116 protein-coding genes and 2 other RNA genes (2 of these 118 only partly in view) are annotated in these 115,343 nt (G+C 44.5%); 63 read left to right on the top strand and 55 right to left on the bottom strand.

Annotated features, from left to right (window positions below; all coding sequences use genetic code 11):
- The 4 genes from MRK00_12140 to MRK00_12125 form a co-directional block, all read right to left on the bottom strand.
- Positions 1 to 1,215: the 5' portion of a hypothetical protein gene (locus MRK00_12140; protein MDR4518119.1), read on the bottom strand. The gene continues 441 nt to the left of window position 1, outside the view; the window shows 1,215 of its 1,656 coding nt (coding positions 1-1,215); the start codon lies at positions 1,213 to 1,215; the stop codon falls past the left edge of the window.
- 411 nt (positions 1,216 to 1,626) lie between these two features.
- On the bottom strand, positions 1,627 to 3,957 hold the full coding sequence (locus MRK00_12135; GenBank protein MDR4518118.1) for a hypothetical protein: 2,331 nt from the start codon (positions 3,955 to 3,957) through the stop codon (positions 1,627 to 1,629).
- Positions 3,958 to 4,148: 191 nt separating this feature from the next.
- Positions 4,149 to 4,886 carry a formylglycine-generating enzyme family protein gene (locus MRK00_12130; GenBank protein MDR4518117.1) on the bottom strand — a complete coding sequence of 246 codons (738 nt, stop codon included), beginning with the start codon at positions 4,884 to 4,886 and terminating at the stop codon, positions 4,149 to 4,151.
- A gap of 219 nt (positions 4,887 to 5,105) precedes the next feature.
- Positions 5,106 to 5,834, bottom strand: coding sequence for a formylglycine-generating enzyme family protein (locus MRK00_12125; GenBank protein MDR4518116.1), 729 nt, complete (start codon positions 5,832 to 5,834; stop codon positions 5,106 to 5,108).
- A gap of 195 nt (positions 5,835 to 6,029) precedes the next feature.
- Here MRK00_12125 and MRK00_12120 point away from each other — a divergent pair, with 195 nt between their 5' ends.
- The 9 genes from MRK00_12120 to MRK00_12080 all read left to right on the top strand — a co-directional run bounded on the left by MRK00_12120 (position 6,030) and on the right by MRK00_12080 (position 12,310).
- A complete protein-coding gene (locus MRK00_12120; GenBank protein MDR4518115.1) occupies positions 6,030 to 6,332 on the top strand; it encodes a DUF1840 domain-containing protein in 303 nt (100 codons plus the stop codon).
- 349 nt (positions 6,333 to 6,681) lie between these two features.
- The gene (locus tag MRK00_12115) at positions 6,682 to 7,017 is read left to right on the top strand and encodes an HU family DNA-binding protein (protein ID MDR4518114.1); all 336 of its coding nucleotides are present in this window, start codon (positions 6,682 to 6,684) and stop codon (positions 7,015 to 7,017) included.
- Positions 7,018 to 7,398: 381 nt separating this feature from the next.
- On the top strand, positions 7,399 to 8,052 hold the full coding sequence (locus MRK00_12110) for a class I SAM-dependent methyltransferase (protein ID MDR4518113.1): 654 nt from the start codon (positions 7,399 to 7,401) through the stop codon (positions 8,050 to 8,052).
- A 3-nt stretch (positions 8,053 to 8,055) separates the two neighbouring features.
- Complete coding sequence (locus tag MRK00_12105) at positions 8,056 to 8,790, top strand: SDR family NAD(P)-dependent oxidoreductase (protein MDR4518112.1); 735 nt, start codon at positions 8,056 to 8,058, stop codon at positions 8,788 to 8,790.
- Between the two features lie 66 nt (positions 8,791 to 8,856).
- Positions 8,857 to 9,465 (top strand): DUF1326 domain-containing protein, encoded by a 609-nt coding sequence (locus MRK00_12100; GenBank protein ID MDR4518111.1) that lies wholly within the window; start codon positions 8,857 to 8,859, stop codon positions 9,463 to 9,465.
- Positions 9,466 to 9,520: 55 nt separating this feature from the next.
- Positions 9,521 to 10,276 carry a DUF2182 domain-containing protein gene (locus MRK00_12095; GenBank protein ID MDR4518110.1) on the top strand — a complete coding sequence of 252 codons (756 nt, stop codon included), beginning with the start codon at positions 9,521 to 9,523 and terminating at the stop codon, positions 10,274 to 10,276.
- A gap of 6 nt (positions 10,277 to 10,282) precedes the next feature.
- Positions 10,283 to 11,641: a DUF3422 domain-containing protein gene (locus tag MRK00_12090; protein ID MDR4518109.1), complete on the top strand. Its 1,359-nt coding sequence runs from the start codon at positions 10,283 to 10,285 to the stop codon at positions 11,639 to 11,641.
- Positions 11,642 to 11,856: 215 nt separating this feature from the next.
- Positions 11,857 to 12,072 carry a ribbon-helix-helix domain-containing protein gene (locus tag MRK00_12085; GenBank protein ID MDR4518108.1) on the top strand — a complete coding sequence of 72 codons (216 nt, stop codon included), beginning with the start codon at positions 11,857 to 11,859 and terminating at the stop codon, positions 12,070 to 12,072.
- Positions 12,056 to 12,310, top strand: coding sequence for a type II toxin-antitoxin system RelE/ParE family toxin (locus MRK00_12080; GenBank protein MDR4518107.1), 255 nt, complete (start codon positions 12,056 to 12,058; stop codon positions 12,308 to 12,310). The genes MRK00_12085 and MRK00_12080 overlap by 17 nt, the downstream gene beginning before the upstream one ends.
- Before the next feature lie 24 nt (positions 12,311 to 12,334).
- On the opposite strand, the gene MRK00_12075 is transcribed toward MRK00_12080, so the two are convergent.
- Positions 12,335 to 13,714: an L-serine ammonia-lyase gene (locus tag MRK00_12075; GenBank protein ID MDR4518106.1), complete on the bottom strand. Its 1,380-nt coding sequence runs from the start codon at positions 13,712 to 13,714 to the stop codon at positions 12,335 to 12,337.
- Positions 13,715 to 13,971: 257 nt separating this feature from the next.
- Here MRK00_12075 and MRK00_12070 point away from each other — a divergent pair, with 257 nt between their 5' ends.
- A complete protein-coding gene (locus tag MRK00_12070) occupies positions 13,972 to 14,451 on the top strand; it encodes an ATPase (GenBank protein ID MDR4518105.1) in 480 nt (159 codons plus the stop codon).
- Positions 14,452 to 14,673: 222 nt separating this feature from the next.
- On the opposite strand, the gene MRK00_12065 is transcribed toward MRK00_12070, so the two are convergent.
- The gene (locus MRK00_12065; protein MDR4518104.1) at positions 14,674 to 16,134 is read right to left on the bottom strand and encodes a TM0106 family RecB-like putative nuclease; all 1,461 of its coding nucleotides are present in this window, start codon (positions 16,132 to 16,134) and stop codon (positions 14,674 to 14,676) included.
- Positions 16,135 to 16,257: 123 nt separating this feature from the next.
- Between MRK00_12065 and MRK00_12060 the strand changes: the two genes are divergently transcribed.
- The 6 genes from MRK00_12060 (at position 16,258) to MRK00_12035 (ending at position 20,181) form a co-directional block, all read left to right on the top strand.
- Positions 16,258 to 16,572 (top strand): hypothetical protein, encoded by a 315-nt coding sequence (locus tag MRK00_12060; protein MDR4518103.1) that lies wholly within the window; start codon positions 16,258 to 16,260, stop codon positions 16,570 to 16,572.
- Between the two features lie 6 nt (positions 16,573 to 16,578).
- The gene (locus MRK00_12055) at positions 16,579 to 17,085 is read left to right on the top strand and encodes a hypothetical protein (protein MDR4518102.1); all 507 of its coding nucleotides are present in this window, start codon (positions 16,579 to 16,581) and stop codon (positions 17,083 to 17,085) included.
- Positions 17,086 to 17,197: 112 nt separating this feature from the next.
- An RNA gene (gene ffs, locus MRK00_12050) (signal recognition particle sRNA small type) lies at positions 17,198 to 17,296 on the top strand.
- Positions 17,297 to 17,399: 103 nt separating this feature from the next.
- Positions 17,400 to 18,998: a DNA polymerase III subunit gamma/tau gene (gene dnaX / locus MRK00_12045; GenBank protein MDR4518101.1), complete on the top strand. Its 1,599-nt coding sequence runs from the start codon at positions 17,400 to 17,402 to the stop codon at positions 18,996 to 18,998.
- 12 nt (positions 18,999 to 19,010) lie between these two features.
- Positions 19,011 to 19,340 carry a YbaB/EbfC family nucleoid-associated protein gene (locus MRK00_12040; protein MDR4518100.1) on the top strand — a complete coding sequence of 110 codons (330 nt, stop codon included), beginning with the start codon at positions 19,011 to 19,013 and terminating at the stop codon, positions 19,338 to 19,340.
- A 34-nt stretch (positions 19,341 to 19,374) separates the two neighbouring features.
- Positions 19,375 to 20,181 carry a pseudouridine synthase gene (locus tag MRK00_12035; protein MDR4518099.1) on the top strand — a complete coding sequence of 269 codons (807 nt, stop codon included), beginning with the start codon at positions 19,375 to 19,377 and terminating at the stop codon, positions 20,179 to 20,181.
- 8 nt (positions 20,182 to 20,189) lie between these two features.
- Here the strand turns inward: MRK00_12035 and prmB are convergent, their stop codons facing one another.
- The gene (gene prmB / locus MRK00_12030) at positions 20,190 to 21,086 is read right to left on the bottom strand and encodes a 50S ribosomal protein L3 N(5)-glutamine methyltransferase (protein ID MDR4518098.1); all 897 of its coding nucleotides are present in this window, start codon (positions 21,084 to 21,086) and stop codon (positions 20,190 to 20,192) included.
- Between the two features lie 148 nt (positions 21,087 to 21,234).
- Here prmB and tadA point away from each other — a divergent pair, with 148 nt between their 5' ends.
- The 4 genes from tadA to MRK00_12010 all read left to right on the top strand — a co-directional run bounded on the left by tadA (position 21,235) and on the right by MRK00_12010 (position 26,873).
- Positions 21,235 to 21,690 carry a tRNA adenosine(34) deaminase TadA gene (gene tadA, locus MRK00_12025; GenBank protein ID MDR4518097.1) on the top strand — a complete coding sequence of 152 codons (456 nt, stop codon included), beginning with the start codon at positions 21,235 to 21,237 and terminating at the stop codon, positions 21,688 to 21,690.
- A 16-nt stretch (positions 21,691 to 21,706) separates the two neighbouring features.
- Positions 21,707 to 22,186: a L,D-transpeptidase gene (locus tag MRK00_12020; GenBank protein MDR4518096.1), complete on the top strand. Its 480-nt coding sequence runs from the start codon at positions 21,707 to 21,709 to the stop codon at positions 22,184 to 22,186.
- 134 nt (positions 22,187 to 22,320) lie between these two features.
- Positions 22,321 to 23,973, top strand: coding sequence for a FecR domain-containing protein (locus MRK00_12015; GenBank protein MDR4518095.1), 1,653 nt, complete (start codon positions 22,321 to 22,323; stop codon positions 23,971 to 23,973).
- On the top strand, positions 23,970 to 26,873 hold the full coding sequence (locus MRK00_12010) for an EAL domain-containing protein (GenBank protein MDR4518094.1): 2,904 nt from the start codon (positions 23,970 to 23,972) through the stop codon (positions 26,871 to 26,873). The genes MRK00_12015 and MRK00_12010 overlap by 4 nt, the downstream gene beginning before the upstream one ends.
- On the opposite strand, the gene nagZ is transcribed toward MRK00_12010, so the two are convergent.
- From nagZ to queF, 14 genes are all read right to left on the bottom strand, one after another.
- Positions 26,862 to 27,908 (bottom strand): beta-N-acetylhexosaminidase, encoded by a 1,047-nt coding sequence (gene nagZ / locus MRK00_12005; protein ID MDR4518093.1) that lies wholly within the window; start codon positions 27,906 to 27,908, stop codon positions 26,862 to 26,864. The two genes, MRK00_12010 and nagZ, sit on opposite strands and share 12 nt — an antisense overlap.
- 2 nt (positions 27,909 to 27,910) lie before the next feature.
- Positions 27,911 to 28,288, bottom strand: a complete 378-nt coding sequence (gene acpS / locus MRK00_12000; GenBank protein MDR4518092.1) for a holo-ACP synthase — start codon at positions 28,286 to 28,288, stop codon at positions 27,911 to 27,913.
- On the bottom strand, positions 28,285 to 29,010 hold the full coding sequence (pdxJ, locus tag MRK00_11995) for a pyridoxine 5'-phosphate synthase (GenBank protein ID MDR4518091.1): 726 nt from the start codon (positions 29,008 to 29,010) through the stop codon (positions 28,285 to 28,287). The genes acpS and pdxJ overlap by 4 nt, the downstream gene beginning before the upstream one ends.
- Before the next feature lie 102 nt (positions 29,011 to 29,112).
- Positions 29,113 to 30,006 carry a GTPase Era gene (gene era, locus MRK00_11990; protein ID MDR4518090.1) on the bottom strand — a complete coding sequence of 298 codons (894 nt, stop codon included), beginning with the start codon at positions 30,004 to 30,006 and terminating at the stop codon, positions 29,113 to 29,115.
- A 57-nt stretch (positions 30,007 to 30,063) separates the two neighbouring features.
- The gene (gene rnc, locus MRK00_11985) at positions 30,064 to 30,756 is read right to left on the bottom strand and encodes a ribonuclease III (GenBank protein ID MDR4518089.1); all 693 of its coding nucleotides are present in this window, start codon (positions 30,754 to 30,756) and stop codon (positions 30,064 to 30,066) included.
- 30 nt (positions 30,757 to 30,786) lie between these two features.
- Positions 30,787 to 31,158 (bottom strand): DUF4845 domain-containing protein, encoded by a 372-nt coding sequence (locus MRK00_11980; protein MDR4518088.1) that lies wholly within the window; start codon positions 31,156 to 31,158, stop codon positions 30,787 to 30,789.
- Positions 31,159 to 31,186: 28 nt separating this feature from the next.
- A complete protein-coding gene (gene lepB / locus MRK00_11975; protein ID MDR4518087.1) occupies positions 31,187 to 31,990 on the bottom strand; it encodes a signal peptidase I in 804 nt (267 codons plus the stop codon).
- 92 nt (positions 31,991 to 32,082) lie between these two features.
- Positions 32,083 to 33,876, bottom strand: coding sequence for a translation elongation factor 4 (lepA, locus tag MRK00_11970; protein ID MDR4518086.1), 1,794 nt, complete (start codon positions 33,874 to 33,876; stop codon positions 32,083 to 32,085).
- 97 nt (positions 33,877 to 33,973) lie between these two features.
- Positions 33,974 to 34,240 (bottom strand): glutaredoxin family protein, encoded by a 267-nt coding sequence (locus MRK00_11965; protein MDR4518085.1) that lies wholly within the window; start codon positions 34,238 to 34,240, stop codon positions 33,974 to 33,976.
- Positions 34,241 to 34,252: 12 nt separating this feature from the next.
- The gene (locus MRK00_11960) at positions 34,253 to 35,659 is read right to left on the bottom strand and encodes a DegQ family serine endoprotease (GenBank protein ID MDR4518084.1); all 1,407 of its coding nucleotides are present in this window, start codon (positions 35,657 to 35,659) and stop codon (positions 34,253 to 34,255) included.
- 162 nt (positions 35,660 to 35,821) lie between these two features.
- Positions 35,822 to 36,805 carry a MucB/RseB C-terminal domain-containing protein gene (locus tag MRK00_11955; GenBank protein MDR4518083.1) on the bottom strand — a complete coding sequence of 328 codons (984 nt, stop codon included), beginning with the start codon at positions 36,803 to 36,805 and terminating at the stop codon, positions 35,822 to 35,824.
- Entirely contained in the window at positions 36,802 to 37,380 is a 579-nt protein-coding gene (locus tag MRK00_11950; GenBank protein ID MDR4518082.1) for a sigma-E factor negative regulatory protein, read from the bottom strand. The genes MRK00_11955 and MRK00_11950 overlap by 4 nt, the downstream gene beginning before the upstream one ends.
- 1 nt (position 37,381) lies before the next feature.
- On the bottom strand, positions 37,382 to 37,981 hold the full coding sequence (rpoE, locus tag MRK00_11945) for an RNA polymerase sigma factor RpoE (GenBank protein MDR4518081.1): 600 nt from the start codon (positions 37,979 to 37,981) through the stop codon (positions 37,382 to 37,384).
- A 220-nt stretch (positions 37,982 to 38,201) separates the two neighbouring features.
- Positions 38,202 to 38,621, bottom strand: a complete 420-nt coding sequence (gene queF, locus MRK00_11940; GenBank protein ID MDR4518080.1) for a preQ(1) synthase — start codon at positions 38,619 to 38,621, stop codon at positions 38,202 to 38,204.
- Positions 38,622 to 38,725: 104 nt separating this feature from the next.
- Here queF and smc point away from each other — a divergent pair, with 104 nt between their 5' ends.
- From smc to ssrS, 6 genes are all read left to right on the top strand, one after another.
- On the top strand, positions 38,726 to 42,280 hold the full coding sequence (smc, locus tag MRK00_11935; GenBank protein MDR4518079.1) for a chromosome segregation protein SMC: 3,555 nt from the start codon (positions 38,726 to 38,728) through the stop codon (positions 42,278 to 42,280).
- 97 nt (positions 42,281 to 42,377) lie between these two features.
- Positions 42,378 to 43,544: a cell division protein ZipA C-terminal FtsZ-binding domain-containing protein gene (locus MRK00_11930; protein ID MDR4518078.1), complete on the top strand. Its 1,167-nt coding sequence runs from the start codon at positions 42,378 to 42,380 to the stop codon at positions 43,542 to 43,544.
- 85 nt (positions 43,545 to 43,629) lie between these two features.
- The gene (locus tag MRK00_11925) at positions 43,630 to 43,869 is read left to right on the top strand and encodes a CDGSH iron-sulfur domain-containing protein (protein MDR4518077.1); all 240 of its coding nucleotides are present in this window, start codon (positions 43,630 to 43,632) and stop codon (positions 43,867 to 43,869) included.
- 76 nt (positions 43,870 to 43,945) lie between these two features.
- The gene (locus tag MRK00_11920) at positions 43,946 to 44,143 is read left to right on the top strand and encodes a hypothetical protein (protein ID MDR4518076.1); all 198 of its coding nucleotides are present in this window, start codon (positions 43,946 to 43,948) and stop codon (positions 44,141 to 44,143) included.
- On the top strand, positions 44,136 to 44,432 hold the full coding sequence (locus MRK00_11915) for a cell division protein ZapA (protein MDR4518075.1): 297 nt from the start codon (positions 44,136 to 44,138) through the stop codon (positions 44,430 to 44,432). Before MRK00_11920 ends, MRK00_11915 begins: the two co-directional genes overlap by 8 nt.
- A 65-nt stretch (positions 44,433 to 44,497) precedes the next feature.
- A non-coding RNA gene (gene ssrS / locus MRK00_11910) (6S RNA) lies at positions 44,498 to 44,676 on the top strand.
- Positions 44,677 to 44,927: 251 nt separating this feature from the next.
- Here ssrS and MRK00_11905 read toward each other — a convergent pair.
- Positions 44,928 to 45,530: a class I SAM-dependent methyltransferase gene (locus MRK00_11905; protein ID MDR4518074.1), complete on the bottom strand. Its 603-nt coding sequence runs from the start codon at positions 45,528 to 45,530 to the stop codon at positions 44,928 to 44,930.
- A 5-nt stretch (positions 45,531 to 45,535) separates the two neighbouring features.
- Positions 45,536 to 46,192 (bottom strand): TlpA family protein disulfide reductase, encoded by a 657-nt coding sequence (locus tag MRK00_11900; protein ID MDR4518073.1) that lies wholly within the window; start codon positions 46,190 to 46,192, stop codon positions 45,536 to 45,538.
- A gap of 235 nt (positions 46,193 to 46,427) precedes the next feature.
- Here MRK00_11900 and MRK00_11895 point away from each other — a divergent pair, with 235 nt between their 5' ends.
- Positions 46,428 to 46,691 carry a hypothetical protein gene (locus MRK00_11895; protein MDR4518072.1) on the top strand — a complete coding sequence of 88 codons (264 nt, stop codon included), beginning with the start codon at positions 46,428 to 46,430 and terminating at the stop codon, positions 46,689 to 46,691.
- A gap of 101 nt (positions 46,692 to 46,792) precedes the next feature.
- Here the strand turns inward: MRK00_11895 and MRK00_11890 are convergent, their stop codons facing one another.
- From MRK00_11890 to MRK00_11850, 9 genes are all read right to left on the bottom strand, one after another.
- On the bottom strand, positions 46,793 to 48,088 hold the full coding sequence (locus tag MRK00_11890; GenBank protein MDR4518071.1) for an adenylosuccinate synthase: 1,296 nt from the start codon (positions 48,086 to 48,088) through the stop codon (positions 46,793 to 46,795).
- Positions 48,089 to 48,127: 39 nt separating this feature from the next.
- Positions 48,128 to 49,279 carry an ATP phosphoribosyltransferase regulatory subunit gene (locus tag MRK00_11885; GenBank protein MDR4518070.1) on the bottom strand — a complete coding sequence of 384 codons (1,152 nt, stop codon included), beginning with the start codon at positions 49,277 to 49,279 and terminating at the stop codon, positions 48,128 to 48,130.
- Between the two features lie 34 nt (positions 49,280 to 49,313).
- Positions 49,314 to 49,499 (bottom strand): DUF2065 domain-containing protein, encoded by a 186-nt coding sequence (locus tag MRK00_11880; protein MDR4518069.1) that lies wholly within the window; start codon positions 49,497 to 49,499, stop codon positions 49,314 to 49,316.
- 287 nt (positions 49,500 to 49,786) lie between these two features.
- Positions 49,787 to 50,659: a protease modulator HflC gene (gene hflC, locus MRK00_11875; protein MDR4518068.1), complete on the bottom strand. Its 873-nt coding sequence runs from the start codon at positions 50,657 to 50,659 to the stop codon at positions 49,787 to 49,789.
- On the bottom strand, positions 50,660 to 51,841 hold the full coding sequence (hflK, locus tag MRK00_11870) for an FtsH protease activity modulator HflK (protein ID MDR4518067.1): 1,182 nt from the start codon (positions 51,839 to 51,841) through the stop codon (positions 50,660 to 50,662).
- Positions 51,842 to 51,862: 21 nt separating this feature from the next.
- Entirely contained in the window at positions 51,863 to 53,050 is a 1,188-nt protein-coding gene (hflX, locus tag MRK00_11865) for a GTPase HflX (GenBank protein ID MDR4518066.1), read from the bottom strand.
- The gene (gene hfq / locus MRK00_11860) at positions 53,050 to 53,295 is read right to left on the bottom strand and encodes an RNA chaperone Hfq (protein MDR4518065.1); all 246 of its coding nucleotides are present in this window, start codon (positions 53,293 to 53,295) and stop codon (positions 53,050 to 53,052) included. The genes hflX and hfq overlap by 1 nt, the downstream gene beginning before the upstream one ends.
- 287 nt (positions 53,296 to 53,582) lie before the next feature.
- Positions 53,583 to 54,578, bottom strand: a complete 996-nt coding sequence (locus tag MRK00_11855; protein MDR4518064.1) for a cytochrome-c peroxidase — start codon at positions 54,576 to 54,578, stop codon at positions 53,583 to 53,585.
- A gap of 191 nt (positions 54,579 to 54,769) precedes the next feature.
- Positions 54,770 to 55,267 carry an RNA pyrophosphohydrolase gene (locus MRK00_11850; protein MDR4518063.1) on the bottom strand — a complete coding sequence of 166 codons (498 nt, stop codon included), beginning with the start codon at positions 55,265 to 55,267 and terminating at the stop codon, positions 54,770 to 54,772.
- 209 nt (positions 55,268 to 55,476) lie between these two features.
- Here MRK00_11850 and MRK00_11845 point away from each other — a divergent pair, with 209 nt between their 5' ends.
- Positions 55,477 to 57,186, top strand: coding sequence for a proline--tRNA ligase (locus MRK00_11845; GenBank protein MDR4518062.1), 1,710 nt, complete (start codon positions 55,477 to 55,479; stop codon positions 57,184 to 57,186).
- On the top strand, positions 57,174 to 57,770 hold the full coding sequence (locus MRK00_11840) for a lytic transglycosylase domain-containing protein (GenBank protein MDR4518061.1): 597 nt from the start codon (positions 57,174 to 57,176) through the stop codon (positions 57,768 to 57,770). The genes MRK00_11845 and MRK00_11840 overlap by 13 nt, the downstream gene beginning before the upstream one ends.
- Before the next feature lie 24 nt (positions 57,771 to 57,794).
- Here the strand turns inward: MRK00_11840 and MRK00_11835 are convergent, their stop codons facing one another.
- The 9 genes from MRK00_11835 to MRK00_11795 form a co-directional block, all read right to left on the bottom strand.
- Positions 57,795 to 58,208 (bottom strand): TlpA family protein disulfide reductase, encoded by a 414-nt coding sequence (locus MRK00_11835; GenBank protein ID MDR4518060.1) that lies wholly within the window; start codon positions 58,206 to 58,208, stop codon positions 57,795 to 57,797.
- A gap of 151 nt (positions 58,209 to 58,359) precedes the next feature.
- The gene (locus MRK00_11830) at positions 58,360 to 59,892 is read right to left on the bottom strand and encodes a 2-isopropylmalate synthase (GenBank protein ID MDR4518059.1); all 1,533 of its coding nucleotides are present in this window, start codon (positions 59,890 to 59,892) and stop codon (positions 58,360 to 58,362) included.
- A 232-nt stretch (positions 59,893 to 60,124) separates the two neighbouring features.
- The gene (pssA, locus tag MRK00_11825) at positions 60,125 to 60,889 is read right to left on the bottom strand and encodes a CDP-diacylglycerol--serine O-phosphatidyltransferase (protein ID MDR4518058.1); all 765 of its coding nucleotides are present in this window, start codon (positions 60,887 to 60,889) and stop codon (positions 60,125 to 60,127) included.
- Positions 60,890 to 61,106: 217 nt separating this feature from the next.
- Positions 61,107 to 61,754 carry a phosphatidylserine decarboxylase gene (locus MRK00_11820; GenBank protein MDR4518057.1) on the bottom strand — a complete coding sequence of 216 codons (648 nt, stop codon included), beginning with the start codon at positions 61,752 to 61,754 and terminating at the stop codon, positions 61,107 to 61,109.
- A gap of 65 nt (positions 61,755 to 61,819) precedes the next feature.
- Entirely contained in the window at positions 61,820 to 62,836 is a 1,017-nt protein-coding gene (gene ilvC, locus MRK00_11815) for a ketol-acid reductoisomerase (protein MDR4518056.1), read from the bottom strand.
- Positions 62,837 to 62,928: 92 nt separating this feature from the next.
- On the bottom strand, positions 62,929 to 63,420 hold the full coding sequence (ilvN, locus tag MRK00_11810; GenBank protein ID MDR4518055.1) for an acetolactate synthase small subunit: 492 nt from the start codon (positions 63,418 to 63,420) through the stop codon (positions 62,929 to 62,931).
- 5 nt (positions 63,421 to 63,425) lie between these two features.
- Entirely contained in the window at positions 63,426 to 65,129 is a 1,704-nt protein-coding gene (locus MRK00_11805) for an acetolactate synthase 3 catalytic subunit (protein ID MDR4518054.1), read from the bottom strand.
- Between the two features lie 67 nt (positions 65,130 to 65,196).
- Positions 65,197 to 66,669 carry a metalloprotease TldD gene (tldD, locus tag MRK00_11800; GenBank protein MDR4518053.1) on the bottom strand — a complete coding sequence of 491 codons (1,473 nt, stop codon included), beginning with the start codon at positions 66,667 to 66,669 and terminating at the stop codon, positions 65,197 to 65,199.
- A 73-nt stretch (positions 66,670 to 66,742) separates the two neighbouring features.
- The gene (locus MRK00_11795) at positions 66,743 to 67,597 is read right to left on the bottom strand and encodes a carbon-nitrogen hydrolase family protein (protein ID MDR4518052.1); all 855 of its coding nucleotides are present in this window, start codon (positions 67,595 to 67,597) and stop codon (positions 66,743 to 66,745) included.
- A gap of 258 nt (positions 67,598 to 67,855) precedes the next feature.
- Between MRK00_11795 and glnE the strand changes: the two genes are divergently transcribed.
- The 17 genes from glnE (at position 67,856) to mpl (ending at position 83,519) form a co-directional block, all read left to right on the top strand.
- Complete coding sequence (glnE, locus tag MRK00_11790) at positions 67,856 to 70,657, top strand: bifunctional [glutamate--ammonia ligase]-adenylyl-L-tyrosine phosphorylase/[glutamate--ammonia-ligase] adenylyltransferase (GenBank protein ID MDR4518051.1); 2,802 nt, start codon at positions 67,856 to 67,858, stop codon at positions 70,655 to 70,657.
- A 121-nt stretch (positions 70,658 to 70,778) separates the two neighbouring features.
- Entirely contained in the window at positions 70,779 to 71,222 is a 444-nt protein-coding gene (locus MRK00_11785; protein MDR4518050.1) for a prepilin-type N-terminal cleavage/methylation domain-containing protein, read from the top strand.
- A 214-nt stretch (positions 71,223 to 71,436) separates the two neighbouring features.
- Positions 71,437 to 72,522 carry a histidinol-phosphate transaminase gene (gene hisC, locus MRK00_11780; protein ID MDR4518049.1) on the top strand — a complete coding sequence of 362 codons (1,086 nt, stop codon included), beginning with the start codon at positions 71,437 to 71,439 and terminating at the stop codon, positions 72,520 to 72,522.
- A 78-nt stretch (positions 72,523 to 72,600) separates the two neighbouring features.
- Positions 72,601 to 73,188 carry an imidazoleglycerol-phosphate dehydratase HisB gene (hisB, locus tag MRK00_11775; GenBank protein MDR4518048.1) on the top strand — a complete coding sequence of 196 codons (588 nt, stop codon included), beginning with the start codon at positions 72,601 to 72,603 and terminating at the stop codon, positions 73,186 to 73,188.
- Between the two features lie 29 nt (positions 73,189 to 73,217).
- Positions 73,218 to 73,862, top strand: coding sequence for an imidazole glycerol phosphate synthase subunit HisH (gene hisH, locus MRK00_11770; GenBank protein MDR4518047.1), 645 nt, complete (start codon positions 73,218 to 73,220; stop codon positions 73,860 to 73,862).
- Positions 73,863 to 73,925: 63 nt separating this feature from the next.
- Entirely contained in the window at positions 73,926 to 74,678 is a 753-nt protein-coding gene (gene hisA, locus MRK00_11765) for a 1-(5-phosphoribosyl)-5-[(5-phosphoribosylamino)methylideneamino]imidazole-4-carboxamide isomerase (GenBank protein MDR4518046.1), read from the top strand.
- 73 nt (positions 74,679 to 74,751) lie between these two features.
- Complete coding sequence (gene hisF / locus MRK00_11760) at positions 74,752 to 75,525, top strand: imidazole glycerol phosphate synthase subunit HisF (GenBank protein MDR4518045.1); 774 nt, start codon at positions 74,752 to 74,754, stop codon at positions 75,523 to 75,525.
- A gap of 51 nt (positions 75,526 to 75,576) precedes the next feature.
- A complete protein-coding gene (gene hisI / locus MRK00_11755) occupies positions 75,577 to 75,966 on the top strand; it encodes a phosphoribosyl-AMP cyclohydrolase (protein ID MDR4518044.1) in 390 nt (129 codons plus the stop codon).
- Positions 75,963 to 76,289, top strand: coding sequence for a phosphoribosyl-ATP diphosphatase (locus tag MRK00_11750; GenBank protein ID MDR4518043.1), 327 nt, complete (start codon positions 75,963 to 75,965; stop codon positions 76,287 to 76,289). Before hisI ends, MRK00_11750 begins: the two co-directional genes overlap by 4 nt.
- Before the next feature lie 7 nt (positions 76,290 to 76,296).
- A complete protein-coding gene (locus MRK00_11745) occupies positions 76,297 to 76,647 on the top strand; it encodes a histidine triad nucleotide-binding protein (GenBank protein ID MDR4518042.1) in 351 nt (116 codons plus the stop codon).
- Positions 76,648 to 76,675: 28 nt separating this feature from the next.
- Complete coding sequence (gene tatA / locus MRK00_11740; GenBank protein MDR4518041.1) at positions 76,676 to 77,056, top strand: Sec-independent protein translocase subunit TatA; 381 nt, start codon at positions 76,676 to 76,678, stop codon at positions 77,054 to 77,056.
- A 98-nt stretch (positions 77,057 to 77,154) separates the two neighbouring features.
- On the top strand, positions 77,155 to 77,556 hold the full coding sequence (gene tatB / locus MRK00_11735; protein MDR4518040.1) for a Sec-independent protein translocase protein TatB: 402 nt from the start codon (positions 77,155 to 77,157) through the stop codon (positions 77,554 to 77,556).
- 69 nt (positions 77,557 to 77,625) lie between these two features.
- Entirely contained in the window at positions 77,626 to 78,399 is a 774-nt protein-coding gene (tatC, locus tag MRK00_11730) for a twin-arginine translocase subunit TatC (protein ID MDR4518039.1), read from the top strand.
- 162 nt (positions 78,400 to 78,561) lie between these two features.
- Complete coding sequence (locus MRK00_11725) at positions 78,562 to 79,218, top strand: hypothetical protein (protein MDR4518038.1); 657 nt, start codon at positions 78,562 to 78,564, stop codon at positions 79,216 to 79,218.
- A gap of 119 nt (positions 79,219 to 79,337) precedes the next feature.
- Entirely contained in the window at positions 79,338 to 81,746 is a 2,409-nt protein-coding gene (locus tag MRK00_11720; protein MDR4518037.1) for a heavy metal translocating P-type ATPase, read from the top strand.
- A gap of 3 nt (positions 81,747 to 81,749) precedes the next feature.
- Positions 81,750 to 81,959 carry a heavy-metal-associated domain-containing protein gene (locus MRK00_11715; GenBank protein MDR4518036.1) on the top strand — a complete coding sequence of 70 codons (210 nt, stop codon included), beginning with the start codon at positions 81,750 to 81,752 and terminating at the stop codon, positions 81,957 to 81,959.
- A 189-nt stretch (positions 81,960 to 82,148) separates the two neighbouring features.
- On the top strand, positions 82,149 to 83,519 hold the full coding sequence (mpl, locus tag MRK00_11710) for a UDP-N-acetylmuramate:L-alanyl-gamma-D-glutamyl-meso-diaminopimelate ligase (protein ID MDR4518035.1): 1,371 nt from the start codon (positions 82,149 to 82,151) through the stop codon (positions 83,517 to 83,519).
- Positions 83,520 to 83,535: 16 nt separating this feature from the next.
- Here the strand turns inward: mpl and MRK00_11705 are convergent, their stop codons facing one another.
- The 3 genes from MRK00_11705 to MRK00_11695 all read right to left on the bottom strand — a co-directional run bounded on the left by MRK00_11705 (position 83,536) and on the right by MRK00_11695 (position 87,585).
- On the bottom strand, positions 83,536 to 84,063 hold the full coding sequence (locus MRK00_11705; protein ID MDR4518034.1) for an adenine phosphoribosyltransferase: 528 nt from the start codon (positions 84,061 to 84,063) through the stop codon (positions 83,536 to 83,538).
- Between the two features lie 121 nt (positions 84,064 to 84,184).
- Positions 84,185 to 85,288: a copper-containing nitrite reductase gene (nirK, locus tag MRK00_11700; protein MDR4518033.1), complete on the bottom strand. Its 1,104-nt coding sequence runs from the start codon at positions 85,286 to 85,288 to the stop codon at positions 84,185 to 84,187.
- A 311-nt stretch (positions 85,289 to 85,599) separates the two neighbouring features.
- Positions 85,600 to 87,585, bottom strand: a complete 1,986-nt coding sequence (locus MRK00_11695) for a monovalent cation:proton antiporter-2 (CPA2) family protein (protein MDR4518032.1) — start codon at positions 87,583 to 87,585, stop codon at positions 85,600 to 85,602.
- Positions 87,586 to 87,879: 294 nt separating this feature from the next.
- On the opposite strand from MRK00_11695, the gene MRK00_11690 reads away from it, so the two are divergent.
- The gene (locus MRK00_11690) at positions 87,880 to 88,695 is read left to right on the top strand and encodes a glutamate--cysteine ligase (protein ID MDR4518031.1); all 816 of its coding nucleotides are present in this window, start codon (positions 87,880 to 87,882) and stop codon (positions 88,693 to 88,695) included.
- Between the two features lie 23 nt (positions 88,696 to 88,718).
- Positions 88,719 to 89,675: a glutathione synthase gene (gshB, locus tag MRK00_11685; protein ID MDR4518030.1), complete on the top strand. Its 957-nt coding sequence runs from the start codon at positions 88,719 to 88,721 to the stop codon at positions 89,673 to 89,675.
- A gap of 2 nt (positions 89,676 to 89,677) precedes the next feature.
- Here gshB and hemH read toward each other — a convergent pair whose 3' ends face one another.
- The gene (hemH, locus tag MRK00_11680) at positions 89,678 to 90,763 is read right to left on the bottom strand and encodes a ferrochelatase (GenBank protein ID MDR4518029.1); all 1,086 of its coding nucleotides are present in this window, start codon (positions 90,761 to 90,763) and stop codon (positions 89,678 to 89,680) included.
- A 219-nt stretch (positions 90,764 to 90,982) separates the two neighbouring features.
- Positions 90,983 to 92,002 (bottom strand): heat-inducible transcriptional repressor HrcA, encoded by a 1,020-nt coding sequence (gene hrcA, locus MRK00_11675; GenBank protein ID MDR4518028.1) that lies wholly within the window; start codon positions 92,000 to 92,002, stop codon positions 90,983 to 90,985.
- 337 nt (positions 92,003 to 92,339) lie between these two features.
- Between hrcA and MRK00_11670 the strand changes: the two genes are divergently transcribed.
- The 4 genes from MRK00_11670 (at position 92,340) to MRK00_11655 (ending at position 96,606) form a co-directional block, all read left to right on the top strand.
- Entirely contained in the window at positions 92,340 to 93,212 is an 873-nt protein-coding gene (locus MRK00_11670; protein MDR4518027.1) for an NAD kinase, read from the top strand.
- Between the two features lie 15 nt (positions 93,213 to 93,227).
- A complete protein-coding gene (gene recN, locus MRK00_11665) occupies positions 93,228 to 94,901 on the top strand; it encodes a DNA repair protein RecN (protein ID MDR4518026.1) in 1,674 nt (557 codons plus the stop codon).
- Between the two features lie 21 nt (positions 94,902 to 94,922).
- Positions 94,923 to 95,627 (top strand): SAM-dependent methyltransferase, encoded by a 705-nt coding sequence (locus MRK00_11660; protein ID MDR4518025.1) that lies wholly within the window; start codon positions 94,923 to 94,925, stop codon positions 95,625 to 95,627.
- A 280-nt stretch (positions 95,628 to 95,907) separates the two neighbouring features.
- Positions 95,908 to 96,606 (top strand): HNH endonuclease, encoded by a 699-nt coding sequence (locus MRK00_11655; protein MDR4518024.1) that lies wholly within the window; start codon positions 95,908 to 95,910, stop codon positions 96,604 to 96,606.
- Positions 96,607 to 96,957: 351 nt separating this feature from the next.
- Here the strand turns inward: MRK00_11655 and gloA are convergent, their stop codons facing one another.
- Both gloA and MRK00_11645 read right to left on the bottom strand, forming a co-directional pair.
- Positions 96,958 to 97,347 carry a lactoylglutathione lyase gene (gloA, locus tag MRK00_11650; protein ID MDR4518023.1) on the bottom strand — a complete coding sequence of 130 codons (390 nt, stop codon included), beginning with the start codon at positions 97,345 to 97,347 and terminating at the stop codon, positions 96,958 to 96,960.
- Positions 97,347 to 97,535, bottom strand: a complete 189-nt coding sequence (locus MRK00_11645) for a rubredoxin (protein MDR4518022.1) — start codon at positions 97,533 to 97,535, stop codon at positions 97,347 to 97,349. The genes gloA and MRK00_11645 overlap by 1 nt, the downstream gene beginning before the upstream one ends.
- A gap of 52 nt (positions 97,536 to 97,587) precedes the next feature.
- Here MRK00_11645 and MRK00_11640 point away from each other — a divergent pair, with 52 nt between their 5' ends.
- The 3 genes from MRK00_11640 to hemL are packed head-to-tail and all read left to right on the top strand — an operon-like array spanning position 97,588 to position 100,395.
- Positions 97,588 to 98,424: a hydroxymethylpyrimidine/phosphomethylpyrimidine kinase gene (locus MRK00_11640; protein MDR4518021.1), complete on the top strand. Its 837-nt coding sequence runs from the start codon at positions 97,588 to 97,590 to the stop codon at positions 98,422 to 98,424.
- Positions 98,425 to 98,447: 23 nt separating this feature from the next.
- Positions 98,448 to 99,059: a thiamine phosphate synthase gene (gene thiE, locus MRK00_11635; GenBank protein ID MDR4518020.1), complete on the top strand. Its 612-nt coding sequence runs from the start codon at positions 98,448 to 98,450 to the stop codon at positions 99,057 to 99,059.
- 55 nt (positions 99,060 to 99,114) lie between these two features.
- The gene (gene hemL, locus MRK00_11630) at positions 99,115 to 100,395 is read left to right on the top strand and encodes a glutamate-1-semialdehyde 2,1-aminomutase (protein MDR4518019.1); all 1,281 of its coding nucleotides are present in this window, start codon (positions 99,115 to 99,117) and stop codon (positions 100,393 to 100,395) included.
- Between the two features lie 127 nt (positions 100,396 to 100,522).
- Here hemL and MRK00_11625 read toward each other — a convergent pair whose 3' ends face one another.
- Positions 100,523 to 101,293 (bottom strand): cytochrome c4, encoded by a 771-nt coding sequence (locus MRK00_11625; protein MDR4518018.1) that lies wholly within the window; start codon positions 101,291 to 101,293, stop codon positions 100,523 to 100,525.
- A 138-nt stretch (positions 101,294 to 101,431) separates the two neighbouring features.
- Between MRK00_11625 and MRK00_11620 the strand changes: the two genes are divergently transcribed.
- From MRK00_11620 to rdgB, 4 genes are read left to right on the top strand one after another with little or no spacing between them, the layout of a single operon-like run.
- Positions 101,432 to 102,028 (top strand): SPOR domain-containing protein, encoded by a 597-nt coding sequence (locus tag MRK00_11620; GenBank protein MDR4518017.1) that lies wholly within the window; start codon positions 101,432 to 101,434, stop codon positions 102,026 to 102,028.
- Positions 102,029 to 102,076: 48 nt separating this feature from the next.
- The gene (gene map, locus MRK00_11615; GenBank protein MDR4518016.1) at positions 102,077 to 102,877 is read left to right on the top strand and encodes a type I methionyl aminopeptidase; all 801 of its coding nucleotides are present in this window, start codon (positions 102,077 to 102,079) and stop codon (positions 102,875 to 102,877) included.
- Positions 102,878 to 102,894: 17 nt separating this feature from the next.
- Complete coding sequence (rph, locus tag MRK00_11610; GenBank protein MDR4518015.1) at positions 102,895 to 103,617, top strand: ribonuclease PH; 723 nt, start codon at positions 102,895 to 102,897, stop codon at positions 103,615 to 103,617.
- Between the two features lie 5 nt (positions 103,618 to 103,622).
- Positions 103,623 to 104,216 carry an RdgB/HAM1 family non-canonical purine NTP pyrophosphatase gene (gene rdgB, locus MRK00_11605; protein ID MDR4518014.1) on the top strand — a complete coding sequence of 198 codons (594 nt, stop codon included), beginning with the start codon at positions 103,623 to 103,625 and terminating at the stop codon, positions 104,214 to 104,216.
- A 21-nt stretch (positions 104,217 to 104,237) separates the two neighbouring features.
- On the opposite strand, the gene MRK00_11600 is transcribed toward rdgB, so the two are convergent.
- Positions 104,238 to 104,729, bottom strand: coding sequence for a hypothetical protein (locus tag MRK00_11600; GenBank protein MDR4518013.1), 492 nt, complete (start codon positions 104,727 to 104,729; stop codon positions 104,238 to 104,240).
- A gap of 142 nt (positions 104,730 to 104,871) precedes the next feature.
- Here MRK00_11600 and MRK00_11595 point away from each other — a divergent pair, with 142 nt between their 5' ends.
- Positions 104,872 to 105,498, top strand: a complete 627-nt coding sequence (locus MRK00_11595; protein MDR4518012.1) for a histidine phosphatase family protein — start codon at positions 104,872 to 104,874, stop codon at positions 105,496 to 105,498.
- A 6-nt stretch (positions 105,499 to 105,504) separates the two neighbouring features.
- On the opposite strand, the gene MRK00_11590 is transcribed toward MRK00_11595, so the two are convergent.
- Positions 105,505 to 108,018: an EAL domain-containing protein gene (locus tag MRK00_11590; protein MDR4518011.1), complete on the bottom strand. Its 2,514-nt coding sequence runs from the start codon at positions 108,016 to 108,018 to the stop codon at positions 105,505 to 105,507.
- A 311-nt stretch (positions 108,019 to 108,329) separates the two neighbouring features.
- Here MRK00_11590 and MRK00_11585 point away from each other — a divergent pair, with 311 nt between their 5' ends.
- Entirely contained in the window at positions 108,330 to 109,586 is a 1,257-nt protein-coding gene (locus MRK00_11585) for an outer membrane protein transport protein (GenBank protein ID MDR4518010.1), read from the top strand.
- Between the two features lie 39 nt (positions 109,587 to 109,625).
- Here MRK00_11585 and MRK00_11580 read toward each other — a convergent pair whose 3' ends face one another.
- Positions 109,626 to 111,149: a BCCT family transporter gene (locus tag MRK00_11580; protein ID MDR4518009.1), complete on the bottom strand. Its 1,524-nt coding sequence runs from the start codon at positions 111,147 to 111,149 to the stop codon at positions 109,626 to 109,628.
- A gap of 416 nt (positions 111,150 to 111,565) precedes the next feature.
- Here MRK00_11580 and MRK00_11575 point away from each other — a divergent pair, with 416 nt between their 5' ends.
- Both MRK00_11575 and MRK00_11570 read left to right on the top strand, forming a co-directional pair.
- On the top strand, positions 111,566 to 112,381 hold the full coding sequence (locus MRK00_11575) for an SDR family NAD(P)-dependent oxidoreductase (GenBank protein MDR4518008.1): 816 nt from the start codon (positions 111,566 to 111,568) through the stop codon (positions 112,379 to 112,381).
- A 118-nt stretch (positions 112,382 to 112,499) separates the two neighbouring features.
- On the top strand, positions 112,500 to 112,721 hold the full coding sequence (locus MRK00_11570) for a hypothetical protein (protein ID MDR4518007.1): 222 nt from the start codon (positions 112,500 to 112,502) through the stop codon (positions 112,719 to 112,721).
- A 136-nt stretch (positions 112,722 to 112,857) separates the two neighbouring features.
- On the opposite strand, the gene MRK00_11565 is transcribed toward MRK00_11570, so the two are convergent.
- From MRK00_11565 to MRK00_11555, 3 genes are all read right to left on the bottom strand, one after another.
- Positions 112,858 to 113,190: a hypothetical protein gene (locus MRK00_11565; protein MDR4518006.1), complete on the bottom strand. Its 333-nt coding sequence runs from the start codon at positions 113,188 to 113,190 to the stop codon at positions 112,858 to 112,860.
- 170 nt (positions 113,191 to 113,360) lie between these two features.
- Positions 113,361 to 114,830: a DEAD/DEAH box helicase gene (locus tag MRK00_11560; GenBank protein MDR4518005.1), complete on the bottom strand. Its 1,470-nt coding sequence runs from the start codon at positions 114,828 to 114,830 to the stop codon at positions 113,361 to 113,363.
- A 503-nt stretch (positions 114,831 to 115,333) separates the two neighbouring features.
- A protein-coding gene (locus MRK00_11555) for a NapC/NirT family cytochrome c (GenBank protein ID MDR4518004.1) crosses the window boundary here: on the bottom strand, positions 115,334 to 115,343 show its end. It continues 620 nt past the right edge of the window; only the last 10 of its 630 coding nucleotides appear in the window; the start codon falls outside the window, past its right edge — the gene reads right to left on this strand; its stop codon occupies positions 115,334 to 115,336.

Here is a 115,343-nt window from a genome sequence, read left to right as displayed (position 1 = left end):
AAACCCGGCAGGCAGCGTCAAATTACCAAACCCGAAAAACCGCCATACGACATAATGTTTTTCTGCATCCGGACGAATCGTATCGAATGCTCTGTCACTACTCCCACCGACATTTCCGGAAAAATTGGTATTAATTCCCATTGAGAATTTAGGCCCTGCTTTTTGACCGGCATAACCGATACTGAGTGGTGTAATCGTAACATCCGCAGTAGCCCTGCCACAGGCATCGGAGCCTGAAGTACCAAAAGCACAGTTATTGTTGAACGAGCGCCAGTCCCAGCCAAAGGTCATACGGTGATCGTATTCGCCCAACCGCCGCAAAAATCGATGTGCGCGAAAGCCGGCGATATCGCCTTTACCCGTAAAGCCGAGCACATTGACCGGTGTTGCTTGAGTGACACTTTCAACATTGGAATGTGCATAAAACGCATCAATGGCCGAAAAATAGTTATACAGTGGAATACGATAGCCAACGCTATAGATCTGCGCACGAGATGGATCTGTAGGTGAGACCTGAAACTGGAAAGTTCCGATATGATCCCGATTCCATAAATTGGCATGTTGAACGCCAACATTTGTCCGAAAATTTCCCGTACCAGGCGTACCCGCACTATCCACACCAAATAAAAGCCGCCACGCTCTTTCATCAGTCACTTTAATATCTGCATCGATTTCACCGGGTTTTGCACCCGCCACTAGCGCAACTCTTAGCTCCTTCACAGGATTCTCATTGGCCATCTGTACATTTCGATCAATATTTCTGACTGATGGTGTTTCACCCTTTCGCACATGCGGTAGACTGCCAAGAATATTTTCTTCATTGGCGCGCTTATTGCCTGATATTTGAATATTTGCAATCTTGCCTTCAACGACCTGGATGGTTATATTACCGTCAACCATAGTCTGTTCCGGCACAAACGCGACCACCCCTCCGTATCCTGCCGCCCGATAAGCCTGTTGAATGGCATCTGCAGCTTTTTCCAAATCAGCAAGTGTCTGTTCGTTGCCAGCAAGATGTGCAAAATATGGATCAAGCTCTTGATCAGATAGCAAGAAATTACCTTGCACTTCAATTGCCTTGACAAAAAAAGACGACTGATGCTGGTCTAAAGATGTGACAGGTGTTGTCTGCGCATGGTTATTCAAGCTGATGCTACTTAACAAACCAATTGCTGTTAATAAAAATACCTTGAAGTATCTTGCTACTCCGTTCATCGGATTTCGCCTTATGTAAAGAGGATTACCTAACTGGTTTTAATTTACATAATACCTTAAATTAAATCTGCCTCACAATCACAATCAATCAAGTGTTTTGATAAACCCATAACACGTTGCAAAACAACCAATTCGATGGTGCAACGTAAAATGTTAAATTTTTTGCAATTAATGCTATGGGATAAACATCCGGAATAGTTTAAATCAGGGCTTCTGGTTCAAGACGTGATAAATATCACACCCTCCGGGCAAAACATGAAAAAAACCTGATTTTGCCTTTGGGTAATACGATTATGATCCCGTTATCGCCGATAATGATTCAAACATCATACATTCAGCTTTCGCCAACGTAGAGCAATTCAGGCAGACCGAATCAATTGAATACCCAGGCGGGTGGTATTCCTAAACTGATCAGGATGGATTACGGTCAGGATCATTATTTTTCTTCCCCTGGAACCAACTCAGTGGCGGAATCTTTTTTAATGTCATGCCCAATAATTCCAGGAAGGACTTTTCAGAAAGTCGGTCATCGTTGCGCAACTGGAAAGCTCCGAGAGTTACAAATAAAACCACCATGCCAACAACTGCAAACAAGGCTTCCCAGAAATCAACCAATTTCAGTAACACCAGCATTATTCCAGCCAGAATTACCAATACAGCGGCATAGGAATAAATATTGGCGGCATGAATAGAACTCGTAACCGGAGGTTGATTTATGATGTTGACCGTAGGAGAAAATGACGGTTGTTGTTTTTGCGAAGATTCCGTTTTCAAAGCAATATCATCCTCGTTAAAAACGCCATCAAGCAACTTCTGAACAGGAACGTTTTCAAAACTTTTCCCGCATTGAGTTTTGGCATTTACGTTATTCTTCTCTTTGTTTTCGATTAGTTTCTTAAAATCATGTTCGAAAGGATCGACTGATTTTTCGCATTCACAGCAGTTGCACGGCACTTTCTGGAAAACTTTCAAAGAAGGGAACGAACGGCGGTGAATGATTTCGAGTTGTTGCCGGATGTCCCGCAGTACATTTTTCCGGTCTTCCGCTGATTTGCCTTGCACTTCCATTTTAATGATCTGCCGGCCCTGGGCTTTATCTTCGACAAACTGCACTTGCGCACGACAATGATCTTTCTGGATGACCATGCCATTTTCCCAGACGACTTTCATTGTTCCACGGGTTTCGATATCCTCATTCAACCTGACAATCAGCAGCCCGATAATGCCCTTGGGCATAAACGGATAATGATAGATATAGCGCAGCGTTTCCGGTGTTTCCGTCCATTCAAGGCCGGCGGGCTTTAACTCCGGCAAGAGTTGTGGCGCGATAAATATTTTTTTTCGGTTCTCGGTTGCTTCAAAACAGACTTCAAGGTTATTTTTCAGCATGAGATTGAGCAAATTTGCCTGCTCTCCCGCTGTAAATCCCTTTTCAGTCCAGACCTGCCGTAACAGCGCTTCGTCAAAACGCCCCTGATTGGCATTTTTAACCGCCTCATGTTTCATGATTTCATACACAGCCTGGACCGCCCATTGCGGGTTTAATATGATGAAGTCCGAAAGCTGGATGTCTTCCCGAAAGTGCAATATGATCCCCAAATCATGGAGCAACTGGCTCAGATCGTCTTGCTGCTGCTTCTCGGCGATGCCCTCCTCCTCACATATTTGAGCAAATCTTTCGGCATTGATATGATTGACTTGGATGGACGATGCGCGCAAATCAATGAGACGCCGGCGTACATTGTCCCAGAATGCAGGAATAATCAGCGGCAAATGGTCAATCTGACGGCAGAGGATCTCCTGAATGGTCTTCGTCAGCGCTTCAATTCGGCCATCGCCTTTTTTACCAAAATCAACTTCCCGCTTAACGATTTCAAGTTTCCGGCAATCCTGTTTCACGGTTGCCGGATCGTAAGGCATTCTGGCAATCGGGTTGCCCTTTTCATTCAAAATGACCAGCACCGGTAAGGGTTTCTCGGCTTCGGCTTCACAGCCCAATAATTCAATAATTTCCAGCCAATAGGGAAAATTGGCGACTTCACGCCGTCCATCGGCCAGTAAAACATAGAAGGAGCGGCGGGTGAGGAAAAACTGGTGCGTCATGTACTGGATATCCTGCCCGCCAAAATCCCAAAGGTTGACCAGAAACTCAGCATCGGACCGGTCTAGGTGCCTGAATGTCCAGCCTTCCCGGATTTGAATGCCGACTGTAGATTTTTGTTCGGGATCGGGAACCGGATGGTCCGGGTTCTGGAGCAGGTTCCAAAGCGTAGTCTTGCCGGTTTCCCCTTCTCCGACGATTAACATTTTCACTTCGAACAATTCCCGGGTACCCTGTGCCAGCAAATCTTTTAAAAAGCGCAGCACTGCGCCCTTGCCCTCTTTCATGATTTCCTCCGGAGGCGATTCCAGCGGGTTGTCGTCGATATCCAGGTGAGACAAATGGGCCAGACTGGGCGAAAGTGAAAACGCGGTCAATTGATTTTCATTCAGATCGAGCGCCTGCAGGCAAACCCCATACTTTTCCAGCAAACCTACAATTTCCAGCCATTTTGCGTTATCGAGGTTGACTCCTGCAAGATTGAGCCCGATCAGCCGGCCTTCCTCATCAAGGGCATACTTGGGATAATCCTTTTGAGTCCCCATGACGCCTCTTAATGGATCGATTTGATTTTTTGGAAGATTTAGTTCGAATCCTTGATCAAATAAATTTTCTATTTGTTTAACGACTTCAGGTTTCATGATGTATGTTTGTTTTTTGAAAAATGAGCGGCGGAATCTTCGCCAAAAGCCAACAACACCGGCTAGCAATACCGTCTAGTAATACCGGCTGCCAACACCCGTTACCAATACCGCCACCCAGAGAAACCAGAAACCAGTACTGGCTGCCTTTTTGTCCCGATGCAACTGCCGGAAACAGGGCCACCGCCTATTCAGTCGAAGCCATCCGGCTTTCCCGTGAGCTGGAGGGGAAGGACCAACCGGAAACCGATGTCGTTGTCACGATAGTCCGGATGGAACCTGTATCGGTTCGCGGAGCGACAGTCCAACGCCAGGCTGAAGGCGCCACCGCCACGAAGAACACGGTCCTCACCCCTGGGCGTGTCAATCCAGGCCAAGCCATTTTTTGGCGCGCCCGCGTAGTTGGGGTGGTAATCATCCTCACACCATTCCCATACATTGCCACTCAGATCGTAAATATCCAGCTCGTTGGCAAGCAGCAAACCGACGTCATGCGTCTCGTCATCGCTGTTTTCTTGGTACCAGCCTACCTGTTTCAGTTTGTCGCTTCCGGCGTAAGCATAATCCTGGCTGTATCGGCCACCCCGTGCCGCATATTCCCATTGTACTTCTGTCGGCAAGCGGAAGGTTTTGCCGGTCTCGGCATTCAGTTTTTCAATAAAAACCTGGACATCGTCCCAGGACACCCGTTCGACAGGCCGCTGCTCTCCCTGAAACCTAGACGGGTTATTTCCCATAACAGCTTGCCACAGTCGCTGCGTGACCGGGAACTGACCGATATAAAAAGAAGCGACTGCAATCCGATGCGCGGGTTTTTCGGATTTATATTCACTCTCGTTGTCGCCCATCGAAAAGTTGCCGCCTTCGACGAAAACGAGGTCAAAGGACAAACCGGAAGACAGCGTTATTGTTTGAGTGGGTAAATGCATTTTTCAGGTTTCTGTGGTAACCACTCGGGCAATATAACACTGGTATGATATTTTTTTCATTTTCATCATCCGAATATTTTATTAAAAATTCTATTGAGTCCCGCCTAAAACCCTTGACCCGCCGCGCTCACCGGACTGCGCCACTCGGCCATCCCTTCCTCGCTTGCTTGCCCGGCCACAACGGCTCGTTTTCTTTTGCTCAAGGGAAAGCCGAAGTGACTAACCCACTGACTGGAAGGGAAGGACCAGCCGGAATCCGAAGTTGCTGCGACGATCGGCCGGATGGTACCTGCGCCGGAACGTGGAGCGGCAGTGCAAGGCCTTGTGGAAATTGCTGCCGCCGCGAAGAACACGGCCCTCACCTCTGGGCGTATCAATCCAGGCCGAACCATCTTTTGGCGCGCCCTCATAGTTGGGGTGATAATCATCCTCGCACCATTCCCGTACATTGCCGCTCAGATCGTAAATATCCAGCTCATTGGCAAGCAGCAAGCCGACGTCATGCGTCTCGCCATTGCTGTTTTCATCATACCAGCCAACCTGTTTCAGTTTGTCGCTGCCAGCAAAAGTATAACCCTGGCTGTATTTGCCACCGCGCGCCGCATATTCCCATTGCGCCTCTGTCGGCAAGCGGAAGGTTTTGCCGGTCACAGCGTTCAGTTGTTCAATAAAAACCTGTGCATCGTCCCAGGAAACCTGTTCGACCGGCCGCATCTCACCTTGAAACATGGACGGATTCTTGTCCATAACAGCTTGCCACAAACGCTGCGTGACCGGATACCGACCCATATAAAAAGAAGCGACTGCAACCTGATGCGCGGGTTTTTCAAAATTATATTTACTCTCGTTGTCGCCCATCGTAAAGCTGCCGCCTTCGACGAAAACGAGTTCAAGATCTGGAAAAGCAATCTGGTTATCTTTCTGATGTTCCATGTGGTTTGAGTTCATCGATTCGCAGTGTTGAGTGTAGAGAAAAAGCGGCAGAAATGATGCATAATAGAAAACTCGCTGCCCATAGCAGTATCTTGATCGATATGTTAAGCGTATCGTGCCGCCAGGCAAGATGCAAGACACGCATTTACCGGTCTTGTGCGCCCTTCTGCTTGCGAATATATTATTCATTTTTGACTTGAGGAAAACAACATGTTGGTGACATTTAAAACGGATGTTGGCAATATCGCCATGTTTGGTGATGTTGCGCTGCAGATGATCAAAATGATGGGACACAGCGAAACCATACCTGGCGCTATCCTTGCAGAAGATTTGCCACAGGCACTAAGCCGATTAAAGAATGCTTTAGCCAATGAAAAAGCACCGCCGCCAACCGACAAGGATGAAGACGATGATGACAAAAAACCTGCCATAAGCACAACGCATCGCGCCATACCCCTGATTAATTTATTGACTGAAGCAATAGCCGCAGATTGTGATTTGATGTGGGAATGAATTGGACGGAATCTAGAACTTGCCGATTCAACTGTACTCTTGCATCTACCGGATATTTTTAAAGACACCGTATCCACAAAGTAAGCAGCGTAGAAATGATAAAATCATGCGCCGTTTTCATATTTTCAACCTGTTTGATTTTCCGCAAACCCGGCAACGTGTGTTTTGGTTAAAATGCCCCGCAGCATGCATGTTTTACCCGGACCGGCTTGATTTTTGTCTGTTTTTTGCAAATAAAACACATTTTTTTCGTCATTTATGCAAAAATCATACGAAAGTTATTGATTTCTAAAATTATATACTGATACATTACTAATCACTTCTATAATCACTGATTGGAGTCCTTCAAATGAACAAAACCGAATTGATTGATGCAATTGCAACCCGTTCCAATACTTCCAAGGCGCAAACAGCAACGATGCTCAATGGATTGATTGATGTTGTTCAAAAAGAGCTGGCTGGCGGCAGTAGTGTTCAGTTAATCGGCTTCGGCACATTTTCTGTAACCAAACGTGCAGCTCGGGAAGGCCGCAATCCGGCAAACGGCAGTCCGATGAAAATTCCCGCCAAAAAAGTCGTGAAGTTCAAAGCAGGAAAGGCATTGGCGGATTCGACCGCTTCCGGCAAACTGCCGCGTGCCGCCAAAGCTGCGAAACCGGTTAAAAAAGCAGTGAAAAAGAAATAGTTCGAACCGAAATTCCCGAAAAATCACCAGGTGGCCTGCAGAAGCGAAACCGCAATACAGCTTTCTAAAGGCCACTTTCAAAATATTTTCCAATCGAAATTTATTGCGTGGTTGGCAACCGTTTTTTAAGTTAGTTTTACCTTCCGGGGTTCTGAAACCCGAAGCTGACAAAACACACCAAAGAACGATCAGAATATCCGCCAGCGCAGGCAAAACTCATAGAGAAGCCATATATTTGGCATTCTGAAGTCATATATTCCATCAGTCTTGTCTCGCGAAAACCTGCACATGGTTTTCACATTCTAGCTTTAAAAGTATTGGCTATACTGCCTTATACTGTTAAGCTTTTAGTCATGGAAACAAGCTTAAAAGGAAAATGACATGAATCAGGAAATACCACCATTAGACCCGCATCCACTCAGCGAATACGTTGCCTGGGCTGGCGGGCGTAACCGTGAGCCTATCTTAGGCGTTTTGAAAGAGAAACTGCCCAAAGATCCCGAACGAGTTCTGGAAATGGCCAGCGGCAGCGGCATGCATCTTAATTATTTTGCGCCGCATTTCGAGCATTTGCATTTTCATCCATCCGACAGGGATATTGAGGTTTTTGATAACATCAAGAACCTGACAAGCCAGCAAGGCAATGACAATATTGCAGATCCGGTGCATCTGGATTTGACCGATCCGGATACTTGGTTCAATCCAGGCCCGGAAAAATCATTTGCCGCAATTTTTTGCATTAATATCTTCCAGGTTGCGCCCATCTCCATAGCTGACGGCATGATGAAATGCGCATCACAGCTATTGAAAGATGACGGCTTTATGCTGATCTATGGTCCGTTCCAGATTGAAGGCAGGTTCACCACAGACTCCAACAGGGAATTTCATGAAACGTTGAGTTCTGCCGGCGTAATGGAATGGGGCCTGAAAGATATTGCCGATCTAAAAAAAGCGGCTGGCAATCATGGCATGGAACTGAAAGAAATCATCGATATGCCGAGCAATAATTTTTCATTAATATTCGGTAAAAAATAATCCATGGCGGCTTCGGGTTCTGCCATAGTCGTCGGCGTCGGGCCTGAACGAGGCTTGGGCGCCGCATTAGCGCGCCGTTTTGCTGAAAATGGATTGCATGTCTTCATTGCGGGACGCAATGAAGACAAACTGAACGTTGTTGCAAATGGAATCCGGCAATCGGGCGGCAATGCCACCCCGGCTGTTGCCGATATCACGGCTGAAAAAGATGTTAACCGGCTGTTCGATACCATTCGTGCCCGTAATGATAAAATCCAGATTGCTGCTTACAATGTCGACAGCAATCTCCCCTCGCCTTTTCTGGAAACCAGCGTTGAAACGTTTACAACATTGTGGCAACAGAATTGCCTGGGCGCATTTTTATTTGCCAAACCATTAATGGCGATCATGCAGGCTCAGAAACAAGGCACGGTTTTCTTTACCGGCGCTACCGGTTCACTCAGGGCAAAGCCGCCTTTTACTGCATTCGCTGCCGCCAAGGCGGGATTAAGAGTGCTGGCGCAGGGTCTTGCAAGAGAATTTTCACCGCAAGGCGTTCATGTAGTACATACAGTGATCGACGGCGTGATCAATGGAGAACGCGCACGCCAGCAGTTTCCCGAGTATGTCAAAACCAAAGGCGACGATGGGTTATTGCAACTGGAAGCGATCACTCAGACCTATTGGGCGATTCATCAGCAGCCACGCAGCGCCTGGACCCACGAACTCGATTTGCGGCCTTATAAGGAGCCGTTTTAGGAACTGTTTCACGAACCATTTTAACCCTGATAACAAATTATTATACAAATGACCCCGGAATACACTATGAATACTTCTACAGACTGGAATATACAAGGCAGTTATTTTGAAGCCTGCAATTGTGAAACCGCATGTCCTTGTGTCTGGTTTCAACCCCCTTCGGAAGGCAACTGTAAGCTGTTCGTTGCCTGGCATATCGAAAACGGCCATTTAAATGGCGAAACGCTCGATGGTTTGAATGTCGCACTGGCCTGTTTTTCTCCTGGACATATGAAAGACGGTAACTGGCAGGCGGCGTTATATATTGATGAACGCGCCAGCGATTCGCAATTTGAAGCCATCGTACAAATTTTCAGCGGCAAGCATGGCGGACACCCTGCTGTACTCATGAGCTTTGTCACCGAAATATGGGGTATCAAAAAAGTCAAAATAGATTACCGGATAGACGGTAATAAGCGTGAACTGACAATACCCGAGATCGTAGATATGAAAGTTGAAAGCATTCAGGGTATCAAAGGCGGCGAATCAACCATCGATAATCCACCCTTATGCGTGGTCACCAGCCATCCGGCGGTTGTCGCCCGTTCAGTCAATTATGAATTCCATGATTATGACAAAGCCTGGAAATTCTCTGAGCGCAACAGTTATTATTCACAATTCACCTATCAACCCTGACATTCCAGATATAACCATGCCGGATTTTTAAATCCGGCTATTTCCTCGCCAGCGCATGTCAAGAAATCAGGCCATTATTTTTATTTCCCTGCTGGCCGTTATTATCGCCTCCTGGTGTTATCTTTATTTTCAGCACTGGCAGATGACGTCGCTGCCGATGTCGGAAATGTGGATGCCGCCTTCCGATACAGCCGCATGGCAATGGATGGATTTCTGGCTGGTTTACGTGATGTGGGCCGTCATGATGGCCGCAATGATGCTGCCCTCAGCCATTCCGATGATTCTGGTCTATACAAAAATCTGCGAAAAGCGGTATCAAACCGCACACCCCTACGGTTTCCTGTTTGCATTGGCTTATCTTCTGGTCTGGCTGGTATTCAGTATTGCTTTGACGCTGTTACAGTGGCAACTGCATGGTTTGCAGTTTTTAACGCCGATGATGGATGTCCGCCATGAACTGATGGCGGCTATCATCTTTCTGCTGGCGGGTATCTACCAGTTCACACCGCAAAAAAACAATTTTCTTCAGTCCTGCCGCACGCCAATGGGATTCTTATTGACGGAATGGCGGGAAGATACCACAGGCGCATTCCGGATGGGTTTGAAGCACGGCGGCATGTGCCTGGGTTGTTGCTGGGCACAAATGCTTCTCATGTTTGCTGTCGGCGTAATGAACCTGTTGGGCATGGTTTTTATTACATTGCTGGTGTTTATTGAAAAAATCACCCCCGGTCATCATCAGTTTTTTTCCAAAATAATTGGCATTCTGTTTATAGTATGGGGTATCTGGCTTTTTCAAACATCATCGTGAATTTCTATGAATCCTGATACTTCGCCGTTACAACCAACCCCCCAGTCTGAACATGACCGGACACGCAATTCGCTGGGCATTATTCAATATCCGCAAAGAACAGAGCTATATAGCGAGCTCAATGCAATCGCCTATGAATTACTCACAATACCCGCACAGCTTTCTCATTTGGTCTTGCTGTCTGACCGGCAATCGGTAGATCAGGAACGGCAACTGGTCGCCGAATTATGCGAGCAATATAATATTTCACCGCCCAATAATCATGAAAACGAATTCACCGCACACCTGGGTGAATTACAATTGCGCTGGGAACGGCATACCGAATATTCAACCTACACGGTTTATCAGGCGAGCACTTTTGAAATCCCTTTTGAACAGCCGCCAATCAAACGTCTACCGCATAAATGGCTGGCCAGTTTACCTGGCGAAGTGCTTGTTGCCACCCATATTGCGTTAGATGACCGTTCACGCCCCAAACGAAGCCTGAGCGAACTGGCGCAAATTTTTTCATCGAATACCGTCATTGGCTCAAAAGTAGCTGGGGGAAGCGCCAGTGTGTGGAGTGACAATCAAATCCATGAAGATGGTTTTGGCCGCATTCTGGTTCATGACGATAACCTGCGCAGCCGACAGGTCGGCCGTCTGGTGCAGCGCCTGCTTGAAATTGAAACCTATCGCATGCTGGCCATGCTGCCGTTACCCTTGACGCGCGATATGATTCCTAAATTGGCAAAAGCCGATCATCGTCTGGCGTCGCTAAGAAACACCGAACTCACCAACATTGATGACGAACAACGGCTACTGACCGAATTAACCATCCTGGCCGCTGAAATTGAGGTTTTGTCCGCTCAGACCAGCCACCGGTTCAATGCCTCCCGCGCTTATTACGATATTGTAAAACTGCGTATCACCGAACTGCGCGAGGAACGCATTGAAGGCTTGCAGATGCTGCAGGAATTCATGATACAGCGCTTGTCGTCCGCTATGGGTACATGCGAACTGGTGCATTCCAAACTGGAAAATCTATCGCTGCATGTTGCCCGCGCATCCGAATTACTCAGAACGCGCGTCGATATCTCCATGGAGGCGCAGATTCGCGACTTGCTGAAATCCATGGATGCCCGCGCGCATGTGCAACTGCGCCTGCAGGAAACAGTCGAAGGTTTGTCGGTCGTCGTGCTGAGCTATTATCTGCTGGGTTTGATCGGCTACGGGTTAAAAGCGATCAAGGCAGCGGGATACATGATTAATGTAGAACTGCTGACCGGCATCGCTGTCCCCGTTGTCGTAATCAGTGTTTTTTTTGCGGTCAGAGGCATACGGAACCTGGTCAGCAAACAGCACAAGGACATTTCTAAAAAATAGGCTCGCCAGCAGAATCAGCAGCGACACAGCAAGTCAGGCGTGTGTATTCCCGGAATCGCTAGAAATCTTCGCCAAGAAGATACCCTTTGATCGATGCCAAATTGAGTTTTAACCATTCATTCTTCCCGCACTTCCGAGTTTTATATTTGAAAATAGCGGAAAAATTCAGTATGCTGACATTCATTGACTTCAATTGACATGATCAGGGGAATAAAATGAGTCAAATAACTGCAAGATTGCCAGATGAATTAGTTGCTGCACTGGATGAAGCTGCGGCGAAACTCCACCGCACACGCGCCGAAGTTGTCAGGCAAGCCGTTGAATATTATCTCGATGATTTCGAGGATATCTCTCACGCAATAGAAGTGTTGCGCGATCCAGCCGACCCAGTTTTAGATTGGGAAATCGTGAAGCATGATCTACTCCGTTAGTATTAAACAGAGTGCAGTAAAAGCGTTGAAAAATATCCCCGCTGCTGACCGGACACGCATCATTAACGCGATAGACCGGCTCAAGACAAACCCGGAAGCAGGTGGCGTGCTGAAAGGTGAATTCTCCGGGCTACGCCGTATTCGCATTGGCTCGTATCGCGTCGTATATGAAGTACAAAATCGAAAACTGATTGTACTCGTCATCCGTATCGGCCATCGCCGAGAGATTTATCGGTAAGAATTTAGTCACTCGTCAACCGGCCTAGCATTCGGTAATACTCACAGCCAAACCACCCAAAGATGTTTCCTTGTATTTAACCGACATTTCCAGGCCGGTCTGTTTCATCGCCGCAATACAATTGTCCAAAGACATAAAATGCTGCCCATCGCCCCGGACGGCAAGGGATGCCGCTGTATACGCCTTAATTGCGCCAAAACCGTTGCGCTCGATACACGGCACCTGAACGAGACTGCCGACTGGATCGCAGGTCATTCCCAGATGATGCTCCAGTGCAATTTCTGCCGCATTCTCAATCTGCGCCGTCGTTCCTCCCTTGATCGCACACAGTCCGGCTGCGGCCATAGCCGAGGCAGAGCCGACCTCGCCCTGACAGCCTACTTCAGCACCCGATATGGAGCTGTTGTGCTTGATCAAACCGCCTACTGCGGCTGCGACCAAAAGAAAATCGCGCACCTGCTCTTCTGTTGCATTTTCATGTTTGACTGCATAATAAATCACAGCCGGAATAACCCCTGCAGCACCATTGGTCGGCGCGGTGACCACCATATGGCCTGCTGCGTTTTCTTCGTTGACCGCCATGGCGTAAGCGCACAACCAGTCATTTAAATTTGCGTGCTGCGGATTTTCCTGAAGTTGGTGGTACAACGCCTTTGCACGCCTTTGTACTTTTAAACCACCCGGCAAGCAGCCTTCGGTTGTCAAGCCATTCTGTATACAGGAATACATGGCATTCCAGGTCGCATCCAGACCAGCGTTCAATTTTTCTTCACTGATACGTTCCTGTTCGTTGCTTCGTTTCATTCCGGCAACGGATAAACCGCTATCGGCTGACATTTTCATCATCTGGTTGGCATTTGCAAATGGAAAACCACAGGAATTTTCCGTATCCATTTTAAGTGGTGCCACCAGCTGATTGATTTCTGCCAAAGTGGTGATAAAACCACCGCCAATAGAGAAATAGGTTTCCGTCAGAACCGTTTTCCCGACCGAATCCATGAGCTGAAAAATCATGCCGTTTGGATGCTCGGGCAACGGTTCCCCACGATCGAAAACAATATCATCGGGTACAGTAAACAGTATTGAGGCGTGACTATTACTCGCAATGGTATTTCGTGCAGAAAGACTGTCTACCAGTGTATTGACATCTTCTTTTGCGAGTCCTTGCGGCGTGTAATCATTCAAACCCAGAATAACTGCGCGATCTGTCGCATGACCTTTCCCTGTAAACGCCAAAGAACCTTTGAGCGTACACCGCAAATGGAATGGTTGCATATCTTTATGATCGGTGACAAATGCAACACATCGGCGACGAAAATCCTTTGCAGCCACCATCGGCCCCATTGTGTGTGAACTCGAGGGACCGATGCCAATTTTAAAAAGATCAAGAACACTGATAAACATGAATATTGCCTAAAAAAGAAAATTTCATTTGATTTAAGTTAAATATTGTTTTGTTAGGTTTCTAAAGTTATTTCATTTTAGCCGACTTTAATGCAAAATGTTTTATATAACGACAGCGGGCGGTTCGAAAATTTTAATCACACACCCTAAAATTAATTGATAGCGCCGTTCTGATAGTACCGTTCCAAAAATTACAACGAAATGAATTCGCTCTATTTTTCAAGTTCATTAAGAAAATGAAATAAACGAGGTAAATTATGACAACAGTTGGTGCACGCCTAAATCGTCTTGTTGAAGAAAAAGAACATGACACGTATAAAATCAAGAAAAAACTTTCTGAACCCACAGTATGCCCGAATTGTAGCGCTGTCTTTCATAAGGGACACTGGCAGTGGCTGGATGTTCCAAACAATGCAGAAGAACATAAATGTCCTGCATGCCTGCGCATCGAAGACAAAGTTCCCTGCGGTTATGTCAGTATCAGTGGTGAATTTTACCATCAGCATAAAGACGAAATCATGGGATTGATTCGTAACAAGGAAAATCGCGAAAAAACAGGACACCCGTTAAACCGCATTATGGACATGGTTGAAACCGATGATGGCCTGGAAATCACCACAACCGATATGCATTTACCTCGAGACATCGGCGTGGCGCTGGAACATGCCTATGACGGAACGCTTGACTATCATTACGAAGCCGGCAGCAATATCCTGCGGGTCAAATGGTCGCGGTAAATGCAATTGAAAAATAATCCATTGCGCTGTCTTTCTTGTTCTCCAACCGGAGACGGTAATTTGGATTAACCCTTTCTTTAAAGGGCACCTCCAAAAATTCAGAGTTTTAAACAAGACGAGGCGAGAACAAAAAATCTTGACGCAGCATATGATTGATATGTAAGGAGATATTTTTTGTGAGCAACAAAGTATTGTGACAAAATATGGATTTTTAGAGATGCCCTAAAGGGAAATATCTTTTTTACTTGAGAGATCGCGCAACCACAATTCCAGTCTCCGTGTAGCCGTCACATCATCACGATTATAGGCAAGGATCTCGGCTTTCAAACGTTGTCTTGTGCCTGGATCAGTTTCCTCGAGAAACCGGTTAAATTGTACGATAGACCACTGGGAGCCGGATTCTTCGTTTTCCCATTGAAAATTTACCAGTTTGGGATGCTTGCAGATATCCTTTAAACCATAACCCAGCAATGGCAGCACCAGGTTATCCAGTACCGGTTTCTGCATATCGAATAACGGGCTGACTTCGCCTTGCAGTCCCAGCAGCCACTGTACCGTCTGATGATTTATCATCTCGTAACGTTCGGCATATTTTTTGATAGTCGCGCGTTCGTGATTGGAGTAATGCGCAAATATCACTGAATCATACCGTTCGCGATAGTGTTTCATTTTTTCCAGAAATGCGAGCCAGCCGTGATAATCCTGCGTGTCGTCATCCGTCCAGACATAATCAAAGCTGTTTTGGGTATATGGCGGCGCCAGTAATCCCCACAAATAAACATGTCTGTCGCACGTGGTTGCCAATGGGTTATCTTCAATGTCGAAATGAATCCAGTTACCTTCCGGCAGCACGATATGATTCAACTGAAATAGTTCATCATGCAAACTAGACCGGGCCTGCAGGATGACACGCTGTTTCTTTTTCTGGCCGGTAAGATGCGGAACATCGGGGATATTTACAGCATCGAGCACCGCAAGCCGCGAGATTGTATCTATGCCTGCCTGGGCCAGATATTCTGCAGTACGGCCATGCACCCCGTAAAGCAATGAAATATCTTCATCGGCTTCAAATTGTGGCCGGCAATGCAAAAAATAGGGACAAATACGGCATCGACTGTGGCTGTAACGTACCGCCGGTTGTTCCGATTGCTCACTTAACCGGTGCATACTTTGAAGAAATGCATCGACTAGCGCGTCAACTTCATCGCCGAGATTCGCCGTTCTCCCATCGCCGAGAAATACAATGGCCGGTAAATTACTGGCCAACAGCCGGCGATAAAGCCCCAGTTGAATGTGCAAGGCTTTCTTGTTTTCGTTTTGCGTTAATTTGGCGTCGGCTGCTTGATATTGACCATTCTCGTGACGAATCAGAAAATCCGGAAAACCGACGAGCCCTTCTTCCTGATTTATAAGCCGTGCCTGATAAATAACGGATACGCCCTCGTGCATCAGTGATTGTGTGTGCTCAAAAGACTTTGCTTGTTGTACTTCATGCTTGGCTTGCAGTTGTGTCAATATACGCCTTTCATGTTGCAATCCGGCATCGAACAACAGCTGGCCAAACGAATCGGGTTCATACGTGGTTGGCTGATGCATATCCAGCCAGGTACGCCGTATACATGAAACCCATGACGTGGCGTCACTGGGTTTGATCAATTTACCGTTGGATTGACTGTCTGTCATATCGTCGCTCAGTAATTCATGGCGTTACGCTTCGCATTGACTATTTTCTCAGATCAAGTGATGATAACTGAAATCCATAGCGGTACTTTGTGACACGTTAAAAAGTTGGAAAGGAAACAGATTATGAAAATTGTAGCAGTATTTGGCATAGCCATTGTATCAACGCTGATGGTTTCGCCCGCTCTGGCAGGTTCACTGGAAAAATACAGGGACGATTTCCCTCCGGCATCGGTTTATCAACAACAGTTTTCTCCCGATGAAGTCAAAAGACGTCTTAACGAAAAAATGAAACGCGCGATTCAAATACTCAATACCATGGAAGGTGAGGAAAAAGAACGCTGGATTGGTGAGTACAAAAACCGGCTTGAGGAAGCGCTCGCCTCAGGCAATCATTTAAAAGCGGCGTATTACAGAGGTATCCTGGAAGGAGCAGAATAGAAAACCATGAAAACAATTGTTTTATTCATTCTGCTGTTGTTAGTATCTCCAGGCGCATATACGCAAGCTACTGCTCCATCGCCGGTTTCGGCAAATAATTCATCGGAACTCGAGGCGCTGTCATTTGACAAGGTTTTTGACAAAATCACCCTGGAAGAAACCGATTCACTAATAAGCGCTGTCGACCCAACAAGTTCTATCAAATTTGTCCGCGTAAAAAATGAATTCTATTATGTCGTTATTCTTTCCCTGATGTGTCTGTTATGTCTCAGTATCGTGTTGTTTTTTCTGGTAAAACTCAAGAAAGATGCACAACCTAAAGATATCGTAAGTGGGGCCGGCCTCATTATCATTGTGTTTGGCACCATTATTCTGGTACTGATTGTCGACACATCGGAACAATTGACCGCAGCCATCGGTATTCTCGGCGCAATCGCCGGATATCTGTTCCGCTCAGCGCAGGAAAACGGCCATAAACCCGATCAGAAACTGTCTGCAGAAAAAGAAAATTAGCGCATTCTCATTATTGCGCCTGTGGAATTATCAGACAAACTTTGTAAAGCACTTTGTTTACAATCTGCGTACTGGTATACTCACGCCTCGTAAAAACATTCTGTTTTTCAATGGCGGGCCTCCCCGCATTGCAAAGTAGTGAATCTGGTCAGGTCCGGAAGGAAGCAGCCACAGCTATTTCTTGCAAGTGCCGGGGGTTTGGCTCGCCACCCTGTTGATTTCTATATACAAAATTGTTCTGCAACACAGGTCAATGTAATGGCGTCAACCGACCTGCTATAATATACATTTGGTTTTACCTTATTTTAACGACAGTGGTCCAATCACAAGTCCTCGCACGTAAGTGGCGACCCAAGAATTTTACTGAATTGACCGGGCAGGAACACGTCGTTAGGGCGCTGCGAAATGCGCTCGAACAAAATCGGCTACACCATGCCTACTTGTTCACTGGTACACGTGGCGTTGGAAAAACCACAATTGCACGCATACTGGCCAAAGCATTAAACTGTGAAAAAGGAATTTCATCCACACCGTGTGGAACCTGCGCAGCCTGTATGCAAATCGATGGCGGCAATTTTATTGATCTGATCGAACTGGACGCCGCATCGAATACTCAGGTCGATCATATGCGCGATCTGCTCGAGAATGCACTTTATGCACCAACCAGCGCACGATTCAAGATCTATATCATCGATGAAGTGCATATGCTCTCCAAATCGGCGTTTAACGCAATGCTGAAAACGCTTGAAGAACCACCTGCACATGTCAAATTTGTCCTGGCCACCACAGATCCTCAGAAAATACCGGTCACCGTATTATCCAGGTGCCTGCAATTTAATTTAAAACAAATTCCGGCAACACGCATTGCAGTCTACCTTGAAAATATTTTAATTCAAGAAAACATATCGGCCGATGAAGCCGCTCTGGTGCTTATTGCACAAGCCGCCCAAGGCAGCATGCGCGATGCCTTGAGTATTCTGGATCAGGCAATCGCTTTTGGTGAAGGCACGGTAACCCAAAATGCGGTGCGCGACATGCTCGGTGCAATTGATCAACACTATCTCTATGATCTACTCGATGCATTGGCATCTCGAAACGGACAACAGGTGTTATCCCTGGCTGAAGAGATGGAAGCACAGTGCCTGTCATTTGAAACGGCTTTGCAGGATCTGGCAACGGTGCTGTACCGTATCGCATTGGCGCAATCAGTCCCGCAGTCAATCAATGAGGACATACCGGAATATCAACATATTTTGTCACTGGCTCAGCTATTTACGGCGGAAGATATTCAATTGTTTTATCAGATCGCAATACATGGACGCAATGATTTGAACCTTGCGCCGGATGAATACGCCGGCTTTACCATGACACTCATACGCATGTTGACGTTTATGCCCGACCATCTGGAAACGGACTCGCCAAAACAACACCATTCACTGGCACCGCAACAACAAGCGCCCAATAATGCCATAAAAAAAACACTTTCAGAGACAAACAACACTGCGCAAACATCTTCGTCGAACAGCAACACAATACCTGACTGGAACGATCTGGTTAAACAATTAAAATTGACCGGCATGGCTAAAATGCTGGCACAACATAGTGAAGCCAAAATACTAACCCGTGATAAAATCGAATTATTTGTCCCGGAAGTGCACAAATACTTGTTAGACAAGAAATATCAGAATACGATACAGGCCGCGCTGAATACCCATTTTGGAAAACCGGTGACACTCAATTTTGCCATTGGCAGCATTACCGGCTTAACACCGGCGGCGATTAACCAGCTTGAAAATGAAACGAAACAGACCGAAGCAATAGCAGCCATTGAAAAAGATCCTGTTGTACAGGAGCTGGTGGATAATTTTGATGCAAAAATCATAGAATCTTCAATCAAACCCATTCAAAACTAAAGGAGACACATCATGAAAGCCAACCTTGCTAATATGATGAAACAAGCGCAGCAGGTGCAAGAAAATATGAAGCAAATGCAGGAAAAACTGGCCACAATGGAAGTCGAAGGCCAATCGGGTGCAGGAATGGTCAAAGTCGTCATGACCTGCCGCCACGATGTGAAAAGCGTGCAAATCGATAACAGTCTCGTTGGAGACGGGGATGACAAGGAAATGCTGGAAGATTTGATTGCAGCCGCTTTTAATGATGCTGTACGCCGCGTTGAAACGACAACCCAGGAAAAAATGGCCGAGCTCACCGGTGGACTCGGTTTGCCACCCGGCATGAAACTGCCGTTCTAGTCCAAAGCAGTCAAACGTTTTTATGCCTGCAAAAATGCCTTTCAGATCCGGCAAGAAAAAAACGCCGATGCGGTCTCCTGTATCTGAAAAACATAATTCTTCCACCACGGCTGTCACCTTTAAGCTGCAGAAACTTTTAGCGCAAAAGGGACTGGGCTCCAGACGTGAAATGGAAGCATTGATCGCTTCAGGGCAAGTCAGTATCAATGGCAGAATCGCCATACTCGGCGACCGTGTCAACGCAAAAGACAGAGTTCAGATCGGCAAGCGCGTTATCCATTTTGATTTGACTGAACGATTGCCCCGTGTGCTGCTGTATCACAAACCTGAAGGTGAAATTGTCAGCCGGCATGATCCGGAAGGCCGCCCGACGGTTTTTGAAAAACTGCCGCATCTCAGGTCTTCCAAATGGGTTGCAATCGGACGTCTGGATTTCAAAACCAGCGGTTTGTTGATATTTACCACAGATGGTTCGCTGGCCAATCGGTTTATGCATCCACGCTTTGAAGTTGAACGCGAATACGCGGTGCGTATCATTGGGGAATTGACCGCCGATCAAATCACACAACTGACAACCGGTATTCAGCTGGATGATGGCATTGCTTCATTCACCGAGCTTGCCGAACACGGTGGCGATGGAATCAACCGCTGGTACCGTGTTATTCTAAAAGAAGGAAAGAATCGGGAAATCCGGCGCATGTTTGAAGCACTCGGCATTATGGTCAGCCGGCTGATGCGCGTTCGATTCGGGCCGGTCAATTTGCCCCCGCGTATCAAGCGCGGCAAATGGCTGGAACTTGATGAAAAGGAAACACGGCGTTTGCTAACGCTACTTCCTTGATACACGGGTCAGTCTTCAAGCTGATCGCAATTGAGCAAAAAAACAAAACCATCACCCGCACTGGTTTCAAGCCAGGTAAACGGCAACCGGGGAAACGCCTCCATCAGCACTTCTTTGTTATGACCGATTTCAACAATGAGCAATCCTTGATCAGTCAGATAATTGGCGGCATCGGCTAAAATCCGTCGTGTTGCATCCAGTCCGTCCACACCGCTGGCAAGCGCGTTGATCGGCTCGTGCCGGTATTCTTCAGGCAATGAAACCATGGATTGCGCATTGACATACGGCGGGTTACTGATGATCAGGTCATAACGCTTACCGGATAATCCGCCAAACAAATCGGACTGGATCAAATGAACCTGCTGCTGCAATTGATAGTCTGCAATATTTCTTTCAGCAACGGCAAGCGCATCATCTGAGATATCTACAGCATCGACTTCGGCATGTTCAAATGCCAGCGCTATCAATATGGCCAGACAACCTGAACCCGTACACAGATCCAGCGCAGTATGGATTTCACCAGGATCGGCAATCCAGGGTTCCAACTGATTTTGCAAATGCTCTGCGATGAATGAACGCGGTATGAGAACGCGTTCATCGACATAAAAGGAATAATCGGCTAACCAGGCTTCATGCGTCAGATACGCGGCAGGTTTTTTCTCTGTGATACGCCGCTCCAGGATTGCCCATACCTGATCAAACTCATCACTTGTAAGTCTTGCATCAAGAAAGGGTTCCAGCTGCTCCAGCGGCAAATGCAAGGCATGCAGTATAAGATAAGCGGCTTCATCATAAGCAGTGGCGGAACCGTGACCAAAAAAAAGTCCGGCCCGATTGAAGCTGCTGACAGCAAAACGCAGCAGATCGCGTATTGTATATAATTGCGTTTTATCCTGAGTAAACATGTATTCTAAACTGATTATGATCAAAGCACACGAAGCTGGGAAAATTAAATATGCAAATGTAGCATATTAACCCACTGGATGACCTGAACCTTTTAAACAATGTATCAAACTGGCGTGAGTGATAAAAATCGATAATGATATCAAGTTTATGCGTTTGGCACTCGAACAAGCGTCAAAGGCACAGATGCTCGGTGAAGTACCGGTCGGCGCGATAGTCGTGCATGATGAAAATGTTATTGGCTACGGACATAATTGTCCCATCACCACCCAAGACCCAACAGCGCATGCTGAAATTATGGCATTACGGGATAGCGCACACCGTTTAAATAATTATCGCCTGCCCGGTTGTACGCTCTATGTTACATTGGAGCCCTGCATCATGTGCATTGGCGCGCTGTTTCATGCAAGAATCAAACGCCTGGTTTATGCCGCTGCGGACCCTAAAACAGGCGTGTGCGGCAGTGTAATTGATCTGCCCGCCGAAACCCGGCTGAATCATCACATGCAGGTTAAAAGTGGCGTTTTGGTTAATGAGGCCAGTATGATGCTTAAGCATTTTTTTTCGCAAAGGCGTAAAATGCATCAAATCCAGTCCAAAAAGTAGCAGGAATGAAGATATTATGAAAATCAATATCTCTATCAAGCGGCAACAACTTGACTTACTGAACGCAGCCGGTCAAGTCATTAAGCACTATCGGATTTCTACTGCAAAAAAAGGCACGGGACAGCAATATGGGAGCTTTTGCACCCCGTTGGGCAAGCATATTATCCGCGCCAAAATTGGTTCAGGACAGCCCATCAATACGGTATTCATACGTCGTCGACCTACGGGAGAAATATATACACCGGAATTGGGACAGAAATATCCTGCAAGAGACTGGATATTGACGCGTATTCTATGGCTGTCCGGTTGCGAACCTGGTTTTAACCGGTTCGGCTCTGTAGATACCATGCGTCGCTATATCTATATTCATGGCAGTCCAGACAGTGTGGAAATGGGGAAACCGGGTTCCATTGGTTGCATTCGCATTTCCAATAACGATCTGCTGGAGTTGTTTAACAACGTTACCACAGGCACGGAAGTCAACATCATTCAATAACAACAGCAAAGCCGGTAATGCAGACACTTGACTGGAAACCTGACATTTTCAGTATTTCAGTGTCAATACCACTTAATTAATCATTCGACTCAATCGAAAACCAAACAATTTGGAATTAGCGATGATGGATTATTATGCATATTAGACTTTTCGTTACCGGGTTTGATACATTCCATTGCTTTTTGATTGCTGCTTTAATTGGTTTGCCTTCTTGCGCTATTGCAGAAGAATGGATATACACCGTCAGGCCTGGAGACAATCTGTGGAATCTCACCGAGCGCCATCTGACGGATATGCGGTATATAAGCCGTTTACAACAGTTGAACAACATTAAGAACCCTTATGTCATACCGCCCGGCACACAACTGAGAATACCACTGTCCTGGACTCGGTTGGTTGGGAATACGCAGGCAAAAATTGTCAGTGTCCACGGCACAGCGGTTGTCCATCGCGCCAATCAAGCAATAATCCCTGCGGTATCGGGTATGCAGTTAATGTCAGGTGATTTGATTCAGAGTGAGAACGATTCTTTCGTTACCATTGAATTTAGCGATAACTCACAATTGCGTATTCAAGAAAACAGCCAAGTTCGCTTGAAAGAAATGCGTATATTTGGTGACCATGGCTTGGTTGATACGTTGATTTATCTGGAACAAGGACGTACCGAAAACTCAGTTCGGAAAGATTCTTCCAAAGGTACGCGATTCAGGATACAAACACCCTCGGCAATCAGTTCTGTCAGAGGAACGGCTTTTCGTGTCGGCATAGATGCATCGCAATCCAGCACCTCAAGTGAGGTTCTTACGGGCAACATCGATGTCAGTGGTGAAAAGAGAAAAGTCAAAGTACCCACAGGGTTCGGCACGGTAACCGCTATAGGCGCTCCGCCTGCACAACCGGTAACACTTCTGCCGCCCCCCGATTTATCCGATACACATCGCTACTACGAAAGTCTTCCACTCGCGATTCATCTCGCCCCATTAGCAGGCGCCAAGGCATATCGCACACAAATCGCATTGGACAAAGCATTTGACCATTTGCTATCTGAATTTACTACCGCAACACTCCCCTTCCGTGATGGTGATATTCCGGACGGAGATTACTGGTTAAGAATTCGCGGCATCGATGAATCCGGGATTGAAGGAAAAGATGCCGTCATTGCTTTCTCACTCAATGCACGTCCGGCCCCCCCCTTCGTTAGCGCCCCTTTGCCAGATGGTGTAACAACACCAGAAAATCAGAAATTTAACTGGACCACTCAGTCTGAAGCAACGCATTACACCCTGATGATTAGCCGAAACACTGATTTTACAGACCTGGTTTATTTCAATCCTGAAATCAAGGAAAACAATTTATCTTTGCCTGAATCACTAGCACCTGGTCATTATTTCTGGCGTATTGCCTCGGTTTCGCCAAGTGAAGGCATGGGCCCGTTCAGCGACACCATGCCCTTCAGAGTGCCTTATCCAGGGCCTTCGCTTGACGAAACGCAATTGGATGAAAAAGAAATGACATTCGCCTGGCGTAGTGTTGCCGAAGGACAAAGTTTCAACTTTCAATTTTCTCGTGATAAAACATTTACCGATATCATTGTTGACGAAATTACACCGGCTTCTCGAATGTCCATAGAAAAACCGCCCGGCGGGACTTATTATCTGCGCATCAAAACAATTGAATCCGACGGTTTTGAAGGCCCTTGGGGGCCGCTCCAAACCATCGAAATTCCGCGTGATATTCCCTACTGGCTGATGCTGTTACTGTTATTGCCGCTTCTCGTTCTAATATGATTTCACTGGAAAATTTAAGCGCACAGTACAATACCTTTGTATTGCGTATCGCACTGCTGATTACTGCAGTCGCAATCATCGCTTATTCCGAAATATTGGAACGTCTGGATTTCGTCATCTATGATGAATTGTCGTCACTCATCCAATATCCGCAGGACTCCGACACGATTATTGTGGCGATCGACGAAGAAAGCCTCGGTGTTTTAGGACGCTGGCCGTGGTCAAGGGGCATACATGCAGAATTGATTAACCGATTGAAATCGATTGACAATAAAAAACTTGCACTGGACTTGCTTTTTTCAGAACTGCAAAACCATGATTCCCATGCGGACGAGTTATTGGCCACGGCAATTGCGGCGCACGGAAACGTCATACTGCCAGTCGCACCCCTGTCAGCGGCTGATCCGGATTCAATATATCTGGCTGCGCCACACCCGCTGTTCAGACAATATGCCGTCTTGGGGCATGTCGATGTGGAACTTGACAGCGATGGTGTTGCACGGCGTGTTTTTCTATATGCAGGCATCAACGAACCTGCCTGGCCTGCGCTGGCGCTACTTCTGGCTGACCCTACAACTGCGAGAAAACCACATGGACTGAACAATGAATATAAACAATCAACTGATCCGTTGAAACATTGGTTTCGTTCGAACGAGATACTGATTCCCTATGCTGGAAAATCCGGAAGTTTTCGTCAAGTCTCTTACGCAAGTGTTTTATTCAACGATGATATTCTTGCCAGCCTCAAAGACAAAACCGTTATAGTCGGCATGACCGCTGCAGGCCTGGGCGCGCGTTTTACCACACCGGTATCACCCATAAACCGGCAACTCATGACAGGTGTTGAGTGGCATGCGAATGTCTATTCGATGCTGCAAAATAATCGCGCCATTCATGCACTTTCCAAACCATGGACTGCGGTGTTATCTGTTTTGTGGATATCCATTATCCTAATGGGAATTAGCTGGGCAAAAAGAAATCTGACAATTCCACTCCTCTCGATCTTATTGATGGCATGTTTATTTATTATTTATCATCTACTGAAAATTCATCATATCTGGATTTCACCCTCCGCGGCGTTACTGGGCACTGTGGCAATCTATCCGTTGTGGAACTGGCAGCGCATTAACCAGTTTTTAAGCTCGTTTCTGATTTCGAGTGTACGTTCGAGCACCGCTCTGGAAGCAATCAGAGATGGTGTTATCATAACCGATGCACATAATCATGTTGTTTATATCAACAAGGGCGCCGAACATATTTTGAAGTCCGAATTCAATCAAATTAAGGGAAAGGCGCTACAACAAATACTGCATCTGAATTCAAAACATGAAAATCCAATCTGCGTCTCCGCCATCAAAAACATACTGACAGACGGTTCGGATAGTTTTGAAGCCCTTGAATGCAGTTTAATAACAACACAGGGTAACGAACTGACTGTCCGGATTACCCAAAACCAGCTGTATGATCAACAAAAAATACGCCTGGGGTCTGTAATTGCCATGACCGATATTAGCGATACCGTTGAGCTGACGCAGCGGATCGCACACCAGGAACACTATGATCGCCTGACAAAATTGCCAAACCGCTCAACATTACTGTCCCGCTTCGATCAAATGATACAGGCAACCCAGGATACCGGAAAAATTTTTACCGTATTCTTTGTAACATTGGATAATTTCAAGAAAATAAATGATGCCATGGGACATCAAGCCGGAGACAAATTGCTCAAGATGGTTTCCCGACGTTTATATGGCGTTTTGCATCATGACGATTTTATTGCACGCTGGGGAGGGGATGAATTCATCTTGTTATTTGATTATCTCAGCGACACTGATTCGGCGTCGGAAATGGCCCAGAAAATTCTTGATGTCATTAACCAGCGGTTTGAAATCGACGAACTTGAAGTATTTGTTTCCGCCAGCATCGGCATCTGTTTCTATCCGAAAAATGGACAAACCAGTGAAGCTGTTTTAGAACGGGCCGGTACAGCAATGTATCGTGCCAAGCGCGATGGCGGCAATCGCTTTGAATTCTATTCTTCCAAATCCACTGAAGTATGGACACGCGACCGGCTTGAAATGGAGAAGGAATTACGCTCCGCAATCAAAAACAATGAACTGCAAGTTTTATTTCAACCGATAATTAATGCAGAAACACATCATATTGCCCGGATGGAAGCACTGGTTCGCTGGCCACACCCAACCAGGGGCTATTTATCACCCAGTGAATTTATTCCGCTTGCTGAAAATGCCGGCCTGATTGAGCAACTCGGAGAACTGGTATTAAGCGTTTCCTGTAGCGCTGCCCATCAGCTTTTGAAGTTGGGTTATCCCGTCAAGATCTCGGTTAACGTCAATCCTCGTCAGTTACTGCATGCAAATTTTCTGCAAACCATTGTATCAATTTTGCAGCATACCAATTTACCATCCCATTCGTTAATACTCGAAATCACCGAAAGCACCATTATCAATGATATCGATCGCGTCGGAGGTATTTTAAAAAAAATCAAGGAACTTGAAATTTTAATCGCGCTGGATGATTTTGGAACGGGTTATTCTTCGTTAACTTTATTGCGTGAACTTCCCATTGACATCCTGAAAATCGACAAGTCTTTCGTGCGCACGCTCGATCAGAATCAAAATGATTTAAAAATTGTTCAGGCAATTATCGGCTTAAGTATCAATATGGGGCTGATCGTGGTTGCTGAAGGCGTCGAGACAGTCCAACAAACCAAAATTCTACTTCAACACCAGTGCTACTACCAGCAAGGCTACTATTTCAGCAGGCCTGTTCCCTATAATGCCTTGCTCGCACTGATTAATATAAACAACAAAAATACCGGCAAAACAAACGATGCCTTTGATCCAGCCATCAGTAAAAGGGAAACGCTAAAAGGGTAATATTTCGTTCGGATCACCTATGGCGCTGATTTCCCGTATCGCCTGAACATAAGCAGCATCTTCCCTTAATTTTGTCATGGAAACAAAATACCGCTTACCGTGCATGCGCGCATAACGCGCAAGGGTGGCTGCAGATATATTCCATTGCAGCTTGCCCAATAATTCGTCAACCGCTTGTGCATCGTTACACACCAGAATCATATCGCACCCCGCCTCAAGCGCGGCATATGCACGCGATACGATAGTCTTAAAGTGGCCGACCCCTTTCATGCTTAAATCATCGCTAAAAATGCAGCCTTCAAACCGTAATTCCCCGCGCAAAATTTTTTGCAGCCAAAACCGTGAAAAACCCGCCGGATATTGATCGATCTGGGAATAGATCACATGCGCGGCCATCACACCAGCGATACCAAAATCAATCATCCGTTGAAACGGAATTAAATCATCCATTTCAATATCGGCATATTGACGATGGTCTATCGATTTCTCGTGATGCGAGTCCGCTTGTATGAAACCATGCCCTGGAAAATGTTTACCGACAGCCTGCATGCCCCCTGCTTTTAGTCCCTGCATCAACGCATGGGCAAGATCGGAAATTGCCTGCGGTTCACGGTGAAACGCGCGATCACCAATAACACTGCTGTGACCGTGATCAACATCCAGTACCGGTGTAAAACTCAAATCAACACCACTGACTATCAATTCAGCAGCCAGAACATAACCCACATGCCTGGCAAGCTGACGGGCTCGCGCCGGGTGTAAATCCCAGATTTTACCGAGTTCGCGCATTGCGGGCAGCCGTGTAAATTCTTCCTTGAACCGCTGTACCCGCCCGCCTTCCTGATCAACCGCAATTAACAAATGCGGCGTTCTGAGGCACCTGATTTCCTGAGTCAGTGCGATCAATTGTTTTTGAGAGGAGAAATTGCGTGAAAATAAAATGACTCCGCCAGTCAGCGGATGTTGCAGACGCCTTTTATCTTCGTCAGTAAGATCACAACCGGCTATATCGAGCATGACGGGCCCGAGTGACATGATTATTTCTCCAGAACGACAAAAGCGCAGGCGATGTTACGTTCATCGCTGATCGACAGATAGTGACCGATAATGCCAATCTCGCTGATCAATCGGTCCAGCTCCGGGTGAAATTCAAAATAGGGTTTACCCAACCCATCATGCGTAATGGTGATAAAGTTCAGATTGACTGGATGACGCAAGCCCGTTCCCATTGCTTTTGAAAGCGCTTCCTTGGCAGCAAAGCGGCCTGCCAAAAATAATGCGGGCTTACTGCTGTTTTGATATTCCTGCCACTCAGGATCGGTTAAAATTCGTCGCGCAAATTTATCCCCATATCGCTCTAGTGAACGCGCAATTCTTGCAGGATCAACCAGGTCTGTGCCAATACCGTAGATCACGTACTTGCTCCAGATATCAGTTGTTTCATTTCCTGAACCGCTTTGTCCAGACCAACAAAAAGTGCATGGGCAATAATCGCGTGACCGATATTCAACTCCGAAATTCCCGGAATTGCCGCAATTGCTTGCACATTCTGATAATGCAAACCATGGCCAGCATTTACTTTTAACTTCCGGTTAACCCCGTAAGCAACAGCTTTTTTTATTTTTTCAAGTTCATCTGTCTGCTCAGCCATGGTCGTAGCATCAGCAAAGCTACCCGTATGGATTTCGATAACCGGTGCGCCAGCACCGATTGCGGCATCAATTTGTTCGAAATCGGCATTGATAAACAATGAAACGCGCACACCCGCATCGCTCAATTGGCCGCATGCTTGTTTAACTTGCTCAAAATGTCTGATAACATCGAGTCCACCTTCTGTAGTCAGCTCTTCACGCCGTTCTGGAACCAGACAGATATCGTGCGGTCTGATCTGCAGTGCAATATCGATCATTTCAGACGTCACTGCGCTTTCCAGATTCATGCGTGTTTTAAGCAAGTCCCGCAGCACGATGACATCCTGATCCTGAATATGTCGCCGATCCTCACGCAAATGCAATGTAATCGCATCTGCACCTGCTGATTCAGCAATCACTGCGGCTTCGATCGGGCTCGGATACGGAGTACCACGCGCTTGTCTCAGAGTAGCTACATGATCTATATTAACGCCAAGTTCAACCATGATGTTTTGTTCCGGATAAGGTCTAATGAATCAGTTTTATCAATCAATTTGCAATATACGATATGTACGCTTTAACGATGCCGCATTTTCTGACAAATAAGGTTATTCATGTCCCAGTGTTTTCAGGATATTAATATTGTCCGCCCACCCGCTTCTCACTTTAACCCAAACCTGCAAAAACACCTTTTTATCGAAAAGCTTTTCCATTTCTTTGCGCGCCTGACTCGCGATCAGCTTAAGTTTCTCACCGTTTTTTCCAATGACTATAGCCTTTTGCCCGGACTTGTCCACTAAAATTGTGGCATAAATTTTGCTCAATTTTTCTGTTTCGGTAAATTGATCGACAACAACACTTGTTGAATAAGGAATTTCGTCTCCAATCAGGCGAAACAATTTTTCCCGAATCAGTTCGGCTGCAATAAATCGTGTACTTTTATCGGTAATTTCATCCGCAGCGAATAGCGGGGGATTTTCTGGCAAATGCGGGCGAATCACATCAATAAGTTTTGTCAGCTGTGTTTGTTTTTCCGCACTGACCGGAATTATCGCCGCGTAGTTGAATTTTTTTTCCATCGCTTCAAGAAATGGCAATAGCTGGTTTTTATCCGCCAACTTGTCTATCTTGTTAACAACCAGTATGACCGGAACAGATTCGGGCAACAGGCTTAACACAAGCTGATCCTGTTCATCAAAACGCGGCGCTTCTATTACAAACAAAACCACATCGACATCCGACATACTCTGGGACACAACACGATTCATAGCAGTATTCATACGATTTTTGTACCGCATTTGGAAACCCGGTGTGTCGACAAAGATAAACTGTGCAAGTCCGTCGGTTAAAATACCACTGATTCTATAACGCGTTGTTTGCGCCTTTCTGGACGTTATGCTGATTTTTTGTTGTATCAGATTATTGAGCAAGGTTGATTTACCCACATTCGGACGACCTACGATGGCAATATATCCAGTACGAAAATGAGAATCAGACAGCATACTGAAAATAGCTCACCATAAAACGTTTTTTCGTCTACTCAAATAGTTATGTGATAACTAATTAACAACGTTCGCCAACTCATAGGCTTTTTTTGCCGCGGCCTGTTCCGCACTGCGGCGGCTGGAACCTTCACCTAACGTACGTATATTGAATTCAGGCACCAGGCATTCCACTTTAAACTTTTGTTGATGCGCTTTTCCAAGTGTCGTTACAACTGTATATTCAGGCAGATCCAGCTTCTGACTTTGCAATAACTCCTGCAGCAATGTTTTGGGATCCTTTCCATGGGTGGAATGATCGATAGTACTCAGTATGGGCGTATAGAGTCTGGTGATCACAGCTTCTGCCTGCACAAAATCACTGTCAACAAATATTGCTCCAAAAACAGCTTCCAGCGCATCAGCCAGAATCGATGGGCGTTGACTGCCCCCGCTTTTTAATTCACCTTCACCCAGTCGTATCAGTTGATCCATATCCAGAGAAAGCGCCATATCCGATAACGCTTTTTGATTAACCAAACTTGCACGTAACCGGGATAACCGTCCCTCGGGAACATCTTGAAATCTTTTAAAAATCAAACCGGCAATTGCGCAATTCAGCACGCTATCTCCGAGGAATTCCAGTCGCTCATTATGTGTCACGCTGTGACTGCGGTGTGTTAATGCTTCTTGCAGTAACCCGGTCTGAACAAATTGATACCCCAGCCGGTTACAAAACTGATCCACCATCTTTTTCCGATTAGCTTGCATGTTGTTTACAAGAATCCGATTTAGAGATTATCAATTGCTTTTTGTCTCAAAATCTATTTGCAGTGAAATATTGGCAAACAACGGCACATTAACCGAATAGTCGACACTGAGTTGGTTTTTTCCATTGTCACGGGTAATCTTGAGATTGTTCTCGCGAATCACGGTGATGTTGTCTATCTGGGCACGTTTACTAAAGGCAAGCCTGACGTGGGTGGCATTAGCATTTTGTAAACTGGCATCATTAGCGATCGCATCTAAATTTTTCTTGATTGTGGCATTTTCAATATATACGGGAACAAGTTTCATACCCAGCACAGCAACCAGCACAAGCACAACTGACCATAACAACATACCCGATAATGTCAGACCCTGCTGTTTAAAACGGTTTGCTTTCAAATTCATGATTTTCTCCCAAGAAAATTTTTCTCGACTATTGGATACTTTGACCTATTCGATCAAAGTCTCCAAAATTCCACCAAATCATAAATGCTTTGCCCACGATGTTTTCTTCCGGAACAAAACCCCAGTACCGGCTATCGCTGCTGCTATCTCTGTTGTCGCCCAAGGTAAAATAATTTCCAGGCGGAACAGTACAGGTAAATCCCGTACGACTATATTTACAATTCTCCCGAAATGGGAACATGCGAACGCTGGAATACTGCAAACCGTTCACTTCCTGATTAATTAAAATGGAGTGATTGGTTTCGCCAAGATATTCTGCAAATTTTTCCGAATAAATATACCCCAAACCCGGTTCCACATATTTATAATCACCTTCGTAGTCTTGTTTCACCATTTGTTCATTAATAAACAATTGTTTATTATGATATGTGACGATATCGCCGGGAACCCCAACAACACGTTTGATATAGTCAATGGAAGGATCTTCCGGATAACGGAATACCAGCACATCACCCGCTTTGGGGTTATCCATGTCGATTATTTTTTTGTTAATGACTGGCAGTCGTATACCATAGGTATACTTGTTCACGAGAATAAAGTCTCCAACAATTAAAGTTGGAATCATAGAACCAGAAGGAATCTTAAAAGGTTCAATAATAAATGAACGCAGACAAAATACAATCAGAATAATCGGAAAAAAGCTTTTAGGATACTCAATCCACCAGGGTTCTTCTTCATCAGACTTGCGTTTATGCCGCAAAACAAAGTAATCGAGCGCCCAGACTGCACCGGTTATAACCAGCAAACTAAACAAGACCAAAGGAAAATTCATGAATTTACCTTCCTGAATATACTGAATAATTAATAAGCATCACTATACTTCCTTTGAGAATTTATTTGATCCATACTCGAATAAAATCTGATCTATTTATTATCAGCTTGCAAAATCGCCAAAAAAGCTTCTTGAGGAATTTCCACGTTACCAACACGTTTCATTCTTTTTTTACCAGCTTTCTGCTTTTCAAGCAATTTTCGCTTCCGTGTAATATCGCCTCCGTAACATTTTGCCAGGACATTTTTACGTAAAGCCTTGACACTTTCTCTGGCAATAATATGTGCGCCCACTGCTGCCTGTACGGCAATGTCAAACATCTGGCGCGGAATGAGCTGACGCATTTTCTGTGCTAATTCACGCCCGCGCTGTTGGCTACTGCTGCGATGCACAATCAATGAAAGCGCATCAACCCGATCACCATTAATTAATATGTCCAGCTTGACCAGGTCTGAAGCTCGAAATTCTTTAAATTCATAATCCATCGACGCATAACCACGGCTTGCCGATTTGAGTCGATCAAAGAAATCCAGAACGACCTCATTCAAGGGTAGCTCATAGGTCAACATGACCTGTTTACCCAGATATTGCATATTTCTCTGGCTACCGCGCTTATTCACACATAATGTAATCACCGCACCGACAAATTCATCAGGAACCAGTATGGTTGTTGTTATAATTGGTTCCCGAATTTCAGCAATTTTAGATAAGTCAGGTATTCGTGACGGGTTATCAATTTCAATGACTGCTCCATCACGCATCAGTATTTGATAGATAACTGTGGGCGCCGTTGTAATCAAATCCATGTCATATTCTCTTTCGAGACGTTCCTGCACGATATCCATATGCAACAACCCCAGGAATCCACAGCGGAAACCAAAACCTAACGCCTGTGAAGTCTCAGGCTCAAATTGTAGAGATGAATCGTTGAGTCTGAGTTTCTCTAATGCCGCACGCAAGGCATCATATTGATTCGATTCGACTGGATACAATCCTGCAAAAACCTGCGGCTTGATTTCTTTGAATCCTTTTAGCGGTTCTTTTGCGGGATTATTAAATAAGGTAACCGTGTCACCGACCTTTGCTGCATCCAGTTCTTTAATGCCGGATATCACAAAACCCACTTCGCCAGCACTTAATGAATTCCGGTTCAGAGATTTGGGAATAAACACACCCACTTGTTCACAAAGGTGGGTTACTTTGCTGGCCATCAACAAAATCTTGTCGCCCGGTTTAAGCGTACCATCCATCACACGCACCAGGATCACAACACCGACATAGTTATCAAACCAGGAATCGATAATCAGCGCTTTTAATGGCGCATCAGGGTCGCCTTTCGGTGCAGGTATCTGGCGGACAACAGCCTCCAATACGTCTTCAATTCCCTCGCCGGTTTTAGCGCTGACTCGCAATGCATTCTGCGCTTCAATCCCAATAACATCTTCAATATTTTCGATCACGCGTTCGGGGTCGGAAGCCGGCAGATCTATTTTGTTCAAAACGGGAACAACCTCTACACCCTGCTCGATCGCTGTATAACAATTGGCAACCGTTTGAGCCTCAACACCCTGTGACGCATCGACTACTAGCAATGCCCCCTCACACGCAGCCAAAGATCGTGAAACTTCGTATGAAAAATCGACATGCCCTGGGGTATCAATCAGGTTCAGCAAATAGGTCTCACCATCTTTGGCTTTATAGTGCAACGCAACGGTTTGCGCCTTGATGGTAATACCTCTTTCCTTTTCCAGATCCATTGAATCCAGAACCTGTTCTTCCATTTCCCGCTCAGACAAGCCGCCGCAAAATTGAATGAGACGATCAGCCAGTGTGGATTTTCCGTGATCGATATGGGCAATAATTGAAAAATTACGTATCCGCTGCATTGGGCTATTCAGTAAAGATGATCTGTTGAGTATATCTGAACTATTAAATGTGCTTAATAGCTAAATACCGGCAACATCTAAGTCAAGAGGCAGCATTCTAACGAAATTTGACAAGATAATCATCCAAAGCAGCGATATCGAGATGATAATGGCAAATTTCCTTTTGATCGGCGCGTGACATGAGAACAGGTATTTTATCATTAAACTGCGCCACCAACTCAGGATCCGCATCAATATCAATCACTTGGAATTCAAATGATACCTGTGCTTGCTTTTCTTTCAGTGCAAGTATCATCTGTTCGCAAAGATGGCATGCTTCACGTCCATAAACAACCAGACCGGCAGTTTCGTCGAGTTTCACCATAAATTTATTCGCTCAACTGTCATCTTCAAGTTTCATAGTAATAAATGTTGTCAAATCACCCCGTTTGATCAGCAAGGCAATGTTTTTTCCTTCCTGCACTTGATCGAGCAACTGATTGAACTGTTCAACACTTTTCACATCTTTACTATTGAATCCAAGAATTATATCGTCTTTACGTATACCTGACTGGCTGGCAATACCGGGTTGAACACTTTCAACGAGCAAACCATTTTCTATATCCATTTGCTTCATTTGCTGTTTGGTCAATTCTCTAAGCGCAAGTCCCAGACGATTTGATTCCTCGGTTTTTTGACTTTGTTTTCTGTGAAAATGTTGATCAGACTCTTCTCTTGGAATTTCACCAACGGTCAATTTAATTTTCTTGATTGAACCATCTCGCCATACCTTGACCAAAATCTTGGAGTCAGGCGCCGTATTACCGACTATACGTGGCAAATCAGCCGAAGTCTCCACCTCCTGACCATTAAAGCCAAGAATAACATCACGCGCTTTGATACCGGCATTATCTGCCGGCCCATTCTTTTCTACCGACACAACCAATGCACCACGGGTTTCAGTCAAACCGAAGGACTCCGCCAATTCTTTGGTAACCTCCTGGATCATTACGCCAATTCTTCCGCGCCGGACAACTCCAGCAGTTTTAAGCTGGTTTGCAATATCAGTCGCAACGTTAATCGGTATGGCAAAAGACAAACCCATAAACCCGCCCGTGCGACTATAAATCTGCGAATTGATACCAACCACTTCTCCATTCATGTTGAATAACGGCCCACCCGAATTACCCGGATTAATAGCAACATCTGTCTGAATAAACGGCACATAATTCTCCTGAGCGAGAGAACGCCCTTTTGCGCTTACGATACCGGCTGTTACACTGTTTTCAAATCCAAACGGCGAGCCAATCGCAACTACCCACTCACCAACTTTAAGTTTATCCGGATCGCCTTGATTAACTTTTGGCAAATCTTCCGTCTCAATTTTTATCAACGCAATATCCGTTTTCTTGTCAGTACCGATTACTTCGCCAATAAATTCACGCTTATCATTTAATTTAACAGTAATTTCGCTTGCAGATTCGACCACATGCGCATTCGTCAGGATATAACCATCAGAACTAATAATAAATCCCGATCCCATTGATCTTGGCTCAGCTCTTCTCGGTGAAGAAAATGGCTCCATATGGCGCCTAAAAAACTCATAAAATGGCGAATCCTTGGGTAGATTTGGTATCTCAGGAAATAACTGTGCTACAGCATCCCGTTGTGTCTGGATTGTACTGATATTAACCACAGTAGCACCATACTTTTCAACCAGTCCTGTGAAATCAGGCAGCTCGTTGGCTTGAGCTGAAACAGTAGAAGACATAATAAACAAAAGAAACACTGTTAGATGGCGCATTATCCTTTTCCTCAGAAAGCCGATTAACATCAAGAATATAAACATTTTTTCAATGACCTGATATAATCAGGGCTTATTTTCCTATCAATAAAAAAGCGCTCAATAAGCGCAAATTAAATTTAACGATTGTTTAAAGCGACACGACAAACAGAACAAATCCGGTTACTGGACAATAACAGCGTCACCAATCAATTTTATTGTATTCAGAGGGACTTCCCCCACAGTTGTAATCTTGTTATTGTTCAACTCACGAACATAAATATTAATAGCGCCTCGGCTTGAATAAAAACCAGGTATCGGCGACGACGAATTTTCTTTAATCGGTTCGACAAATACCGATACCGTTGCCAGTTCATCGGTTAATACAATATGATCAACCACCATGCTTTTTCCATCCAGATTTCGCCTCATTTCGGCAATCTTTTTAAACCCCACAGGAAGTTCGCTAAGTTGCCACGCCAGTTCTCCATCCTCTAGAACAATCGTAGACAGATTAATTGTTTTCCAATCCAGTGACGATTGCATCAATTCCGGATCGAGCAGATTTTCTTCTATCTCATTACCAATTTCAATCTGGGCAAATGCAAATTGCTCGACTGTATTTTTTCTGTCTATCACGGCGGCTTTCAGCAATAAACCGGAATCGATATGCACCCAGAATTTATAACCATATCGCAAGTTATCTTTGGGTAATAGCTTGATCACCTGAGTATCATATCCCGCAATACGCACTTGTTTATCTATTACAATTGAATAATATTGTTTGATTTTCTCGGATGGCTGTGGCAATAGATCTGGAAAAAATTTTCTAAACCAGCGTTTTTCCGTATAAATTTTTTTGCTATTTGGCATATAGCACTTCATTTCATCATTATTTCTATAGACGATACGGGCCATGCCATCCAGAACTTCTATTTTTTCATGTTCACCTTTCCGGTCTACTCTGTGCGTAATCTGGGAGGTTTCCATGTGACCATCGGCGGAATATACAAATGTTCCACGAAAATTAAATTGACGGGGCGCCGCAGCAATTTTTTGTAACCATTCATATGCACTTTCAGTAAGAAGTGACTTATTCTCAGCATTTGCAGTCTGAGATACGAATGTGAGCAGTAGTACTAAAATAGGTAATGTAATACTTTTCATTGACCATAGTTATCATGAAAATCGGTCACAGGATAAATATATACTGATTGACCATGTGCAGCCGTTCCAACTGGAAAATCTTTATGAAAATTATGGAAGTTATGATAAAAAAGATAATTATCCATGTCTTCGGCTGCCATATATGGATATGCGCGTGTCGATTGAGGATGCGAGACCAAAACCGGTGTCAAAGGTCTGTCTAGTTCTACCTGGTTCTTCGTTTGTTCTGCCACAATAGTTGGACGCTGTTGTTGATAAGTATCCTCCATCACTACCCATGCTGTCACCATCGCAACAATGGATGCAGCCGTTGCAAATGAAAATACTTTTAATTTTGAATGTCCAGAAGTGATTTTTTGCGGTATAAAAACTGTAGGCTCGGATTTGAGTTGTTGGCTGACTCGTTGGGTAATATCTGCCGAAAAAGAAGTGTGTTGCCTTAACGTATCGCCAATTAAGTGGTAGGTTTCCCAGTCATTCTGCAGACTTGCGTCTTTCTTAAGCGTTTCAATTATTTTCTTGGCATCCTGATTAGCAAGCTCACCATCCATTAATTCGGATATCTTATTCTTCACTTCACCACCTCTTATCTTTGCTGGTGCCCAGTAGCGGGCGTAATTGTTCAGATATTGCTTCACGCGCACGGAATATGCGTGAACGCACTGTGCCTATAGGACATTCCATAATCCTCGCAATCTCTTCATAACTGAGTCCCTCAATTTCTCTTAATATGATTGCCGTTCGAAGTTCTTCAGGCAATTCCTCTAGTGTCTGGTTAACTGTTTGAGCAATCTGCTTGCTCATCAGTTCACTTTCAGGTGTATGCATTTCACGTAAAATACCACCTTCTTCAAAATTCTCGGCTTCTTCGGTATCCACACCGTGTAATGTTGGCGCTTTTCTTCCTTGAGAAACCAGATAATTTTTAGCAGTATTAATACCTATTCGATACAACCATGTATAAAATGCACTGTCACCACGAAAAGAAGGCAACGCTCTATATGCCTTGATAAAAGCTTCTTGGGCAACATCTTCCACTTCGGCCGGATCTCTAACAAATTGGGAGAGTAAGCGTATCAATTTACGTTGATATTTGGCAACCAATAAATCAAACGCATGCTTATCGCCATTTTGTACACGTTCCACCAATTGTTGATCGACTTCCCGATCACCCATACTACCCGATCCTTGTACATTTTAATAAAGAAAATAAAACAAATTATGAACTCGTTTTATGTCAACCGGGTCAAGTATACCTATTCAAATGGATCTCGGAAACCAATAAACCACAATCATAAAAGACAATAAACGAAACGAATAAGTTCACTAATCTAATACGCGCCAATCATAACCAACCTTTTTATTGGTGTTACGATCTGAAAATATTGCAATCTGATCATTTTCTTATAGTTAACTGCTCATCAAATTGATGCAATGGAATAGCCGGCTGCGGTTTCCATCCGGATTTACGATGATCAACAATTACATTGGTAAAAATACCGCCACGAACAAAGAAACGCGCCGTTAGCCGAATGTACCTCGGTTTTAATACGGTTATAAGATCTTCCAGAATCTGATTGGTTACAGCTTCATGAAAAGCCGCCTCATCGCGAAAAGACCAGATATAAAGTTTCAAGCTTTTAAGCTCCACACATTTCTTGTCCGGAATATAGTCCAATATCAAGGAGGCAAAATCAGGTTGCCCCGTTTTTGGGCACACACAGGTAAATTCCGGTATCTCCATATGAATCTGATAGTCTCTCTTGACAAAAGGGTTGGGAAAGGTCTCCAGTTGCTTGCTAGGTTTAGTTGACATTCAACAATTCTCTTCTTCCAGTTAATTCAGTTACAATAAATTATGATTGCTTACAATCACTGTTACCCTATCATCATATTATAACTGTTACCAATAGATAAAAATTGCGCCTCGCTAAAATCAAACTCGCCGGTTTTAAATCATTTGTCGACCCAACTGTTATCCCGGTCACGCAAGACTTAGTGGGTATAGTTGGCCCCAATGGGTGCGGAAAATCCAACATCATAGATGCCGTACGCTGGGTGCTAGGCGAATCAAAAGCATCTGCATTGCGCGGCGAATCAATGCAGGATGTGATTTTTGGGGGCTCAGCAAATCGTAAAGCTGTTGGACGCGCTAGTGTTGAACTTTACTTTGATAATAGCCTGGGCACCGCAGCAGGAGCATGGTCCAGTTATGCTGAAATCGCCATAAAACGTGTTATTCAGCGAGATGGAAATTCCAGTTATTATATTAACAATATACATGTAAGACGCCGCGACATCGCAGACCTTTTCCTGGGCACAGGAATTGGCGGCCGTGGTTATGCCATCATTGAGCAAGGCATGATCTCACGCATAATTGAAGCCAAACCACAGGAACTTAAAATTTTCCTGGAAGAAGCCGCTGGAATCTCAAAATACCGGGACAGAAGACATGAAACGGAATTAAGATTGACCGATGCACGCAAAAACCTAATCCGTCTAAATGATATTTCCAACGAACTACAAAAGCAAATAAATCACCTGGAAGATCAGGCAAAAGCCGCAACGCAATACAGCGCATTAAATAAACAACTGCAGGAAACCCAACAAGTCTTATGGCTGCAACGCAAAATTGATGCCACCAAACAACGTCTCGCTACGGAAGAAGAAATCACTGCATCAACAACGCAACTTGAGTCTGAAATTACACAGTTAGAACTCAACAAAACAAAACGGGAGCAAGCCCGCACGCATGAACATTCCCTCAGTGAAAAATTGCATGAACTACAAGGACAGTTATACAGTGCAAATGCAGAAAAAGCACGTATTAATCAGGAAATAAAACAATTTAACAAACAACAGGAACAACGCTCATATCAGATACAGGATATTGAGAAACAAATAACGCGCAACCAGCAACAACATGACACGGCCGCCGACAACCTGCAACACTGGCAAACTGAACGGCAGAATGCAAAATCTGCGCATGAATCTGCCGTACTGAAAAACAGGCAGGAACAATCAAAACTACCCGAGCTTGAAGCATTGTTTAATCAAAGCCAATCCGCATTTGATGCGGCGCTGCAAAATCTCGCATCATCAGAACAGGCTTACAACCTATCCAAAACACATATCCAGCATACTAACAAAACCATTCAACAATTTGAGTCGCGTAAAAACCGTTTACTGCAAGAATTCAATTCGCTTAACGAACCAGATGAGAAAACGCTTTCGGATATCAGATTCAAGTTAGATCAGATGGAAGATCAGCTTGTTCAAACTGAAAAAAATCTTTTACAAGCGGAGTCGGAATTCAAACTGGAAAGTAACCGCAAAGACAAAGCTGTTATACAGACTCATGAATTGCAGAAGGAATTATCACACTTAGAGGCGCAATTTAATGCGCTCCAAAACTTGCAACAAAAAATTGAAAACAATGATGCATTGAAAAACTGGCTGCAAAAACATGAATTAGCCACTTTACCTCGTTTATGGCGCCACATTCAAATTGAGAAAGACTGGGAACTGGCGCTTGAATCAATTCTACAGGAACGTTTAAACAGTATCGGATTCTCCAGGCTTGAAACTATCCAAGATTGGGGAAGTGATTTGCCTCCGGGCAAACTATCCATTTTTGAGCTTGATTCTACGGATATCCAAGCAAGTAATAATCATCAACTAAAACAAATCGATCGCACACTCTGGAAAACATTGGCAGATCGTGTGACCTGTGACAATACCCGCATTTCATTCGTCATAAATGATTGGCTCAGAAATACTTATCTTGTCGATAGCGTTCAGCATGGTTTACAACACAGGCACCAATTAACGCCTGAAGAGATTTTAGTTACACGCGAAGGACATACGCTTACCTTAAACTCGATTAACTTTCATTCCCCCGATTCTCACCTGCATGGTGTTTTGTCAAGACAGCGCGAACTCGACCAGCTTCAGGATAAAATTAAATTCTTTGAGAAAAAACTGAGCGAGCAGAAATCTGATCTCGAAAAAATCACGGCAAGTAATGAAAAATTAAACCAGACAATCCAGTCTTTTCGCCAGGACCAGCAGCAACTGACACAACACGGGCATCATTTACATCTGGAAAAAATAAAGCTTTCCCAGATGAATGAACAGATCAAGCAACGCAGAAATCTAATTATGGAAGAATTGGAAGAGCTTGACCGGCAACTTGTTTCTGAGCGTCAACAAAATGAACAGGTTGTAACGCAATCTGCTCATCATCTTGATCAAATCGAAAAGCTTAAAAAAATTGTGGAAACAACAAAAAATAACTTGGCAAACGCAAGACAGCAAGTCGCAGATCAGCAACTAAAAGTACAACACTATAACAAAGAAATACAGGAAACGATTTTCAATGAAAAAATATGTCAAAATAAAATCAATGATATAGAAAATTCAATGAAGGTATTTGAAGAAGACCGAATACACTTGTTAAGCAAACACAATAATTTATTGTCCGAGCAAAAGAGCGAGAACGACACGGCGCTACTGACGCAGTTGGAAAATTTCATTTCAAAGTGCAAACACCTCGAACAAAAAGTAGCAGACAACCGCAATCAACTCGAACATGCAAGGCGCAAGATCCAAGAAGCCGAGAATCAGTCTATGACTTCTGATCAGAAACAAACGTCGCTTCGCGACGCACTGAATCAACTGTATCTGAAAAAGCAGGAATCCAGTCTTTTGGAAACGCGCTATACCGAACAGCTCAACGAATCACAGGCAAACGAAGATAACTTAATGCCACTGGTCAATCAGAAAAATACAGATACCCTGCAGGCCGAGATTAATCGCACACAGAAAAAAATCATCGCAATGGGTTCAGTTAACCTCGCTGCTTTAGACGAACTTGAAGCATCTCAGCATCGAGCCGTGTCATTAAATGCCCAGATAAAGGATCTAAATGAAGCCATTGCTATTCTTGAAAATGCTATTGAACAAATAGATCGAGAAACCCAAAGCAGACTGCAAAAAACATTCATTACCGTCAACCGTAACCTAAATGAAATTTTTCCAATAATTTTTTCGGGGGGTAAAGCCGAGCTTGTGCTTAGTGGTGGTAAGATTCTGGAATCCGGTTTAATGTTAACAGCACAGCCACCCGGAAAAAAAAACAGTTCCATACATTTACTATCAGGTGGCGAAAAGGCGCTTACTGCCCTGGCACTAATCTTCGCGTTATTCCGATTAAAACCAGCGCCATTTTGTTTGCTCGACGAAGTTGATGCACCACTTGACGACAACAACACCGTGCGTTTTTGTGAACTGGTAAAAAAATTATCTCAACAGACACAATTTTTGTTTATTAGTCATAATAAAATTACAATGGAGATTGCCCAGCAACTAATCGGTATTACAATGCAAGACCAGGGCATTTCCAGAGTAGTAGCCGTGGATATTGTCAATGCAGTTAGTCCGGACAATAAAACAGAAACCGTGCTTACATCGTAGCACATTAGCTTTTTCAATCGATTAATGACTGGATGGCATAGTTTTCTGAAATAATTCTAGCTTCTAGAAATAAGTTAGTAAGGGAGATTTTTTGAACATGAGCGACTTACAAGTCAGTTTGATCATTATCGGCATCATTATTATTATCGGTGTTGCCATCTTTAACTGGATACAGCAGTTACGCTATCGTCGTAAAATAGAATCTGCACTGAATCATAAACATGACGATGCGCTCTTTGAGCACAGCAACGACACGAAAAAACAAGAGCCCCACGAAAGAATAGAACCACAACTGGACAAAAACTTTTTTACAAAAAATTCTTCCCAGAAAGAAAATGTATCAGTCAAGTCAGATGAAAATCTAGAAAAAAGCACTATCAGAAGCAAAAACCCTGAAACACAAGAAGCCTTAGCGGCAGAATCACAATTGCTTGGCGACGAATATAACAGCCAAACCAACTATATTGTCACTATTTCCAGTAACGGCACAATTCCCCAAGCAGAACTGGCAACGTTATTACATAGAAAGTTTGATTTCAATAAACCCATGGTCTGGCTAGGCAAAAAACAAAATTCTAATGCATGGGAAGAAATTGTAACTGGTGCAAAAGCTGAGAATACTGATTATGTCAGCCTTAAGGGGTGTTTACTACTTGCAGACCGCTCCGGACCCATTAGAGAAATTGATTTATCGAAGTTTCGTGATACTGCCCAGGATTTTGCTGCGCAAATTAATGCATCATCACAATGCCCGGATATTGTACCATCACATGAACAAGCGCTCTTGCTTGACAGGTTTTGCGCCGACGTAGATGTTATGATTGGTATAAACATAATCAGTAAAGATGACGGCGCGTTTATCGGCACAAAAATCAGAGCATTGGCAGAGGCATCCGGCTTTAAGCTTGAACCAGATGGATTATTTAAATATAAAGATGAAACCAGTCATGTTTTATTTACCTTAACCAACTATGAATCGGAACCCTTCATACCTGATAATATGAAAACAATGACCACACATGGTGTTACATTCTTACTGGATGTACCACGCGTTGCCAATGGAGAAAAAGTTTTTGATCAGATGACTCATCTGGCAAAAATATTTTCCAATACTCTGGGTGGCATCATGGTCGATGACAATCGCGTTCCACTCAGTGAAAACGGACTTGCGAGAAGCAAACAGCAACTGATCAATATCCAAACATCTATGAAAGAAAATAACATCATTGCCGGCAGTGCAAACGCATTGCGATTATTCAATTAACCAATCCCCTAATTCCCGTAAGCACCTGAACTTTAAAAGCAAATGATCAACTTGAACACTATTCAAATAAATATGGAGAAAATTTATGAATCAGGAAACTAAAAAAACCTTTTCGCCCATTGAAGTTCAATTGGAAGCTAATAAACAGTACTATTGGTGCACTTGTGGCCGCAGCCAGTCACAACCATTTTGCGATGGATCGCATAAGACGACGGAATTCACACCAAAAGCATTTTCAGTCGCTGAAAACAAGGCCGCCTGGTTATGTACTTGCAAGAAAACAAACAATTCACCATTTTGCGATGGAACACATAATAAATTGTAACGCGATTTGATTTAATCGATAAATTTCTGGGTAATTTTGTCAGAAATAACTATTTTCACTCTCCCATTGGGTATTCATGGAACCAGAACTTAAATTTCTAGAGAAAGAAGTTCATCGACTCATACGTTTGTATGAGGATACATGCAATGAAAATACAAAATTACGCCAACAGCTTGCTGAAACAAGTGCAAGAAATGAGAAACTGACTGAAAAAATCTATATTGCCAGCAGCCGTCTAGAAACTCTATTAAAGCACTTACCTGATAATGAATAATGAAGATATTTTAACAATTACGATTATGGGACGTGAATTCTGTATCAGCTGTCCTGAACCTGAACGTGAAGAGATTATATTAGCTGCGGAACTGCTTGAAAATAAAATTCAAGAAATCCGCAAAGAAGGCAAAATGATCGACTCTGATCGTATTGTCATCGCAGCAGCGCTCGGCATAGCCCATGAACTACTCGTAGTACGTCAATCGGGTGGCTTTGACATAGAAGATTTTAAGCGTAGAATAGCAAGTATCCGGAAAAAGATTAACGATGTGCTAATCAAGAAATAAGTATTCAAGCATCTGATATATTGGTATATTATCGTATAAGCTAATTTATAACGTTCTTTAAAAATAGCTCCCTGCCGTGTACGTTTAAGGCTGAAATTCTTTGAACCAATAATCAAAACAGGTTGTTGACTAAAGTGATACTGGTGTGCGCACCCCGAACGGGTTTGCCTGATGTATCCGGGAAACGACCACCTTGAACCTTTAGGTTCAAGATGATGGTCTTGGCGGCATATGCGGGGAGCCCCTTTTTGATCATCAATTACAGTTTGTAATTGATGCTTTTTTGAAATGATCCATGTCTGTATTCTCCAGATATATAATCGATATTTCATCCCGATAAAGAAGATTTTTATAGCAAGCCCCATATCAATAGCCCATTGAGTTCCGTATACCTCCGAAACATCGTATTTCTCAAAACTTAACAGCACATGCCGTTGATAACTGCTTATCTCCCTGCATTTCTTGAAACCTGCCAGGCTTCCTTTTTCAATTAAATCACTGATTCGTTCGGGAACGATCATTGCCATAAATATGTTCGCATGCAACTTCCAAGGCTTCCGAATGCAAGGCACCCCAATTTGATCTTAACCAGTCGCAGTACCGGTCTAAATAAACACTTAAGTTCTCATCCTCATCTCGAACCACATCAATTAAAACCAAAACGCCCGATTCTGTTAGGCATTGATTCGCCATTTGGAAGAAATGTTGTTTCTCTGTTTCATTCAAATGATGGCAAGCAAAACTAGAAAAAACAACATCGTACAATTTATCTTGTTTTTTTAATCCGGAAAGCAAATCATCTTGAATCAACTCAACGGGACAATCCAGCGTTATCAGATTACGTCTAGCGAATTTTAAAGCGGTTTCAGACAAGTCATACCCACGATAATGCGCTACTGCAAACCGTGTGAGCACATCAGTTAAATGGCGGGCACTGCCACACCCTAAATCCAGTACTGTTATAGGATTATTGGCAAATCGGTTCACCAGAAATTCTTGCAGATCTACAAATAACTCATTATGAAACATATAATTATGATCAAGTATTTGATCATAGACGGTCCAACTGTCAAAAAAAATATTGTTTTCTTGCCCCATGACGGTTAATTCTGCGTCAGCAACTGTTCAATAGCAGACTGTTTATGATCCGCCTGTCCAAAGGAGACATCTTGTAATTGACCTTTCCGGTCAAACAAAATAGCAGATGGGGTCCCCTGGAGGGAGAAGCGCTCAAATGTCTCAGCCTTCATGATCTTTTGCTCCAGAAATGTGCGTATCTGGTTCAATATCGTCTGTTGCTGATCTTCTGGCAGTCTATCGAATTGCTCCAGCAGTTGGTGCGCATATGTCAAAACACGCTCGTCTGTTACTGGTTGATTATCCTGCTCAACACGGTCCATGCCGACAGCAAAAGGCAGTTTCCATGGTAGTCTGCTATTATCAATGAGCAATCCATGCTGATTCAACGCCTTGAATGTCTCGCCGATAACCTCACCCGTTCTAATGAGTAATTCCAAATTCTCAATCGTATTTTTGTCATAATCTTCAAAAGCAGTCGCCAAGCCAATGATAACCAACCCTTTATCATGATATTTTTGATGGAGTTTAATGGCGTTCGGTAACGCATAAAAAAAGCAACCGGGACAATTGACCTGAAAAACTTCAATCAGAACAACAGAACCCAACAAACTATCCATTTCAATTGGGCCGCCTTGCACCCATGTATCAACTGTTACATCTGAAAGCACTAAATTTTTCATCGTTTCTAACTCTTTGAGTCAAGTTATTGATAAGAAGCATCGCCCATGTTTTAATGACTAACATTGATACCAGCAAGCAAGTCGCCAGAGCTGGAAGCCAGGCAACGCTACTTAAGCGGGCTTTAATTATGGCAGTTACTCCGGTTATTGTACAATGATAAAAAAAGCGATTTAAACTTCAGCTTTTCACTATTTGCAGCATCCTGGCGACAAAACAGACTATGGGCACACGGCTATGCATTTTGGTTTACGCCATCAATTTGATTTTCCGGAGGTCGGTGAGTACGTCAGCAAAGATGAAGCGTGCCTTGCAGGAAATAACCGTTCTATTGTCAATAGGCACACGAATATAGGGCATTTTTTTGATCTGACAAGCTTACCTGCAGGATGTCATGTTGCATCCAGCATCCGCGTTGTCAGCACCAGGCGGCAGTCGGAAAATAAATTGCACTACCGTGAAAAAGCTATTTTGGCCATATTTCTCGATTATTTTCGTTAAATAGAAAAACTATTCGCCTCAAATAATCAAAAAATATGCTTCAAAATCGTTTCTCCTCGCCACGACCACTATTCTCGAACAACCGTCTAGGAAAAACTGTATTATTTAAACGGATGTCGCATAACAATAGTATCTTCCCGGTCTGGACCGGTTGATATCATGTCTATCGGAGTATCACAGACTTCTTCAATCCGTTTTAAATAGTTTTGGGCAGCCTTGGGAAGTTGATCGAATTCTTTGATTCCTGCTGTGCTATTCGACCATCCGGGAATTTCTTCATATATTGGGCCGCATTGGTCCAAGTCGTCAGCACCTACCGGCAACACATCTGAATTACTACCATTGCTTAATTGATATCCAACGCCAATCTTTAACGTCTCGATACCATCCAACACATCGAGTTTCGTAATACATAACCCTGTCACACCGTTAATCTGTATTGAACGTTTCATTGCAACGGCATCAAACCAGCCGCAACGTCTGGGACGTCCTGTTGTCGAGCCAAACTCATGGCCGCGCTCGGCCAGGTATTGACCGGTTTCGTCTTCTAGCTCCGTTGGAAAAGGACCTGAGCCAACACGCGTTGTATAAGCTTTTGTAATGCCTAAGATATAATGCAGCAACTGCGGTCCAACACCGCTTCCCGGCGCAGCTGCGCCTGCAATACAATTGCTGGATGTGACAAATGGATAGGTACCGTGATCAACATCCAGTAATGCACCCTGTGCCCCTTCAAACAGCAATTTATCGCCTGCTTTATTTGCATGGTATAAAAGCTGCGGGACATCGGCGACCCATGGTTTAATCCGCTCGGATTGGGAAATTGCTTCATTCAGTGTTTTCTGAAAATCAACTACAGGTGCATTAAAGTAATTTTTCAAAACAAAATTATGGTAATCCAGCATTTCCTCAAGTTTTTCAGCTAACCGGTCTTTATGAAACAAATCCTGCAGTCGTATCGCTCTGCGCGCTACTTTGTCTTCGTATGCCGGCCCTATTCCACGCCCCGTTGTTCCAATTTTTCCGACACCTCTCGCTGCCTCACGCGCATGATCAAGTGCGGTATGACAAGGTAATATGAGCGGACACGCTTCGCTTATACGCAGTCGTCCATTTATATCAACCCCCATCTGCTCAAGCATTTCGGTTTCTTTCAATAACGCTTCCGGTGAAACAACAACGCCATTACCAATATAGCAGGTTACATTGTGCCGCAAAATTCCAGACGGGACTAAATGCAAAATGGTTTTTTTTTCTCCAACGACAAGGGTATGACCTGCATTATGACCACCTTGAAAACGCACAACACCCTGAGCATGATCAGTCAACCAGTCAACTACCTTCCCTTTGCCTTCATCCCCCCATTGTGTACCGATCACCACAACATTTTTAGTCATCGCATAAAATCTCTAAAAACAACCTTAATCTTCAATGTATCAAATTTGTTCAACGATCCATTCACCTTTTCGCATGACAAGCCGCCTATCGCAGTTCAACGAACTTTCAGGTTGTTCAGGCAATTCAATAATGACAATATGTCCATCCTTACGCAGCTGTTCAATTTTCTTGTTCAATGCGTTATTCTTTTTCTTAAATGGCGCACGTATACCCATAGGATAAGGTAGTTGTTCACCTAACCTGGATAGTTCCCTTAAATCCATACTAAAACCCGTTGCCGGTCTGGCTCTACCGAAAGCCTTACCGATTTCATCATACCGCCCACCAAGCACAATGGCATTTGAACAACCGCGCGCATAAGCCGCAAACACCATCCCTGTGTGATAGTGATAACCGCGTAAATCAGCCAAATCAAACGCAATCGTATCAACAATCGAGCTTAATTCCATGCCGACAAGCTCGAGTTGATCAAGTGCTGACGTTATTTCAGTATGGGCCGGCAGTCTTTTTCTCGCTTCCACAAGAACTTCTTTATCGCCATAAAGCTCGGGCAGCAATAACAGGGATTCCCGTGTATTTTTCTTAAGTCTCGCACACAATGCTTTCAATGCCACAAAATCTTTTGCCTGTAGTACAGTAAACAATTCTGCTTCCATTTCAGGGGAAATACTGGAATTTTTAATAATCCCCCTGAATACCGCTACATGCCCGAGATCCAAATGCACCTTGTTCAAACCGGCAATTGCCAGGCACTTTAGCATCAGCTGCTGAATTTCCAAGTCACTTTCTATTCCAGCATGGCCGTATAGTTCTGCACCGATCTGAAATGGTTCCCGGGTTTGCGTGAGGCTAGATGGCACTGTATGCAGCACATTATTGGCATAACATAGGCGTGTAATTCCTTCGCAATTCAATAGATGTGCATCAATACGCGCCACTTGTGGTGTCATGTCAGCACGCAACCCCATCATCCGGCCGCTGAGCTGATCAATCACTTTGAACATCTGCAAATTCATATCACCGCCACTTCCCGACAGCAAGGATTCGACATACTCCAGCAGCGGCGGAGATACCTGCTGATAACCATGAACCATTAAATGATCAATAATGTTACGACGCACTTTTTCGATATGCAATGCCTCAGCAGGCAAAATATCTTCAATATATTCAGGTAATAACCAATTTGGCATGGCTAGAATTAAAATTACAAAAAACCAGCAGGAGTCAACTTACAACAAGAAATAATGCCAGGCCTATTAACATGGAAGTCAGTCCGATGAAACGAAGTTGGCTATCATGAATCTCTGTCATTTTTTTAAAGGTCTCACGCCAAATCCGTGGGGAAATAAATGGCAGGATTCCCTCCAGAATCAGCATGAGTGCAAATGCCATTAAAAAAGTCTCTAACATATAATTCTACTCCTCATCCAACCCTAATTTGGATATCTTTTGATAAAAAGGCAACGTAAATTAAAGTCTTGGGCAAAGAGTTGCTTCCTGTAATCAAGCACGGAAAATCACTTTTATAAGCGTTTTATATTTTGTAGACAGTTTATAAATGAACGGATAAATAATCAACATTGAGTTAACTGTCTGGTGCTACCGAAAAACAAAGGGTTACCGCTAATGTTAATCGCTATAGACTAACAATACTAATGGAAAGATACCCGCTTTTAGCAACACCAGAACGATCTCGATTAATTACTATTTGGACTTTTAAGGTATTTAAAGAAGTCAGAGCTTGGCTCGAGTACCAACATATCATTCTTGTGTTTGAATGAATTTTTATAGGCATCCATACTACGCCAAAATGCATAAAACTCCGGATCCTTCTTAAAGGCCTCTGCGTAAATGGCGGCCGCCTCTTTATCACCCGCACCCATTGCTGTCTGTGCATCGCGGTAGGCTTCAGCCATAATCACTTCACGTTGACGATCAGCATCAGCACGAATCTTTTCTGACTCCGCAGCACCTGTGGAACGCAATTCATTGGCGACGCGTTTACGTTCGGCTTCCATTCTACGATAAACGGATTCACTAACTTCCTGTGGCAAGTCAACACGTTTCAGGCGAACATCAATCACTTCAACACCAATTGCGCGTGCATCCACATCAGCCTTCTGGCGCATGACTTCCATAATCACATCCCGTTCACCGGATACTACGTCATGCACAGTACGGTTACCAAATTCATCACGCATACTTGCATTAATTGTTTGAGCAAGTCGTATCTGTGCCAGGCTTTCGTCACCACGCACACTGATGAAATACTGTCTGACATCGACAATACGCCACTTAACGAATAAATCCACCAGAACGTTTTTCTTTTCTGAAGTAATGAAACGTTCCGGTTCCTCTGCATCCATTGTCAAAATACGTTTCTCAAAAAAACGTACATTTTGTGCTATCGGAATTTTAAAATATAAACCGGGTTCCGTTTTTACATCGATCACCTCACCTAATTGAAACAAAATAGCCTGTTGTCGCTGGTCAACGATGTAAATTGCTGAAGTAGCCAGAAAGAAACCTACTACAACAATACCCATTAATACTGATGTAAATTTACCCATTTATCTTATCTCCCTTTCACGTCCACGAAATGCTTCTCGTGAACGGATACTACTATTGTCAGGCATTGTTTCATGGATTGTAGATGGCTGCATGTTTATCGGCGGCGGCACAGCGGCTGCCCCTCCCGCAATTAACTTATCCAGAGGCAAGTACAATAAATTGCTTCCACTTTGTTGATCAACCATGATTTTACTGGTATTGGACAATACCTGCTGCATCATATCCATATACAAACGATCACGTGTTACGCCTGGCGCCTTGCTATATTCTTCGAAGAGTTGTTCGAAACGACTCGCATCACCGACTGCACTTGCAATCACACGCTCTCTATAACCTTCTGATTCTTCAATCAAACGGGCAGCATTACCTCTGGCTCTTGGGATTACGTCATTGGCATAGGCTTGACCTTCATTTTTTTGGCGCTCTCTATCCTGACCCGCTTTAACCGCATCATCAAATGCTGCTTGAACTTGTTCCGGCGGCTGCGCATTCTGCATGGTCACCCGGCTGATTGCAATACCGATTTTGTAACGATCCAGAATCTCCTGCATTAAAACTGTTGCTGCAGATGCAACCTGCTCACGGCCCTCATAGAGAACAAAGTCCATTTTGCTTTTGCCAATTATCTGTCGAATTGCAGTCTCGGCTGCCTGTAATACGGCGTCATCAGGATCTCTATTGGTAAACAGGAAATTTTCTGGATCGTTCAGGATATACTGTACCGCAAACTGGATATCAATAATGTTCTCATCATCTGTCAACATCAGCGACTCTCTGAGCACTTTGCTTCTGACGTTATTACGATAACCGATTTCAATGGTACGAACCTGGCTGACGTTGACAATCTCGACCTTTTCTACTGGATAAGGCATATGCCATCGCAAACCGGCGGGCGTGGTATCCGCGTATGCACCAAAACGCAATACAACGCCTCGATGACCTTCATTCACGATATAAAATCCGCTCGCCACCCATACAATGAGCAGCAGTCCTAAAATCAGGATAATACTTCCCCGGCTATGTTGCCTGGGTTCTTTACTGCGTCCGCCACCACCATCTTTGCCCTCTTTTGAGCCAAAAATGTTATTGATTTTTTTATTGACGTTACGCAAGACTTCATCCAGATCAGGTGGTCCGGAATCTCCTTTGTTCTTTCCCCACTGAGGATCATTTAAACCCATAATTTTTCCCGTTTTATTTGTTCAAAAAGTACTTATACTAGCGCTACTACGCTTCATCTTATCGAAATCCGCAGGCTTCTCGTTCCCAGGTTCAGGATTTTGCAATGCAGTCTCAACCAATGCCTGCCTTACAAATTCCAGTCCTTCCCCTGTCTTAGCGCTTAAACGAATCCGGGATATTCTATCATATTCATCCCGCGCAAATCCTACACCACGAGTCGCCAAATCAATACAGTCAATTTTATTTAATACCAAAATTTGAGGAATCTTGTCAGCACCGATCTCGTTTAATAATTTGTTTACCGCTTCGACTTGTTCATCCCTGTTTGGACTGCATGCGTCGACCACATGAAGCAAAATATCGGCTTCTACAGTTTCTTCAAGCGTAGCACGAAATGCAGCAACCAAAGTATGGGGCAAGTCACGGATAAATCCGACTGTATCAGAAATCACTATCGTTCCGGATTCAGGCACATACAATTTTCTTGTCGTAGTATCCAGTGTCGCGAACAATTGATCAGCCGCATAAGTCTGTGCACGGGTCAATCGGTTAAACAATGTTGATTTGCCCGCATTGGTATAGCCTACAATCGAAACCGATAAAACCTGTGAACGATGCCTTGACCGACGCTGAACTTTACGTTGACGCTGCAGGCTCGCCAGTTTCTCCTTTAACAACTTTACTCTTTTTCTGAGCAAACGGCGGTCGGTTTCCAATTGTGTTTCACCCGGACCGCGTAATCCTATTCCGCCTTTTTGCCGCTCCAAATGCGTCCACCCACGAACCAAGCGCGTTGCCAAATGCTCCAATTGCGCCAATTCAACTTGTAGTTTACCTTCATGGCTTTTCGCACGCTGAGCGAAAATATCCAATATTAAACTCGTGCGATCAATAACAGGGCAATTAAAATGTAACATTAAATTACGCTGCTGAGCAGGTGTCAGATCATGATTAAAAATCACCATGTCGGCATCCATAGTAACGCGAACGTGAGCGATTTCTTCCGCTTTACCACTGCCCACATACATTCTTGGATCCGGACAGGAGCGCTTACCTTCAACTACAGCCAGCACCTTGACTTGATCACTGGCAGCAAGTTGATGTAATTCCTGTAAACGCTCAGAACACATACCGTCACCAAAATCAAGACTGACCAGGATGGCAGTACTAGCAGTTTGAAAATGTTTCATACCTGATTGTTCAGGCATTAAGTATCTCTCGGTTCAGAAATTTCAACTGGGATTGAAACAGCTCTTGCGGGAACAACAGTAGATATAGCATGTTTATATACCATTTGTGTCACCGAATTTTTTAACAGCACGACATATTGATCAAATGAATCAATATGTCCTTGCAATTTAATCCCATTTACTAAATAAATTGATACAGGAATATGCTCTTTACGCAATATATTTAGAAATGGATCTTGCAGTAACTGCCCCTTGGTACCCATGCGTAGCTCCCTATTCTAATTATTGGTTATAGGAGTTATGACTCTACTTGATTTTGATATGCAAATCCAGTATCCAGTAACATTTTTAGGATACTTCCTCTTGATTAATCATGAGTCTTAAATCTTTAACAAATATATTCAACTTAAAAATAAGCGATTGGCTAAAACTCAATTTCCACTTTTTATTTAGTGACTATTTTGGTTTTCTTTGCAACCAAAATAGTCACGCAAATATTAACAGACTCAGTTTATTGCCTTTTTTTAAACAAACCAAGTATTAAGCAACGCTAAAAAGGCTGCGGCCTTGGCGTGTCGTTATTTGAAGGCGGAAGAATCGGCAGTTTAATATCCGGCTGCTCGCCAGTCAGCGTTTTTAAAAATGCCACGATGCTATCAATTTCTTTTTTATTGAAATCGCGATCAAGCTGTATTTTCCCCATTATTTTGACAGCTTCTTCCAGCGTCCAGACTGCGCCATCATGGAAGTATGGATATGTCATCTCGATATTGCGTAATGTAGGTACCTTAAATACATTCAAATCTGTATCCTTTCCAGTTACCGCTTTACGGCCTTCAATTTTACTCTCTGTTTTATAGGGATGATAAACGCCGAATTTCTGATAAAGCGTACCGCCAATGGCAGGTCCATTATGACAACCCGTACAACCGCTGCTTTTAAACAGTTTGTATCCTTCAAGCTCCTGTTTATTCAGCGCATTTTTGTCACCTTCCAACCATTTGTCAAAACGCGACCCGGGGGTTACCAATGTTTCTTCAAACGCTGCAATCGCAGTGGTTACCCGATCAATATCTACCTTATCGGAACCAAATGCCTTTTCAAATTTGGCTCTATATTGCGGTATTGAATTTAAAACACTGACAGCAATCTCATGTGTAGAAGCCATTTCTCCTGGATTCGCAATCGGTCCACCTGCCTGTTCTTTTAAATCTTTAGCGCGGCCATCCCAAAACTGTGCCAGATTCATACTTGCATTTAAAACAGTCGGCGCATTTATCGGGCCTTGTTGCCAAGCATGTCCGATCGAAGTTGGAATATTATCTGTACCGCCCATACTCAGATTATGGCAGGAATTACAAGAAATCCAGCCAGATTTGGAAAGACGCGGATCAAAAAACAGCATCGTGCCCAATTCAACCAGATCAGGATTTTTTGGTTTTACAGCATTAATTGGTTGTATCGGTTCATTATTAGCTGACACATTGATCGAGGTGACAAGCGTGCCAATTGATAGCAACGTAACCACCAGTGTACGTATCATCATCGATTTTCTCCCTAAAAAAACGGCTGTTAACGGCGCAGCCGATTACGCCAGATGAAGCTTCAATAAAAAAAGAGCAGTAATCCCCTTATTACTCCTCTATTTCTGCTGATTTCATATATGGATCACAATTATACTGGCTTCATTTTTTGCATAGTCAAAAAATAAAAGTTAATTCTGCACTAACACAGTACTTATTTAGTAGAAACCTTTTCCGGATTCGAATACAACAGGCTTGATAACTCAGTCAACGCCTGTTTATACACTTTGCGTTTAAATTCAACGACCGAATCTAGTTCGACCCAGTATTGATTCCATCGCCATGCATCAAATTCCGGATGCGCACTTTTACGTAAAGACACATCGCTGTCTCTTCCTATTAAACGTAGCAAATACCAAATTTGCTTTTGTCCTTTATAGTTTCCACGCCATTCACGCCTTATCCATTTTTCCGGGACTTCATAACGCAACCAGTCACGTGTGCGCCCTACAATCTTAACATGGTCAGGCAGCAAACCAACTTCCTCGGTCAGTTCCCGATACATGGCTTCCTCAGGACTCTCTCCTGATTTAATTCCACCTTGCGGAAATTGCCAGGAATTCTGTCTAATTCGCTTACCCCAGAAAACCTCATTTTTTGAATTCAGCAGAATAATACCGACATTAGGGCGATATCCATTGCGGTCAATCATATTAATAACCCATTTGACCTATTAATAGTAGAGAGGATTTTTTCATACTTTGTTGTAGATTAAAAGTATCTTGATGATAAAAACACTTTCCCTTTCCCAATTTTAGATAGCTTACTATATTTTACTATTAATATAAATGAGACTAAATCATACTCGGCCAAAGATTTCAAGGTAGAATTCCTCACTTTTTAATCATAATGGAATCAAGCATGCGCGTCTCACAATTTTTTATTTCAACACTCAAAGAAGCACCTGCTGAAGCGGAACTGATCAGTCACAAACTCATGTTACGCGCCGGATTGATTAAACGTTTAGGCAGCGGTTTGTATACATGGATGCCCCTCGGCTTAAGAATTTTACGCAAAATTGAAAAAATTGTCCGGGAGGAAATGGATAATAGCGGCGCCATAGAACTGCTCATGCCCGCCATCCACCCTGCTGAATTATGGCAAGAAACGGGAAGATGGGATGTTTTTGGTCCACAAATGCTCAAAATAAAGGATCGACATGACCACAATTTTTGTTTTGGTCCAACGCATGAAGAGGTTATCACCGATGTTATTCGCAGGGAAATCAACAGTTACCGCCAGCTACCTTTGAATTTTTATCAAATTCAAATCAAGTTCAGGGATGAAATCCGTCCACGTTTTGGGGTTATGCGCGCACGTGAATTTCTGATGAAAGATGCCTATTCTTTTCATATCGATGCTGAAAGTTTAGAAGAAACCTACCAACTGATGCACCAGACTTACAGCCGGATATTTACCCGTATAGGTTTAAATTTTCGCGCGGTTGCCGCCGATACCGGCGCAATCGGCGGCAGTGGTTCACATGAATTTCATGTTTTAGCTGATTCAGGTGAAGATGCCATCGTGTTCTGTCCGGATTCAGACTACGCAGCCAACATCGAGCTCGCTACATCTAAGTTACCCGTTCAACCAACTGAAGAACCCGCAGCCGAAATTCAGAAAGTCCTTACGCCAAATCAGAAAACCTGTGCGGATGTCGCCTGTTTTCTCCAAATTCCAATCCAAAAAACAGTTAAAACCCTTGCAGTTACTGCAAATAATTCAGTGTATTTATTATTGCTGCGTGGAGATCACCAGCTCAATGAGCTCAAAGTTCGAAAAATTCCTTTTCTGACCGATTTTGAAATGGCCAGCGAAGACATTATTCTCAAGGAAACGGGTTCCGTCCCCGGGTATATTGGCCCTGTTGGATTAAAAACGGAGATTATTGCAGATCAAGCAGTCATTAACATGCAGAATTTTGCTTGTGGCGCTAACGAAGAAGGTTTTCATTTCAAGCACGTTAATTTCGGCCGCGATCTAAAAAAACCGGTTCATGTCTATGATATCCGTAATGTACTTCCCGGAGAACTGTCACCTGACGGCAAAGGAGAACTGGAAATTTGCCGCGGCATTGAAGTAGGCCACATTTTCAAGTTGCACACCAAATACTCTGAAATTATGAAAGCTGATTTCCTTAATGAACAGGGGCAAACACAAAAGATGGAAATGGGCTGTTATGGCATCGGTATTTCACGCATTGTTGCCGCAGCCATAGAGCAAAATAACGATGATCACGGCATTATTTTTCCAGCAGCCATGGCGCCATTTCAACTGGTCATTATCCCCATCGGCATGCATAAAAGTGAGCAGGTGAAACTTGAAGCCGAGAAACTTTATAACAGGTTTGTAGATGCCAACATTGAAGTGCTGCTTGACGATCGTAATGAACGACCAGGTGTCATGTTTGCTGACATGGAGCTTATCGGTATACCGCATCGTATCGTAATTGGTGAACGCGGATTGAAACAGTCATCAGTAGAATATAAAGGACGAACCGATCAAAATGCGCAGACGATTTCCCTGGATGAAATTAACGCATTTATCATCGCAAAACTATGTACAAATTAACCATTATCGTATTATTTCTAGTATTTCCAATCACAACATCTGCAAATAGCCAACGTTATGAACAGCTCATCGTCAGCACGCAGATTTTTACCCAAACTGAAATCAACGACAGGGCTGTAACCCACCAAGAGTACGCCAAACTGGCCACTGACAACACCTGGCTTGCGACAATGAGCGAACGATTAAAACGATTCAAACCGAATCAACAGGCACGTGAATCTTTTTTACGCACGGTTTACTACGAAGCCGCACGTGCAGGACTTGATCCACAGCTCGTACTCAGTGTAATTCAAGTAGAAAGCGGTTTCAGAAAATACGCCATCTCGCATGCGGGCGCACGCGGCTATATGCAGATTATGCCTTTCTGGACGGAAGCAATCGGCGATGAAAAACATAATCTTTTTCATCTACGCGTTAACCTGCGTTATGGCTGCATGATTCTAAGGCATTATCTCAATAAGGAAAATGGTGACTATTTCCGTGCCCTCGGCCGCTACAATGGCAGTCTTGGACAACCTACCTACCCACAACTTGTTTTCAATTTATGGCGAAAAACGTGGCACTACCCAAACAAAATCGTCTAGTTTCACTTTTTTTCACGAATGGCATTACCGAGTATTGATAAATGTTTCAATACTTTCGCGCGTTACAAGTCCAAGCTTTCTTGCGGCCGGTTTACCTTCCGGGTCAAAAAAATAGGTACTGGGCAGCATAGAAATATCATCGAGCTGTGAAGCAATACGCCTGTTGCCAAGAATGGTTGGGTAAGTAATCGACATGGACTCGACAAACGCCATAACCACGCTGGGATCGGAAAACTCCATAGCGACTCCAATCACCATTACATCGTCACGGTCTTCGTACAGCGCAATCAAATCAGGAATCTCTTCCAAACAGGGCGGACACCAGGTTGCCCAGAAATTGATAATAACCCAGCGTCCTTTATAATCAGCCAGTGTATGGATTCTTCCATCCGTATCCTGAAACTGAAAAGCTTTTGCTTCTATTGTTAGCATCAACATTATTACGCCAAATAGAAAACCGATTTTCCGTCCAAGCATGCGCAGTATTTTCTTCAAGTTAATTAAAGTCAACAAACAATTTTCGAAATTCCTTTTCGCAAACGATAACGCGAATTAAATAACATGTGCAAAATGAACGCCTTATCGCTTGTTAGACTTGAGGGTGTGCACGTTCAAGTTTATTGTTTAATTTATTCAAGGCACTCAGATAAGCCTTTGCGGAAGCGACGACAATGTCAGTATCCGCGCCATGACCATTGACAATACGGTTGGATTTTTGTAAACGCACGGTTACTTCTCCTTGTGCATCGGTTCCGCTGGTAATATTGTTTACGGAAAAGAGCTGTAGCTGCGCTCCGCTTGTTAACAGCTGTTCGATAGCGCGAAAAGTTGCATCAACGGGACCGCTGCCTTCGGATTCAGCCTGCATTTCATTTCCCTCATCGGATATCACAATACGTGCGTAGGGAATTTCACCGGTTTCACAATGAATGGTCAGCGACTGCAATCGATAGCGTTCCTGCAACACGAGCACTTCGTCTGAAACCAAGGCATGTAAATCTTCATCGAAAATTTCATGCTTTTTGTCTGCCAGTTCCTTAAACCGAACAAACATATTATTGAGCATTTCTTCAGAGTCAAATTCGATACCCAGTTCCTTTAAACGACTGCGAAATGCATTGCGGCCGGAATGTTTGCCGAGCAATAATTTGTTCGCACCCCAGCCCACATCTTCAGCACGCATAATTTCATAGGTTTCACGATGCTTTAACACCCCATCCTGATGAATACCTGACTCATGCGCAAATGCATTGGCGCCCACGATTGCTTTATTGGGCTGCACTGGAAAACCGGTAATGCCAGAAACCAGTTTGCTGGCGGGCACAATATGTTTGGTATCAATTCTCGTGTCACAAGGAAAATAGTCCTGGCGCGTACGCACCGCCATTACGATTTCTTCAAGCGAAGCATTACCGGCCCTTTCCCCAAGCCCATTGATAGTACATTCAACCTGACGCGCCCCATTCATCACCGCCGACAAGGAATTGGCCACAGCCAGTCCCAGATCGTTATGGCAATGTACGGAAAAAATCACTTTATCAGAATTCGGTATGCGTTCACGCAATGTACGGATTAAACTGCCGAACTGCTCTGGCATGGTATAACCAACCGTATCCGGAATATTCAGCGTAGTCGCTCCGGCATCGATCACTTTTTCAAGAATTCTACACAAAAAATCGATTTCCGAGCGCCCCGCGTCCTCCGGTGAGAAATCAATATCATCGGTATATTCACTCGCCCATTTTACTGCTTTAACCGCTTGTTCGATAACCTGCTCAGGAGACATGCGCAACTTGTTTTTCATATGAATGGGTGAAGTTGCAATAAACGTATGTATACGTGCAGGTCCTGTATCTTTTAGCGCCTCACCAGTCCGCCTGATATCGGATTCAATTGCGCGTGCAAGGCCGCAAACAATACTCTCCTTGACCGATTCGGCAACAGCTCTAACGGCTTCAAAATCGCCATTAGATGCAGCAGGAAAACCCGCTTCAATAACATCTACCCCCATACGTTCCAACTGCCATGCAATACGAACCTTTTCCTCTTTCGTCATGGAAGCCCCAGGACTTTGCTCACCGTCACGCAGCGTCGTATCAAAAATAATCAAATGTTCTTGCATATATGCTCCACTTCTGGAAGAAATACCCGATCGAAATAAAACTCAAATTGAGCTTTATAATTTAGAAACTGAAAGGAAAGTTGTGGTTTACTTACTTATCGCGCGCAAGGCGCAGCAGCCGCATCAGAACGAATGGGGCCAAACAATAATAATGCGAGAGAAATAATGAACTATACATAAGGCCGCAATATAAATATTTTTTTTATTTTGTGCAATAGCTATTATGAAGAATTTACAGGCTCACTTTCTTTCTATTCTTATTAAAACGCCACAGCTTAATAATATAACCCGAGAGTGCATAACCGGCAAAAATACAAAATAAAACCACCGGCGGATGGCTCGGAATCAATACAAAAAAGAACAGTACTAATAACAAAATAGTTACAAATGGCACGCGTCTTTTCAAATTGATTTCCTTACCACTATAAAATGGAATATTACTGACCATACTCAAGCCAGCAAATAGTGTAACAATCAATGCAAGCCATTTGATATCCGTACCTACAATCTGAAAATTCAACATCAGCCATACCAGGCCTGCAATAAGCGCTGCAGCGGCAGGACTCGGCAATCCTTGAAAAAACCGCTTATCGATGACATTAATATTGACGTTAAAGCGCGCCAGTCTCAGCGCAGCACAAGCACAATAAATAAATGCAGCAATCCAGCCCCATTGTCCCATTTCTTTAAGTGCCCATTCATACATAATGAGCGCGGGCGCCACACCGAACGAAACCATATCCGACATGCTATCGTATTCTGCGCCAAATTCGCTTTGGGTGTGCGTCATTCTTGCAACACGGCCATCAAGACCATCAAGAACCATAGCAACAAAAATAGCAATGGCGGAATGCTCAAAATTGCCATTCATGGCTTGTATAATCGCATAAAAACCAGAAAATAAGGCAGCTGTTGTAAACAGATTGGGCAATAAATAAATGCCGCGACGCCGCAAACGGGAATGTGCTGCAGTTTGTTCGGATTGCGATTCAGACATGATGTTATTTTTCAATAAGATAGCTTGAAAACTGTAACGCTACATATTTCGGGGAGCGAAATCAAAATTGATAAAAATAATTATTATGCCGCAATACAGTTTTCAATAAGATGACAGAATAGAGCAATGAACGCAATAGCTTATCGCCAATCAAATCAGATGATAAAAAAGGAAATACAATTGATTCACTAAAAAAAGCGTTTCCTTCGGTATTGCACTATTTTCTTAATTCAGCTAGAACTGTTGTTGTCGCATAAACTTTATCGCCAATATTGACATTAATTTTTGTTTCCAGTGGCAAATACACATCAACACGGGAACCAAAACGTATAAAGCCGAACCGTTGTCCTCGAGTCAAATGATCTCCGGGTAACACATTACATAAAATCCGTTTGGCAATAAGGCCGGCCACCTGTACGCAGGTAACATCCGAACCGTTATCGGTTTTTATCCATAGTGCATTGCGTTCATTCTCCAACGAAGCTTTCGGCAAGTCCGCGTTAATAAATTTCCCTGAAAAATACCATTTGTCACGGACATTACCATCAACCGGACTGCGATTGGAGTGCACATTGAAAACATTCATAAAAACACTGACTTTAACGGCATCGCGTTTTAAGTAGGGATCATGTACTTTTTCAACAGCAACAATCCGCCCATCAGCCGGTGACAAAACCGCATTCGGAACGGATGGAATTTCACGGGGTGGATCACGAAAAAACTGCAAAACAAAAACTGCAATCAGCCAGAAAAAAACTGCCCATGTAAAACCGGCATAGATGTTAACCAGCAAGGCCGTTAAGAAAGCAGCCGCAATAAATGGCCAACCTTCTTTCGCGATCAATGGATGCGGGTAATTAGACATAAATTGTGTTATTTAAAAAAGCATAAAATTAATAAGGAATATTGATTCCAAACCATTGTTATCAATTAGTTCTTGTCTTGATCAACCAATTGATTCTTCTTGATCCATGGCATCATACTGCGTAATTGAGCACCGACTTGTTCGATCTGATGTTCGGAAGCAAGTCGGCGACTTGATTTCAACATCGCAGCACCAGATTGGTTTTCCAGAATAAATTCACGGGCGTATTCACCGGTCTGTATCTGACGCAGTATTTTGCGCATTTCTGCTCTTGTCTCATCAGTAATAATTCGCGGCCCTCTGGAAATATCACCATACTCGGCGTTGTTCGAAACCGAATATCGCATATTGGCGATACCGCCTTCATAAATCAGATCCACAATCAGTTTAACTTCGTGCAGACACTCAAAATATGCCATCTCTGGCGCATATCCCGCTTCAACCAGGGTTTCAAAACCGGTTTGAATCAGCGCTGTCAGCCCGCCGCACAAAACAACCTGCTCGCCAAATAAATCCGTTTCGGTTTCTTCCCGAAAACTGGTTTCAATCACACCGCCTTTAGTGCCACCATTTGCAGCTGCATACGATAAAGCTACGTCGCGTGCCCTGCCTGATTTATCCCGATGTACTGCGATTAACGATGGCACACCGCCGCCTTGTAAATAAGTCGAGCGAACCAAATGCCCAGGACCTTTGGGCGCAATCATGATGACATCCAGATCCGCACGCGGCGACACCTGACCATAATGAATATTAAAACCATGTGCAAAAGCCAACGTTGCATTTTGTTTCAGTCCTGGTTCGATTTCATTGGCATAGACTGATGCAATCTGCTCATCGGGCAACAATACCATGATCACATCTGCATCCGTAACCGACTCAGCAACCGTTTTAACGTTTAATCCTGCTTTTTCGGCTTTCCCCCAAGATGCACCGTCCTTTCTCAGACCCACAGTCACCTGCACACCGGACTCGCTCAAATTATTGGCATGCGCATGACCTTGCGAACCATATCCGACAATGGTAACTTTCTTGCCTTTGATCAAGGATAAATCTGCATCTTTATCATAATAAACTTTCATCATTTTCCTTTATACTGTGTTGAGATCAGAAAAAAGCATACTACTAAATTCCTGATCCCGAAATTCAAGACTTAGATTTTTAAAAATCGGGATTATACCTTTAAAACCCAATCTCCGCGTCCAATGCCTGACGCGCCAGTTCTAACCGTCTCTAATACCGCACTGCTTTCCAATGCCTCCAGAAAGGCATCGAGCTTTGAACTCGTCCCTGTTAGCTCAATCGTATAGGATTTGTCCGTCACATCAATAATACAACCCCTAAAAATATCGACTAATCGTTTGATTTCGTCACGACCGGTACCGATTGCTCTAATTTTTACCAGCATAAGTTCGCGTTCGATATGGTTACCATCTATCAAGTCAATTACTTTGACGACTTCGATAAGCTTGTTGAGTTGCTTGGTGACCTGTTCAATGACTTCATCCGAGCCTGTCGTCACTAAAGTCATGCGGGATAACGTTGGGTCTTCAGTCGGCGCCACTGAAAGTGATTCAATATTATATCCGCGCGCAGAGAACAAACCCGCCACACGTGACAAAGCGCCTGCTTCATTTTCCATTAATAGTGAAATAATATGTCGCATTTCTTTTACACCAGAATCATTTCTGAGAGACCTTTACCACCCGGCACCATTGGAAAAACATTCTCAGTCTGGTCGGTAATAAAATCCAAAAACACCAACTGATCCTTGAGTTTAAATGCTTCTTTCAACGCGCCTTCAACATCTTCAGGTCGTTCTATTTTCATGCCGACATGACCATAGCTCTCGGAAAGTTTAATAAAATCAGGCAACGCATCCATATAAGATTCTGCATATCGATTGCCATGAAAAAATTCCTGCCATTGCCGGACCATGCCCATATAACGGTTATTTAAATTGACTATTTTTAAGGGCAGCTTATATTGCCTGCATGTCGACAATTCCTGTATGCACATCTGAATACTCGCCTCGCCTGTTATGCAGGCGACTTTTCCTTTGGGATTGGCAAACTGCACGCCCATCGCGGCTGGCATCCCAAAACCCATGGTGCCCAATCCACCCGAATTAATCCATCGCCGCGGTTTGTCAAATTTATAAAACTGTGCAGCCCACATTTGATGCTGACCCACATCCGAGGTAATAAATGCATCGCCTTTGGTAATTTCATAAAGTTTTTCAACAACATACTGCGGCTTTATAATACTGCTTTGCCGATCATACTTCAGACAATCCCGTTCACGCCATAAATCGATCTGTTTCCACCACTCATTTAAGGCCGTCTGATCCGGTTCTTCCTTGGTGTTTTTCAGAATTTTAATGAGTTCTCTCAAAACATCCGGAACATTTCCAACGATGGGAATATCCACTTTTACACGCTTCGAGATAGATGATGGGTCGATATCAATATGAATGATTTTTCTGTTTTCATTAGAAAAATGCTTGGGGTTGCCAATAACACGATCATCAAAGCGTGCACCAATTGCAATCAACACATCGCAATACTGCATCGCCATATTGGCTTCATAAGTTCCATGCATTCCCAGCATACCGATAAATTGTTTGTCGGTAGCCGGAAAACCGCCCAGCCCCATTAAGGTATTGGTACAGGGAAAATTCAAACTCTTTGTTAACTCGGTTAGCAGTTTGGCCGCATCACTGAGAATAACGCCTCCCCCGGTATAAACAACCGGTCTTTTCGCCTCTAAAATTAACTCTGCCGCTTTCTTAATCTGTTTCAAATTGCCTTTGATGACCGGATTATATGATCGCATCGAAACCTTTTCCGGATAAGAAAATGCAGTCTTTTGTTGCGTAACATCTTTGGGGATATCTACAAGCACCGGACCTGGCCGCCCTGTTGAAGCAATATAAAATGCTTTTTTTATGGTCGCAGCCAATTCACTGACATCACTAACGAGAAAATTATGTTTCACGCAGGGCCGGGTAATTCCGACTGTATCTACTTCCTGAAAAGCATCCAGGCCAATGGCGTTAGTAGGAACCTGCCCACTGATTATGACCAGAGGTATAGAGTCCATATATGCTGTCGCTATGCCTGTAACCGCATTGGTTACACCGGGACCCGAAGTAACCAACGCCACCCCGACTTTATTACTCGAACGCGCATAACCATCTGCCGCATGCACCGCCGCTTGCTCATGTCTGACTAAAATATGTCTTACTTTGTCCTGTTTGAACAGTTCATCGTAGAGAAACAGTACCGCCCCGCCCGGATAGCCGAAAATACAATCAACTCCCTCTTCTTGCAAACAGCGTATTGTTATTTCCGCTCCGGTTAATTCCACACTCATGCTTTTTGCATCCCAAAATCAAATTCAATCAAAAAATAAGTTTACGACAACATGAAATTTAAAATTGTCAATTTCCCGTTCCACCCACAGTCAAACCGTCAACGCGCAGCGTAGGTTGCCCCACGCCAACAGGCACACTTTGGCCGTCCTTCCCGCATGTTCCAACGCCTGGATCCAATGCCATATCATTACCAATCATGGTTACGCGGGTCAGCACATCAGGTCCGTTACCAATCAATGTCGCCCCTTTTACCGGGTAGGTGATTTTACCATTTTCAATCCGGTATGCTTCTGCCGCTGAAAAAACAAATTTACCGCTAGTAATATCCACCTGCCCGCCACCAAAATTGGCGGCATATAATCCATTTTTTACAGAAGCGATAATTTCTTCCGGTTCCAAGTCGCCATTATGCATATAGGTATTAGTCATTCGCGGCATCGGAATATGCGCAAACGATTCACGACGCCCGTTACCCGTAACCGGCAAATTCATCAAGCGCGCATTCAAGCTGTCTTGCATATAACCCTTGAGTATACCGTTCTCAATGAGTGTCGTACATTGCGTGGGATTTCCTTCATCGTCAATATTCAAGGAACCTCTTCTGTTGGCAATGGTGCCGTCATCGACGACAGTAACGCCCGGTGCAGCCACCCGTTCGCCCACACGTCCCGAAAAAGCCGAACTGCCTTTGCGGTTAAAGTCGCCTTCGAGGCCATGGCCGATAGCTTCGTGCAATAAAATACCTGGCCAGCCATTGCCAAGCACAACCGTCATTGTACCAGCAGGCGCAGGGCGCGCATCCAAATTGTTCACCGCTTGATGCACAGCTTTCTCAGCATAGTCGCGTAAAATCTCATCGGTAAAATAACTGTAATTAAAACGCCCGCCCCCACCGGCTACACCTTGCTCACGACGTTCATTTTCTTCCGCAATCACCTGCAATGATAATCGCACCAGTGGTCTGACATCTGCGGCGAGCACGCCGTCGCTGCGCGCCACCAGAACAACTTCATATTCACCCGCCAGCGATGCCATGACTTGAATCACGCGGGAGTCCATAGCGCGCGCATATTTCTCAAGTTTTTCCAGTAAAGCGACCTTATCCGAATCCCTTAAACTGACTATAGGATCTTCAGGCAAATACAGCAAAGATTTTTTTTCAATCTCAGTGTCTCTACCTACATTAACAGACTGCCCTCCACCCTGATTTGCAATGGCGCGAGTCGCTTTAGCAGCCGATTCCAGCGCCGCCATACTGATATCGTCAGAGTACGCAAAAGCCGTCTTTTCCCCGCTGATTGCGCGAACACCGACTCCCTGTTCGATATTAAAGCTGCCTGATTTAACAATACCTTCTTCCAGCACCCAGCCTTCGGAACGGCTATACTGAAAATACAGGTCCGCATAATCTATTTCATGCGTCAGAATCTGTCCAAAAACCTGTTGCAAACCGTTTGCATCGATATCATAAGGCGATAACAGGCAACGATTGGCTATCGTATAAAAATCACCTGTTGCAGTCATGGTCTCAGTATTCATATGTTCTCATTCAGACAATTTGATGCAGATCGTTCACGGATTGATTGTTTAACCGGCAAGACAAAATCCATCATCAACAATCCAATCTGCGATGCTTCAGCGCAGGCAAACTCGCACGAATCCGGGCCTGATATGCCGGGTCCATTTTAGCCACTACCGCACCTGAACCACGCGGCATACGCTTTACCACAGCGCCCCATGGATCGACTATCATGCTGTCACCATTTGTTTCGCGACCATTGACATGATATCCACCCTGCGCTGGCGCTATAACGTAAGCAAGATTCTCAATGGCGCGCGCACGAACCAGAACCTCCCAGTGCGCTTTACCGGTAACTGCCGTAAACGCAGCAGGCGCGAGGATAATGTCAACGTTTTCCATCTTGCGATAGAGTTCAGGAAAACGTAAATCATAACAGATAGAAAGCCCGATACGACCAAAAGGCGAATCCAATGTTACGATCTTTGTACCTGGCATGATCGTTTTATCTTCAGCATAATTTTCATGGCCCATGCTCAGACCAAACAGGTGAACCTTGTCATATCGTGCAACCTGTTTCCCATCGTCAGCATAAACCAAACAGCTATTGTAAACCTTATTTGGATCAGGAGACACCAGCGGCACGGAGCCGCCCACCAACCATATTCCATACCGTTTGGCCGTAACGCTGAGAAAGTTCTGAATAGGTCCATTTCCGGCCTGTTCCATTACTGAAAGCTTATCGGAATCTTTCATTCCCATGATACAAAAATACTCCGGCAAAACGACAAGCTTGGCGTGTTGTGAAACAGCATCTTCAATATGGCGGGCCGCTTCTTCAAGATTCGCATCGACATCGGGTCCGGAAGCCATCTGTATAGCGGCAACATAAAACCCGTCATCATTTGCGGATATAATCTGATTATTATTCTTTAGATTGCTAGACATTGATTAAAAAATTATTCTTTAAATTTACGTTACGCAAACAACTTTTTTATTACAATTGATCTTTCATATTATTCAACCACCGTACTCTATTTCTACCTATTTCTATTGCATCTGTTCACTTCACGATTACCGACCAATACACTATGGTTTCACCGTGAAACAACAACAAGCACGAATTCTAACATTTACTCCGGCTTGATTCTATTTTCAATTACTTTATGCCAATATTGAAGAATTTAACAGGCTTACCAATACACCATGAACACGACAGATCAGATTTGCGATAAAACAGTTGAATGGGCGATATCTTACAGCCGGTATGTTCAACGCATACTCGCAAGCGATCCGTCACAAAAAGAAGTCTTGCTTGGCAATTTGTCCCGTCCCTTTCAGAAAGCGGAAATGTTGAATTTTCTGCAAAGCCACGTACACACGATCAATCATGAAACCGAATTAAACAGCGTATTACGCAAACTGCGCAAGCTCGTCATGCTGCGATTGATTGTTCGTGATATCAGTGGCTATGCAGACCTAAAAGAAGTCATGGCAACCATGTCTGATCTTGCAGATATCAGCATTAATTTTTCCCTTGAATACCATGAAAAATGGCTGACTCAACCGGAACAATTCGGTATTCCAATTGGAAAACTACATCACGCAAGGCAACACCTGTTGATTGTCGCCATGGGTAAACTGGGCGGCCGTGAACTCAATGTCTCGTCCGATGTCGACTTGATATTTGTTTATCCGGAAGACGGGAATACCAATGGTCAGAAATCCATTTCCAATCACGAATTCTTTGCACGTCTTGGCCGGAAATTAATTGCCAGCTTAAGTGATTATACGGTTGATGGTTATGTTTTCAGGGTTGACATGCGTTTACGCCCGCATGGTGAAATGAGTCCGCTTGCCATCAGCTTTGACATGCTCGACGAATATTTCAAAACCCAGGGACGCGAATGGGAGCGCCATGCCTGGATTAAAGGACGCGTGATTACCGGACAAGCGCACTCGGCCAATGCATCCAGATTGATGGAAGAAATTGTCAGGCCTTTTGTTTTTCGGAAATATCTTGATTTCGACGCCTATGAATCCATGCGCAGCTTACATACGCAACTGCGCAAGGAAGTTGAACGGCGCGAAATGCACGACAATATTAAATTGGGTCCGGGCGGCATTCGGGAAATTGAATTCATTACCCAGGTATTTCAATTGATCCGGGGTGGTCGGGACGTTGATTTATATATCCGCCCAACACTGGTTGTTTTACAGCTTCTGAGAAAAAAACAACAACTCTCCAATCAAACGGTTACTGAGCTTACCAGTGCTTATCATTTTTTACGCAAACTCGAGCATCGCTTACAGTACCTGGATGATCAGCAAACGCAGACACTCCCCAGAAACCTGGACGATCAGAATCTCATAGCCCGCTCCATGGATTTTGAAAATTACGACAGCTTTTTGCAAGTGCTCGATGTCCATCGAATGAATGTGACCCGTCATTTTGAATTAATACTTGCGGCGCCAAAAAAATCACCCTCACATGACATTCTCGCCCATCTCTGGCAAACACAAATCAAGGATACTGCAAAAACAGAAGCGGCGACATCACAATTGAGCACACTGGGTTTTGACGAACCGGTAAAAATATCCGACCGTCTAGAACAATTTTACCGGAGTTATACATACCATCAGTTACCGCAATCCAGTCAGAAAAAAATCAACTTGCTGATACCCATTCTCATCGAAGTAATTGTTCAATTCCCACCGGTTGAGAATACACTTGAACGTATGTTGAAACTGTTGGAAATCGTCAGTACTCAAAAAACTGACCCGGCCTCGTATTTAACGCTATTATCGGAACATCCGGATACACTGCCACGCATTACAAAACTGGTCAGCATCAGTCAATGGGCAAGCAATTATCTGGGCAGACATCCCATTTTGCTTGACGAACTCCTGCGTCACAAGGAACCCAACCCGCTACCTGACTGGACTGCACTTAAAAATGACCTGATTGATCAACTTAATCATGTCAACAAACCAAAAAGTGACGTAATTGGGTGGCAAATGGACCATTTACGTCACTTTCAACATGCGCAAGTTTTCCAATTATTGGTCAGTGACCTGGAAAACGCACTTAAACTGGAAACATTAAGCGATCATTTGACCGCATTGGCCGATTTGATTCTGGAAACTGTTCTGGACCTCGCCTGGGCCGGAATGAGAACGCATCACCGTCCGGCACCTCAATTTGCCATTATTGGTTACGGCAAGCTTGGCGGCAAAGAACTTGGCTATGCTTCTGATCTGGATATTATTTTCCTGTATAACGACGACCATCCAGACGCATCGGAAAACTACATCCGGCTGGTGCAAAGCATTAATTCATGGCTAAACAAACATACTTCAGCCGGATTGCTTTATGCCACCGATTTACGGCTGCGGCCCAATGGAAACAGTGGGTTACTGGCCCACTCAATAGAAGCTTTTGCCCAGTATCAACGCAATCAGGCCTGGGTCTGGGAACACCAGGCATTGACGCGCGCCCGATATGTCGCAGGCGATCAAAAAGTTGCACAAGCATTTGAAAACACTAGAAAAGAAATACTTTGCCAGCAGCGCGATTTAATACAGCTCAAACAGGACATCCTGTCCATGCGTGAAAAAATGCATGATGCCCATCCCAATTCATCCACACAATTTGACATCAAACATGATCGTGGCGGCATCATCGATGTAGAATTCATCGTGCAGTATCTTGTCCTGGGTTACTCGAGTAAATATCCTGAATTAACAGGCAATATCGGCAATATCGCGTTATTGAAACTGGCCGCAGAATTAAGTCTGATCTCAAAACAGAACGCCGAAAAAACGCGCTCCGCCTATCGTGAGTTCAGGCGTATTCAGCATCGCCAACGGCTTAACAGCGACAGCGATTTATCCGGAACAACGACTACAGACGATATATTTCAATCACTTACCCACAAAGAAAGCGAACAGTTAAATCATGATCGCATCGCTGTCATTGCGTTATGGGAAGAAGTTTTTGGTACTTAATTACAGCTTCAATCGCAAAAATTTGTTGAGAAATTATATTCAACCAAAAACTGGCACACTTCATGCTTAAGATAACATACACATATCAAATGTGAAAAAATTAACTTTTAGGAGATTAAACATGCAAAAAGCACAAAAAGGTTTTACATTGATCGAATTGATGATCGTTGTTGCCATTATCGGTATTTTGGCAGCGATCGCGGTTCCAGCATATCAAAATTACACATTGAAAGCACGATACACTGAAGTTATCAATGCTGTATCTGCCGTCAAAGCTGGCGTTGAGGTCTGCGTACAATCAGGTAATTGTTTTGATGCTACAGGTCCAGCTGTACAAAACGCGGCATTTCTCGCTTTTGGAGATATTCCAGCACAACCAATTGCCACCAATATCTTAGCAAGTGTTGCTCTTGGAGCCACCGGTGTAATAACAGCCACAGCCACAGCTAATCAAGGTTTAGCAGGTGAAACTTATATTCTTACTCCAACACCTGATGCACAAGGCAAATTAACATGGGCAGTCACGGGAACATGCAGAACTCGCGCAGCTGGTCCAATTTGTTAATTAGGCAAAAAAACTTAAGAAAAGCACCTCAGTAAATCAGGGGTGCTTTTTTATTTATAACCTATGCAACAGAATCAATAATTAAGATTATTAAAGCGACTTGAGTGAGAACATGTTATCTAACGCTTTATACATAAGTTCATCCATAATCTATCAAGGTTAATTTTTTCAAAACCCCTGCAACAATCTCAACATCCGGGTTAAAATACGCGTCATGACACAACCGTATAACCCAGCAGAAATCATCCGCCCTGAAGTTATAGCACTCAAGGCTTATCATGTACCTCCTGCAACCGGCATGATCAAGCTCGATGCCATGGAAAACCCTTATACCTTGCCTTTGCCGCTGCAAAACGAAATCGCCGGGCTTGCCCAAAATGCGCCGATTAACCGCTACCCGGACCCTAACGCAACCGATCTCAAAGCTGCACTTAGAAAAGCATTGGCTATTCCGGACACAATGGATTTAATGCTCGGCAATGGTTCGGATGAAATTATCCAGATTATCGCCATGGCGACAGCCAGACCCAATGCTGCGTTGCTCAGTGTTGAACCCGCGTTCGTCATGTTTCGCATGATTGCAATATTCGCCAATATGGGCTACATCGGGGTGTCATTAAAAACTGATTTTTCGCTGGATCTTGACGCCATACTGGGTGCCATAGAACAGCACAAGCCCGCCGTGATATTCCTTGCCTACCCCAACAATCCGACTGGCAATTTATTTGACGAAACGGCTATCCTGAAAATTATTCAGGCAACACCCGGTATTGTGGTGATCGATGAAGCCTATCACGCATTCGCGGGCACCAGTATCATCGACAAGCTTGAGCAATATCCGAATCTATTGCTCATGCGCACGCTCTCCAAGTTAGGGCTTGCGGGTTTAAGACTGGGCATGCTGATTGGCCGCCAGGAATGGCTTTCCGAGTTTGAAAAACTGCGCCTGCCGTATAATGTCAGCGTCATGACGCAACAAATTACGCAGACTGTATTGCATCATATGGATGTATTGCAGGAACAGGCCGATCAAATAAAAATTGAACGCACAAATCTGCTTGCACAGTTAAAATCGACAAATAACCTGGAAATTTTCCCATCCGATGCCAATTTCATTTTATTTCGTGTCAATAACGCGTCGGAAATATTCCAGAAACTTAAACAAAACCGGATATTGATTAAAAATCTTGATGGCACGCACGCCTTATTGGATAATTGCTTACGCGTCACCGTAGGCACAGCTGAAGAAAATGCACAATTTCTGTCAACGCTGCACATAATTTTGAGTGAAAACGCGTAGAAAATCTATTAGAATCTGATTTGTTGAATCCAAGAATCTCGTCCCTACATATCTCACTATAACCCTAAACACTGCGTTATGCGTCAGGCACAAGTTACACGAAATACACTGGAAACCCAGATCACGGTTAATCTGAACCTGGATGGCAAAGGAAAAGCCGTTCAGGATACCGGCGTTCCCTTTCTCGAACATATGCTCGATCAGATCGCCCGTCATGGCATGCTGGATTTTGAAATCACGGCAAAGGGCGATTTGCATATTGATGCGCATCATACGGTTGAGGATATCGGCATCACACTAGGTCAGGCGTTTATACAAGCTGTAGGCGACAAAAAAGGAATTCGAAGATATGGTCATGCGTATGTACCGTTAGATGAAGCGCTGTCGCGTGTTGTCATTGATTTGTCCGGACGCCCTGGTCTTGTTCTCAACGCCGATTTTACGCGTGGACGCATCGGTGATTTTGACGTCGACTTAATCAGTGAATTTTTTCAGGGGTTTGTTAATCATGCGTTGGTCACCCTGCACATCGACAACCTGACAGGAAAAAATGCACACCATCAGGCAGAAACCATTTTTAAAGCATTTGGGCGCGCACTGCGCATGGCGATTGAGCACGATCCGGCAGCCACTGGAATAATTCCATCAACAAAAGGCACGCTATAAACTAATCCTGTTTCTCTCCCTTATTCCATATGACTGACATAGCAATTGTTGATTACGGCATGGGCAATCTGCGCTCCGTACATAAAGCACTGGAACATGTTGCCCCAGGCATTTCTGTCGCCGTAACGAGCGACCCCTCTGTAGTTGATAAAGCAGAACGCGTTGTCGTGCCAGGACAAGGGGCAATGCCAAACTGCATGCATGAATTAAGAACGCGAGGATTGCAGGATGCAGTCGTACAGGCAACCCGCAGTAAACCTTTTCTGGGCATTTGTATCGGCTTGCAAATGTTATTTGAGGAAAGTGAAGAAGGTCATGTAAAAGGACTGGGAATTCTCCCCGGCAAGGTTGTTCATTTCGATGCAAAAACCATGACCACACCCGAAGGCAAAAAACTTAAGGTACCGCATATGGGTTGGAACCAAGTCTATCAGGCAATTGATCACCCCTTGTGGGAAGGCATACCCAAAGATGCCCGTTTTTATTTTGTACACAGCTATTATGTTGACACACCGAATACTGCTGTTATTGCTGCTCAAAGCAAATACTCCTTTCCATTTACCTGCGCGGTTGCAAAGGACAACATTTTCGCGGTACAGTTTCATCCTGAGAAAAGCCATATGGCTGGATTAACACTGTTGCGCAATTTTACACAATGGACGCCATGCATCTAGAATCGATCTACACAGTAGACTTGAACAATACGAATTTCATTCAATCATTAATCAAATTAAGCCATGCTGATTATTCCTGCGATAGATCTTAAAGATGGACATTGTGTTCGCCTGAAACAGGGCATCATGGAAAAAGCCACGGTGTTCTCGGAAAATCCGGGCGAGATGGCAATACATTGGTTAAACCAGGGTGCGCGGCGGCTGCATCTGGTCGATTTGAATGGTGCCTTCGCCGGAAAACCAAAAAATAAAAAAGCAATTCGTGAAATTGTTCAAGCGATTGACGATCAAATTCCGATTCAATTGGGTGGCGGTATTCGCGATCTGGACACCATAGAAAACTACCTAGACGAGGGCGTGAGCTACATCATTATTGGAACAGCCGCTATCAAGATACCTGGTTTTTTACATGATGCCTGCAATGCATTTCCCGGCCATATTCTGGTTGGCCTCGATGCCAAGGATGGCAAGGTAGCTGTTGACGGCTGGTCCAAGGTAACCGGGCATGATGTTATTGATCTGGCAATTAAATTCGAAGATTATGGCGTTGAAGCGATTATATACACCGATATAGGCCGCGATGGCATGTTAAATGGCGTCAATACCAAGGCGACTGTCGATTTAGCCAAAAAACTGACAATTCCAGTCATCGCAAGCGGCGGAATTACAAACCTGGATGATGTAAAGCTATTGTGTTCGATCGAGTCCGATGGCGTCATGGGCGCTATAACCGGACGCGCCATCTATGAAGGCACACTCGACTTTAAAGAGGCCCAGGCTTTAGCCGACAAGTTAAGCCAAGATGCTGACACCTAAGAGACTGCGCAGTAAACGCCGATCTAAGCGTATTCCATTTTTTAACAACTATTTCACCATAGGCTTTTAACGCATGGGCCTTGCCAAACGTATTATTCCTTGTCTGGATGTCACCAGTGGGCGTGTTGTAAAAGGAATCAACTTTATCGAATTGAGAGACGCCGGAGACCCGGTTGAAATTTCGCGCCGGTACGACGAACAAGGCGCAGACGAATTGACATTTCTCGATATTACTGCCAGCTCGGACGATCGCGACCTGATTCTGCATATTATTGAAGAGGTTGCATCACAAGTATTCATTCCGTTAACTGTCGGTGGCGGCGTGCGTAAAGTTGAAGATGTGCGCAGATTACTCAACGCAGGCGCCGACAAAGTCAGCATTAACACGTCGGCTGTTTTAAACCCGCAACTGGTTGCCGATGCTTCTGGCCATTACGGCGCTCAGTGTATTGTTGTCGCAATTGATGCCAAACAAGTTGAAACACAGGACAACACGCCGCGATGGGAAGTCTTTACCCATGGCGGGCGTAAAGAAACCGGCCTTGAAGTCATCGCATGGGCAAAAAAAATGGAACAACTGGGTGCAGGTGAAATTCTGTTGACCAGTATGGACAGAGACGGCACCCGAAACGGATTTGATCTCGCATTGACACGCGCCGTGTCTGATGCCGTTGATATCCCGGTTATTGCCAGCGGCGGTGTCGGCAATCTGGATCATCTGGTTGACGGAATTTTAAAAGGTCATGCAGATGCTGTACTTGCCGCCAGCATTTTCCATTATGGAGAATTTACCATTCAGCAGGCCAAACAGTGCATGGCCGAACATGGCATAGAAGTACGTTTGTAGTGTTAGAATACGCTACAAAAGAACCCATTTCCATTTATCTAAAGAAAAATTATGCCCTCGACTTGGCTAAGTGAAATCAACTGGTCGGATGACGGACTTGTTCCGGCGATTGCACAGGACGCTGACAGCGGCAAAGTATTAATGGTCGCGTGGATGAACCGTGAAGCGCTGAAATTAACGGTAGATAAAGGCGAAGCGGTTTACTGGTCGCGATCCCGCAAGAAACTCTGGCATAAGGGTGAGGAATCCGGCCACACACAAAAAATAAAGGCTATCCGTCTCGATTGCGATGGAGATGTTTTATTATTGGATGTTGAGCAAACCGGTGGCATAGCCTGCCATACTGGCAGGCAAAATTGCTTTTTCAGAAAACTGGAACATGAGCAATGGATTATTACTTCACCCATCCTCAAAAACCCGGATACAATTTACAAAAAATGACGCACTTAAACATACTGCATCGCTTATCGGAAACTATAGCGGCGCGCAAACAGGCAGATGCAGACAGTTCGTATGTCGCCAAATTATTGCAGGGCGGACAAGACAAAATTCTCAAAAAAATAGCGGAGGAATCTGCTGAAACGCTTATGGCTTCAAAGGATGGTGATGCGCAACATGTTATGCGCGAAACAGCCGATCTTTGGTTCCACTGCCTGATTCTGCTTGCTCATCATGGATTAACTTCGGAAGATGTGTTGAAAGAACTGGAAAAACGTGAGGGTGTATCGGGTATTGCTGAAAAAGCATCACGAAAAACAGGATAAACAAACCATGGATAACTGTATTTTTTGCAAAATTCTACAGGGTGAAATTCCGGCACAAAAAATCTATGAAGATGACGACGTTATTGCCTTTAACGATATTCATCCTGCAGCACCGGTACATTTTTTGATTATACCCAAACTGCATATCCCATCACTCATGGAATGTGAGAAAACCCACCAGCAAATCCTTGGAAAAATGCTATTATTAGCACCAACGATTGCGAAAGAACAAGGTTGTACAGACGGTTTTCGAACAATTATCAATACTGGTCGAGTCGGCGGACAAGAAGTTTTTCATTTGCACATTCATATTATCGGCAGTAAAGAACGCCTGCCCGCGATGATCCATAAAAACTAGTATAGTTCCATTTATAGAGGAGAGCATAATGGGCACATTCAGTATTTGGCATTGGATAGTCGTATTAATAATCGTTGTTTTGGTATTTGGCACCAAAAAACTGCGCAATCTTGGCGGTGATCTCGGCAGTGCCATTAAAGGTTTTAAGGAAGGTATGAAAGATGATGCCCAAACTGAAAACACCGCTACTCAGAATTCAAATCCGGATAGCTTGACTTTTGATGACGACACCAAAAATACAGCGCACTCCTTTAAGGAAGCCGTCAAGAAGCAAGATACAATGACCGCATCCGAATCTATACATACGGCGGATACTAATGCGACAGCAAAAAGCACAAGCGAAGAAAGCGCGCAGAAATCCGGCAACAACAATCAAACCAGCGGCAATGCGTCCAAGGAAAACACATAATCCGGAACATAATTCTTACGGTGCAATCGAGACCGGGATAAAATCAATATCCGCAGCATTGATGCACCTAAAAGCATACTTCATTAGCACAGAGTATCATGTTTGATATCAGTTTCTTTGAAATCATGATCATATCGATGATTGCATTGATCGTCGTGGGTCCAGAACGGCTACCGCAAGTAGCGCGCACTCTCGGTCACTTGATGGGCCGGTGCCGGCAATTTATTTACAGTGTCAAAACAGATATTCACAATGAAATACGCATGGAAGAACTGAAAAATATGCATAACACCATGCAGGAAACCGTGCATTCGATAGAAAACTCTGTTCGCAAGGAAATCAATGAGATTCAATCAATTTCGGATATCGAATCTCAGCAAAAAATAACCGATACAGGACCCGTGACAGCCAGCATGAAACCAGAAAGCGACGCATTGCCAGAATCATCGGAAACCAGACACAAACCATCTGACAAAAACAATTCGTCATTACCACAGTAAGCTATGTGCACCTTCCGGCCAATCTTGATCATGAAATCAGACCAATAGACATCCGGCCCTGCTATCGCAATGAATGTTGAAGGCTCACTGTTATCGCATCTGGTCGAACTGCGTACCCGGTTGATACGTATACTGGGCGGTCTGATGATCGGCTTTATTCCATGCGCTTTTTATGCCCGGGAGTTGTACACAATACTCGCCCAACCGCTTTTGGAAAAACTGCCCCAGGGCGGGCAAATGATCGCGACAGATGTCGCCACACCCTTTTTCGTACCGATGAAAGTCGCGTTGATGCTGGCCTTTGTCATTACATTACCGCATACACTTTTTCAAATATGGGCGTTTATCGCTCCCGGCCTGTATAAACACGAAAAACGTCTTGCGTTACCCCTGGTGATTGCCAGCAGCCTGCTATTCTTTTCCGGTATGCTGTTCGCCTATTTTGCTGCCCTGCCACTGGTATTCGAGTTCATCACCTATTTTGCGCCGGAAGGTGTTGCCGTCATGACGGATATTAATAAATATCTCAGTTTTGTATTATCCATGTTCATGGCATTCGGCATTACTTTTGAAGTCCCTGTTTTTGTCATGGTGCTTGTCAAAACTGGCGCCATCACGATTGAGAAACTTAGAGAAATCCGCCCCTACGTCATTGTCGGATCGTTTGTCATTGCAGCCATTATCACCCCACCCGATGTCATTTCTCAATTTATGCTGGCTGTCCCACTTTGCCTACTCTATGAAGTTGGTATCATCATCGCCAACATCACATTAAAAAAGAACAATAAAAGCGATGAAAGCAAGACATCGGAACATCCTGGCAGCAACAAGTCCGATCAATAGCCACTAAAGCCAGTATCATTCATCATGACCCATTCCACCATCTATTGATTGAACATCATCGCCATTTCAATAAGAAACTATAGCGTTCTTTCAGTTTCAAAAGACAATTACCGTTAGCTTTATAATTGTAGAACAGAAACTACCTATTAGAGGAAATATGCGATGCGTCACGGTTTTACATACTTGAATCAGATGATCCTGATCATTTCAGCTGTTTTTCTTACAGCGCAGATTGTAATTGCGCAACCCGCTCAGCCGGATGAATCAATACAGCAGCAGACCATCACCCAATCGTATCTCCCCAAACCGGGATCTAAACCCGAACAAAAATTCTCGACGCGAACCATGCAGCGTACCGGCACGGCAATTACCGGGGCCAGAAATAGCATCAGCATCAAAAGCACTGATGCAGGCATTATTCATTACCCGCCGACTGCGCCCCTACCCTATCCAAATGCTGGGCCCGGTTTAACCGTTGCGCCTTCAGCTGCAGGATGCGTTAACTGCGGAATTATTGATTTTATCAATATCGTCGGTCAGGGAAATGCGCTCAATGCTATTGCCAGCGGCATAGTGGCTGGCACCATCGCCAGAAAAATTGGTGGATACAACACATATTCTCACCCTAACCATAGTGATGATCGTAATCGTGGAGAACACGCTGAGCAAAGGGGACAACATCAGCATTATCATGTTGGCATTACAATGCACGATGGCAGCCAGCAGATCATTACCGTACCGGATGTTTCTCACCTGCATCAAGGCGACAGAATACAACTGATTGACGGCATCATTATACCGGAGTACAAAAACCAGTAAAAAACAGGCTTTCCACTTGATTTTCAATTGTTGCACGCCATATGATTAATATGTCCAAACGTTTAAACGCGGCCAATTGTCGCACCCACCCGTTTATTTCATACCGACAATAGAAACTGATGAATACCGCAACACTGAAACAAATCGATTTTCCCATTGAAGGCATGACCTGCGCTGCCTGTGCATCCCGTATCGAAAAAAATCTCAACAAACTTCCCGGTGTTAAAGCCGCAGTTAATTTTGCCAGTGAAATCGCACGGGTACAGTACAATGACCAGCAAATCAAAGTAAATACATTAATCGATGCCATCGAAAAGTCCGGTTTTCATATCGCCCCTCAGTTGGTACAACTTCAACTACACAAAATGACTTGTGCTGCTTGTGGCAGGCATATCGAAAAGGCATTGAACAAACTGCCCGGCGTTACCGCACAAGTTAATGTTGCAACAGAAACCGCGAAAGTCAGCTTCACACCTGGATTAGCAACCATCACAGAACTGATTTCCGCTGTTGAAAACGCCGGTTACGCTGCCCATGAAATCAGTGAAGCCAGCCACGCAGAAGAAAAGGCAAGGCGACTTGCTGCATACCGCGCGGAATTGAGATTATTCTGGGTTTCCGCTATCCTCACATTGCCTTTAGTATTACAAATGGGCATGATGTTTACTGGTCATGGCATGGACGCCATGGACATAATCCCCCGCTGGTTGCAATGGTTGCTGGCCACGCCTGTCCAATTCTGGATTGGCAAACGATTCTACATTGGTGCGTGGCATGCGCTGCGCAGTGGTGGTGCCAATATGGATGTTCTGGTTGCTCTCGGCACCAGCATGGCCTATATCTTCAGCGCCATCGTTACGACATTTTCTCTGGATCAGCATGTTTATTTTGAAGCGAGTGCAGCAATTATTACCCTTGTATTGCTCGGCAAACTTATGGAAGCACGCGCCAAAGGCAGAACATCAGATGCCATTGAAGCATTGATCAAGCTTCAGCCGAAAACTGCACGGATTGAACGCGACGGGAAAATTATTGAAGTACCCGCCGATAGCCTGCAAGCCGGAGATATTTTTATTGTTCGTCCCGGGGAAAACCTGCCTGTTGATGGCGTTGTTATAGATGGCATATCCAGCGTGAACGAATCGATGCTGACTGGAGAAAGTCTGCCCGTCAGCAAACAACCCGAATCAAAAGTCTTTGCCGCAACCATCAACCAACAGGGCCTGCTCAAATGCCGCGCAACCAGTGTTGGCAAGCATACCCAACTTGCAGCAATAATCCATCTGGTAGAAGAAGCGCAAGGCTCCAAAGCGCCTATTCAACGCATGGCCGATACAATTTCCGGCATATTTGTCCCTGTTGTTGTGCTCATCAGCATCTTTACGTTGGGCATTACCTGGTGGTTGACCGGCCAGTTTGTAACTGCACTCATTCATGCTGTTGCAGTATTGGTTATCGCCTGTCCCTGTGCATTGGGGCTGGCCACGCCAACCGCAATCATGGTTGGAACCGGGCGCGGCGCACAAGTCGGCGTTCTGGTCAAAAACGCCGCAGCACTAGAGCAAGCTGAAAAAATTCAAACTGTCATTGTCGACAAGACCGGCACCCTAACAGAGGGAAAACCTGAAGTAACCGACGTCGTTCCTGTAAGACTCAGCAAACAGGATTTTACGCAAATCGCAGCTTCTCTGGAACAAGGTTCCGAGCACCCACTGGCTCGGGCTGTATTAAATTATACTGAAAAGACAAATATTTCACTCAAGCCAACAACTGATTTTCTGGCCATCACAGGCAGCGGCATCAAAGCCAGTATTGACTCAACACAATATCTGCTTGGTTCACCGAAATTTCTGACGCAACACGGGGCAACGCTTGATGCGGAAACAATCACTACCCTGCAAAACGAAGGCAAGACAGTGATCGCCGTCGCAACACTAAACGATGATACTCCGGTTATTCTAGGCTATCTGGCCATTGCAGACTGTTTACGCGACACTTCGATTAAAGCCGTGGAGCGATTGCAAAACATGGGTATCGAAGTGGTTATGCTGACAGGAGACAACGCTGCAACTGCCGCCGCTATCGCTAAAAGCACGGGCATTACCGAATTTCGCGCTGAAGTTTTACCACAAGATAAAGCCGAAGAAATCAAAAAATTTAAAAACAGCGGTAAATTTACCGGCATGGTTGGGGATGGCATCAACGACGCACCTGCACTTGCCGCCGCTGATGTAAGTTTTGCAATTGGCGCAGGCTCCGATGTCGCCATTGAAGCAGCTGACATCACTTTGATACGAAACGATCTCATGAGCGTTGCCGATGCAATTTCCTTGTCGCGCGCAACGCTCAAAAAAATCCGTCAAAACCTGTTCTTCGCTTTTGTATATAATTCACTGGGCATTCCATTGGCAGCAATTGGTATGCTGAATCCTGTCATTGCCGGAGCCGCCATGGCAATGAGTTCTGTTTCAGTTGTCAGTAATTCGCTACTGCTTAAACGATGGCAGGCGAATCAATTAAGGAACTAATTCATGCAAACAACTACGGTTAACATACAAGGCATGACCTGCCAGGGATGTGTCAGCAGTATCAAAACAATACTCGAGAAACTTCCCGGAATCTCGCAGGTTGAAGTGTCGCTTGACCAGTCTCTGGCAACCATTCACCATAATCCGTCAGCTGTTGACATTGAACAGATAAAAACAGCAATTAGTGATGCAGGTTTTGAAGTGATCGATTAAGAATTGCCTACGCGGGCATAACAATGTTTGATGCACCATTTATTCGTGATTTTCATACCGTCATAACGGGTTGCCACATCACAATTACCGTGTTTCTGTAAATTCTATTGAGTCAGAAAATTTTGCTGCCTAAACGCATGTTGGAAATGACTTGACTATTTCTCATCCGGATATTAATTAAAACTGACTATGCATATTCATATTCTTGGTATTTGTGGCACGTTTATGGGCGGTATTGCCGCCATTGCACAGGAAGCCGACCATAAAGTAACCGGATGCGACCAGAATGTCTATCCACCCATGAGCACGCAACTGGAGTCGTTGGGTATCGAATTGATTTCAGGATTCTCGTCAGAACAAATCAAACTTAAACCGGATATATACGTAATTGGCAATGTGGTAACACGGGGCAATCCATTGATGGAAGAAATTCTGAATCAAAATTTGCCCTATACTTCCGGTCCGCAATGGCTGTCTGAAAATATTTTGAGAAACCGATGGGTTCTGGCTGTTGCCGGCACGCATGGTAAAACAACTACAAGTTCAATGTTGACCTGGATTCTGGAATATGCAGGACTGAACCCGGGTTTTCTGATTGGCGGCATTCCTGAAAATTTCGATACTTCCGCACGTATCGGATTAAGACCGCAGAACCAGGCCGATGAAATATCGCCATTCTTTGTGATTGAAGCAGACGAGTACGACACAGCATTTTTTGATAAACGTTCAAAATTCGTTCATTATCATCCCAAAACTGCCATCTTGAATAATCTTGAATTTGATCATGCTGATATTTTCCAGGATCTTGCAGCAATTGAACGCCAATTTCATCATTTTATACGAATTGTTCCCAGTCAAGGCTTAATCGTTGCCAATGGAATCGATCACAACCTTGAACATGTGCTGAAGCAGGGTTGCTGGACACCCATCGAACCGTTTGGCGTAACAACGGGGTGGCATACTCTTCAGCATGAGAAAACAACCACTGAGGTTTTTTTCGCAAATGCATCGCAAGGCATGCTGCAGTGGGAATTATTGGGTGAGCATAACCGCATGAATGCATTGGCGGCACTGGCCGCGGCGCGTCACGCTGGAGTTCCCGTCAAAGTTGGCATTGAAGCTTTAGCCCAATTTAAGAATGTTAAGCGCCGCATGGAAAAGCGCGGTGTAATAGATGAAATTACCGTCTATGATGACTTTGCACATCATCCAACCGCTATTCAAACAACACTTGACGGTTTACGCAGCCACATTGGCAATGCCCGGATTATTGCGGTGCTGGAACCGCGTTCCAACACCATGAAAATGGGCATCTGGAAAGAGAAACTGGCTAAAAGCCTCGATGCAGCGGATATTGTTTTTTGTTATAGCTTTAACGCCGACTGGGTTGAAAATGCACTATCAAAACTTGGCGATAAAGCAAAATGTTATGCTGACTTATCACAATTAATCGATGCTATTTCAACTGTTGCAATACCCGGCGATCACATTTTAGTCATGAGTAATGGTGGTTTTGGCGGTATTCATGAAAAATTGATGGCCGCCATTCGTAACAAATAAATGATTTGAAACGATATTAATCACCCTCAAATTCACACAGTGAGAATATCTTGCACCCCATTTTTTCGAGACGCTTTCTACCCCCCACATCCGGCAAATCAATAACAAAGCAACACTCAGCCACTTCACCGCCCATTTCCTGAATTAATCTGACCGCGGCTTCTGCAGTTCCGCCTGTCGCAATCAAATCATCGACCAGCAACACACGATCGCCACGTTGTATGGCATCAACATGAACTTCAATACGGTCGCTGCCGTACTCAAGTTGATAGTCTCGGCCAATCGTTTCAGCGGGCAGCTTATTTTTTTTGCGTATGGGCACAAAACCAGTCTCAAGTTGATAGGCAACGGGAGCTCCAATAATAAAACCGCGTGATTCAATGCCGACGACCTTGTCTATTTGACTTGTTTGATGGCGTTTGGTGATTTCCTGAATCGTGGCGCGAAAACCGATCGGATCTTTTAACAGCGTTGTAACGTCACGAAACATGATTCCCTTATGCGGATAGTGCGGGACTGTACGAATACGGGATTTGATGGGCATAAAAAAGCAAGATGATAAATAAAGGGACCACAAGTCCCAAACAAAACAAAACGGCTCCAACCAATGGCTGGAGCCGTTTATGGATTACATCACTTTAACAAATATTTTTTTGTATAAGCGCTTAGTGATCCATCGCTGCGCCAGCGTCAAATGATGCAGGTGCTTTGACTTGCTCCATCATGTCGTTATCCCACTCACCTTCGACATTCATATGCAGCGCTGCACCGAGCAGTACAGCTTCAATCAGGTTATGACTGAGGTATACATATAAACCAGGTTGATGGAATTCATATGCAGCAGCAACTGCAGCACCCGCTGGAATAAACCATGTTTCCTGGCTTGTTAATGGAGTATCGCTGAATGAACCGCCTACCCAGTAAAGATCAGCGTGACCACCGATCAAGTGAGGATAAGATTGACGGTTAGCTGATGAGTGAACGAATAATACTTTCTCACCCACTTTGGCTGACAATGCGTTATCACCGGTAATGGCACCCACTGCACCGTTGAAAACAACATGAGTTGGAATCAGGCCTTTAGCGAGTTCAAGCATTTCATGCATGCCAGCTGCAGGTGAATCATATTTCTTGAAGTTACCCTTGCCATCGTTTGGCAAATAGTAATCTTGCTCGCCAATGTAGAATGCACGGTCATAACGATATGGTTTTCCTTTTTCGTCTTTCAGACCATCACGTGGCAGGACCATAATCGCACCACTCATACCTGAAATAACGTGGAAAGGAATCATTGTTCCACCTGGTGCACAGTGGTATACAAATACACCTGGCTTAACAGCTTTCCAGCGTAAAACAACTTCTTCACCTGGCTGGACCAATGTCAAGCCAGCGCCACCCAACGCGCCTGTTGCAGCATGGAAATCCACGTTATGCGCCAGTGTACTTTCTTTTGGATTAACCAAGGTAAGCTCAACATAATCGCCTTCGTGCACAACGATCAATGGACCAGGAACGGAACCGTTAAAAGTCAATGCCCATACGTTTGCGCCGGGAGCCACTTCCATAAGAACTTCTTTAGTCTCCATACGCACTTCAACAACTCTTGGTCCGCCTTTGACAACTTGATCGTGTTTAGGAACTGCAGGCGGAGCCACCAGTTCTTGTTTGATACGTGGTAATTTTGAGATGTCTGTTGCAGCTACTGCAACTTGAGTAGCAGCGAAACACAACAATCCCAATCCAACAACTGCCTGAACAGCTTTAATCATATCTCCCTCCATAAATGATAAATTTGCGCTTTATAGTACGCACCTTCTTATCTGTCACTGCATCCATTCTGAAATGTAAGCGTTGTTATGAACTGGATACAATAACACCTCCCTTTTTCTTATGAGCAAAGGGTTGAACGCAGACTATACACTTTCATGAAGAAACTGTCCATGTCTGAGCGTTTATTAAATTAGAAAAAACCCTTAAAAAATGACATGTTGGCAGTAGGGTTTCTTGCAAGTTCAAAGCCAAAATACATGCGCCGCTATATTTATCTGTTTTAGATTAGGATTATGGAGAAAAGCTGAAACTATCCCTGCATTAACCGGATTTCTGCAGCGGCCAGATTTTCCTGAGTTCCCCTGAGCACAACCACATCACCTGCTTCAAGCCGAGTTTCATCGGAAGGCAATAATCCCCTGATATTTCGTCTTCTGACGGCAGTCACCTCTACCGAAAATTCAACCAGATCAAGTTCGCCAAGTGTTTTATTAACAGATGCCGCACCGGGAATAATTGTGATTGTCAACAGCCGGGGCAACAGTCGCTCGTTGCCTTCTTCACTTTCGTCAGTAACACCGTAATAAAATCCACGAAATAGGTTGTACCGCTGTTCACGTATTTGCCGGATACGCCTTAAAATGCGTCCTGTAGACATATCCATGAACATCATCGCGTGCGATGCCAGCATCAGGCTGCCTTCAAGCACCTCGGCTACAACTTCTGTTGCGCCGGCTTCCTTCAACAGATCAATGTCCGAATCGTCCCGCGTTCGCACAACAACTGCCAATTCAGGACGCAACGTTCGGGCATGGTTTAAAATTTTCAAGGCTGAAACCGTGTCCGCGTAACTGACGATCAGCACTCTTGCACGAAGCAGCCCGGCAGCAATTAAAACTTCCCTGCGCGCCGCGTCACCATAAACCACCGATTCCCCGGCAATCTTGGCTTCGTGGATACGCTGCGGATCAATATCGAGCGCAATAAAAGGAACCGACTCCTGCTCCAGAATACGCGACAAATTCTGCCCGCTGCGTCCATAGCCGCAAATAATGACATGATTTTGTTCGGACATTGTTTGCGCAGCAATGGAAGTAATCTGCATTGCGCGCTGCAACCACTCGGACGTGTAAAAACGCTGAACAACCCGCTCACTATACTCAATCATAAATGGCGCCAGCAACATCGACAGTACCATGGCGGCCAGAATCGGTTGCAGGACGGCATTTTCCACCAAACCACTCATGGTCGCCTGAGCAAGCAATACAAATCCGAATTCTCCGCCTTGCGCCAGATTCAATCCCGTTCTGACCGCCACATTGGGTTCCGCGCCGAAAAGACGCGATAGGCCGGTAATTAATACGACTTTTACGACGATCAACGCTGACAAAATCAGTGCCACCCACAGGAAATTTTCAATCACGACCTGAATATCCAGCAACATGCCAATGGTAATGAAAAACAAACCCAGCAAAATATCGCGAAAAGGCTTAATGTCATCTTCAACCTGATACCGGTATTCAGTTTCGGATATCAGCATTCCGGCTAGAAAAGCGCCCAGCGCCAGCGACAGCCCGGCCAGCTCAGTCAACCAGGCGAGTCCCAGCGTGATCAGCAAAACATTCAAAACAAACAATTCGGATGATTTCTGGCGCGCTACCACATGAAACCAGGGGCGCATAAGCCGTTGTCCAAAAAACAGAATCAACGTAAGTACCGCAAGCGCCTTTAACACAGCAATTGCCAGCATCGTTCCGTAATCTACGGCTTCATTGTCAATAGAAATTGCAAGCGCCGGAATAATAATTAACAATGGAATGACGGCTAGGTCCTGAAACAATAAAACACCAATTACCTGGCGACCGTGCGGTGTATTAAGCTCCAGTCTTTCGGACAGCATTTTGATGACAATGGCGGTTGAAGACATTGCCAGTGCGCCGCCTAAAGCCAGTCCCACGCGCCAATCCATGCCCAGAAACCAGGTGATCCCCATAACAAGCATAATACAGATGACAACCTGCGATGTACCAAACCCGAAAACGATGCGTTTCATCGTGACCAGTTTGGTCAGACTGAATTCCAGACCAATACTGAACATCAGAAAGACAATCCCAAATTCCGCAAGATGGCGCGTTTCCTCGCTTTCTTGTATCCATCCCAGGGCATGTGGTCCAATAATGACGCCCGCAACCAAATACCCCAGCATGGGCGGCAAACGCAACAGGCGAAAAATCACCACGGCGATTACGGCAATCGCTAACAAAATAAGAATAGGTTGCAGGGTATCGTCAGTCATGAATAAATGTTCAACAGAAATTACCTAGAGAATGATCGTGTCGGGATTAAGCAACTTTATAATATTCAGCGCTTCAGTCAAGCATTCTTTGCCACTGAATCGTTCTCTGTAAACTGTTTAAAATATTCGTTATTGATCGCCGAATCAAGTATGAAATAAGGCAATACGTATGGAATAAGGCAATACGAAAAACAGCCCAACAACCATAACGATTTTAGTGGTTAAATACAATTGTCCCTGCTTGATGCTATACTACATGCAAAATCCAGACACTCGCACACCGTTTACCACGTAATGCCGCTCCCTCATTTATCAACAGCCTTGCATAACCCGATTCTGGATCTGGAAAACCGTTTTAACACTGCAAAACCGCAGATTGAGCATCGGTTGCGCAGCAAATGGTTCGAATACAAGATTCCATTTTACTGTTCGGTTGATTTGCGTAACAGCGATTTTAATTACCTGAATACAGAATTTATACCGCTTTGCGTACAGGCGGCCATGACCGCAATAGTGAGAATCTGTCCCGATGCGCACAGTATTTTGCTGATTCCGGAAAATCACACTAGAAATATTTTTTATTTACAAAATATCGCTTCATTAAAAACAATCATGCAACACGCGGGACTGGATGTGCGCATTGGATCGCTTCTGCCCGAAATCAAAACCGCGACGACATTCGACTTACCTGACGGGCAATCGATATTACTGGAGCCTGTCATTCGTAAAAATAATCAGCTCAACCGAAAGCGGCGCAACAAAATGGCAGTTGTCAAAGAAGGCATGTCCGTCACCAATGTGCTGGTTCAAAAAGGCGTCTACACCTTCAAAAATATTAATCGGACAGTAGCCGAACCGGTGATATACATGATTGATCATTTTGTCGTCGTCGGCTTTTATCATTTACATACCGGCCGCAGTGTGGATGAAAATCTGAGTGCGCCCGGCATGCATTTTGTGTTGTTACCCTTCGAGCTGGATTGTCTGTTGCCTGACAGTTCGTTCCGAAAAAATCTGATGCCATTGCGTTTTTATGCCTATAGCGTTGTCGCCAGACTGGCTTTGCTGGCTGCCGTCCTCGAACTGCAACAAACGGCAACTGATTTCTAACACTATTTACCCGGGCTGCTGACATGAAACTGGCTTTTATCATAGACCAACTTGAAGCAATCAAAATACAAAAGGACTCCAGTTATGCCATGATGCGCGAAGCGACCACGCGCAGTCACGAAATTTATATTATCCATCAGGAAGATCTGATCTGGCGTAATGATGCCGTCGTCAGTTTTTCATCGCATTTGACGCTAACCGGAAACAACGGACATAAAAACAGCTGGTATCAAATCGCCGAAAAAACCGCTATGCCGCTCACAGCATTTGATGCCGTATTGATGCGTAAAGATCCGCCGTTCAACATGGAATATATCTACAGCACTTACCTTTTGGAACTGGCCGAGAATTCGGGTGCGCATATTATCAACAGCCCGCGCAGCATCCGGGATTTTAATGAAAAGCTGGCAATCACCAAATTTCCGCAGTTTAATCCGCCAACGCTCGTTACCCGTCATGAGCCGCTCATCATAGAATTTCTGCAACAACACCAGGACATTATTCTAAAGCCGCTGGACAGCATGGGCGGCGCCGGCATTTTTCGCGTGCATAAAACGGATCACAACGTCAACGTCATTCTTGAAACCATGACACATTACGGCACACGCACCATCATGGCGCAGCGTTTTATCCCTGAAATTGCTCAAGGCGACAAACGCATTCTATTGATTGCCGGCAAACCCGCACCCTATTCTTTGGCGCGCATTCCCAGACCCGGTGAAACGCGCGGCAACCTGAACACGGGCGGCACCGGTATCGCACAGTCATTAACTGAAAACGATAAGAAAATTGCCGCAACCCTAGGCCCGGAATTAGCCAGCCAGGGACTAATGCTCGTCGGACTCGATGTCATCGGAAATTATCTCACCGAAATCAACGTCACCAGCCCGACCGGCATGCAGGAAATTTATAACCAGACAGGATTTAACGTGGCGGGAATGATGATTGATGCGATTGAAAAAAAAGCAAACGAATTTTAAGCTTACTTTTGTGCGCCTATCGCCATTGCACGCTGCTTTGACTGATCAAGCGCTTGCTGTGACGGTTCCGGATCCAGCCAGCCTTGAAGATTGGATTTAGCGATATCGGTCAAAGCGGCAATCCAGTCGTCGCGCTCGTTCAGGCACGGGATATAGTGATATTCCTTGCCACCGGCTTCGGTAAAAATTTTCCTGCCTTCAATGGCGATTTCTTCGAGGGTTTCCAGACAATCTGAAACAAATCCGGGACAAACAATGTCAACGCGATTGGTATGCGCCTTGCCGAGTTGTTCGAGGGTTTCAGCGGTGTACGGTTGCAACCATTGAGCACGGCCAAAGCGGGATTGAAAACAGACCTGATACTGATCCGCGTTCAAATTCAGTGCTTCAGCCAGTAACCGCCCTGTTTTCTGGCAAAAGCAATGATAGGGATCACCTTTGTCGAGATTTCTGCGCGGCACACCATGAAAGCTGATAATCAACTTTTCGGGACGACCGTGCTCGCTCCAGTAGTCACGAACATTCTGTGCCAAAGCAGCAATATAGCCGGGATGGTCATGATATTGCTTGACGGTACGGACAGCGGGCATATTGCGCATGTGTTTGAGCGCATCGAAAACGGCGTCCATCGCAGCTGCGGTGCTACTCGCAGCATATTGCGGAAACAGTGGAATGACCAGAATACGGTCGCACCCCGCACTTCTCATTTTATCGAGCACGCTGACTACAGAAGGATTGCCGATGTTCATCGCATATTCAACCATCGGCGCGGGATTCGTGTCGGCCTGTAACGCTTGTGCCAGCAGTTGTGTTTGGCGTTCGGTATGCACCTTCAGCGGAGAGCCTTCCTGCGACCAAATCAGTGCATATTTTTCAGCAGATTGTTTCGGCCTAAAAGGCAAAATCACGCCATACAGTATCGGCCACCAGATCAATCGTGGCACTTCAATAACGCGCCGATTACTCAGAAATTCCCTGAGATACGGACGCAACGCTTCTTTCGTTGGCGCATCGGGCGTACCCAGATTAATCAGTAGCACGCCTGTTTTTGCTGGGGTGCCATGTTGGTAGTCAGATTCAGCGATCATGAATTTTAACCTTATTGTTATTAGGTGTTATTTTTCAGTTTTATTGTGGGGCACCTCTAAAAATCCATCCTTCGTTACAATACTTCGTTGTTTACAAAAAATGTTTCCTTACATATCAATCATATGCTGCGTCAAAATTTTTTGTTCTCGCCTCGTCTTGTTTAGAATTATGAATTTTTAGAGACGCCCTGTGGTGAATTTATTTGATGAACGGCTATATTATTGCTGCGACAAACTGTTTGACAACAGCTTCGCGGTAACATCGACAATCGGAATAACACGTTCATACGCCATGCGTCTCGGGCCAATCACGCCCACTGTGCCCACAACCGCGCCTTCCATCTCATACGGCGCAGTAATAACGCTGAAATCGTCAAAGGCGGCAAAATCGGATTCACCGCCAATAAAAATCTTTACACCTTCCGCATGGCGGCTGAGTTCGAGTAACTGGAGCAACTTTGTCTTGCGTTCAAACAGTTCAAACAGTTTTTTGAGGCTGGCCAGGTTCTCGGAAGCATCGAGCATATCCAGAAGCTTGCGTTCTCCAGCGAGCACGACCATCTCACTGCTTTCATTGACGGCATCGCCCCCCGCTTCAATCGCGGCATTCATCAGGCTGGTCATATCCTCTCTGAGCTGCTTAAGTTCGGTCTGAATACGGCTGCGGATTTCATCGAGTGTACATCCGGCATAATGTTTATTAATAAAATTACCGGCTTCAATCAAATCGGATTGGCTATAAGGCTTGTCGGTAAAAATAATGCGATTTTGCACATCGCCATCGGGTGTAACAATTATCAGTAGAATTCTTTTTTCCGTTAACGCCATAAATTCGATATAGCGAAATACCGCGCCCGTACGTTTGGGTGTGACCACAACACCGGCGAAGTGTGTTAATTCGGAAAGCAACTGGGAAGCCGCATTAACCAGGCGTGATGGATTATCCGGATGCAACTGATTTTCCAGATGATGAAGTTCTTCTTCCTTGAGTGCGTTGATAACCAACAATTCGTCGACAAAAAGCCGATAACCCTTAGGGGTTGGCACTCTGCCTGCAGAAGTATGCGGACTCATAACCAGACCCATTTCTTCCAGATCAGCCATGACATTGCGTATCGTTGCGGGACTTAAATCCAGGCCGGAAAACTTGGATAATGAACGCGAACCAACCGGATGTCCTTCATGAATATAACATTCAACCAATGTTTTTAATAAAATTTGTGCTCTTTCGTTAAGCATATGCTGATTTTACAACAACCTTTGTCATTTAATGCTGCCTCCAATACCTCGAACACAGCGCACTTGCCTCATTCCCTTCATTAGATGCTAAACTGCATATAAATATATGTATGTTACGTCTTTTTTCTAGCCATATTTTAAAAGCTGTCGCTTATATTTTTAATTTTTCTAACAGACCTGGAGCATATCGACATTTTACAGTTGTTTTACACAATAACGTTATGCTAATTTTTCTGGTCATATCATGAGACGCGACCAGCAAATAGCGTATCAAACAATAATAAAATATTTAAATTGACCCTGATGGTACTTCTAATCATTGACATAAGATTCGGTAATGAGTTTTCCATTTAAAAAGATCGCGCTGATTGGCAAACATAAAAATTCCGAGATCGCGACGCCTATACTGGATCTTGCCAAACATCTGACCAGGCTTCAGTTTGAAGTGTTTGTCGATCATCTGACCGCTTCTTACCTACCGTTTGAAGCGTATAAAGCCCTGACACTCGATGAGATTGGCCGTCAGGTTGATTTGGCCATTGTCATGGGTGGCGACGGTACAATGCTCAATATCGCACGCATGCTGGCATCGCATGATGTGCCACTGATTGGCATCAATCAGGGAAGGCTTGGATTTTTAACCGATTTGTCAACTGACACCATGCTCGAAACGCTCAATGAAATGCTTCAGGGACAATACACCACTGAACGGCGCATGCTGTTGTACACAGAAGTGATTCGTAATGACAGCAGCATTTTCAGTGCATTGGCATTTAATGATGTGGTGTTGTACCGGGGCATGAGCAGCGGCATGGTCGAATTTCAGATCAGCATCAATAACGAATATGTCAATACGCTACGTTCCGACGGCCTTATCGTGTCCACACCGACGGGTTCTACAGCCTATGCACTGTCATCGGGCGGCCCTATCTTGCACCCGAGTCTGGATCTCATTGCACTGGTACCGGTATGTCCGCATACACTCAGTAACCGTCCGATTGTAGTCGGGCCTGATGCCAATGTGGAAGTCAATATGCTCAGTTCCCTGGATGCGCGCGTCCATTGCGACAGCCATTCCAACCATGACCTCGAGCAATCCGATCGCATCATCATTCGGCGTTTTCCCAAAACAGTGCGGCTGTTGCATTCTGTTAACCATAGTTATTACCGCATGTTGCGCGAAAAACTGGGCTGGAGTGAATTGCACTAACCAGAATTCACGACCATGCTCAAACTGTTAAGCATTCAGCATTTTGTCATCGTTGATCAGATGGAGTTGGAATTTCAACCCGGTTTTACGGTGCTCACCGGCGAAACCGGCGCCGGAAAATCCATCATGATTGATGCGTTGTCATTGACTTTGGGGGATCGTGGCGACCCTGGCCAGATACAACAAGGGCAAGATCGCGCGGAAATCAGCGCGCTGTTCGATATCGGCTTAATCCCGGATCTGGCTGAATGGCTCGAGCAGAACGATTTGCAGGGCGATCCCGATACCTGTTTAATGCGCCGCGTTCTGGATACGAAAGGCCGTTCGCGCGCATTTATCAATGGACATACGGTTACGCTACAGCAATTGCGTACAGCCGGGGAATATCTGGTTTCCATCCACAGCCAGCATGCCCATCAGGCATTGCTGCATAGAGATGCGCAGCGCGACCTGCTCGATGCTTATGCCGGCAGTAGAAAACATGTACACAACGTAAAAACCGCTTACCAGCACTGGCAGGATCTGCATCGGCAACGAACAGATTTTGAAAAACAATTAGCTGAATCCAGTGAAAAACGCTCACAGCTCGAATGGCAAAAGCTAGAACTTTCAGAACTCAATTTCACTTTGGATGAATGGACCAATCTTCAGTCGGACCATAACCGGCTTTCACATCTGGCCAGCCTGCTGGAAGCGACTGAAACAGGCATTGAACAATTGTCCGAACATGAAGCAGCAGCCATTTCGCAGATCAATGCGGTAAAGGGCCAGTTACAGACTATGCTGGAATATGACAGTCAATTGCAGACTGTGGTTGATTTACTGGAATCCGCCCAGATTCAGGTACAGGAAAGTATTTATGAACTCAGACATTACCGGCAGCAGCTCGACCTTGACCCGCAGTATCTACAGGAAATCGATAAACGCATAACAATGATTCACGGCATGGCCAGAAAATACCGCATTACGCCGGAAACCTTGCCCGACTTTCTTTCCCAGATAAACAACCAGCTCGAAGCACTGGATAATGACAGCAATCTCGACAAACTCATCGAGCAGGAAAATGTGGCGCAGAAAACCTATCAAAAACTTGCAGAAAAGCTCAGCACAAAACGCCAAAAAGCCGGAAAGGAAATGGCCCGAGCAGTAACCGAATCGATGCAGACGATTGCAATGGCAGGCGGTTCGTTTTCGGTTGCCTTGAATCCGCTGGAACTAGGCGGTGCCTATGGGCTTGAACAGATTGAATTTCAGGTTGCCGCGCATAAGGGACTGCCGTTGAAACCACTGGCCAAAGTTGCCTCAGGCGGCGAATTATCACGTATCAGTCTGGCGATACAGGTCATTACCAGCCAAACCGGAACCGTGCCAACGCTTATTTTCGATGAAGTCGATGTCGGTATCGGCGGACGTGTTGCAGAAATTGTCGGCCAGTTGCTCAAACAATTGGGTGGCGCGCGACAGGTGATGTGCATTACTCACCTGCCCCAAGTTGCAGCAAAAGGCGATCAGCATTGGCAGGTCACCAAATCTGCGCAAAAGGACAGCTCACAGGTTTTGAGTCACATTAACCTGCTGAGCAAAACGGAACGGGTGGAAGAAATCGCGCGCATGCTCGGCGGTGTAAAAATTACCGAAGCCACGCGCAAACACGCCGCCGAAATGTTGCACAATAAAACCAGCAAGTAAATTTCTAAAGATGTCATGGTCATGACTGGAAAACTCTATCTCATTCCCACACCCATCAGTGATTGCGATATCGACTGGGTCATCCCCAGGTCGGTCAGACAATCGATTCAACAGCTGACCTGCTATATTGCCGAACACCCCAAAACCGCACGCCATTTCCTGAAACAAATTGAATGCAAGGCGCCGTTACAGGAAATACAGATTGAAACGCTGAATGAACATACCCATGCAAAAGATCTGGAAAAACTGTTGCAACCGCTGTTGGCAGGTCATGATACAGGCCTGCTGTCGGAAGCCGGCTGTCCGGCTATCGCCGACCCCGGCAGCGCTCTAGTGCGGCTGGCGCATGACAAAAAAATACCCGTCATCCCTTTAGTCGGGCCGTCTTCAATTGTATTGGCGCTGATGGCCTCAGGGCTTAACGGCCAGCGCTTCTGTTTTAATGGCTACTTACCGATCGAAAAACATGCACGCGTACAAAAAATCATTGAACTGGAGAAACACTCCGGTACGCATGACCAAACCCAGATTTTTATCGAAGCACCGTACCGCAATCAAGGACTACTCGAACTTATTGTGCAAACCTGCCGCGACGATACCGATTTATGCATCGCGGCTAATCTGACTGCCGCCAACCAAACGATTACCACAAAAACGATCAAACAATGGAAACAGAAACTACCGGATATTAACAAGATGCCAACGATTTTTTTGTTACAGGGGTAATTCCATTCAACCCTGTGATAAACGCATTAACCAAATTGAAAAGCTTTTTTACCAACAAACTCGAGGCTCTGTACCTACAAGGATAACTAAAGTGCTTGCAATCAAAACAAATTTTTATGAGTGTCTATGTCGCATTTTGTGTGCGACTTATTTTGTATTTTTAGTTCTTATTAGAAAATACAGAAGGATAATTAGGATAAAAATAAGTTATATGACATTGCGGATAGATTATTTAACAAAATGTTGTATATATTAAGTTAAGTGCTGAAAAGAAGATGCCATGAGAGGCAACGTCATTTCTTATTTCGAAATGTGCCAGCGGGAAGGTACGAGCTTGCAGCGCGGTATGAACTTTCGGCTGCGAGGTAGGCATTCCGTAATTCTGATGTCGCTCCATCCGAACGCCCCTTACCAAGATCGTATCGAAGAAGATGGTTCGGTGCTCATTTACGAAGGTCATAATGAACCACGTACAGAGCACGCTCGAAATCCCAAAGTTATCGATCAGCCGGAGTTTTTACCGTCCGGTAATCTCTCTGAGAACGGGAAATTCCACAAGGCCGCACAGGATCACAAGGCCGGTTTAAAGCATCCCGATATCGTAAGGGTGTACGAAAAAATTAAAAAAGGCATTTGGTCCGATAACGGGTATTTTCATTTGATCGATTCATGGCGCGAATCTGACGGCTCCCGCGAGGTATTCAAATTCAAGCTGGTGGCTGTCGAGAGTGTAGCCAGCGATGATGCACCGGAAGATGAACACGATACGGAAGCCAAGCGCAGCAGAATTATTCCCACTCACATCAAGCTCGAAGTGTGGAAGCGAGATGGCGGTAAGTGTGTTGAATGCGGTGCAACCGATGAATTGCACTTTGATCATATCCTGCCGTATTCGAAGGGAGGCACATCTTTGAGAGCGGAAAACGTCCAGCTGCTGTGTGCGCGGCATAACTTGGCGAAGAGCGCCAAGATTCAGTGAAAGTCGCACTTAACAAGTCGTTCCAGCAGACATCGCAAACTCCGCGGGTTTTTGGACATGCCTTTGGCATCATTGCCCAAAAGCTCGCTCCGTTTTCGAAGCCGCTGAACTAGGCGTTAGGCACTTACCTCAGATTCGCCATTTAAGACTATGGACGATAGGCTCAATCTGGTGAGCACATAATTTTCATAATGTAAAAACGTTAAGACTTCATCCTGGATTCGGCCCGAGAAATCATTTGAACGATTTCCTTGCTTGCTTTCATATGATGCAATTCAACTTCGGGATACTGCTTTCTGAAAGACATTAACCAATACCGGCAATTTTTTGATGTACGGTTAAAAACGTTTATTATTGATTCTTTTTCTGAATAAATTCAATTTTATAACCATCGGGATCTTCGACGAAGGCAATGACGGTTGTGCCGTGTTTCATGGGTCCGGCTTCACGCGTCACCTTCCCGCCCCGCTTGCGGGTTTCTTCACAGGCGGCATAGGCGTCATCGACTTCAATGGCGATATGGCCAAAACCTCCACCCAGATCGTATTGGCCGGTGTCCCAGTTATGCGTCAGTTCCAGCACGGTACCGCTGGCTTCGTCCTGATAACCGACAAACGCCAGGGTAAATTTTCCATCGGGGTAGTCCTTGCGCCTTAACAGCTTCATGCCCAGCACCTGGGTATAAAATTCGAGTGATTTTTCCAGATCACCGACGCGTAACATTGTATGCAGAATTCGCATCAGATTTTCACCATTTCAAAATCTTCTTTACGCGCGCCGCACTCCGGGCATGTCCAGTTGATCGGGACATCTTCCCAGCGTGTTCCTGCAGGAATGCCCTCATCGGGCGAGCCCTTCTCTTCATCATAAACATAACCGCAGATTAGGCACATGTACCGATTATAGTTTTGGTTTTCCTCAGTAGACATAATAGATCGACATTCTCATTTAGGTTAAAATGCTATTTTACGGTATTAATGCATGTCACAGCCACCCCCAAATGTACTTTCATTTGCAGCCAATGACCCTAGCGGCGGCGCTGGTATCCAGGCTGATCTTCTCACCATTGCCAGTATGGGGTGTCATCCCCTGTCTGTCATCACTGCGATTACTGTACAGGATACCGCCGGTGTAGAAGATATATTACCGCTCGATTCTGAATGGGTTGAAAACCAGGCCAGAACTTTACTGGAAGATATGCCCATCCACGCATTCAAACTGGGTCTGTTAGGCAGTGTTGAAATTATTGCAGCCATCGCGGAAATTGTATCAGATTATCCTGAAATTCCATTAATCATGGATCCAGTACTGGCTTCCGGGCGCGGTGATGAACTGGCAACAGAGGATATGATTGACGCCATGCGGAATTTGCTGTTACCACAGGTTACCTTGTTGACGCCGAACAGCCTCGAAGCCAGGCGCCTGGCGCTTTTTGACGATGACAGTGAAGACTGTCCGGATAATCCGTCTCTGGATGAATGTGCATACAGACTTCTGGACATGGGGTGTGAATATGTATTAATTACGGGCACGCATGAAAACACAACGCTGGTTACAAATGCACTGTATTCAACCGAAGGTCAGATACGCTCCGACGAGTGGAAACGTTTACCGCACAGCTACCATGGTTCGGGCTGCACGCTGGCGTCTGCTATTGCCGCATCGATGGCAAACGGACAAACCGTCAAGGATAGTGTTTATTCCGGACAGGTTTATACCTGGCGCACCCTGGATAGCAGTTTCAGGCCGGGCATGGGACAGCATATACCCAACCGGCTTTTCTGGGCTGGTAGGATTGACGCGCTTGATAACGAATGAGGCACACCGTGTTAAATAACCATATGATTAGCGGTCTGTATGGAATCACCCCTGACATGGCCGATACCGATGATCTGCTTGCCAGAACTGAACAGGTTTTAAAAGGCGGTGCGCGACTGATACAATATCGCAACAAAGCGGCAGATAAAGCATTACGACACGATCAGGCAAAATCGCTGTTACAGCTTTGCCATTCATATGGCATACCGATGATTGTCAATGATCATGTGAACCTGGCTGCAGAGATTGACGCGGATGGCGTCCATATTGGCGCGCATGATACCGGTATCAAAACTGCACGCAGGCTGCTTGGGGCGAATAAAATAATTGGCGCATCGTGTTACAACACACTTGAGCTGGCCATTCAGGCTGAAAAAAACAGTGCGGACTATATTGCCTTTGGCGCATTTTATCCCACTCTAACCAAGCAGACCGCAGTTGTTGCACCCATAAGCATCTTAAACAATGCAAAAAAAATGTTGACTGTGCCCATCGTCAGTATCGGTGGTATTAACCTTACGAATGCCATGCCTCTGATTAAAAGCGGCGTAGATGCCGTCGCCATATGCAGTGCGCTTTACCAAACCGAAGACCCCTGCAAAACCGCTGAAACGTTTGCTCGGTTTTTTGATTAGATTTTTTTAAAAATGATTCACAACAATTTATACAATAATTTTTGAGAGTAATTCAATGACTTCACGTAACCAACAATTATTCGAGCAATCCCAGAAAGTAATTCCCGGCGGCGTCAATTCGCCGGTTCGTGCATTTAAATCCGTTGGCGGGAATCCTGTTTTTTTCCAACGCGGAAAAGGCGCCCATGTCTGGGATGTTGATGGAAAATCCTATATTGATTATGTTGGTTCCTGGGGACCTTTAATACTCGGCCATGCACATCCGGAAGTCGTTAAGGCTGTACAAGAAACGTCAGAAAACGGGCTGACATTTGGCGCGCCAACTGAAGCCGAACTGGAAATTGCAGAGCTCCTTTGCAATTTAGTTCCTTCAATCGAACAAGTCAGACTGGTCAGTTCAGGCACTGAAGCCGGAATGAGCGCAATACGTCTTGCACGCGGATTTACTGGCCGCAACAAGATTGTCAAGTTTGAGGGCTGTTATCATGGCCATGACGATTCTTTACTGGTAAAAGCCGGTTCGGGCGCATTAACATTTGGCAATCCGAGTTCTGCAGGTGTACCACAGGAAACCGCGGGACATACCATCGTATTGGATTTTAACGACTTGACCGGATTGGAAGAAAATTTCAAACAATTTGGTAATGAAATTGCCGCAGTCATCGTTGAACCGGTTGCGGGCAATATGAATCTGGTCGCCCCCACACCCGATTTCCTGAAAACATTACGCGCGCTTTGTACACAGTATGGCAGTGTATTGATTTTTGACGAAGTCATGACGGGTTTCCGCGTTGGCTTAAAGTGTGCCCAGGGACTCTATCAGATCAAGCCCGACCTTACCGTGCTTGGCAAAGTTATCGGTGGCGGCATGCCGATGGCGGCTTTTGGCGGCCGGCGCGAAATCATGCAGTGTCTGGCCCCTGTGGGTGCTGTGTACCAGGCCGGCACATTGTCAGGCAATCCCGTTGCCGTCGCGGCAGGACTGACAACATTGAAGCTCATTCAAGAAGCCGGTTTTTATAAAAGTCTCGCAGACAAAACACACCAGTTAACGAATGGTTTGACAACCAGTGCGCAAAAACATGGAATTGATTTTTGTGCACAGTCCATCGGCGGCATGTTTGGTCTGTATTTTAGCAAAACAATTCCGGCAAGCTTTGCGGAAGTCATGGCATGCGACAAGAATGCCTTTAACCGGTTCTTTCATGCAATGCTGGATAAAGGGGTTTATTTTGCGCCGTCGGCTTTTGAAGCCGGGTTTGTTTCGTCAATGCATGGAGATAAAGAAATTAACGATACATTATCTGCAGCAGATGATATCTTCGCCGCGTGGTAACGGGGTGTAGGTTGACAAGTAGAAGGTAAAAAGAAGAAAAGCGGTAATGACGCAGGATTGGAATTTTTCTTTCCACACGCCTTTACCGCTATTTTAGCAAAAAAATATCTTGACGATAGTTTATTGACTAGTGCAGACCTTGAATATATTGTGAAACCGCGCGTTTTTCCGTACCGCTCATACGTGTAATTACTTGTTTCATCACACCATTGTCATTGGTGCGCTCACCTTTGTTAAACAGATCGAGCTGTGCAATTGTGTATAGCGCATGTTGTCCAGCCAACGCAGGGTAATGCGGCGGGATACCCCTCCCCGTTGGTCCATGACAGCTTGCGCATGCCGGTACGCCGTTTTCTATATTACCACCGTGATAAAGAATGCTACCCATCTCAAGAAGATCCTCATCGCCCGTTGCTTGTCCCGGCGTGGCTTTTTGTTTGGCATAAAACGCGGCAAGATCTTCCATGTTTTCTTTTGAAAGTGCAGCAACCATAGGTGTCATGGCATCGCTGTGACGAACAGCAGTCTTGCCTTCCTCTGCTTTAAATTCAACTAACTGTTTTAACAAATATTCAGCATGTTGTCCTGCCAAGCTTGGAAAAGTCGGGATAATGCTGTTTCCATCCGGACCATGGCATCCTGCACACACACCCGCAGCGATTTCCTGTCCTTTTGGCGCCTCACCAGCCGCTACCGCTTCTGTAATTTCCTTTTCTTTTTCAACAACATCTGTTTGTTCACCAATGACAGCTTCCGGCTCGACAATCTCTGATTCAATAATTTCTGATTCGACAGTGTCCTGTTCTTCTGTTTCTGCATCTTCAGCGACCAAAACCGATGTTGATAGTATTAAAGCAAAAACTGTTACCATTACCAAACTTTTTTTAATCATTTTCATAATATTCTGTATTCCGTATTTTTTTGCGATCAAAAATCTGTTACTTTTTCTTCATTTAACTAATTCAGCATTTTATCAAGGCACAAGAGTGTTAACAACAAGATTCAGCGAAAATGCCTTTATAAACTTAATATGCGAATGAAAAAAATTTTTTCCTTTCTGCTCATTGTTAATATCTTGTTTGCGATGGCGATGCTTTTCAAATTCGGCCAACCAAAACAGGGTTCAAATTCTCCGGCGTTAAACCCTGAGAAAATTGTTGTGCTTCCAGCATTGGTGAATTGCACTGAATGGGGTGATTTTTCGGATCAACAGCTACAGCTCGCCGAAACAGCGATTGGCAAACTGAATCTGCAATTGCCGTTCAAACTAATCTCATCGGCTTCGGTCATTAAATATCGTGTGAATACTTTGCCATTTGAAGATCAACAAACCGTGGAAAGAGAAATTAACAAATTACGCAATATGGGCATTATCAGCCATCGTATACAAGAGAATGGGCCGTGGCTAAATGCAATCTCATTTGGCGAATTCGATGACAATGCTGCAGCTCTGGACATGCAAAAAAAACTGAACGACAGCGGAATAACGCATACAACTATCGAGGAATATGAATCAGCGCAAAAAAAATTTGTATTTATTGGAACTGACGCCACTAAAATTACTGAATTACACCAATTAATTACTCAGTTTTCAGACAGTAGACTGGTACACACAACCTGCGAACGCTTATAATAAACGTTTCGCCTAACACCGACTACTTCTAACCACTTTAAATTTCCTATGAAAGTAATTATTAAGACCGCGCAAGAAATAGAAAAAATGCGTGTAGCGGGAAAATTGGCCTCTGAGGTACTTGATTACATTACACCTTTTGTCAAACCTGGAATAACAACAGAAGAACTGGATACCCTATGTCACCATTATATGGTCGATGTACAAAAAACAATTCCAGCCCCTTTGAATTATGCACCCAAAGGACATCAACCATACCCGAAATCTATTTGCACTTCAGTTAACAATCAAATCTGTCATGGTATTCCAGGCCAGAAAAAATTGAAAAACGGCGACATTGTGAACATCGACGTCACCGTTATCAAAGACGATTATCATGGAGATACAAGCCGCATGTTTTACGTTGGAGAACCCTCCATCCAGGCCAGACGCTTATGCGAATTTACCTGTGAAGCAATGTGGCGCGGCATCGATCTCGTTAAGCCGGGCAATCATCTGGGTGACATTGGTCATGCCATTCAAAAACTGGCCGAAGGTGTGGGTTATAGTGTCGTCAGGGAATTCTGTGGACATGGTATCGGAAAAAAATTTCATGAAGACCCGCAGGTTTTGCATTATGGTAAAGCAGGTTCCGGACTGGAACTCGAACCGGGAATGATTTTTACCATTGAACCCATGATTAATGCAGGCAAAGCGGCTATCCGTCACTTGCCAGACGGATGGACAATTACCACCAAGGACAATAGTTTATCTGCACAATGGGAACATACTATTCTGGTCACAAAGGATGGACATGAGGTGCTTACCGTCTCCAGTGGCGCACCCCCTAAACCGGCCTACCGTTTTTAATTATTGAGTTTAATCTTATGATACGCAGCCATAACCGTAGCGCTTCGCAAATTCGCCCGGTCAAAATAACCCGCAACTATACCAGGCATGCCGATGGCTCGGTCCTGATTGAATGTGGCGACACAAAAGTAATCTGTACGGCCAGTGTCAGTGAAAAAGTGCCGCCTTTTCTTAAAAACAAAAACCAAGGATGGTTAACTGCCGAATACGGCATGCTGCCATGTTCTACAAATGAGAGAATGCAGCGTGAAGCAGCACGCGGAAAACAATCGGGCCGGACTATGGAAATTCAACGCTTGATCGGCCGTTCGTTACGTGCAATTGTTGATCTGACTCTGTTGGGCGAACGTACTATACAAATTGACTGCGATGTCATCCAGGCCGATGGCGGCACGCGAACTGCCAGCATTACCGGCGCCTTTGTTGCTTTGCATGATGCCGTAGAAAACCTGATTTACCAGCAACTCATCGAAACGACACCGATTGTTGATCACATTGCCGCCGTTTCAGTCGGTATTTATCAAGGAACACCGGTACTCGATCTCGACTATCAGGAAGACTCAAACTGCGATACCGATATGAATGTGGTTATGACCGGCAAAACCGGGATCGTCGAAATACAGGGAACCGCAGAAGGCGTCTCTTTTACGCGCAATGAATTGAATCAAATGCTGGATCTGTCAGAATCCGGCATACAGGAATTAATATCGATTCAGAAAATGACTTTAGGCACACATTAATACCGATGAATCAACTGAAAAAACTCGTTATTGCCACTGGCAACATCGGGAAATTGCGGGAAATTGAGGCGCTGCTTGAACATTTGAACATTACAGTGTTACCACAAGCTGTTTTCAATGTCCCGGAAGTTGACGAACCCCATCCAACATTTATCGAAAATGCCTTGGCCAAGGCAAGACATGCCTGTCATTATACCGGCTTGCCTACTTTAGCCGACGATTCGGGTATCTGTGTAACTGCCTTGCATGGCGCTCCTGGCGTCTATTCAGCACGTTACGCAGATGAATCCAAATCAGATCAACAGAATAACCAGAAACTGGTCGAAACTTTAAAAAATGCGCCTGATCGCCGCGCATATTATTACTGTGTATTGGTATTGCTTCACCATGCAGAAGACCCTCAACCGATTATTGCAGAAGGATTATGGCATGGCGAAATTATCATGGAGCCACGCGGCGAAGGTGGATTTGGCTATGATCCCTATTTCTTCATACCGAAACTAGGCAAAACGGCAGCAGAGCTTCATTCAGATGAAAAAAACAAACTCAGCCACCGCGGCAAGGCCTTGGTACAATTATTGGAATATTTACAACGTTAAGCTGACCGTATCGGAAGTTTCTTATTTTTCCATAAATTGATACATCTCATGCAAGGCATCGGTAACGTGTTCGCTTGCAATTTGCGCATGTCCCATATCCGCATGTTTTATCGCTTCAACCAGATGCTGTATCGCCTCTGAAATATGCGCCCTTCCAGCAGTATTTTCAGATTCAATTGCCGCTATTTCAGCTTTTTTGACGTACTCCAAACTCTCCTTTGCATGATCACGAATATGGTTAGTGTGTGCTTTATGGCTTTTGGCTTCTTCTGCGTGTTCAATCGCTTCAGCCATCGCCGCTTTTCCGCCCGACGAATCCATATCCCCGCCATCTCCCGATGCACTAGTTGGATTACCAATAAAGAGCACTAAAATTCCTGCCGCCAGAATTGTCATTACTTTTTTCATGATATCGATCTCCCAGTTTTTCTTTAGATGCATACACAATGACTGTGTTGTTAATACAACCGTAAACCGCTCATTTAAAATGATCCAAACTTTATTATTCGCCATCTAAAATTTAAGAACACCTCAACAAACATCAGGTTCCCCTGAATTCTCAATAAATACATAAAATTTCTGTAACTTTCAGATCACGTTTAAACTAACAAAAGGCTGCTAAAATTTAATAACATCCAAAAATCGTTTTCAGAAAATGAAAGAAACAATTATTGATCTAATCAGACATGGTGAGCCTGTGGGCGGACGACGGTATCGCGGCCATGCGATCGATGATCCGCTCACCGAACGCGGTTGGCAGCAAATGTGGGATGCTACAGGGAACTATCATCATTGGCAACACATTATCAGTTCTCCACTCGTGCGTTGCCATGCTTTTGCAGAAGCGCTGGGAAAACGGCATCAAATCGGTGTTTCTGTTGAACCCAGATTCAAGGAAGTGGGTTTTGGCATATGGGAAGGCCTGAGTCATGAGGCAATTAAAATTGGCAAAATCGATGAATATCAAGCTTTCATGAAAGACCCGGTCAAACATCGCCCACCCGGTGCAGAACCCCTTGAAAGTTTTATAAAACGCGTTGATTCCGCTTATGATGAAACTATTCAACATTACCAGGGGCGGCATTGTCTGATCATAACGCATGCCGGCGTGATTCGCGCCATTGTTGCACATGTGGTACACGCTGCGCCTGTTGGGTTTTATCGAATTAAAATCAGCAATGGCGGCATAACGCGTATTCGTCATACCGAAGCCGGAGGAATACTGGAATTTCTGAATGGGAAATTAGTTCAAGAAAACAATAAAGAGCAAAACCAGCGATAAAGGTTACTATTTATTTTCAATAGTGTCATTTTTACCGTCTATCGGATAAGGTTTGGCAGGCCAGTATCCTTGGACATAATCTACGCCCAATTCTTTCAGCAGATTCTGCGTAGCTTCATTTTCGACCCATACAGCGATTGTCTTGAGTTTCATAACATGACCAATATGATGTATCGCCTCGACCATTGCGCGGTCGATCGGGTCGGCAATCATGTCCTTAACAAGCCTTCCGTCTATTTTCAGGTAATCAATCGGGATACCCTTTAAATAGCCGAATGACGACAAGCCACTGCCAAAATCGTCCATCGAAAAACGGCAACCCAGTTTCTTGAGCGTCGAAATAAACCGTGTGACAGGCTTTATGTCAGCCAAAGCGGCATTCTCAGTAATTTCAAAACAAATACTGGCAGGATTCACCTTATATTTTTTGATATTGTCGATAACAAAATCAAGAAAATCTTCGTCACTCAGAGACTGCGAAGACAAGTTAATCGCATAAATCACTTTTTTTGGCTTCCATGAAGCCGCCTTGAGTAATTTAAGCGAACGTTCAACGACCAGGCGATCAAGCAGCTGCATTTGATGATAGCGTTCTGCGGAAGGCAGAAATGCACCGGGCGATATCAATTTACCCTGTTCATCCTGTAAACGCAGCAAAATTTCTCCATGTTCTTCCTGTGCATTTGTATTGGAAATTGGAATTATGGGCTGATAATAAAGCAGAAACCGGTCTTCTTCGATGGCTTTTTGTATACTTGGCAACCCGTGTATTTCCTCTGGCCGCTTAAATAATAGATTATCTTCCTCCTGATAAACATGGATCCGGTTACGTCCACTGTCCTTGGCAGTATAACAAGCGCTATCCGCAGCACTCAATGCCTTTTCCGGACTTATATTCGCTCGATCGATCGGAAACAATCCGATGCTGACGCCGATTGTAAATATCTTGTCTTGCCACTTAAAGCGAAAATCCTGAACCAGTTCCCGCAACATATGCGCTATGCGCAGTGCTTTTTCCTGTGGGCAATGTTCCAGAATAATACCGAATTCATCTCCGCCAAGACGCGCAAAAGTGTCCCGGTTACGCAGCCTGGAGTGCAATAATCCACTGACACGCCGCAATAATTCGTCACCGGCATCATGTCCACAGGTATCGTTAACCACTTTAAATTGATCCAGGTCCAGATACAACAACGCGTGAATGTGGTTCTTCCGGGTGGTTTTAAGAATTTGCTCAAGCCGGCTTTCAAATTCATTTCGATTGAGCAAACTTGTCAAGGCATCATGGGTCGCCTGATAGGCCAGCTTCTGCGTCAATTTACGCTGCTCGGTTACATCACGGAAAGTCAGTACCGTTCCGATTACATTCTCTTTACTGTCACGAATGAGCGCCACGACATAATTGATCACAAACTTGTGATTATTTTTACAAATCAACAAACATTCCCGGTTTTTACTCTCACACTGTTTTTTCTTCAAATGATCGATGTTTAAATCTTTCAATGGCTCCTGGCTAGCGATATCAATAAACCGAAAAGCGCGCTGTAAAGGATTACCCCTTACCGCTTCATTATTGCTTCCCGTCAATTGCTCAGCAGCCGGATTCAAATACATCACATTACCGAGAAAATCAGTTGTGATGACCGCATCACCAATACTGGCCAAAGTGACTTTAAATAGCTCTTTCTCTTGTTCTAGTTTATCGTTGGATTGTACTAACGCCTCGGTACGCTCAACGACACGCTGTTCAAGCTGATCATTTGCAACCTGTAATGCCTGCTCTGCCTGTTTCTTTTCTTCGATCTGGGCTTTTAACGCCACATTGGACAGGAATTGTTGTTCTTTAGCCACAAGCAACCGGTCAATCAAATCTGAATTGACAAAACGCAAACACAGCGTATTCCTGGTAATGTCAAAATTTCTTGAAGAAATTTTGATCATCAATAAAAGGAATAACAGATACGTCAAGGCCATCGCTAAATCCGTTTCGCCGCCATGCGCAATAATCTGGTAGGTAAACGGCAGCATCACGGGTATTGAAAAAATTAAAAAAGCACCCCGGTATGACGAAAGTGTCGTCATTGCGCCCGCCACTACTCCACCAAGTAAATAAGCCATGAATAACTTATGTACCGGACTCTCATTGACAAAAAGCATACCACCAGCCAGACCCCATAATACACCTGCCAGGAATACGCCAAACAAAAAACCATGAACAGCGTTAACGAGCTTGTGATCTGGTGTGTTTTGATCAAGATATACTCTTACATGAAAATACCTTGCGAGTGTCAACAAACAAATTGTTGTCAACCAGACCAGCAATAATTGCCTGGACACTTGGCTCCAATGCACCAGAACAAGAATCACTGCAAGAACAGGCGTAGCCAGAAAAGCCGTCTTGCTTAGTCGAAAAAGCAGTTTGATCTGTTCTACACGGATTTTCTCAGCATGATCTGACACGGCTAATCTCGAGTCGTTATCATGATTTGATGCGAGCGGATTCCCTGGGTTATTTTTCATTGATGTCTAAATCATTGGAAGCTTTCCCGTTTATTGCGTAAAATTTTAAATCCAAGAAAATTATCAAGAAAAAGAAAAAATTAATTTAAGCTCAAGAAAGTAATTGTATAAAAATACAGGTTTAATCTTTTAAAGAAAATCTTAATAGTCCAAACAACAATTTTATCGCAATAACCCGATTAACAATAGGATTTTGGAGATAAATCATTAAACATAAAACCTTTATTTGCTTTCATCAAAGTTTATATTGCCTGACCGGTATTTTGTTCTGTGCTTATTTATCATCGGCCTCAGCCGCTGGTATTGCTGTAATGGAGCACAGCGTCAAGGAGTTAGGCCACGCCTTTTCCGGCGCTCCAACCAACATCGAAGATGGCAGCATGGTATTTTTTAACCCTGGCGCCATGAATCACGTTCGGGGCAAATTACTTTCTTTTTCGGGATATGTTGCAATTCCGTCTGCCAGATTCCAGGACAGCGCTTCGCAGCTAAGCCCGCTACTCGGCGGTGCGCCACTGCAAGGTGGAAACGGCGGCGATTCACCCGAGACAGTTCTCATCCCTAACTTTTATTATGTACAGCGTTTGTCCGAGCGTATAGCCGTCGGTTTAGGAATCAATATACCTTTTGGCATGCAGAGCAGCTACCACTCAGGCTGGAAAGGACGTTATCAGGCGCTTGATTCGGAACTTGTTACAGTCAATTTCAATCCAGGTGTTTCTTTTAAACTAACAGAAACGCTATCTGTCGGTGCAGGTTTTGATGTCCAGTATCTGAAGTCAAAGCTTACAAATGCCATTGATTTTGGAACGGTCTGTTTACAAGCAATAGATCCTGCCGTATGTGCAGGGCAAGGTCTTTTGCCGCAAATGGCAGACGGACATGTTTCACTAAAAGGGGACAGCGTTGGTGTGGGTTATAATATTGGCGTCTTTTATGCGCCAAACATCAAGACACGACTCGGTGTCAGTTACCGGTCAAAAGTTCATCATAATGTGCGCAGCGATGCAAACTTTACCGTACCGGATAATGCAGTATTGCTGACGCAGAATAATTTTTTTGTCGATAACCGCGCCAAAACCTCTGTTACGCTACCGGACAACGTGATGTTCGGCGTATATCGACAACTGAATTCTTATTGGGCAGTTACTGCCGACGCAATGTGGACGCGTTGGAGCCATATTCAGGAATTGAGAACACAATTTTCATCTGCACAGTCAGACGATGTCCAGGCCTTGAAATGGAAAGATACCTGGCGATTGGGTTTTGGGGTCAGTTATTCGCCCATAATTAACAAAATGACGCTACGTACCGGGTTTGCCTATGACGAATCGCCGGTTCCCGAATCCACATATAGATCGCCAAGAATTCCCGATAACGATCGTTACTGGCTGACTGCCGGTATTTCATACGCAGTGTTGAAAAACATCAATTTGCATGCCGCCTATGCGCATTTATTTATCAGCGATGCAGCTGTCAACAGAACCGGCACCACAGGCGATCAGCTGGTTGGCAAATTTTCAGAACATATTAACATTGTCGGTCTGCAACTGGACTGGCGCTTCTGATCACCTGTAAGAAAGTCATAAATAAAACTGTTCCTTGCGTCATTTAACGGATTCTGACCTTAAAATTTTCACCAGACCCATACAACCAAGCAACAACAACAGGCTTTGCGGCAGACCGGCTGACACCGAGGCTGCCTGAAGTGCCTGAAGCCCCCCGGCCATCAGCAAAACAGCTGCAGCCGCGCCTTCGGAAACACCCCAGAAAACACGATTGGCTACGGGAGGATTTGGATTACCGCCGGATGTCACCATGTCATCGACAAAAGACCCCGAATCCGAAGATGTAATAAAAAAGATTACGACCAGAATTAAGCCAGCCCATTGCATAATTGCTGTCCAGGGAAGATATTCCAGCAGGATATGCAGAGACATTGCCACATTTTCCAAAACCGGATCGGCGATATCGCCGTTGTGTTCTTCGATATAAAGTCCGGTCCCGCCAAATACCGCAAACCAGACAAAATTGATTAACGTCGGAATCAAAAGTACATATCCGACGAATTCCCTAACAGTCCGGCCTTTGGATATACGCGCTATAAATATGCCGACAAATGGACTCCAGGAAAACCACCAGCCCCAGTAAAATATTGTCCAGTGCGTTTGCCAGTCGGCATCCGGACGCGTGTCAAGCCACAAGCTATCCGGTATAAAATGGAGCATATAATCCGATAGTGCCGTGACAAATATGCCCATCTGATAAACGGTAGGCCCTGCGATGAACACGAAAACCAGAAACACTCCCATGAGTACGCAATTCAGGATACTCAGATAACGAATACCTCTAGAGACGCCGCTGACCGTCGAATATGTGGCAACGACTGTTATTACGGTGATAATCCATACTTGAACCGTTGCCGAGTAATCGATATCAGTAATTCGATTAAGCCCTGCATTGATTTGCATTGCGCCCAATCCCAGCGATGTTGCCACCCCGATTAGCGTCCCGACAGTGCAGAAAGCATCTGTTGTATGACCCAACCAGCCATGAATTCGCGCGCCGAACAATGGATATAACAATGTTCGTGGTGCCAGCGGCATGCCATAGCGAAAGTGGTTCAACGCAATCAAGAGGCCAAAAACGACATAAATTGCCCATGGATGCAGTCCCCAGTGAAAAAAACTAAACCGCATCGCTTCTGCAACGGCATCCGGGCTTTGAGGATCGGCCGTTGGCGGCGCATGATAATGATGTAATGGTTCAGCCACGCCCCAGAAAACCAGTCCCATGCCCATGCCGGCTGCAAATAGCATCGCCAGCCAGGACAGAAAACTGTATTGCGGTTTATCATTCTGCGCACCCAACTTCAGTTTGCCGTGCCGGCTGAACAGCAACCAGCAAACACATACAACCATTAAGGAAGTTGCCGTAATGTAGTACCAGTCGAAATACTTTGTAATGCCATGTAAAAGCGCGTCAAACAGTTGTCCCGCCGTTTCGTTCCAGATTCCTGCAAATACAATGAGTGCAATATTTATGGCTGCCGCAGTAAAAAAAACAGGCGGCAATATTCCTTCGCGCCATTCGCGAATAATTCGTGCAAAATTGGATATGAACTGTTGCATTGAATAAATCTGTTATGTCAGATTAAGAATAAAAATTTTCGATGTCAGATGGTTGTTCTAGGCTATTCCCTGACAGGGATAATAGCCCTTTCTTTTTCGTTCAGTACCCGTGTTAGCTGATTTCTCAAATCTTCAGATCAAGGTTACAGCATAAACCTGCCTCTATGTTGTGTTGATCTGGTTGCATTACATTACCCGTAACAGGGTTTGGTCTGAAAGTCGTGCGCCTTTTCAATTTCAGACAGTCCATTTGTGAAACCAGCTTGTATAGTCATGGCATCAATGTTACCTTCAAAACTACAATTGAAAAACTAATCAAAAATTGTTCAATGAAATGAGGACTACCCATACCGGTTGCCAACCGTTTTTTTAAATACGCAAAATCCTGACAGTAGGCATATGATAAGAGAGTCAATATGACACAACAAATTGCACTGGTGACTGGCGCATCCAGTGGCATCGGTAGAGCAACTGCCGAGTTACTGGCTAAAAATAATTACTATGTCTTTGCCATGGCGCGGCGCATGGACAGACTTGAGGAAATACGTTCCGAAAATATTGAACCCATTCGGCTTGACGTCACTGATGCGGAGGCCATTAAAGAAACAGTCAATCATGTCATGATAACAAAAGGTCGCATCGACTTGCTTGTCAACAATGCCGGTTATGGTCAACTTGGCGCCGTAGAATGCGTTTCAATGGAAGCTGCGCATGCGCAATTCGAAGTCAATGTTTTCGGGTATGCGCGATTCATGCAGGCGGTACTGCCGCATATGCGTGAACAGAAAGCCGGATGTATTATCAATATCGCATCGATTCTGGGCAGAATTTCCATCCCTGGCTTTGGCTGGTATACCGCTTCCAAGCATGCCGTGGAGGCATTGTCTGAAACAGTGCGCAATGAAGTCATACAACAGGGTATAAACGTTGTTGTCATCGCACCAGGTTTAATCAAAACTGAATTTACAGCAAAAGAGTTTGAACTGCTCAAATCGGTTGATCACCCATCAGCGTACCAAAAATTACTCGATGCCCTTCCCCGTCTTCTTGCTCACGAACCCAAAGCACCTGGACCGGAAATCATCGCCCAGGCTATTCTAAAAACCGCTAATTCAGTTTATCCGCCAATACGTCATGCTTTGCCAAGCGATTCCAAAACAGCGGTTATTTCACGATGGTTTCTGGGTAGCAGACTTTTTGACTGGGCGGTCCGGCGCAAGATGAAATTATGAGTATTTCTTCAACCCAGAAGAGTATGACAATACCTGCGTACGCCTGGGAATATCCAAGCATAAACGTATATAATTCTCGTCAAACAGTAAATTTCCCATTAACACAGAAGGTGAACACATGAGCAACGATATTCATAACATTGCAGACAGCGTAGTAGATCGTTTCAAACAGGAACTTACGCCGGAAGCGCTAAATTGTTTGTCCTTCTCCGACTTCGACAAACTCAGTATCCTGGTGAAAAACACCATCGCCAAAGACCGAGAGAATACCGCTGCTCAACTCGAAGCGCTGGCGCAACAACTGAAAACCGATATTGAATATTTTGATATCAGCTTATAAGTTTGTTAACCATTAAGAATCCACGTTCATTTCCTGTAATGCCATTTCGCGCGTGCGCGTGCGTTGCGATAGACTGAAAGATCTATATGGATGACGTTCGCAATTTGTTATTAGCGGGTCTTTAGCGTTAATTACACTACCGATCATTCTCGCTCAGGCCATTCTTTAACATCACCGGGTAATGATAAAACTGCAGGTTTAAATACCCAGTAACATCAATGATGTCGTTATCATTCCAATCAAGCGCAAGATTGCCTTGCCAGCGTTCAACTTGGTCTTTTAAAGTATCCCAATTCGTTACCAGTTTTTTTTCTCGCCAATGAATTTCAGAATCATGACACGAAATGCAATGAATTGAATATAGCAATTCACCGCGCGTCTCATCAAACCCCGACTGGGCGTATACGGAATTGCACAATATAGGGATAGTACATGCGAGAACAATTAAACTTTTTATTATTCCGGCCATCTGTCATCCTCCTCCTCATCGCACTGATTTACTCAAGTTGAAACGAGAAGTAAAAATCAAAGCAATCTTATTAGTTAACCAGACTGACATTATCCATGCCTTTTCATAAGTAAATTCAATTTGTTGGTGTAGATAAACGGATGAAATTGAGTCCGCTCTCGTCAACATATTTACTTGCCAACAGGTGGGGCAAATAATGCGGGTACGGGTCTTATTGGATACTTTCTTTCTCTGTGGCGCTGTGATTTCTGATCCAATTCAGATCGTTTTTCCGATTTTAGTGCCGATTCATCTGAATTATAGGGTTGAGTAAATAATGGATCATTGGTAACCCTCTTTTTCGTTACGTTATTACGGTTAACATGGATACCGTTAAAGTAAATAACTTCAACCTGCTGATCAGTAGTTTTGTTTTTATAATCCTTTTGCGAAGACGTATGGCTTACACTTTTATCATTTTGTGTGCTTCTCGTTCTAGGCTTATGTTTTTGCTCTTGAGCCTTATCAAATTGTGCTGTTTCTTCAATTTTAATTTTCTTGTTTAATAATTTCTCTATCTCTATGAGTAATTTCTTTTCTTCCGGGCTCACAAATGAAATCGCAAAACCTTTTGCGCCCGCACGTCCTGTCCGACCAATACGATGAATATAGTCTTCAGGATTATTGGGCAATTCGAAATTTATGACGCAAGACAATTCTTCGATATCCAGACCTCTTGCTGCCACATCCGTTGCCACCAAAACTTTAATAACATCCTGCTTAAATTCATCCAATGCCTGGCATCGCTGAAGCTGATTTTTATCGCCATGAATTACAGCAGATAAAATTCCTTGTCGATCCAGAAATTGTTTTAGCCGATCCGCGCCTGATTTTGTTCGATTGAAAATCAAAACCTGATCCAATTTTTTTTCTTTAATTAAATGTACCAGTAATTCTGCCTTACGATTTGTTTTGGTTTCATAAACAACATGCGTAATCATGTCATTAATCGAATTACGTTTTGCTACCTCAATCAGAACCGGGTTATTCAATAACTGATTAGCAAGCTTTTTAATGTCATTGGAAAATGTAGCCGAAAACATCAAATTCTGACGTTTTTCAGGCAGTACATTTAATATTCTTTTGATGTCAGGTAAAAAACCCATATCCAGCATTCGATCGGCTTCATCCAGGATCAAAATCTCCACCTTCGAAAGCGTCAAATATTTTTGCTGAAGATGGTCAAGCAGGCGACCGGGTGTTGCAACCAATATTTCAATGCCATTTCGAATGGCATCTGTTTGGGTATCGATATTTACACCACCATATACAAGTGCAGATCTCAAGTTAGTGTATTTGCTTAAAATTCTAATGCTTTCAAATACCTGAATTGCTAACTCTCGAGTTGGAACCAGAACCAAGGCACGGACTGGGTGTCTCGCAGGAGACATACTGGTATTTGCATAAGCTTCAAGACGACGCAACATAGGCAACGTGAATCCAGCGGTTTTACCCGTACCCGTTTGCGCTGCACCCATAACATCTTTACCTTCCAAAATAACTGGAATTGCTTTTTCCTGTATGGGTGTCGGTTGTTTGTATCCTTCTTCATCAACAGCACGTATGAGGTCGATTGATAAGCCAAGTTGCTCAAATAACATCAATAAAACTCCTTAATAACTACCTTTTCTAGTCTATCTAATATAATAATATAAAATTCCATTTCCACAGTTTAATGAAGGACTTCTTTGTATGTGGATTTATAAGGAAATTGTTCAATAGCAAAAACCATGTTCATAGTTTCTACTATGTAAGCGAAATGAATTTGTATATGTATGATCAACAAGCGTATTTATATTTGATCAAATGCACGAGCTAATAATCATGCGATTCATTTATTGCGAGTACTCTATCCATTTAACCTTACCGGGTTCAGTGAACTTGTCACAGGATATTCTGCAGAAATTAGTCGTTCAGGTATAACGCAGTCTTTAGCAATTCAAGTGGATAGCTGACTAGACTAGTTATTCTTTCAATATACTGCATTAAAAATGCAACAACCCACATAAAGCCGAGCTTATGTGGGTTGTTGCATTTCATAAATGATCCGGAAGATTGCATATGTTATATATTTATCAATCTAACCTTCCTGAAATAAAGACTATTAATAATCA

It is taken from the genome of Nitrosomonas sp. (genome assembly GCA_031316255.1).
Classification (GTDB): domain Bacteria; phylum Pseudomonadota; class Gammaproteobacteria; order Burkholderiales; family Nitrosomonadaceae; genus Nitrosomonas.
Note: the sequence above shows the minus strand (reverse complement) of the source record. Positions and strands in the feature narration are given on the sequence as shown.

Bases quoted from the DNA above. Each gene is read 5' to 3' on its own strand.
- gloA (MDR4518023.1), bottom strand. From the start codon at position 97,347: ATGCGAATTCTGCATACAATGTTACGCGTCGGTGATCTGGAAAAATCA.
- MRK00_11795 (MDR4518052.1), bottom strand. From the start codon at position 67,597: ATGTCTAGCAATCTAAAGAATAATAATCAGATTATATCCGCAAATGAT.
- MRK00_11585 (MDR4518010.1), top strand. From the start codon at position 108,330: ATGGAGCACAGCGTCAAGGAGTTAGGCCACGCCTTTTCCGGCGCTCCA.
- MRK00_11655 (MDR4518024.1), top strand. From the start codon at position 95,908: ATGAGAGGCAACGTCATTTCTTATTTCGAAATGTGCCAGCGGGAAGGT.
- MRK00_11880 (MDR4518069.1), bottom strand. From the start codon at position 49,499: ATGTTAGAGACTTTTTTAATGGCATTTGCACTCATGCTGATTCTGGAG.
- MRK00_11965 (MDR4518085.1), bottom strand. From the start codon at position 34,240: ATGGTGAAACTCGACGAAACTGCCGGTCTGGTTGTTTATGGACGTGAA.
- hrcA (MDR4518028.1), bottom strand. From the start codon at position 92,002: ATGCTTAACGAAAGAGCACAAATTTTATTAAAAACATTGGTTGAATGT.
- MRK00_11930 (MDR4518078.1), top strand. From the start codon at position 42,378: ATGAGCGACTTACAAGTCAGTTTGATCATTATCGGCATCATTATTATT.
- MRK00_12015 (MDR4518095.1), top strand. From the start codon at position 22,321: ATGCATATTAGACTTTTCGTTACCGGGTTTGATACATTCCATTGCTTT.
- MRK00_11645 (MDR4518022.1), bottom strand. From the start codon at position 97,535: ATGTCTACTGAGGAAAACCAAAACTATAATCGGTACATGTGCCTAATC.
- hfq (MDR4518065.1), bottom strand. From the start codon at position 53,295: ATGGGTACCAAGGGGCAGTTACTGCAAGATCCATTTCTAAATATATTG.
- nirK (MDR4518033.1), bottom strand. From the start codon at position 85,288: ATGATTAAAGCTGTTCAGGCAGTTGTTGGATTGGGATTGTTGTGTTTC.
- MRK00_12060 (MDR4518103.1), top strand. From the start codon at position 16,258: ATGAAAATTGTAGCAGTATTTGGCATAGCCATTGTATCAACGCTGATG.
- MRK00_11840 (MDR4518061.1), top strand. From the start codon at position 57,174: ATGTACAAATTAACCATTATCGTATTATTTCTAGTATTTCCAATCACA.
- MRK00_11895 (MDR4518072.1), top strand. From the start codon at position 46,428: ATGCATTTTGGTTTACGCCATCAATTTGATTTTCCGGAGGTCGGTGAG.
- MRK00_11590 (MDR4518011.1), bottom strand. From the start codon at position 108,018: ATGAAAAATAACCCAGGGAATCCGCTCGCATCAAATCATGATAACGAC.
- MRK00_11830 (MDR4518059.1), bottom strand. From the start codon at position 59,892: ATGCAAGAACATTTGATTATTTTTGATACGACGCTGCGTGACGGTGAG.
- MRK00_11920 (MDR4518076.1), top strand. From the start codon at position 43,946: ATGGAACCAGAACTTAAATTTCTAGAGAAAGAAGTTCATCGACTCATA.
- MRK00_11905 (MDR4518074.1), bottom strand. From the start codon at position 45,530: ATGGGGCAAGAAAACAATATTTTTTTTGACAGTTGGACCGTCTATGAT.
- MRK00_11625 (MDR4518018.1), bottom strand. From the start codon at position 101,293: ATGAAAATGATTAAAAAAAGTTTGGTAATGGTAACAGTTTTTGCTTTA.
- MRK00_11890 (MDR4518071.1), bottom strand. From the start codon at position 48,088: ATGACTAAAAATGTTGTGGTGATCGGTACACAATGGGGGGATGAAGGC.
- hemL (MDR4518019.1), top strand. From the start codon at position 99,115: ATGACTTCACGTAACCAACAATTATTCGAGCAATCCCAGAAAGTAATT.
- MRK00_11745 (MDR4518042.1), top strand. From the start codon at position 76,297: ATGGATAACTGTATTTTTTGCAAAATTCTACAGGGTGAAATTCCGGCA.
- MRK00_12010 (MDR4518094.1), top strand. From the start codon at position 23,970: ATGATTTCACTGGAAAATTTAAGCGCACAGTACAATACCTTTGTATTG.
- MRK00_11960 (MDR4518084.1), bottom strand. From the start codon at position 35,659: ATGCGCCATCTAACAGTGTTTCTTTTGTTTATTATGTCTTCTACTGTT.
- MRK00_11955 (MDR4518083.1), bottom strand. From the start codon at position 36,805: ATGAAAAGTATTACATTACCTATTTTAGTACTACTGCTCACATTCGTA.
- tatC (MDR4518039.1), top strand. From the start codon at position 77,626: ATGAATGTTGAAGGCTCACTGTTATCGCATCTGGTCGAACTGCGTACC.
- MRK00_12085 (MDR4518108.1), top strand. From the start codon at position 11,857: ATGAGTCAAATAACTGCAAGATTGCCAGATGAATTAGTTGCTGCACTG.
- hisI (MDR4518044.1), top strand. From the start codon at position 75,577: ATGCCCTCGACTTGGCTAAGTGAAATCAACTGGTCGGATGACGGACTT.
- recN (MDR4518026.1), top strand. From the start codon at position 93,228: ATGCTCAAACTGTTAAGCATTCAGCATTTTGTCATCGTTGATCAGATG.
- gshB (MDR4518030.1), top strand. From the start codon at position 88,719: ATGAAACTGGCTTTTATCATAGACCAACTTGAAGCAATCAAAATACAA.
- MRK00_11695 (MDR4518032.1), bottom strand. From the start codon at position 87,585: ATGACTGACGATACCCTGCAACCTATTCTTATTTTGTTAGCGATTGCC.
- MRK00_12135 (MDR4518118.1), bottom strand. From the start codon at position 3,957: ATGAAACCTGAAGTCGTTAAACAAATAGAAAATTTATTTGATCAAGGA.
- MRK00_12070 (MDR4518105.1), top strand. From the start codon at position 13,972: ATGACAACAGTTGGTGCACGCCTAAATCGTCTTGTTGAAGAAAAAGAA.
- hisB (MDR4518048.1), top strand. From the start codon at position 72,601: ATGCGTCAGGCACAAGTTACACGAAATACACTGGAAACCCAGATCACG.
- MRK00_11580 (MDR4518009.1), bottom strand. From the start codon at position 111,149: ATGCAACAGTTCATATCCAATTTTGCACGAATTATTCGCGAATGGCGC.
- MRK00_11715 (MDR4518036.1), top strand. From the start codon at position 81,750: ATGCAAACAACTACGGTTAACATACAAGGCATGACCTGCCAGGGATGT.
- rpoE (MDR4518081.1), bottom strand. From the start codon at position 37,981: ATGGGTGATCGGGAAGTCGATCAACAATTGGTGGAACGTGTACAAAAT.
- MRK00_11690 (MDR4518031.1), top strand. From the start codon at position 87,880: ATGCCGCTCCCTCATTTATCAACAGCCTTGCATAACCCGATTCTGGAT.
- pssA (MDR4518058.1), bottom strand. From the start codon at position 60,889: ATGTCTGAATCGCAATCCGAACAAACTGCAGCACATTCCCGTTTGCGG.
- tldD (MDR4518053.1), bottom strand. From the start codon at position 66,669: ATGAATACTGAGACCATGACTGCAACAGGTGATTTTTATACGATAGCC.
- lepB (MDR4518087.1), bottom strand. From the start codon at position 31,990: ATGAATTTTCCTTTGGTCTTGTTTAGTTTGCTGGTTATAACCGGTGCA.
- ilvC (MDR4518056.1), bottom strand. From the start codon at position 62,836: ATGAAAGTTTATTATGATAAAGATGCAGATTTATCCTTGATCAAAGGC.
- MRK00_11720 (MDR4518037.1), top strand. From the start codon at position 79,338: ATGAATACCGCAACACTGAAACAAATCGATTTTCCCATTGAAGGCATG.
- MRK00_11565 (MDR4518006.1), bottom strand. From the start codon at position 113,190: ATGGCCGGAATAATAAAAAGTTTAATTGTTCTCGCATGTACTATCCCT.
- MRK00_11900 (MDR4518073.1), bottom strand. From the start codon at position 46,192: ATGAAAAATTTAGTGCTTTCAGATGTAACAGTTGATACATGGGTGCAA.
- map (MDR4518016.1), top strand. From the start codon at position 102,077: ATGAAAGTAATTATTAAGACCGCGCAAGAAATAGAAAAAATGCGTGTA.
- MRK00_11925 (MDR4518077.1), top strand. From the start codon at position 43,630: ATGAATCAGGAAACTAAAAAAACCTTTTCGCCCATTGAAGTTCAATTG.
- era (MDR4518090.1), bottom strand. From the start codon at position 30,006: ATGCTGTCTGATTCTCATTTTCGTACTGGATATATTGCCATCGTAGGT.
- MRK00_11620 (MDR4518017.1), top strand. From the start codon at position 101,432: ATGAAAAAAATTTTTTCCTTTCTGCTCATTGTTAATATCTTGTTTGCG.
- MRK00_12115 (MDR4518114.1), top strand. From the start codon at position 6,682: ATGAACAAAACCGAATTGATTGATGCAATTGCAACCCGTTCCAATACT.
- MRK00_11805 (MDR4518054.1), bottom strand. From the start codon at position 65,129: ATGAGTGTGGAATTAACCGGAGCGGAAATAACAATACGCTGTTTGCAA.
- MRK00_11595 (MDR4518012.1), top strand. From the start codon at position 104,872: ATGAAAGAAACAATTATTGATCTAATCAGACATGGTGAGCCTGTGGGC.
- MRK00_12040 (MDR4518100.1), top strand. From the start codon at position 19,011: ATGAAAGCCAACCTTGCTAATATGATGAAACAAGCGCAGCAGGTGCAA.
- rnc (MDR4518089.1), bottom strand. From the start codon at position 30,756: ATGCAAGCTAATCGGAAAAAGATGGTGGATCAGTTTTGTAACCGGCTG.
- MRK00_12120 (MDR4518115.1), top strand. From the start codon at position 6,030: ATGTTGGTGACATTTAAAACGGATGTTGGCAATATCGCCATGTTTGGT.
- thiE (MDR4518020.1), top strand. From the start codon at position 98,448: ATGATTAGCGGTCTGTATGGAATCACCCCTGACATGGCCGATACCGAT.
- MRK00_12035 (MDR4518099.1), top strand. From the start codon at position 19,375: ATGCCTTTCAGATCCGGCAAGAAAAAAACGCCGATGCGGTCTCCTGTA.
- MRK00_11915 (MDR4518075.1), top strand. From the start codon at position 44,136: ATGAATAATGAAGATATTTTAACAATTACGATTATGGGACGTGAATTC.
- MRK00_12055 (MDR4518102.1), top strand. From the start codon at position 16,579: ATGAAAACAATTGTTTTATTCATTCTGCTGTTGTTAGTATCTCCAGGC.
- MRK00_11660 (MDR4518025.1), top strand. From the start codon at position 94,923: ATGACTGGAAAACTCTATCTCATTCCCACACCCATCAGTGATTGCGAT.
- glnE (MDR4518051.1), top strand. From the start codon at position 67,856: ATGAACACGACAGATCAGATTTGCGATAAAACAGTTGAATGGGCGATA.
- tadA (MDR4518097.1), top strand. From the start codon at position 21,235: ATGCGTTTGGCACTCGAACAAGCGTCAAAGGCACAGATGCTCGGTGAA.
- MRK00_11600 (MDR4518013.1), bottom strand. From the start codon at position 104,729: ATGGCGAATAATAAAGTTTGGATCATTTTAAATGAGCGGTTTACGGTT.
- MRK00_11750 (MDR4518043.1), top strand. From the start codon at position 75,963: ATGACGCACTTAAACATACTGCATCGCTTATCGGAAACTATAGCGGCG.
- MRK00_12075 (MDR4518106.1), bottom strand. From the start codon at position 13,714: ATGTTTATCAGTGTTCTTGATCTTTTTAAAATTGGCATCGGTCCCTCG.
- hflC (MDR4518068.1), bottom strand. From the start codon at position 50,659: ATGGGTAAATTTACATCAGTATTAATGGGTATTGTTGTAGTAGGTTTC.
- hflX (MDR4518066.1), bottom strand. From the start codon at position 53,050: ATGCCTGAACAATCAGGTATGAAACATTTTCAAACTGCTAGTACTGCC.
- queF (MDR4518080.1), bottom strand. From the start codon at position 38,621: ATGTCAACTAAACCTAGCAAGCAACTGGAGACCTTTCCCAACCCTTTT.
- hflK (MDR4518067.1), bottom strand. From the start codon at position 51,841: ATGGGTTTAAATGATCCTCAGTGGGGAAAGAACAAAGGAGATTCCGGA.
- ilvN (MDR4518055.1), bottom strand. From the start codon at position 63,420: ATGCGACATATTATTTCACTATTAATGGAAAATGAAGCAGGCGCTTTG.
- MRK00_11705 (MDR4518034.1), bottom strand. From the start codon at position 84,063: ATGCCCATCAAATCCCGTATTCGTACAGTCCCGCACTATCCGCATAAG.
- mpl (MDR4518035.1), top strand. From the start codon at position 82,149: ATGCATATTCATATTCTTGGTATTTGTGGCACGTTTATGGGCGGTATT.
- MRK00_11560 (MDR4518005.1), bottom strand. From the start codon at position 114,830: ATGTTATTTGAGCAACTTGGCTTATCAATCGACCTCATACGTGCTGTT.
- tatA (MDR4518041.1), top strand. From the start codon at position 76,676: ATGGGCACATTCAGTATTTGGCATTGGATAGTCGTATTAATAATCGTT.
- hisF (MDR4518045.1), top strand. From the start codon at position 74,752: ATGGGCCTTGCCAAACGTATTATTCCTTGTCTGGATGTCACCAGTGGG.
- MRK00_11640 (MDR4518021.1), top strand. From the start codon at position 97,588: ATGTCACAGCCACCCCCAAATGTACTTTCATTTGCAGCCAATGACCCT.
- hisC (MDR4518049.1), top strand. From the start codon at position 71,437: ATGACACAACCGTATAACCCAGCAGAAATCATCCGCCCTGAAGTTATA.
- MRK00_11980 (MDR4518088.1), bottom strand. From the start codon at position 31,158: ATGAATTTGAAAGCAAACCGTTTTAAACAGCAGGGTCTGACATTATCG.
- rph (MDR4518015.1), top strand. From the start codon at position 102,895: ATGATACGCAGCCATAACCGTAGCGCTTCGCAAATTCGCCCGGTCAAA.
- MRK00_12095 (MDR4518110.1), top strand. From the start codon at position 9,521: ATGTCAAGAAATCAGGCCATTATTTTTATTTCCCTGCTGGCCGTTATT.
- MRK00_12080 (MDR4518107.1), top strand. From the start codon at position 12,056: ATGATCTACTCCGTTAGTATTAAACAGAGTGCAGTAAAAGCGTTGAAA.
- prmB (MDR4518098.1), bottom strand. From the start codon at position 21,086: ATGTTTACTCAGGATAAAACGCAATTATATACAATACGCGATCTGCTG.
- MRK00_11570 (MDR4518007.1), top strand. From the start codon at position 112,500: ATGAGCAACGATATTCATAACATTGCAGACAGCGTAGTAGATCGTTTC.
- MRK00_12090 (MDR4518109.1), top strand. From the start codon at position 10,283: ATGAATCCTGATACTTCGCCGTTACAACCAACCCCCCAGTCTGAACAT.
- MRK00_12065 (MDR4518104.1), bottom strand. From the start codon at position 16,134: ATGACAGACAGTCAATCCAACGGTAAATTGATCAAACCCAGTGACGCC.
- MRK00_12020 (MDR4518096.1), top strand. From the start codon at position 21,707: ATGAAAATCAATATCTCTATCAAGCGGCAACAACTTGACTTACTGAAC.
- hisA (MDR4518046.1), top strand. From the start codon at position 73,926: ATGCTGATTATTCCTGCGATAGATCTTAAAGATGGACATTGTGTTCGC.
- hisH (MDR4518047.1), top strand. From the start codon at position 73,218: ATGACTGACATAGCAATTGTTGATTACGGCATGGGCAATCTGCGCTCC.
- MRK00_11725 (MDR4518038.1), top strand. From the start codon at position 78,562: ATGCGTCACGGTTTTACATACTTGAATCAGATGATCCTGATCATTTCA.
- MRK00_11845 (MDR4518062.1), top strand. From the start codon at position 55,477: ATGCGCGTCTCACAATTTTTTATTTCAACACTCAAAGAAGCACCTGCT.
- tatB (MDR4518040.1), top strand. From the start codon at position 77,155: ATGTTTGATATCAGTTTCTTTGAAATCATGATCATATCGATGATTGCA.
- MRK00_12105 (MDR4518112.1), top strand. From the start codon at position 8,056: ATGGCGGCTTCGGGTTCTGCCATAGTCGTCGGCGTCGGGCCTGAACGA.
- MRK00_11855 (MDR4518064.1), bottom strand. From the start codon at position 54,578: ATGATGATACGTACACTGGTGGTTACGTTGCTATCAATTGGCACGCTT.
- pdxJ (MDR4518091.1), bottom strand. From the start codon at position 29,010: ATGGTTGAACTTGGCGTTAATATAGATCATGTAGCTACTCTGAGACAA.
- MRK00_11785 (MDR4518050.1), top strand. From the start codon at position 70,779: ATGCAAAAAGCACAAAAAGGTTTTACATTGATCGAATTGATGATCGTT.
- hemH (MDR4518029.1), bottom strand. From the start codon at position 90,763: ATGATCGCTGAATCTGACTACCAACATGGCACCCCAGCAAAAACAGGC.
- MRK00_11670 (MDR4518027.1), top strand. From the start codon at position 92,340: ATGAGTTTTCCATTTAAAAAGATCGCGCTGATTGGCAAACATAAAAAT.
- MRK00_11835 (MDR4518060.1), bottom strand. From the start codon at position 58,208: ATGTTGATGCTAACAATAGAAGCAAAAGCTTTTCAGTTTCAGGATACG.
- rdgB (MDR4518014.1), top strand. From the start codon at position 103,623: ATGAATCAACTGAAAAAACTCGTTATTGCCACTGGCAACATCGGGAAA.
- MRK00_12110 (MDR4518113.1), top strand. From the start codon at position 7,399: ATGAATCAGGAAATACCACCATTAGACCCGCATCCACTCAGCGAATAC.
- lepA (MDR4518086.1), bottom strand. From the start codon at position 33,876: ATGCAGCGGATACGTAATTTTTCAATTATTGCCCATATCGATCACGGA.
- MRK00_11850 (MDR4518063.1), bottom strand. From the start codon at position 55,267: ATGATTGACCGCAATGGATATCGCCCTAATGTCGGTATTATTCTGCTG.
- MRK00_12125 (MDR4518116.1), bottom strand. From the start codon at position 5,834: ATGAACTCAAACCACATGGAACATCAGAAAGATAACCAGATTGCTTTT.
- MRK00_12130 (MDR4518117.1), bottom strand. From the start codon at position 4,886: ATGCATTTACCCACTCAAACAATAACGCTGTCTTCCGGTTTGTCCTTT.
- MRK00_11820 (MDR4518057.1), bottom strand. From the start codon at position 61,754: ATGTCTAATTACCCGCATCCATTGATCGCGAAAGAAGGTTGGCCATTT.
- MRK00_11575 (MDR4518008.1), top strand. From the start codon at position 111,566: ATGACACAACAAATTGCACTGGTGACTGGCGCATCCAGTGGCATCGGT.
- MRK00_12100 (MDR4518111.1), top strand. From the start codon at position 8,857: ATGAATACTTCTACAGACTGGAATATACAAGGCAGTTATTTTGAAGCC.
- nagZ (MDR4518093.1), bottom strand. From the start codon at position 27,908: ATGTCACTCGGGCCCGTCATGCTCGATATAGCCGGTTGTGATCTTACT.
- MRK00_11885 (MDR4518070.1), bottom strand. From the start codon at position 49,279: ATGCCAAATTGGTTATTACCTGAATATATTGAAGATATTTTGCCTGCT.